This window comes from Paraliobacillus sp. PM-2 (assembly GCF_001368815.1).
Classification (GTDB): Bacteria; Bacillota; Bacilli; order Bacillales; family Amphibacillaceae; genus Paraliobacillus.
Map to the genome: position 1 here is coordinate 115,343 of NZ_CTEI01000003.1, position 115,343 is coordinate 230,685.

General features: G+C 35.3%; 111 protein-coding genes, 9 tRNA genes, 1 rRNA gene, 2 pseudogenes, 1 riboswitch and 1 other annotated feature (2 of these 125 running past the window's edge). Of the genes and pseudogenes, 31 read left to right on the forward strand and 92 right to left on the reverse strand.

The features are described 5' to 3' along the window. On the reverse strand, window positions 1–202 hold the 5' portion of the coding sequence (locus tag BN1058_RS13160; RefSeq protein ID WP_090858638.1) for an aminotransferase-like domain-containing protein. The gene continues 1,004 nt to the left of window position 1, outside the view; the window shows 202 of its 1,206 coding nt (coding positions 1–202); its start codon is at window positions 200–202; the stop codon falls past the left edge of the window. A gap of 255 nt (window positions 203–457) precedes the next feature. On the opposite strand from BN1058_RS13160, the gene BN1058_RS13165 reads away from it, so the two are divergent. The 3 genes from BN1058_RS13165 to BN1058_RS13175 are packed head-to-tail and all read left to right on the forward strand — an operon-like array spanning window position 458 to window position 2,092. Continuing rightward, a complete protein-coding gene (locus tag BN1058_RS13165) occupies window positions 458–790 on the forward strand; it encodes an ArsR/SmtB family transcription factor (RefSeq protein WP_090858641.1) in 333 nt (110 codons plus the stop codon). 34 nt (window positions 791–824) lie between these two features. Continuing rightward, entirely contained in the window at window positions 825–1,826 is a 1,002-nt protein-coding gene (locus BN1058_RS13170; RefSeq protein ID WP_090858644.1) for a permease, read from the forward strand. A gap of 35 nt (window positions 1,827–1,861) precedes the next feature. Then, entirely contained in the window at window positions 1,862–2,092 is a 231-nt protein-coding gene (locus BN1058_RS13175; protein ID WP_090858647.1) for a thioredoxin family protein, read from the forward strand. A gap of 95 nt (window positions 2,093–2,187) precedes the next feature. Here BN1058_RS13175 and BN1058_RS13180 read toward each other — a convergent pair whose 3' ends face one another. The 3 genes from BN1058_RS13180 to BN1058_RS13190 all read right to left on the reverse strand — a co-directional run bounded on the left by BN1058_RS13180 (window position 2,188) and on the right by BN1058_RS13190 (window position 5,158). Then, entirely contained in the window at window positions 2,188–2,982 is a 795-nt protein-coding gene (locus BN1058_RS13180; RefSeq protein WP_090858650.1) for an ABC transporter ATP-binding protein, read from the reverse strand. Window position 2,983: 1 nt separating this feature from the next. After that, window positions 2,984–3,970: an ABC transporter permease gene (locus BN1058_RS13185; protein WP_090858653.1), complete on the reverse strand. Its 987-nt coding sequence runs from the start codon at window positions 3,968–3,970 to the stop codon at window positions 2,984–2,986. A gap of 189 nt (window positions 3,971–4,159) precedes the next feature. Next, window positions 4,160–5,158 carry an ABC transporter substrate-binding protein gene (locus BN1058_RS13190; protein ID WP_090858657.1) on the reverse strand — a complete coding sequence of 333 codons (999 nt, stop codon included), beginning with the start codon at window positions 5,156–5,158 and terminating at the stop codon, window positions 4,160–4,162. A 268-nt stretch (window positions 5,159–5,426) separates the two neighbouring features. Here BN1058_RS13190 and BN1058_RS13195 point away from each other — a divergent pair, with 268 nt between their 5' ends. After that, on the forward strand, window positions 5,427–6,539 hold the full coding sequence (locus BN1058_RS13195; RefSeq protein ID WP_090858660.1) for an NAD(P)/FAD-dependent oxidoreductase: 1,113 nt from the start codon (window positions 5,427–5,429) through the stop codon (window positions 6,537–6,539). Between the two features lie 140 nt (window positions 6,540–6,679). Here the strand turns inward: BN1058_RS13195 and ilvD are convergent, their stop codons facing one another. The 7 genes from ilvD to BN1058_RS13230 all read right to left on the reverse strand — a co-directional run bounded on the left by ilvD (window position 6,680) and on the right by BN1058_RS13230 (window position 15,996). Continuing rightward, window positions 6,680–8,362, reverse strand: coding sequence for a dihydroxy-acid dehydratase (gene ilvD, locus BN1058_RS13200; protein WP_090858663.1), 1,683 nt, complete (start codon window positions 8,360–8,362; stop codon window positions 6,680–6,682). 107 nt (window positions 8,363–8,469) lie between these two features. Beyond that, window positions 8,470–9,468, reverse strand: coding sequence for an NAD(P)/FAD-dependent oxidoreductase (locus BN1058_RS13205; RefSeq protein WP_176694528.1), 999 nt, complete (start codon window positions 9,466–9,468; stop codon window positions 8,470–8,472). 405 nt (window positions 9,469–9,873) lie between these two features. Continuing rightward, a complete protein-coding gene (fni, locus tag BN1058_RS13210; protein WP_090858667.1) occupies window positions 9,874–10,902 on the reverse strand; it encodes a type 2 isopentenyl-diphosphate Delta-isomerase in 1,029 nt (342 codons plus the stop codon). Window positions 10,903–11,434: 532 nt separating this feature from the next. Continuing rightward, window positions 11,435–12,172: a carotenoid biosynthesis protein gene (locus tag BN1058_RS13215; protein ID WP_090858671.1), complete on the reverse strand. Its 738-nt coding sequence runs from the start codon at window positions 12,170–12,172 to the stop codon at window positions 11,435–11,437. 13 nt (window positions 12,173–12,185) lie between these two features. Beyond that, entirely contained in the window at window positions 12,186–13,013 is an 828-nt protein-coding gene (locus BN1058_RS13220) for a phytoene/squalene synthase family protein (RefSeq protein WP_090858674.1), read from the reverse strand. Continuing rightward, complete coding sequence (locus BN1058_RS13225) at window positions 13,007–14,464, reverse strand: phytoene desaturase family protein (protein ID WP_090858677.1); 1,458 nt, start codon at window positions 14,462–14,464, stop codon at window positions 13,007–13,009. Before BN1058_RS13225 ends, BN1058_RS13220 begins: the two co-directional genes overlap by 7 nt. Continuing rightward, window positions 14,464–15,996, reverse strand: a complete 1,533-nt coding sequence (locus BN1058_RS13230) for a phytoene desaturase family protein (protein ID WP_090858680.1) — start codon at window positions 15,994–15,996, stop codon at window positions 14,464–14,466. Before BN1058_RS13230 ends, BN1058_RS13225 begins: the two co-directional genes overlap by 1 nt. Before the next feature lie 202 nt (window positions 15,997–16,198). On the opposite strand from BN1058_RS13230, the gene BN1058_RS13235 reads away from it, so the two are divergent. Beyond that, the gene (locus BN1058_RS13235) at window positions 16,199–17,089 is read left to right on the forward strand and encodes a MerR family transcriptional regulator (RefSeq protein WP_090858684.1); all 891 of its coding nucleotides are present in this window, start codon (window positions 16,199–16,201) and stop codon (window positions 17,087–17,089) included. Window positions 17,090–17,210: 121 nt separating this feature from the next. Next, window positions 17,211–18,443, forward strand: a complete 1,233-nt coding sequence (gene pepT, locus BN1058_RS13240) for a peptidase T (protein WP_090858687.1) — start codon at window positions 17,211–17,213, stop codon at window positions 18,441–18,443. Between the two features lie 91 nt (window positions 18,444–18,534). Here pepT and BN1058_RS13245 read toward each other — a convergent pair whose 3' ends face one another. Continuing rightward, window positions 18,535–19,995 (reverse strand): Na+/H+ antiporter NhaC family protein, encoded by a 1,461-nt coding sequence (locus BN1058_RS13245; RefSeq protein ID WP_090858690.1) that lies wholly within the window; start codon window positions 19,993–19,995, stop codon window positions 18,535–18,537. Between the two features lie 238 nt (window positions 19,996–20,233). Here BN1058_RS13245 and BN1058_RS13250 point away from each other — a divergent pair, with 238 nt between their 5' ends. Then, window positions 20,234–20,662, forward strand: coding sequence for a hypothetical protein (locus BN1058_RS13250; RefSeq protein WP_090858693.1), 429 nt, complete (start codon window positions 20,234–20,236; stop codon window positions 20,660–20,662). 325 nt (window positions 20,663–20,987) lie between these two features. Here the strand turns inward: BN1058_RS13250 and BN1058_RS13255 are convergent, their stop codons facing one another. The 3 genes from BN1058_RS13255 to BN1058_RS13265 all read right to left on the reverse strand — a co-directional run bounded on the left by BN1058_RS13255 (window position 20,988) and on the right by BN1058_RS13265 (window position 23,051). Further along, window positions 20,988–21,779: a DUF4367 domain-containing protein gene (locus BN1058_RS13255; protein ID WP_090858696.1), complete on the reverse strand. Its 792-nt coding sequence runs from the start codon at window positions 21,777–21,779 to the stop codon at window positions 20,988–20,990. Beyond that, on the reverse strand, window positions 21,779–22,354 hold the full coding sequence (locus tag BN1058_RS13260; protein WP_090858699.1) for an RNA polymerase sigma factor: 576 nt from the start codon (window positions 22,352–22,354) through the stop codon (window positions 21,779–21,781). The genes BN1058_RS13255 and BN1058_RS13260 overlap by 1 nt, the downstream gene beginning before the upstream one ends. A gap of 157 nt (window positions 22,355–22,511) precedes the next feature. Next, window positions 22,512–23,051: an HD domain-containing protein gene (locus BN1058_RS13265; RefSeq protein WP_090858703.1), complete on the reverse strand. Its 540-nt coding sequence runs from the start codon at window positions 23,049–23,051 to the stop codon at window positions 22,512–22,514. A gap of 767 nt (window positions 23,052–23,818) precedes the next feature. Between BN1058_RS13265 and BN1058_RS13270 the strand changes: the two genes are divergently transcribed. The 4 genes from BN1058_RS13270 to BN1058_RS13285 all read left to right on the forward strand — a co-directional run bounded on the left by BN1058_RS13270 (window position 23,819) and on the right by BN1058_RS13285 (window position 26,397). Next, window positions 23,819–24,193, forward strand: a complete 375-nt coding sequence (locus BN1058_RS13270) for a carboxymuconolactone decarboxylase family protein (protein WP_090858706.1) — start codon at window positions 23,819–23,821, stop codon at window positions 24,191–24,193. A 130-nt stretch (window positions 24,194–24,323) separates the two neighbouring features. Continuing rightward, the gene (gene queC, locus BN1058_RS13275; protein ID WP_090858709.1) at window positions 24,324–24,980 is read left to right on the forward strand and encodes a 7-cyano-7-deazaguanine synthase QueC; all 657 of its coding nucleotides are present in this window, start codon (window positions 24,324–24,326) and stop codon (window positions 24,978–24,980) included. A 21-nt stretch (window positions 24,981–25,001) separates the two neighbouring features. Beyond that, entirely contained in the window at window positions 25,002–25,826 is an 825-nt protein-coding gene (locus tag BN1058_RS13280) for an alpha/beta fold hydrolase (protein ID WP_176694529.1), read from the forward strand. Window positions 25,827–25,950: 124 nt separating this feature from the next. After that, window positions 25,951–26,397 carry a hemerythrin domain-containing protein gene (locus BN1058_RS13285; protein WP_090858715.1) on the forward strand — a complete coding sequence of 149 codons (447 nt, stop codon included), beginning with the start codon at window positions 25,951–25,953 and terminating at the stop codon, window positions 26,395–26,397. Between the two features lie 252 nt (window positions 26,398–26,649). Here BN1058_RS13285 and BN1058_RS14215 read toward each other — a convergent pair whose 3' ends face one another. From BN1058_RS14215 to BN1058_RS13310, 6 genes are all read right to left on the reverse strand, one after another. Then, window positions 26,650–26,739, reverse strand: coding sequence for a putative holin-like toxin (locus BN1058_RS14215; RefSeq protein ID WP_255307099.1), 90 nt, complete (start codon window positions 26,737–26,739; stop codon window positions 26,650–26,652). A gap of 157 nt (window positions 26,740–26,896) precedes the next feature. Continuing rightward, window positions 26,897–27,271 (reverse strand): hypothetical protein, encoded by a 375-nt coding sequence (locus tag BN1058_RS13290; protein WP_090858718.1) that lies wholly within the window; start codon window positions 27,269–27,271, stop codon window positions 26,897–26,899. Window positions 27,272–28,084: 813 nt separating this feature from the next. Then, the gene (locus BN1058_RS13295; protein WP_141652156.1) at window positions 28,085–28,270 is read right to left on the reverse strand and encodes a hypothetical protein; all 186 of its coding nucleotides are present in this window, start codon (window positions 28,268–28,270) and stop codon (window positions 28,085–28,087) included. 112 nt (window positions 28,271–28,382) lie between these two features. Then, window positions 28,383–28,784 carry a hypothetical protein gene (locus tag BN1058_RS13300; protein ID WP_090858724.1) on the reverse strand — a complete coding sequence of 134 codons (402 nt, stop codon included), beginning with the start codon at window positions 28,782–28,784 and terminating at the stop codon, window positions 28,383–28,385. Between the two features lie 531 nt (window positions 28,785–29,315). Further along, window positions 29,316–29,609 carry an HAD family hydrolase gene (locus BN1058_RS13305; protein ID WP_090858726.1) on the reverse strand — a complete coding sequence of 98 codons (294 nt, stop codon included), beginning with the start codon at window positions 29,607–29,609 and terminating at the stop codon, window positions 29,316–29,318. Beyond that, entirely contained in the window at window positions 29,548–29,826 is a 279-nt protein-coding gene (locus BN1058_RS13310; protein WP_090858729.1) for a hypothetical protein, read from the reverse strand. Before BN1058_RS13310 ends, BN1058_RS13305 begins: the two co-directional genes overlap by 62 nt. Window positions 29,827–29,893: 67 nt before the next feature. Between BN1058_RS13310 and BN1058_RS13315 the strand changes: the two genes are divergently transcribed. After that, on the forward strand, window positions 29,894–30,268 hold the full coding sequence (locus BN1058_RS13315) for a hypothetical protein (RefSeq protein WP_090858732.1): 375 nt from the start codon (window positions 29,894–29,896) through the stop codon (window positions 30,266–30,268). A 534-nt stretch (window positions 30,269–30,802) separates the two neighbouring features. Here BN1058_RS13315 and BN1058_RS13320 read toward each other — a convergent pair. The 9 genes from BN1058_RS13320 to BN1058_RS13360 form a co-directional block, all read right to left on the reverse strand. Continuing rightward, window positions 30,803–31,036: a heavy-metal-associated domain-containing protein gene (locus BN1058_RS13320; protein ID WP_090858735.1), complete on the reverse strand. Its 234-nt coding sequence runs from the start codon at window positions 31,034–31,036 to the stop codon at window positions 30,803–30,805. 137 nt (window positions 31,037–31,173) lie between these two features. After that, window positions 31,174–33,081 carry a heavy metal translocating P-type ATPase gene (locus BN1058_RS13325; RefSeq protein ID WP_090858738.1) on the reverse strand — a complete coding sequence of 636 codons (1,908 nt, stop codon included), beginning with the start codon at window positions 33,079–33,081 and terminating at the stop codon, window positions 31,174–31,176. A gap of 391 nt (window positions 33,082–33,472) precedes the next feature. Beyond that, window positions 33,473–34,165, reverse strand: coding sequence for a Crp/Fnr family transcriptional regulator (locus BN1058_RS13330; protein WP_090858741.1), 693 nt, complete (start codon window positions 34,163–34,165; stop codon window positions 33,473–33,475). A 15-nt stretch (window positions 34,166–34,180) separates the two neighbouring features. Beyond that, window positions 34,181–34,741 carry a DEAD/DEAH box helicase family protein gene (locus BN1058_RS13335; protein WP_090858744.1) on the reverse strand — a complete coding sequence of 187 codons (561 nt, stop codon included), beginning with the start codon at window positions 34,739–34,741 and terminating at the stop codon, window positions 34,181–34,183. Window positions 34,742–34,819: 78 nt separating this feature from the next. Beyond that, on the reverse strand, window positions 34,820–35,914 hold the full coding sequence (locus tag BN1058_RS13340) for an ABC transporter permease (RefSeq protein WP_090858747.1): 1,095 nt from the start codon (window positions 35,912–35,914) through the stop codon (window positions 34,820–34,822). Next, window positions 35,911–37,188, reverse strand: a complete 1,278-nt coding sequence (locus BN1058_RS13345) for an ABC transporter permease (protein ID WP_090858749.1) — start codon at window positions 37,186–37,188, stop codon at window positions 35,911–35,913. The genes BN1058_RS13340 and BN1058_RS13345 overlap by 4 nt, the downstream gene beginning before the upstream one ends. Before the next feature lie 18 nt (window positions 37,189–37,206). Beyond that, window positions 37,207–38,139: an ABC transporter ATP-binding protein gene (locus tag BN1058_RS13350; RefSeq protein WP_090858752.1), complete on the reverse strand. Its 933-nt coding sequence runs from the start codon at window positions 38,137–38,139 to the stop codon at window positions 37,207–37,209. Window positions 38,140–38,242: 103 nt separating this feature from the next. Continuing rightward, window positions 38,243–38,875, reverse strand: a complete 633-nt coding sequence (locus tag BN1058_RS13355; protein ID WP_090858755.1) for a response regulator — start codon at window positions 38,873–38,875, stop codon at window positions 38,243–38,245. Next, entirely contained in the window at window positions 38,872–40,008 is a 1,137-nt protein-coding gene (locus BN1058_RS13360; protein WP_090858757.1) for a sensor histidine kinase, read from the reverse strand. The genes BN1058_RS13355 and BN1058_RS13360 overlap by 4 nt, the downstream gene beginning before the upstream one ends. A gap of 278 nt (window positions 40,009–40,286) precedes the next feature. On the opposite strand from BN1058_RS13360, the gene BN1058_RS13365 reads away from it, so the two are divergent. Both BN1058_RS13365 and BN1058_RS13370 read left to right on the forward strand, forming a co-directional pair. After that, on the forward strand, window positions 40,287–41,198 hold the full coding sequence (locus tag BN1058_RS13365; RefSeq protein WP_176694530.1) for a methyl-accepting chemotaxis protein: 912 nt from the start codon (window positions 40,287–40,289) through the stop codon (window positions 41,196–41,198). A 106-nt stretch (window positions 41,199–41,304) separates the two neighbouring features. After that, on the forward strand, window positions 41,305–41,745 hold the full coding sequence (locus tag BN1058_RS13370) for a GNAT family N-acetyltransferase (RefSeq protein WP_090858760.1): 441 nt from the start codon (window positions 41,305–41,307) through the stop codon (window positions 41,743–41,745). 12 nt (window positions 41,746–41,757) lie between these two features. Here BN1058_RS13370 and BN1058_RS13375 read toward each other — a convergent pair whose 3' ends face one another. The 4 genes from BN1058_RS13375 to BN1058_RS13390 all read right to left on the reverse strand — a co-directional run bounded on the left by BN1058_RS13375 (window position 41,758) and on the right by BN1058_RS13390 (window position 45,657). After that, complete coding sequence (locus BN1058_RS13375) at window positions 41,758–42,762, reverse strand: FecCD family ABC transporter permease (RefSeq protein ID WP_090858763.1); 1,005 nt, start codon at window positions 42,760–42,762, stop codon at window positions 41,758–41,760. Next, on the reverse strand, window positions 42,759–43,745 hold the full coding sequence (locus tag BN1058_RS13380) for a FecCD family ABC transporter permease (protein ID WP_090859161.1): 987 nt from the start codon (window positions 43,743–43,745) through the stop codon (window positions 42,759–42,761). Before BN1058_RS13380 ends, BN1058_RS13375 begins: the two co-directional genes overlap by 4 nt. 173 nt (window positions 43,746–43,918) lie before the next feature. Then, window positions 43,919–44,833 (reverse strand): iron-hydroxamate ABC transporter substrate-binding protein, encoded by a 915-nt coding sequence (locus BN1058_RS13385; RefSeq protein ID WP_090858767.1) that lies wholly within the window; start codon window positions 44,831–44,833, stop codon window positions 43,919–43,921. Window positions 44,834–44,847: 14 nt separating this feature from the next. After that, window positions 44,848–45,657, reverse strand: a complete 810-nt coding sequence (locus BN1058_RS13390) for an ABC transporter ATP-binding protein (protein WP_090858770.1) — start codon at window positions 45,655–45,657, stop codon at window positions 44,848–44,850. A 136-nt stretch (window positions 45,658–45,793) separates the two neighbouring features. Here BN1058_RS13390 and BN1058_RS13395 point away from each other — a divergent pair, with 136 nt between their 5' ends. The 5 genes from BN1058_RS13395 (at window position 45,794) to BN1058_RS13415 (ending at window position 49,937) form a co-directional block, all read left to right on the forward strand. Next, window positions 45,794–46,855 carry an NAD(P)/FAD-dependent oxidoreductase gene (locus BN1058_RS13395; protein ID WP_090858773.1) on the forward strand — a complete coding sequence of 354 codons (1,062 nt, stop codon included), beginning with the start codon at window positions 45,794–45,796 and terminating at the stop codon, window positions 46,853–46,855. 27 nt (window positions 46,856–46,882) lie between these two features. Next, entirely contained in the window at window positions 46,883–48,253 is a 1,371-nt protein-coding gene (locus BN1058_RS13400; protein WP_090858776.1) for an aldehyde dehydrogenase, read from the forward strand. A 51-nt stretch (window positions 48,254–48,304) separates the two neighbouring features. After that, window positions 48,305–48,712 (forward strand): potassium channel family protein, encoded by a 408-nt coding sequence (locus BN1058_RS13405; RefSeq protein WP_090858779.1) that lies wholly within the window; start codon window positions 48,305–48,307, stop codon window positions 48,710–48,712. Window positions 48,713–48,787: 75 nt separating this feature from the next. Beyond that, complete coding sequence (locus BN1058_RS13410) at window positions 48,788–49,516, forward strand: MerR family transcriptional regulator (RefSeq protein WP_090858782.1); 729 nt, start codon at window positions 48,788–48,790, stop codon at window positions 49,514–49,516. Between the two features lie 85 nt (window positions 49,517–49,601). Beyond that, entirely contained in the window at window positions 49,602–49,937 is a 336-nt protein-coding gene (locus BN1058_RS13415) for a hypothetical protein (protein WP_090858785.1), read from the forward strand. A gap of 63 nt (window positions 49,938–50,000) precedes the next feature. Here the strand turns inward: BN1058_RS13415 and BN1058_RS13420 are convergent, their stop codons facing one another. The 5 genes from BN1058_RS13420 to BN1058_RS13440 all read right to left on the reverse strand — a co-directional run bounded on the left by BN1058_RS13420 (window position 50,001) and on the right by BN1058_RS13440 (window position 54,787). Further along, a complete protein-coding gene (locus BN1058_RS13420; protein ID WP_090858788.1) occupies window positions 50,001–51,104 on the reverse strand; it encodes a phosphomevalonate kinase in 1,104 nt (367 codons plus the stop codon). A 25-nt stretch (window positions 51,105–51,129) separates the two neighbouring features. Then, entirely contained in the window at window positions 51,130–52,110 is a 981-nt protein-coding gene (gene mvaD, locus BN1058_RS13425; RefSeq protein ID WP_090858791.1) for a diphosphomevalonate decarboxylase, read from the reverse strand. 17 nt (window positions 52,111–52,127) lie between these two features. Next, the gene (gene mvk, locus BN1058_RS13430; protein ID WP_090858794.1) at window positions 52,128–53,108 is read right to left on the reverse strand and encodes a mevalonate kinase; all 981 of its coding nucleotides are present in this window, start codon (window positions 53,106–53,108) and stop codon (window positions 52,128–52,130) included. A 66-nt stretch (window positions 53,109–53,174) separates the two neighbouring features. Further along, window positions 53,175–54,536: a tripartite tricarboxylate transporter permease gene (locus tag BN1058_RS13435; RefSeq protein WP_090858797.1), complete on the reverse strand. Its 1,362-nt coding sequence runs from the start codon at window positions 54,534–54,536 to the stop codon at window positions 53,175–53,177. After that, window positions 54,536–54,787 (reverse strand): hypothetical protein, encoded by a 252-nt coding sequence (locus BN1058_RS13440; RefSeq protein WP_090858801.1) that lies wholly within the window; start codon window positions 54,785–54,787, stop codon window positions 54,536–54,538. Before BN1058_RS13440 ends, BN1058_RS13435 begins: the two co-directional genes overlap by 1 nt. 275 nt (window positions 54,788–55,062) lie before the next feature. Between BN1058_RS13440 and pdxK the strand changes: the two genes are divergently transcribed. Continuing rightward, window positions 55,063–55,857, forward strand: coding sequence for a pyridoxine/pyridoxal/pyridoxamine kinase (gene pdxK, locus BN1058_RS13445; protein WP_090858804.1), 795 nt, complete (start codon window positions 55,063–55,065; stop codon window positions 55,855–55,857). A gap of 158 nt (window positions 55,858–56,015) precedes the next feature. After that, window positions 56,016–56,594 (forward strand): DUF2087 domain-containing protein, encoded by a 579-nt coding sequence (locus BN1058_RS13450; RefSeq protein WP_090858807.1) that lies wholly within the window; start codon window positions 56,016–56,018, stop codon window positions 56,592–56,594. Between the two features lie 128 nt (window positions 56,595–56,722). Here BN1058_RS13450 and deoC read toward each other — a convergent pair whose 3' ends face one another. The 8 genes from deoC to BN1058_RS13490 form a co-directional block, all read right to left on the reverse strand. Then, window positions 56,723–57,394, reverse strand: a complete 672-nt coding sequence (gene deoC, locus BN1058_RS13455) for a deoxyribose-phosphate aldolase (RefSeq protein WP_090858810.1) — start codon at window positions 57,392–57,394, stop codon at window positions 56,723–56,725. A gap of 42 nt (window positions 57,395–57,436) precedes the next feature. After that, window positions 57,437–57,844, reverse strand: coding sequence for a cytidine deaminase (cdd, locus tag BN1058_RS13460; RefSeq protein WP_090858812.1), 408 nt, complete (start codon window positions 57,842–57,844; stop codon window positions 57,437–57,439). 25 nt (window positions 57,845–57,869) lie between these two features. Continuing rightward, on the reverse strand, window positions 57,870–58,688 hold the full coding sequence (locus tag BN1058_RS13465) for a purine-nucleoside phosphorylase (protein WP_090858815.1): 819 nt from the start codon (window positions 58,686–58,688) through the stop codon (window positions 57,870–57,872). A gap of 13 nt (window positions 58,689–58,701) precedes the next feature. Then, window positions 58,702–59,883, reverse strand: coding sequence for a phosphopentomutase (deoB, locus tag BN1058_RS13470; RefSeq protein ID WP_090858818.1), 1,182 nt, complete (start codon window positions 59,881–59,883; stop codon window positions 58,702–58,704). A gap of 19 nt (window positions 59,884–59,902) precedes the next feature. Then, on the reverse strand, window positions 59,903–60,067 hold the full coding sequence (locus BN1058_RS13475; protein ID WP_090858820.1) for a XapX domain-containing protein: 165 nt from the start codon (window positions 60,065–60,067) through the stop codon (window positions 59,903–59,905). A 66-nt stretch (window positions 60,068–60,133) separates the two neighbouring features. After that, complete coding sequence (locus BN1058_RS13480) at window positions 60,134–61,438, reverse strand: pyrimidine-nucleoside phosphorylase (protein WP_090858823.1); 1,305 nt, start codon at window positions 61,436–61,438, stop codon at window positions 60,134–60,136. A gap of 35 nt (window positions 61,439–61,473) precedes the next feature. Beyond that, entirely contained in the window at window positions 61,474–62,670 is a 1,197-nt protein-coding gene (locus tag BN1058_RS13485) for a NupC/NupG family nucleoside CNT transporter (protein ID WP_090858825.1), read from the reverse strand. Window positions 62,671–62,894: 224 nt separating this feature from the next. After that, entirely contained in the window at window positions 62,895–63,620 is a 726-nt protein-coding gene (locus tag BN1058_RS13490) for a GntR family transcriptional regulator (protein ID WP_090858828.1), read from the reverse strand. Window positions 63,621–63,827: 207 nt separating this feature from the next. On the opposite strand from BN1058_RS13490, the gene BN1058_RS13495 reads away from it, so the two are divergent. The 3 genes from BN1058_RS13495 (at window position 63,828) to BN1058_RS13505 (ending at window position 65,009) form a co-directional block, all read left to right on the forward strand. After that, window positions 63,828–63,920 (forward strand): YjcZ family sporulation protein, encoded by a 93-nt coding sequence (locus tag BN1058_RS13495; protein ID WP_090858830.1) that lies wholly within the window; start codon window positions 63,828–63,830, stop codon window positions 63,918–63,920. 165 nt (window positions 63,921–64,085) lie between these two features. Further along, on the forward strand, window positions 64,086–64,379 hold the full coding sequence (locus tag BN1058_RS13500) for a hypothetical protein (RefSeq protein ID WP_090858834.1): 294 nt from the start codon (window positions 64,086–64,088) through the stop codon (window positions 64,377–64,379). Window positions 64,380–64,553: 174 nt separating this feature from the next. Continuing rightward, on the forward strand, window positions 64,554–65,009 hold the full coding sequence (locus BN1058_RS13505) for a hypothetical protein (protein ID WP_090858838.1): 456 nt from the start codon (window positions 64,554–64,556) through the stop codon (window positions 65,007–65,009). A 67-nt stretch (window positions 65,010–65,076) separates the two neighbouring features. Here BN1058_RS13505 and BN1058_RS14220 read toward each other — a convergent pair whose 3' ends face one another. The 11 genes from BN1058_RS14220 to BN1058_RS13555 all read right to left on the reverse strand — a co-directional run bounded on the left by BN1058_RS14220 (window position 65,077) and on the right by BN1058_RS13555 (window position 78,866). After that, a complete protein-coding gene (locus tag BN1058_RS14220) occupies window positions 65,077–65,202 on the reverse strand; it encodes a hypothetical protein (protein WP_369688263.1) in 126 nt (41 codons plus the stop codon). A gap of 46 nt (window positions 65,203–65,248) precedes the next feature. Further along, a complete protein-coding gene (locus BN1058_RS13510) occupies window positions 65,249–65,932 on the reverse strand; it encodes a DsbA family protein (RefSeq protein ID WP_090858841.1) in 684 nt (227 codons plus the stop codon). 144 nt (window positions 65,933–66,076) lie between these two features. Beyond that, complete coding sequence (locus BN1058_RS13515) at window positions 66,077–68,632, reverse strand: InlB B-repeat-containing protein (RefSeq protein ID WP_176694531.1); 2,556 nt, start codon at window positions 68,630–68,632, stop codon at window positions 66,077–66,079. Between the two features lie 74 nt (window positions 68,633–68,706). Then, window positions 68,707–69,537: a carbohydrate ABC transporter permease gene (locus BN1058_RS13520; RefSeq protein WP_218054219.1), complete on the reverse strand. Its 831-nt coding sequence runs from the start codon at window positions 69,535–69,537 to the stop codon at window positions 68,707–68,709. After that, window positions 69,534–70,415: a carbohydrate ABC transporter permease gene (locus BN1058_RS13525; RefSeq protein ID WP_090858849.1), complete on the reverse strand. Its 882-nt coding sequence runs from the start codon at window positions 70,413–70,415 to the stop codon at window positions 69,534–69,536. Before BN1058_RS13525 ends, BN1058_RS13520 begins: the two co-directional genes overlap by 4 nt. Window positions 70,416–70,525: 110 nt before the next feature. Next, window positions 70,526–71,803, reverse strand: a complete 1,278-nt coding sequence (locus BN1058_RS13530) for an ABC transporter substrate-binding protein (protein WP_090858852.1) — start codon at window positions 71,801–71,803, stop codon at window positions 70,526–70,528. Window positions 71,804–71,954: 151 nt separating this feature from the next. Then, window positions 71,955–73,472 (reverse strand): glycoside hydrolase family 31 protein, encoded by a 1,518-nt coding sequence (locus tag BN1058_RS13535; RefSeq protein WP_090858855.1) that lies wholly within the window; start codon window positions 73,470–73,472, stop codon window positions 71,955–71,957. Window positions 73,473–73,630: 158 nt separating this feature from the next. After that, window positions 73,631–75,202, reverse strand: a complete 1,572-nt coding sequence (locus BN1058_RS13540) for a response regulator transcription factor (protein WP_090858858.1) — start codon at window positions 75,200–75,202, stop codon at window positions 73,631–73,633. A gap of 12 nt (window positions 75,203–75,214) precedes the next feature. Further along, on the reverse strand, window positions 75,215–76,993 hold the full coding sequence (locus BN1058_RS13545) for a sensor histidine kinase (protein ID WP_090858861.1): 1,779 nt from the start codon (window positions 76,991–76,993) through the stop codon (window positions 75,215–75,217). 157 nt (window positions 76,994–77,150) lie between these two features. Then, window positions 77,151–78,350: a DUF5667 domain-containing protein gene (locus BN1058_RS14225; RefSeq protein WP_141652158.1), complete on the reverse strand. Its 1,200-nt coding sequence runs from the start codon at window positions 78,348–78,350 to the stop codon at window positions 77,151–77,153. 15 nt (window positions 78,351–78,365) lie between these two features. Beyond that, window positions 78,366–78,866: a hypothetical protein gene (locus BN1058_RS13555; protein ID WP_090858864.1), complete on the reverse strand. Its 501-nt coding sequence runs from the start codon at window positions 78,864–78,866 to the stop codon at window positions 78,366–78,368. Between the two features lie 67 nt (window positions 78,867–78,933). Next, window positions 78,934–79,023, reverse strand: a riboswitch (cyclic di-GMP riboswitch). Between the two features lie 483 nt (window positions 79,024–79,506). Here BN1058_RS13555 and BN1058_RS13560 point away from each other — a divergent pair. The 4 genes and pseudogenes from BN1058_RS13560 (at window position 79,507) to BN1058_RS13575 (ending at window position 83,949) form a co-directional block, all read left to right on the forward strand. Next, window positions 79,507–80,997 (forward strand): glycine betaine uptake BCCT transporter, encoded by a 1,491-nt coding sequence (locus tag BN1058_RS13560; RefSeq protein ID WP_090858867.1) that lies wholly within the window; start codon window positions 79,507–79,509, stop codon window positions 80,995–80,997. A gap of 149 nt (window positions 80,998–81,146) precedes the next feature. Further along, window positions 81,147–81,245, forward strand: a pseudogene (locus tag BN1058_RS14625) (LPXTG cell wall anchor domain-containing protein); the annotation flags it as partial. 138 nt (window positions 81,246–81,383) lie between these two features. Further along, a complete protein-coding gene (locus BN1058_RS13570; RefSeq protein WP_090858873.1) occupies window positions 81,384–81,704 on the forward strand; it encodes an ArsR/SmtB family transcription factor in 321 nt (106 codons plus the stop codon). Window positions 81,705–81,717: 13 nt separating this feature from the next. Continuing rightward, window positions 81,718–83,949, forward strand: coding sequence for a heavy metal translocating P-type ATPase (locus tag BN1058_RS13575; protein WP_090858876.1), 2,232 nt, complete (start codon window positions 81,718–81,720; stop codon window positions 83,947–83,949). Between the two features lie 117 nt (window positions 83,950–84,066). On the opposite strand, the gene rsgA is transcribed toward BN1058_RS13575, so the two are convergent. From rsgA to BN1058_RS13695, 24 genes and pseudogenes are all read right to left on the reverse strand, one after another. Further along, the gene (gene rsgA, locus BN1058_RS13580) at window positions 84,067–85,155 is read right to left on the reverse strand and encodes a ribosome small subunit-dependent GTPase A (RefSeq protein ID WP_255307087.1); all 1,089 of its coding nucleotides are present in this window, start codon (window positions 85,153–85,155) and stop codon (window positions 84,067–84,069) included. 158 nt (window positions 85,156–85,313) lie between these two features. Continuing rightward, window positions 85,314–86,873 (reverse strand): Vga family ABC-F type ribosomal protection protein, encoded by a 1,560-nt coding sequence (locus tag BN1058_RS13585; RefSeq protein ID WP_090858882.1) that lies wholly within the window; start codon window positions 86,871–86,873, stop codon window positions 85,314–85,316. 326 nt (window positions 86,874–87,199) lie between these two features. Next, entirely contained in the window at window positions 87,200–87,415 is a 216-nt protein-coding gene (locus BN1058_RS13590; protein ID WP_141652159.1) for a His/Gly/Thr/Pro-type tRNA ligase C-terminal domain-containing protein, read from the reverse strand. A 245-nt stretch (window positions 87,416–87,660) separates the two neighbouring features. After that, window positions 87,661–88,641 carry a tRNA dihydrouridine synthase gene (locus BN1058_RS13595; RefSeq protein WP_090858888.1) on the reverse strand — a complete coding sequence of 327 codons (981 nt, stop codon included), beginning with the start codon at window positions 88,639–88,641 and terminating at the stop codon, window positions 87,661–87,663. Between the two features lie 210 nt (window positions 88,642–88,851). Next, the gene (locus BN1058_RS13600; RefSeq protein WP_090858891.1) at window positions 88,852–89,634 is read right to left on the reverse strand and encodes a hypothetical protein; all 783 of its coding nucleotides are present in this window, start codon (window positions 89,632–89,634) and stop codon (window positions 88,852–88,854) included. Between the two features lie 27 nt (window positions 89,635–89,661). Then, on the reverse strand, window positions 89,662–90,246 hold the full coding sequence (locus BN1058_RS13605; protein WP_090858894.1) for a hypothetical protein: 585 nt from the start codon (window positions 90,244–90,246) through the stop codon (window positions 89,662–89,664). Window positions 90,247–90,587: 341 nt separating this feature from the next. Further along, a complete protein-coding gene (gene glmS / locus BN1058_RS13610) occupies window positions 90,588–92,390 on the reverse strand; it encodes a glutamine--fructose-6-phosphate transaminase (isomerizing) (RefSeq protein ID WP_090858897.1) in 1,803 nt (600 codons plus the stop codon). Window positions 92,391–92,862: 472 nt separating this feature from the next. Further along, window positions 92,863–94,212 (reverse strand): phosphoglucosamine mutase, encoded by a 1,350-nt coding sequence (gene glmM, locus BN1058_RS13615; RefSeq protein WP_090858900.1) that lies wholly within the window; start codon window positions 94,210–94,212, stop codon window positions 92,863–92,865. A 92-nt stretch (window positions 94,213–94,304) separates the two neighbouring features. Next, on the reverse strand, window positions 94,305–95,540 hold the full coding sequence (locus BN1058_RS13620; RefSeq protein ID WP_090858903.1) for a CdaR family protein: 1,236 nt from the start codon (window positions 95,538–95,540) through the stop codon (window positions 94,305–94,307). After that, window positions 95,533–96,357 carry a diadenylate cyclase CdaA gene (gene cdaA / locus BN1058_RS13625; protein WP_090858905.1) on the reverse strand — a complete coding sequence of 275 codons (825 nt, stop codon included), beginning with the start codon at window positions 96,355–96,357 and terminating at the stop codon, window positions 95,533–95,535. Before cdaA ends, BN1058_RS13620 begins: the two co-directional genes overlap by 8 nt. A gap of 211 nt (window positions 96,358–96,568) precedes the next feature. Further along, complete coding sequence (locus BN1058_RS13630; RefSeq protein WP_090858908.1) at window positions 96,569–96,754, reverse strand: hypothetical protein; 186 nt, start codon at window positions 96,752–96,754, stop codon at window positions 96,569–96,571. Between the two features lie 305 nt (window positions 96,755–97,059). Then, window positions 97,060–97,467 (reverse strand): anti-sigma factor family protein, encoded by a 408-nt coding sequence (locus BN1058_RS13635; RefSeq protein WP_090858911.1) that lies wholly within the window; start codon window positions 97,465–97,467, stop codon window positions 97,060–97,062. A gap of 15 nt (window positions 97,468–97,482) precedes the next feature. Then, a pseudogene (gene sigW / locus BN1058_RS13640) lies at window positions 97,483–98,013 on the reverse strand (RNA polymerase sigma factor SigW); the annotation flags it as partial. Window positions 98,014–98,146: 133 nt separating this feature from the next. Beyond that, window positions 98,147–98,222 (reverse strand) — tRNA-Ala (locus BN1058_RS13645). Between the two features lie 32 nt (window positions 98,223–98,254). Next, window positions 98,255–98,330, reverse strand: a tRNA-Lys gene (locus BN1058_RS13650). Window positions 98,331–98,337: 7 nt separating this feature from the next. Continuing rightward, a tRNA-Gln gene (locus BN1058_RS13655) sits at window positions 98,338–98,412 on the reverse strand. A gap of 46 nt (window positions 98,413–98,458) precedes the next feature. After that, a tRNA-Tyr gene (locus BN1058_RS13660) sits at window positions 98,459–98,544 on the reverse strand. A gap of 21 nt (window positions 98,545–98,565) precedes the next feature. Beyond that, a tRNA-Thr gene (locus BN1058_RS13665) sits at window positions 98,566–98,641 on the reverse strand. A gap of 3 nt (window positions 98,642–98,644) precedes the next feature. Further along, window positions 98,645–98,720 (reverse strand) — tRNA-Val (locus tag BN1058_RS13670). A gap of 3 nt (window positions 98,721–98,723) precedes the next feature. Further along, window positions 98,724–98,798: transfer RNA gene (locus BN1058_RS13675), tRNA-Glu, on the reverse strand. Window positions 98,799–98,816: 18 nt separating this feature from the next. After that, window positions 98,817–98,888 (reverse strand) — tRNA-Thr (locus BN1058_RS13680). 3 nt (window positions 98,889–98,891) lie between these two features. Next, window positions 98,892–98,966, reverse strand: a tRNA-Asn gene (locus BN1058_RS13685). Window positions 98,967–99,028: 62 nt separating this feature from the next. Next, window positions 99,029–99,144 (reverse strand): 5S ribosomal RNA (gene rrf / locus BN1058_RS13690). 159 nt (window positions 99,145–99,303) lie between these two features. Continuing rightward, window positions 99,304–99,608 (reverse strand) — a sequence feature (16S ribosomal RNA rRNA prediction is too short). Between the two features lie 382 nt (window positions 99,609–99,990). Further along, window positions 99,991–100,209, reverse strand: coding sequence for a hypothetical protein (locus BN1058_RS13695; protein WP_090858916.1), 219 nt, complete (start codon window positions 100,207–100,209; stop codon window positions 99,991–99,993). 154 nt (window positions 100,210–100,363) lie between these two features. Between BN1058_RS13695 and pdaB the strand changes: the two genes are divergently transcribed. Together pdaB and gerD are read left to right on the forward strand one after the other, a co-directional pair. Continuing rightward, window positions 100,364–101,128, forward strand: a complete 765-nt coding sequence (gene pdaB / locus BN1058_RS13700; protein ID WP_090858920.1) for a polysaccharide deacetylase family sporulation protein PdaB — start codon at window positions 100,364–100,366, stop codon at window positions 101,126–101,128. 101 nt (window positions 101,129–101,229) lie between these two features. After that, entirely contained in the window at window positions 101,230–101,874 is a 645-nt protein-coding gene (gerD, locus tag BN1058_RS13705) for a spore germination lipoprotein GerD (RefSeq protein ID WP_090858923.1), read from the forward strand. A 58-nt stretch (window positions 101,875–101,932) separates the two neighbouring features. Here gerD and BN1058_RS13710 read toward each other — a convergent pair whose 3' ends face one another. From BN1058_RS13710 to cwlD, 3 genes are all read right to left on the reverse strand, one after another. Further along, window positions 101,933–102,517: a hypothetical protein gene (locus BN1058_RS13710; protein ID WP_141652160.1), complete on the reverse strand. Its 585-nt coding sequence runs from the start codon at window positions 102,515–102,517 to the stop codon at window positions 101,933–101,935. A 182-nt stretch (window positions 102,518–102,699) separates the two neighbouring features. Then, window positions 102,700–103,746 carry a P-loop NTPase gene (locus BN1058_RS13715; RefSeq protein ID WP_090858928.1) on the reverse strand — a complete coding sequence of 349 codons (1,047 nt, stop codon included), beginning with the start codon at window positions 103,744–103,746 and terminating at the stop codon, window positions 102,700–102,702. A 90-nt stretch (window positions 103,747–103,836) separates the two neighbouring features. Beyond that, window positions 103,837–104,544 carry an N-acetylmuramoyl-L-alanine amidase CwlD gene (cwlD, locus tag BN1058_RS13720; RefSeq protein WP_090858931.1) on the reverse strand — a complete coding sequence of 236 codons (708 nt, stop codon included), beginning with the start codon at window positions 104,542–104,544 and terminating at the stop codon, window positions 103,837–103,839. Between the two features lie 194 nt (window positions 104,545–104,738). On the opposite strand from cwlD, the gene ilvB reads away from it, so the two are divergent. After that, window positions 104,739–106,403 carry a biosynthetic-type acetolactate synthase large subunit gene (gene ilvB, locus BN1058_RS13725; RefSeq protein WP_090858934.1) on the forward strand — a complete coding sequence of 555 codons (1,665 nt, stop codon included), beginning with the start codon at window positions 104,739–104,741 and terminating at the stop codon, window positions 106,401–106,403. A gap of 148 nt (window positions 106,404–106,551) precedes the next feature. On the opposite strand, the gene BN1058_RS13730 is transcribed toward ilvB, so the two are convergent. The 7 genes from BN1058_RS13730 to BN1058_RS13760 form a co-directional block, all read right to left on the reverse strand. Next, window positions 106,552–107,454 (reverse strand): ROK family protein, encoded by a 903-nt coding sequence (locus BN1058_RS13730; RefSeq protein WP_255307088.1) that lies wholly within the window; start codon window positions 107,452–107,454, stop codon window positions 106,552–106,554. A gap of 49 nt (window positions 107,455–107,503) precedes the next feature. Continuing rightward, window positions 107,504–108,880 carry a glycoside hydrolase family 1 protein gene (locus BN1058_RS13735; RefSeq protein ID WP_090858937.1) on the reverse strand — a complete coding sequence of 459 codons (1,377 nt, stop codon included), beginning with the start codon at window positions 108,878–108,880 and terminating at the stop codon, window positions 107,504–107,506. A 15-nt stretch (window positions 108,881–108,895) separates the two neighbouring features. Beyond that, window positions 108,896–110,206, reverse strand: coding sequence for a glycoside hydrolase family 125 protein (locus BN1058_RS13740; protein WP_090858940.1), 1,311 nt, complete (start codon window positions 110,204–110,206; stop codon window positions 108,896–108,898). A 30-nt stretch (window positions 110,207–110,236) separates the two neighbouring features. Beyond that, window positions 110,237–112,963 carry an alpha-mannosidase gene (locus tag BN1058_RS13745; protein WP_090858943.1) on the reverse strand — a complete coding sequence of 909 codons (2,727 nt, stop codon included), beginning with the start codon at window positions 112,961–112,963 and terminating at the stop codon, window positions 110,237–110,239. Between the two features lie 42 nt (window positions 112,964–113,005). Continuing rightward, complete coding sequence (locus BN1058_RS13750) at window positions 113,006–113,833, reverse strand: carbohydrate ABC transporter permease (protein WP_176694532.1); 828 nt, start codon at window positions 113,831–113,833, stop codon at window positions 113,006–113,008. Window positions 113,834–113,850: 17 nt separating this feature from the next. Further along, window positions 113,851–114,705: a carbohydrate ABC transporter permease gene (locus BN1058_RS13755; protein ID WP_090859170.1), complete on the reverse strand. Its 855-nt coding sequence runs from the start codon at window positions 114,703–114,705 to the stop codon at window positions 113,851–113,853. 141 nt (window positions 114,706–114,846) lie between these two features. Then, on the reverse strand, window positions 114,847–115,343 hold the final stretch of the coding sequence (locus BN1058_RS13760) for an extracellular solute-binding protein (RefSeq protein ID WP_090858946.1). Its footprint extends 835 nt past the window's final position; only the last 497 of its 1,332 coding nucleotides appear in the window; its start codon lies beyond the right edge, outside the window; it ends in the stop codon at window positions 114,847–114,849.

The window sequence follows — 115,343 nt, forward strand, 5'->3', positions numbered from 1 at the left end:
CTGTCTCCCCATATTGCAATGCTTTTCGATCAAATTGAATTGCTTTTTGAAACGCTTCGCTAACAGCATTAACTGGAAACAAAGCTTCATCGGGCAATCCCCCAGCAAATGATATCACATTTCCGTTATTTACAACTTTAAGTATTTCCCTTACAGCTGATGATTTTAAATAACGTACACGATGTGAAAAACCATATTTCATTACTACTCCCACCTTTATTTTTAGAAAAATCAAACTATTTTAAATTATTTTTATTATTATAACATGTTAACCATCGAATACAAGCGTAATTTCTTTAATTAATATTGTGATATCTAGATAATTTTTTCTTACTACCGAGGGAGAGTTAACATCAAAAAATAACTACATCACGAGAAAAATCTTTATAAAATTGTCACTTTCATAACTACAAAACTAGAAAATTAGTTTTATAATAAAGATAAGGAGTGTGATTTCGTGAAATCAACTGTAAAAACGACTGATGAAGCTAAATTCATCGTAAATCAATCAGAGAAACTACTACCAACATTGCAAGAAGATACGAAAACAAAAGAAACAGCAGATTTCTATAAAGCATTAGGAGACGAAACAAGGTTACGCATTATTGGGATGCTGTTGGTTGATAATCTTTGCATGTGTGAAATAGTTGCTGGTTTAGATATTCCCACATCCACTATTTCTCACCATCTAAAATTATTAGAAAGAGGAAATGTTATTCGATCTCAAAAAGAAGGACGATACACCGTTTACTTTTTAAATAAAGATAGTGTTCTTCCATTTTTACAGTAAATTCCTGATTGGTTAAAAGAAAGAAGGCAATAAAATGTTAATATTTTCGTGGTTAAGTGATCAATTGCTTAGAATGGAATGGCTGTCAACTATTGTCCGTTTATTAGTTGAAGATGTTTTTCATTTTTCTATTAATGAAAAGCTAGGAGGAAGTATTCATTTCTTCATTTATGATACAATCAAAATCTTTATCTTAATGTCTGTTTTAATTTTTGGTATTTCTTATATCCAAAGCTACTTTCCTCCAGAACGGACGAAAAAATTACTTGGAGGCATCAAGGGGATTAAGGGAAATATCTTAGGTGCGTTACTTGGTACCATCACTCCATTTTGTAGTTGTTCAAGTATTCCTATTTTTATCGGGTTTACTTCAGCTCGTTTACCATTAGGTGTGACCTTTTCCTTTTTAATATCTTCACCGATGGTAGATTTAGCGTCATTTCTATTATTAACCTCTTTTTTCGGGGTCAAAATAGCCGCTATTTATGTAATTGTCGGTCTGGTTCTTGCTGTAATAGGTGGAACGATTATTGATAAATTACAACTAGAAAAACAGGTGCAACCCTTTGTATTAGAGGGGAAACATGTGGAAAATGAATTGGAAGAATTAACTTACAAGGATAGAATTGATTATGCATTTAATGAAGTAATAGCTATTTTTAAAAAAGTTTGGTACGCCATCCTTATCGGCGTAGCAATTGGCGCAGTCATTCATAATTGGATCCCGCAATCCACCATTGAAGCAGTAATTGGGGAAGGTAATCCTTTTGCCGTTCTCATCGCTACTGTGATCGGTGTTCCTATTTATGCTGATATATTTGGTACATTACCAATCGCTGAAGCATTATTTGGAAAAGGCGTCGAGGTTGGTACTATTCTTGCATTTATGATGTCTGTTACAGCTCTATCTCTACCATCTTTAATCATGTTAAGTAAAGTAGTTAAGCCCAAACTATTAGCTACATTTATCGCGATTATAACAATTGGTATTATCATTATTGGCTATATTTTTAATGGATTAGATTTCCTATTTTAATAGGTGATTAATATAATTTTAAGGAGATGTTTCATATGATTATTAAAGTATTAGGACCAGGTTGTGCAAATTGCAAAAAATTACAGAAAAACGTTGAAGTAGCTGTTAAAGAACTTAAATTAGATGCTTCAATTGAAAAAGTAACGGATTTTAAAGAAATCACAAAGTACGGTGTAATGAGTACGCCTGCGCTAGTTGTAGATGATGAGGTGAAAGTAGCAGGTAAAGTAGCAAAACCCGACGAGATAAAAGAACATCTTCAATAAAAGAAAGTTAACAAAAAAACAGTCGTAAGATTAATTGTTTTAATCACGACTGTTTTTTGTACTATATTTAGAACTATTTTCTATTATTATTTACGTTATCCTAAAATGGCACGATCATTATCCATTTGCGTCCCACGAATACGATGAAATTCTTTTAACAATTTTTCAATTGTCAATGCTTGCTTTTCCTTGCCAGCTACATCTAAGATAATTTGTCCTTTATCCATCATAATTAATCGATTACCAAGATCAAGTGCTTGTTGCATATTATGTGTAACCATTAAGGTAGTTAAATGAAAGTTTTCAACAATCTCACCTGTTAACTGTGTAATTAATTCTGCTCGTGATGGATCTAATGCTGCTGTATGCTCATCGAGTAATAATATATTTGGTTCAGTAAAAGTTGCCATTAACAAAGACAATGCTTGCCTTTCTCCACCAGATAATAATCCTACTTTTGCAGTTAAACGATCTTCCAATCCTAGATGCAACGTATTTAAATATTCACGAAACAATTCTCTGCGTTTTTTGTTTACTCCTAAGCGAAGCTTTCTTTTCTTATTTCTAGCATAAGCCATTGCTAAGTTTTCTTCTATCGTCATAGAAGGTGCAGTGCCCGCCATTGGATCTTGAAAAACACGTCCGATCAACTTAGATCTTTTAAATTCCGGTACCATTGTTACATTTTTTTCATCAATTAACACATCTCCAACGTCAGGGATTAGACTACCTGAAATGACATTCATTAATGTTGATTTACCTGCACCATTACTTCCAATAATCGTTACAAAATCACCTTTATCTAATGATAAATTAATACCTTGTAATGCTTTTTTTTCATCTGGAGTGGCTTCATTAAATGTTAATGACACCTGATTAATAGTTAACATTTTATGCCTCTCCCTTCAATCTATTTTGTAATTCTATTCGTTTACGTTTCTTTCTTTTTGCTTCCTTTTGACTAGAGATAACCTTTGGCACAACTAGCGCGAAAATAACCAACACAGACGTGATCATTTTCATATCCCCTGTATCCAAAAAATCTACTCGAAGTGCAAGTGTCACTACAATTCGATAAATAATCGCTCCTCCGATAACTGCCAATGTTGTTCGCATAATTGATTTTGTTCCAAATAATGCTTCACCTATAATAACAGAAGCTAATCCGATTACGATCATCCCTATTCCCATACCAACATCCGCAAAACCTCCATATTGACCATAGAGGGCACCAGATAATGCCACAAATCCGTTAGAGAAACCTAACCCAATAATTTTAAGATTATCTGTATTAGCAGAAAAGCTTCGAATCATTTTTTCATTATCACCTGTAGCACGTAATGCTAATCCTACCTCTGTTTTTAAGAAATAATCTGTTATTAATTTTATAATAGCTGTAATAAGTATCATAACGAATAAAATCCCCCACGTACCAGGTACATTCTCTACTCCGAATGAGGTAAGCATATTATTTAATACGTCATCAATACCAATAGAAGACCAAAAGGCAGTTAATTGTGTGAATATCGTGTCTTCGTTTAATAATGCTAAATTGGGTTGACCCATGACTCGCAAGTTAATGGAATAGAGTGCAGTCATCATTAAAATCCCAGACAATAACGGATTTATTTTTCCTTTTGTATTTAAAATTCCTGTGATACTACCTGCTATAAAGCCAGCTATTACGGCTAATAGAGTAGCAATAATAGTTGGTACATCGTTTATAATTGCAATTGCAGCAACACCAGCACCCGTAACAAAACTTCCATCTACGGTTAAATCAGGAAAGTCTAAAACACGGAAAGACAAATAGACACCTAATGCCATAATAGCGTATATGATTCCTGACTCGACAGCTTGAAAAATCGGTATGAACATGCATCTTCTCCCCTTCAATATGTTAAAAACATACTATGTCACTAAATCTTTATCGTAAAAATTCTATTTTTCTTACATGATATGCTTGGAAATATTTATATAAAGAAAACCGACTTTAAACCAAATAGGATAAGAGCCGGTTTATCTTTTATATTGTATATTTCAATTTTTTAAAACCTACACAATCACTTACTCTTTTTTCGTTTCTTTAAATTGCGCTTCTTCATCCCAAGCATCATTCCATTCTATCCCTTGTTCTTTTGCTGCATCTTTATTAATAAAGAGCTGCATTTCAGAAGGATATTCTACAGGAATATCTGCTGTTGTTTTTTCACCTGTAAGAATTTCTACTGCCATCTCTCCAGCACGATGACCAATTGTTTTATAATCAATTCCATATGTCGCAAAGCCACCACGTTCTAAAGAGTCCGGTTCTCCAACAATTAGTGGGATATCTTGTTCATTTGCCACACCAACAACACTTTCTAAGGCAGAGACAACCGTGTTATCTGTAACAACATAAATAACATCTGCAACACCAACTAATGTTGAGGCTGATTGCTGTACTTCTGCTGTTGTAGATACAGTTCTTTCTTCAAGAGATAAACTTGTTTGCTTCATTGCTTGTTTCACTGTATCAATTTGCGCAACAGAATTTTGCTCACCAGCATTATAAATCACACCAACTGTAGAACCTTCAAAATACGTATCAATAAATGCTACCGTATTAGCAATTGCATCTGGATGAAGATCCATCACACCAGTGATGTTCTCACCAGGTTGATCCATTGCTTCTACTAAGCCGGAACCAATCGCATCCGTTACAGATGTAAATACAATTGGTATATCCTTTGTTGCTTGTAATGCCGCTTGCGCACTAGGCGTGGCATTCGCAAAAATTAAATCTACCCCATCTGATACAAAATTCTTGGCTATAGGTAAGGTATTATTTTGGTCTGCTTGCGCACTTTGGAAATCATACGCTACATTCAAACCAGCTTCTTCAATAGCACTTTTAAAACCCTCGTACGCTGCATCTAACGATGGGTGTTCTACAAATTGGGATACACCAATCGTATAGTCTGCGTTCTCACCGCTATCTGAATTGGTGGCATCATTAGAACCACATGCTGTAATGAATAAAACACTTATCATAGCAATAAAACTAATTAACAACTTTTTTATCATTTCTACGCCCCCTTATATATTCTTTCTGTTTTAAATTTTCTGAATTATGCGCATTATTATATCACATAATTATAGGTAAATATACATTATTATTCACTGTTTTTTTGTTTTGTCACATCTAATTTAAAAATTGATTATTGTAAAACTTGCTATTTATCATTAATTTTTGCAGACTTATAGAAGGACTTTATTATATGAAGTATTTTTAAATTGTTTATATCTTTCATGCAATGGCTCGATACATAAGCGAAAGTAAAGGAGCATAACAATGATGAAACATCTTATTATTGGCGCTGGGATACTGGGGGCCTCCACAGCCTATCATTTGGCAAGAAAAGGGGTGAATGTAACTGTTATTGATGAAAAACATGCTGGTCAAGCAACAGACGCTGCAGCTGGAATTGTGTGTCCTTGGTTATCACAACGTAGAAATAAACGATGGTATTTCTTAGCTAAAGAAGGCGCCCGTTATTATCAAACGTTAATAAAACAATTAGCTGAAGATGGTGAATTAGATACTGGTTACAAACAAGTTGGTGCCATTAGTATTAGACAATCGGAAGAAAAGCTAGATGCCATGCTGAAACGTGCACTGAAGCGAAGAGAAGACGCACCAGAAATTGGAGAGTTAACTAAATTAACACCCGAGCAAACGAAAGAAATGTTTCCACCTCTTGACGGAGAATTTGGAGCAATTCATGTAAGTGGAGCTGCTCGAGTGAATGGAAGGAAACTGCGTGATGCATTAATACGTGCAGCACAGAAACACGGGGCAAATGTCATTCAAGGAAATGCTTGGCTAAAACAAGAGAAGCAGCAAGTCTATGCGATGGTAGATGATCAACCTATCTTCGCAGATCACATCATTATTACTGCTGGTGTATGGAGTAAACAACTATTATTACCACTCGGCATTAATTTTTTAGTAGAAGCTCAAAAAGCACAAATCATGCATATGCAATTACCTAACACGGATACAAGTGAATGGCCGGTTGTTATGCCTCCGAGTGACCATTATTTAGTAGCATATGATGACCAACGAATTATAGCCGGTGCTACACATGAAAATAATTTAGGATTTGATCAGCGGGTGACACCCATTGGTTTGCAAGAGATTCTAAATAAATCACTTGATATTGCACCTGGGTTAGCACAAAGTACTGTGCTTGAAACTCGGGTAGGTTTTCGACCAAGTACACCGGGATTTTTACCTGTGATCGGTCAGCTCCCAGGTTTTGATCAATTATTTACAGCAAATGGGCTAGGCTCGTCAGGCTTAACGACAGGACCATTTCTCGGACAACAATTGGCACACCTTGTTTTAGGAGAATCGATGCGTATTGACCCTAATGATTATCCTGTTGCTGGAGCAATCGAATAAAGTGGGTTTTCGGTGATTAGCTCTTCTATTGAGCCTCTCTTTATTCGAATGAAGCTGTTTTTCGGTCAATCGATAGTCAAATTGTAGAAAACAAAAAATAGATGTAGCGATTAAACTACATCTATTTTTCATGCATTTATTTAAATGTGAAAGTCATCTGTTACTGCACCTTTTGAAGAACAAGACACATTGTGTGCGTACTTACCTAATACACCTTTACTATACAATGGTGGCGCAGTCCAGTTTTGTTTTCTTTGTTCTATTTCTTCTTCCGTTACATCCATGAGAATCTCTTGCCTGTCCGAATCAATGGTAACAATATCACCTTCTTGCAAGTATGCAATTGGTCCACCTACTTGTGCTTCTGGTGCAATATGACCTACTACTAATCCATGTGTTCCTCCGGAGAAGCGTCCATCAGTTAATAGGGCCACTTTTTCTCCAAGTCCTTTTCCGACGAGGATTGCCGAAATAGATAGCATCTCAGGCATTCCAGGTCCACCTTTAGGTCCAACATTTCGAATAACGAGTACATCGCCCTCGTTAATTTCATTTTTCATCACAGCATTGGTTGCTTTCGTTTCATTATCAAATACTCGAGCAGGACCAGTATGACGTTTTACTTTGACCCCTGATACTTTAGCTACTGCTCCTTTTGGCGCTAAATTACCTTTCAAAATTACTAATGGTCCTGTTTTACGATATGGTTTCTCTAATGGCAAGATAATCTCCTGCCCTTCAGCTAAGTCAGGCGCATCCGCTAGATTCTCAGCAATTGTCTTACCAGTTACTGTTAGACAATCTCCATGCAAGTAGCCATTTTCATACAACATTTTCATTACGGCCGGCACACCGCCAACTTTATATAAATCTTCCATCACGTATTTCCCACTAGGCTTCAAATCAGCAAGATGTGGTACATTCTTCTGAATACGATCAAAGTCATCAATCGTTAAATCTACCTCAGCAGCATGAGCAATTGCCAATAAGTGTAAGACTGCATTTGTTGAACCACCAAGCGACATGACAACTGTAATCGCATTTTCAAATGCCTTTTTCGTTAAAATATGCTTTGGATAGATGCCTTGTTCTAATAGTTTATAAACTGCTTCACCAGCAAGTTTTGTATCTTCATATTTATCAGGTGATTCAGCCGGATGTGAAGAACTACCAGGTAAGCTCATGCCTAATGCTTCTACAGCAGATGCCATCGTATTCGCTGTGTACATTCCACCACAAGAACCTGCGCCAGGACAAGCATGACACTCTATACCGTGCAATTCTTCATCTGAAATATCACCATTATTATGTTTTCCTACCCCTTCAAAAACAGACACGATATCTAGCTTTTCACCGTTACGATACCCAGGTGCAATTGTTCCACCATAGACAAACACGGCTGGAACATCAGAGCGAGCAATGGAAATTAAACAACCAGGAATATTCTTATCACACCCACCAATTGCAACATAGCCATCTAGGTTCTCGGCTCCAACAACGGTTTCAATTGAATCAGCAATTACATCACGGCTAGGTAAGGAATATCGCATTCCCTCTGTTCCCATCGAAATACCGTCTGATACAGTAATCGTATTAAAAATTAGCGGCACACCACCTGCTTCTCTTGCACCTTCTTTCGCTTGTTCCGCTAAATCATGTAAATGAATATTACAAGGTGTTACTTCACTCCAAGTGCTTGCAACACCAATCATTGGCTTTTTGAAGTCTTCATCGGTTACCCCAACTGCACGAAGCATGGCTCTGTTCGGTGCACGCTTAGAGTCATCAAATACATTACTTTTGATTCTTAAATCTTTTGACATTACTCTCCCTCCAATTCTCTTTCTATTAACTATAATCCTTCAAGCTGATCTTTTCAATATTTTTTATATTTTCTGAAAATATTTTTTTAATAGCTATTCACAATATCTTAATTTTTATCTCGAAAAATAACTGTCGTATAGATTTGCGCACTTGCTTTCGGATTAATGTACCTTTTAGCACTATTCACAGCAGCCATCGCTTCGGTATAACCAGTTGCTATTAGATTTGTTTTACCTGGGTAAATTGCTGTATCCCCTGCAACAAATAGACCTTCTATGTTCGTGGTCATTTCTGTGTTTGTTAACACTCGTCCTTGTTCTGTATCTAATCCCCATGCTTGAGAAGGTGCTGAACGTTGCTCAATTCCCTCATAAACCAATACATCATCGACAACAATTCGTTCCTCTACACCGTTTGAATTGACAACCATCACTTCTTTCACTTGATTATGCTGTCTACTTACTTCTTTCAAGATCACTCCATTTTGCTCTTTTATACTACTTTCTGCTAAACGTTGAAAGTCTTTTTCTTTGGCCTTTTGGTAGGTTGTCTTCTGGTTACACACATATACTTGCTTTGCTATACTTTCTATTTTACATGCCCAGTCTAATCCAATTCGACTATTGGTAAAAATAACAACACGTTTACCTTCATACTGCTTCCAATTCTCCATCGTCGTATGAACATTTTCATCTTTCTTAACATCAAAAAGTTCTGGACCTACAATGGAAAATTCACCATTACCAGCTGCCAGTATAATTGTTTTTGACCAATGAATTTCACCACCTGCTGTTGTTAAAAAAAATGTTCCATCTGCTTTCTTTTCTATCGTTTCTACCCACTGATTGTGTATCATAGTCGGATCAAACATGTGTGCTTGCTTCATTGTTTGTTGAACAATCTCTTCTCCTGTAGCACCAGGCATCGCTCCAAGGTCATAAACATTTTTTTCAGGATAAAACAAAGCTACTTTACCACCAAAATGTGAGCTTGCTTCGATTAGTTTAGTCTTCATTTCTCTTAAGCCACTGTAAAAAGCAGCATATAGCCCTGTTGTTCCTCCACCTATAATGGTTACATCATATAATTCAAGATCTTTATCCAACGCCGAACCCCCTCCTTTCAAATATTCCCACTATTTTATAATCCTATTTATTCTTACTAATTCACAAAAATGATAGTTTCAATGACTCCGTTACCTTTCACTGCTGGCGGACGCTTTCCACGGGCATGGCTTGAGCCTCCTCGGAAGAATCCCACTTCCTGTGGGGTCTCAAGACACATGCCTTTCCCGCAGGAGTCGCCACCATCCGCTCCAGGTAACTCAGCATGAACATGATTCGTTTATTATGTAATATATCAAATAGAAGCTGCGTATTGTACCCTAACAATCAGATATTTAATTATTTTTATCTTGAAACATCATCACAGGTATTAGTTTTATGATGTTAATAGTTCAACAAAAACACCTCAGACTTTCATGTCAGCTGAGGTGTTTTACTATCTATTCTTATGAAATAATGACCCGATTCGTTTGCTTTAATTCGTTTATGTTACGAACGCCTAAAGCAAACATAGCCATTTGCATTTCTAATTCTCTTGTCTCCATTAATTCTAACAATTTATCAACCGATTCTGTTGCTTCACGTAAAATCGATCGTGCGAAACCAACCATATCAGCACCAATGGCAATTGCCTTTGCTGCGTCTAAGCCTGTCTTCATTCCACCACTTGCGATGACAGGAATATCTGATACATGATCTCGGACAGATACAATACTTTCAACCGTCGGAATACCCCAGTCAACAAAGGCTTCAGCTGCTTCTTTTTTTATCTTATCTTTTGAACGCAACTTTTCTACTTGACTCCAAGACGTACCACCAGCACCTGCTACGTCAATAAATGAAACACCAACATCACGTAACTGCTTTGCTACAGTTCCATCAATTCCCCAACCAACTTCTTTAACACCTACAGGAATATCTAACTTCTTCACAAGTGATTCTATTTTGCCTAATAAATGAGCAAAATTTGTATCCCCGCCTGTTTGGATGACTTCTTGAATGGCATTTAAGTGAAGTACCAATACATCCGCTTCTGTAATATCTACAATTTGTTGGCACTTCTCCACACCAAAACCATAATTTAATTGAACCGCACCTAGATTAGCAATGATCGGAACAGTTGGAGCATACTTTCTAATTTGAAATGAAGGCCGGAATTCTTTATTTTCTACTAACGCACGCGTGGATCCTAATGCAAACGTCCATCCTCTTTCTTCTGCGGCAATAGCTAAATTTCGATTAATCGTTTCTGCTAGTTCTGCTCCACCAGTCATGGAACTTATTAGAAAAGGTGTTTTCCGTTTAAAACCAAGAAATGACTGCGTTAATGACACATCATCTAAGTCAATTTCAGGCAACGCATTATGAACCAAACGCACCGATTCCATTCCTGTTGTAATTGTTTTACCTGTTACTTGATCTGTTAAACAAAGCTCAATGTGCTCTGCTTTTCGTTTATTAATTGATTCTGACATATTGAGGTCCCCTTTACTGATAACTATGTATAATTTCATTAGCCACAAGTGTTCCAGACAGTATTACCATAGGGGTTACCCCACCTAGATGACAAGTTGTGAACACATTGTACTTAGTCCTAAAACAAATTGCAGAATTCCGCATCCACTTGTTGAAGTTTACTCCCAATAGTTGTTTGCTTCTCCACTACTGTAACGGAAAATTCATGATAAGCCAACCGAATAGCATAACTAAGTCCTCCTAGTCGGCGCCAACAATTACCACATTGTTCATAAACATTTCGTTCTTCCTTTCCATTATAACCCACATCCCAAAAACTATTGATTAATTAATCCATGCTAATAATCACCAGCAGCAATACACCAAACGGAAGAAACAAGCTGTAAATAGAAGAGAGTTGATTAGCTTTATCAATCAAAGATTTCATTAAAACGATAATACTTCACCAAAAAAATGTACCAAGCATTTATTTTAAAATGCTTTTTCAATAAATAATAACGCAAATAATAATAAAATAACTGCTCAAAACGTTCATTTTTTTCTGCGATAATCATACTGATACCTACCCTCTATCATGAAGATAAATACAAGGCTTAATATTCCAATAACTGTTAGCCCTAACCGAAGCCCAATCATCCCAAATAAAAATATCATCCCCTGAAAAACCCAGCTAACTTTACGATGAATTGTTTTTTGCTTTGGATACATTGGAAAAAGATAAGACAAAATCGCGCCTATAATAAACCATGTAATAAAATTGCTAAGAGGTATACCAAAATAAGCACCTGAGCCATTCCATTCCCAAAACATAGATGCTTCTGCAACAGGATCTAAAATAAGATCAAGCACAACAATCCAGATTCCTGTTTCTAAAGCACGCATATGTTTTGATTTTTGATTTGCTACATACAAGCTATTAAGTAATACACCTACCCATGCAAGAGAAATCGTTATGGGTACACCCAAAACCTTAGGACCGAGTATAGATGAATATTGATAGCTTCCAAAAGGATAACCAGTAGCTACACTCCATGCCTCTATTGAAAAAGTAACAACACATACAATAAATAAAGCAAGAACATAACGAAAGGAATAATTGGTTTGTTTGATGGTTAATTCAACTAGACAAAAAGCATAAAAGACAAGAAATAAAGGTTGAGAGAATGCTAGAAAACTTGGAACCTCCCAAAAAACTTGAAGAACAAATCCGATCACATACCACGTAGTAAATATTGGAAATATAAACAAACGATTTGTTTGAGCTGACATAAGTAATGACCTACTAGGTTGTTAACTGCAATAGTAGTTTACTTTTTCGTTTGTTTGTCACGATTGCTCGTTGTGTAAAAACCTGATAGTCGTTCTCTTCTACTACTTGAATAATTTCACGATAATATCCAGCAGCTAGTTTCATAGATAAGGCACTTTTTCTTGGATATTCATGAATATAAAGAAGCCCATCATTAAACCATTGATCCGCTTGGTTCGTTAAATCTCTAATTACCGCACGCAAAGAGTCATTGACAATTTGATTCTCCCAATCTTTAATTGAGTATCCGTGTTTTTCCATAATCTTTAATGGGACGTATCTTCTACCTAATCGTTGATCTGCGCCAATATCTCTAATAATATTCACAATCTGCATGGCTTTACCAAGTGCAATACCCGCTTCTACAACATGTTGATTAGAATTTTCATGTAACACAGGAATTAACATTTCTCCTACTGACCCAGCAACGCGATAACAGTAATCCTCTAAATCATCCATTGTGTCATAAGTTGTTTTATAATAATCTAATCGTTGCCCACTCATCTGAACATAATAAGGTTCTTTTGACAACTGAAATGTATCCATTACCCAACGCAAAGCTGGCCATATAAAATGTCCATCTGCTTGGTCTAAATGAGTAAAATGATAATCTAATTCTTCTAATGTATATATTGACTCATCTGGATCATCCACAGCGTCGTCAATCATTCGACAAAAAGCATAGATAACATAGACCGCTTCTCGCTGTTGCCTCGGTAAAATTTTAAAAGCATGATAAAAACTTGATGACCCCTTTTTTATCATTTCTTTACAAGCAAGAGCTACACGTTCATCTAACATGTTTTTTTCCCCTCTTCTTTAAAATATTGAGCTAATAGACGAGCGCCTTGCATAACAATTGGAACACCACCACCTGGATGAACGGAAGCACCAACAGCAAACAAACCATTAATTTTTGAATGGATGATTTGTGGTCTAAATCCACCAGATTGTGCCATGTTTGGTGCCACACCAAAGCTTCCTCCTAGATACAACCCGTCTAACTCTGCTTCTCTGGGCGTCCGAATGGATTGCCATTCAATCGCCTGTCGTAATCCTTTAAAACTTTTTTTCTCTATTCTATCGATCTGGCTATCTACTAATTTGTTTAATTCTTCTTCACTAGGATTAATGGATGCTGGTACAGGAATGAGCATATATAAAACGCTTTTTCCTTCAGGAGCTGCATCTGGATCAATGGCAACTGGATTGAAAACATAGCAAGAAGGATCTGATGGAATGGCTTCCCCATTAACAACCTGCTTCATAAAATGATCAAAATCCTCTGATAAAAAGAATTGATGTGTTAAGCTTTCTGAATACCTTTCCGTTACTCCTAAATAAACCAATACACAGCCAGAAGAGGGAGTTAATCTTTTTTTCATTTGATATTTCTCTGGTAATAAATAATCAATCGTTGGATAGTCCCCATTAAAAACAACATAATAAAATGGCTTAAAATCGCCCTTAACTGTTATTCCTGTTACTGTTTCAGTTTTACTGTCAATAACAATTTGATCTACTGGATGCTCTCTATAGATCTTGATACCTCTTATTTTACAAATTGACTCTAGTATAGGAACTAAACTAGCGTAACCACCTTTAAGGTACCAAATGCCATAAGCATGCTCACTATATGAAATCAATCCATACAATGCAGGCACCTGATGTGGTGCTCCACCAATGTACAGTGTTTGTAGCGCATACCCATGTTTTAATCGTTGATCTTTAAAAAAAGTCGATAAATAGTTGGAAACATATTGATAAGATTGTGAAGACAAAACGAATTTAATATTTTGAAGCGACAAAAAATCTCGCTTATTTATAAAAATTTTAGATAAAAAAGCATCCGTTCCGAAGTCATATACTTTTTTCATCTGATGCATATAACGTTTATAACCAAAAGACTCTCCAGGGAAGGTCTTTTCAATCTCTTCTTGTTGACGTTTATCATCTCGCCACTTTCGATATATGGTTCCATCTGCATAATGAATATCATATAACGGATCACAAGGAATTAAATGAAGTTTATCTTTGCTCACACCAGCTTCTTCTAAAATATCGATCAACAACTCTGGTAATAGTACAATTGTAGGCCCTTGATCTATCCGGTACTCTCCATTTGATTCGAATGTTAATCGGCCACCGAGATAATTTTCTTTTTCATAAATACTAACTTGATGTCCTTGTTTATTTAATAACAATGCAGCAGTTAAACCACCTATACCAGCACCAATAATAGCCGTTCTCATTAGAAATGTTCCTTTACGGCCGCTACTTCCTCGTCAAACGAAACAACATCTTTCAAATCGTATTGTTGCTGTAGCAAATCAGCGCTTATAATAGCCGATTGAAAAATAGTTGGTAATCCACTGCCAGGATGGGTGCCTCCTCCAACCAAAAAGCAATGCTCCACATCTTCAAATTTATTGTGTGGTCGAAAATACATCATTTGATCCAACGTGTGTGATAAGTTAAATGTAGCGCCGCGATAGACATTATAATTCTTCTCCCATTCAAGTGGGGACACAATTTTTTCAACTTCTATTCTATCACGAATATCTACCAGACCTGGCTCTCTTTCTAATCTTTCTAGAATTTGCTCTCTTATCAGCGGTTTTTGTTCTTCCCAGTTAATAGCTGCTTCCAAATTAGGAACAGGCATCAATACATATAAGGAAGATTTTCCTTCTGGTGCTAGCGTCGGGTCCAAACGGGATGGGTTGTGCACATAAATGGATGGATCCTCTGAAATCCGTCCGTACTTTGTGATATCATCGACATTCTGCTTATAATCATTAGCGAATAATACCATATGATGTGGTAAATCTAATTCGCCATCCACACCAAGATACAGCATGAAAGTTGATAATGATAAACCCTTTTTCTTTAATCGTTCCTTTTTATATTTACGTAAAACCTTTTGATCAAATAAATGTGTCATTGCATAGCCAAAATCAGCATTAATAATAACATCATTCGCTCGTAAGACACTACCATCATCTAATTGAACACCAACTGCCTCACCCTTATTCACCAACACTTGCTCTACATTAGTATTGGTTAAAATATCGCCACCATTTTCTTTAATTACTTTTGCCATCGCGTGACAAACTTGATTCACTCCTCCAATTGGGTGAAATAAACCATAGCGATGTTCTAAAAAAGATAAAATTGTAAAAGTACCAGGACAATCCCATGCAGACATGCCTAAATACTTCGCCTGAAAAGAGAAAGCCCATTTCAATCGTTCATCAGAAAAATATTTTGATAGTCTTTTATATACAGTATCAAAAGCATTTAATCGAGGTAATGCCCGCCACATGTCTTTTGTGAAAAAATCCCCAATACTTGTAAATGGTTGCTTTAATAGAGCAATCACTCGATCAAATTTTTCTCCCTCTATTCGAAGAAAACGTTCATATCCTTCTTCATTCCCAGGAAATAGACGACCAATATCTTCCTTTGTTTTTTCACTATCTGTGCTTGGTGAAAAAGAAACCTCACCAAATTTCAATGTATATAACGGATTAACTTCTTGCATATCAACATAATCATGTAAGTTTCGGCCAGACCGAACAAATACTTCCTCTAGAATCTGTGGCATCATAAAAAACGTTGGCCCCAAATCAAAATGATAGTCTCCTACCGTTAACTTAGAAGTACGTCCACCAATTTGCGGTTGCTTTTCTAACACCTTCACCTGATATCCTGCTGTACTTAACTGCATAGCAGCAGCTAAGCCACCTGGGCCTGCACCAACAACTATCACCTGTTTATTCATCATTTATCCTCCTATGCAGCGCATATAAAAAACCTGTCGAAAAAAGGTTCGTGACATACAATGACTGTAATTATATAATGATTGTATAACTTTTGTATAGATTTATAACCTTTTTCTAAAAAGTTAAACCACTTTTTGTTATCATTAGGTGAAAACTTTTTGACAATAACTTTTAGAGAAAACGTAGAAAGCGAGCGATTATATGTACGGGATTAAAAAAGCTGCAGCATTAGTTGGTTTAACACCAATTACATTGCGAGCATGGGAACAGCGATATGGTGTGATCGTTCCAGAACGAACAAAAGGCGGTACACGTATCTATACAGAACAAAATATTAATGATTTACTTTGGGTCATACAGTATAAAAAAGAACATAAAATATCTGTTCAACAAGCAATGGCTATGTTGAAAGGGTTAAAAAAGTATGATAATGATAAGCACTTAGGTAACATAACTGAATTAAGAGATACACAAATATTAGATAACATATTTGAAGCATTGGCTAACTATCAAACGGTTTATGCTACCCACACCATAAACACCTTATTATCAACGTACGATTCGGAAGATGTATTTCATCACGTCTGCCTTCCACTCTTATATAAAGTTGGCGAAGAATGGGAGAAGGGAAACTTACTCGTTGCGCAGGAACATTTTATTAGTCAATTTATTAGACAAAAAATAATGCATTTTTATCAAGCTATTGATTATGCACAAACACATCCAAAAGCATTAGCTATTTGTCCCCCACAAGAACTTCATAATATAGGTCTTTTGCTATTTTCACTTTTCCTACAAAAAAGAAATGTTGATGTTTTATTTATTGGAGAGAATACGCCAATAGAAGATCTCGTTTCACTAATTGAAATAAATCATATTAAATTGATTTGTTTCTCTGTAACAATGGAAGAACACATTAATGATTTAGAAGCGTTTATTGAGCTTATTTCTCAACAAAAACCAGGGTTGGACTTTGTTATCGGGGGTTATGCTGCACCGAAAGTATCTGAAACCTATCAACACTACGTTATTTCTGGAGAAATAGAAGACTGGAAAGTATGGTTTAAGCAATCTACTTTTAGTAGTAAATGATAAAGTTGAAAAATTAACAAAGTAAGTCTTTAGCTAACTCCTTTTTCCTTTTCCTAAACTGCTTCATTTCGTTACCTGTGCTAAAATAGATATAATTTAACATATTGGAGATGAATGAATAATGAAGCAAGAGATAATTGATCGTTTCACTTCATACGCGAAAGTGGATACACAGTCTAATGAGGCAAATCCTAATTGTCCCTCGACTGAAGGACAATGGACATTAGCACATAAGCTTGAAAAAGAATTAAAGGCTATTGGCATGCAAGATGTAACCATTGATGAACATTGTTACTTGATGGCTACACTTCCATCAAACACAGAAAAAAATGTGCCAACCATTGGATTTTTAGCACATTTAGACACAGCAACAGACTTTACTGGAAAGAATGTAAAACCACAAATCATTAATGATTATGATGGTAACGATATTGTCTTACAAAAAGAGCAAGGGGTTGTTCTAAAGGTACAAGATTACCCAGAATTACATCATTATAAAGGTCATACCTTGATTACGACAGATGGAACAACACTACTCGGCGCAGATAACAAAGCAGGTATTGCAGAAATTATGACTGCAATGGATTACCTTATCACTCACCCAGAAATTAAACATGGCGACATACGTGTTGCCTTTACTCCAGATGAAGAAATTGGACGTGGTCCACATAAATTTGATGTGAAAAGGTTCGGGGCTGACTTTGCTTATACAGTAGATGGTGGGCCGTTAGGCGAGTTACAATTTGAGAGCTTTAATGCTGCCGTAGCAAAAATCACCTTTAAAGGAAATAACGTACATCCAGGAACAGCTAAAAATAAAATGGTTCATGCTTTAAAAATAGCAATGGCTTTCCACGATCGCTTACCAGCTAACGAAGCACCCGAATTCACCGAAGGCTATGAAGGCTTTTATCACTTGCTTTCAATGGAGGGTGATGTTGAAACTGCACAACTCTATTACATCATCAGAGACCATGATAAAGATCAATTTGTTGAGAAGAAAGCTTTAATAGAGAAGATAGCACTAGAATTTAATAAAAAATACGGTACAGATACAATTGCTTTAGATATGAAAGATCAGTACTACAATATGAGAGAAAAGATTGAACCCGTTCATGAAATTGTAGAGATTGCTTCTAACGCTATGAAAAAATTAAATATAGAGCCAATCATTCAACCAATTCGTGGTGGCACAGATGGTTCACAACTCTCATTCATGGGCTTACCGACACCAAACCTATTTACTGGTGGAGAGAACTTTCATGGAAAATATGAGTATATATCTGTAGATAATATGAAAAAGGCAGTGCAAACAATTGTAGAAATCAGTCGATTATTTGAACTAGAAGCATAAACACCAACACAAGAACCCTCATTCGATTTGTTATATAATAAAAAAGGATTGGTTGTGATGAACTGTACGCTCAAAACCAATCCTTTTCATATTAATTTCTCGGTGGCTCCCTTAATTCTTCACCATTTTTCCCTTGATAACGCAACCCCCAACTTGTTATAGCTGATACAAACATAACAATAACTAAGAACCAACCTTGAAAGACAAATGGAAAGACATCGGTTGGATTAACGGTGGGTAACCATTGATAAGTTTCTTGCATCATATTAATTGTAGACCACCCAAGTAGTACTGGTGCTCCCCAAGGGAAGATATAACCTAATGCGGATGTAATAGCATCAAGCATATTCGCCCGGCGATAAGCATGAATTTTATACCTGTCACCTAACTCTCGAACAAACGGAGCAGCGGCTATTTCTGCTGCAGTATTAATAGTAATCGCACTATTTAACAGTGCAACAATTGCCCAAATGGAAAACTCTGCGCGTCTCACTGATGTTTTAATCCACTTAACCAATACGCTTGTAATAACTCTCATTGTTCCACCCAGCTTCAATAGATGAGCTGATGCCACAATTAATAATATTAAAATTGCCATATTTATATAACCAGTAATTCCATCAATAAGTGCACCTTCTATTACTGCATCTGAATTTGGATTAAACGAAATAATAGCTGAAAATTCACCAATTGGAAAAATAACAACCATCATAATCGCCGTTAGGATTCCCCATGTTAAAGATGTTAGTAAATGATGTCCAGATATCGCCAAAACAAGTACAATAACAAATGGAATCAGCATCAATAATCCAGAGGGACTAACTGTTTCATTTATTGCTACTTGATTTTCCAATGTATTCCCCTCACCAAAAATAATAAACAAAATCATCGTAGGGATTGCTGCACTAATTGCATATTTAAACCGACTCTTCACAACTCCTGGCACATCAGCATCTTGCGTCGTTGCTGAAACAATCGTTGTATCAGAAACAGGTGCCAAGTTATCACCAAATACTGCACCAGCAAGAATGGCTGCAAATAACATAGTTGGATCTGCTCCTGTAGCAACACCTGCTGGGTACATTAATGTACAAAAAGCAACAGTAGTTCCATACCCTGTACCAACCGCTGTAGAGAAGGTTGCTGCTAGAATAAAGGTAAGTGCAACAAATAAACCACCAGTAAAACCTGTAGCTGTACCTACCCATACCAGTCCTTCTACCAGGCCACCAACTTGCAAAACTTGCGCAAACATACCGGCATAAAACCAAGCTACCATGGCTACTACCCCAATAGGTTGAGCTAGTCCATCAAATAAGCCTTGTGCATAATCAGCCCATTTACTCTTACATAAAAATAAACCTAATGTGATACCTATTACAGCACCCATGACTAATCCAATTTCAGAAGATAATTGCAAGACACTTGTAGTAATCGCCCATACGACGAAAAAAAGTAATGGCACTGATGCCCCAAACGCTCCTAAACGAAAGGATAGGCTACTTATCTGCGTATCCCCTGTCGCTCGTTTGAGTTCTTTTTCTTGTTGCATAATAGTCCTCCTTAGATCTAAATCTCTTATTTGAAAAGAATATCTATTATTTTATCATAATCATTAGAAATTTCAGAAGAATGTAAAAAACAATTTTATGAATTTTTTTAAACAATTAAAAAGAAATAAATAAGATGTTGCGCAATTATTTTAAAAATTTTAGATAAAAATGGGAACGTTTTTTTATTTTTATCTGTCTACTATATGATTAACTTTTTAGAAAGGAAGGGACCCTATTATGAAAAAAGTAGTAGTGATTTCTTTATTATTTATCGGTTTTTTACTACCAACTACATTAGCACATGCAGAAGAGAATACTTCTACTAGTGAAATAACGGTAAACATGCAAACATTGAATAACATTACAAATACAACAAATACAGTTAGTGTATACGGGTCAACACTATATTCTAGTAGTAGTTTAGATAGTAGTACCACTGTAGATACAGTTGGTTTACGTATTTATCTTCAGAGGAAACAAAGTAGTTGGGTTAACACTACACAAAGCAAAGAGTATACAGATTCTAATACCTCTTCCATTAGTAGAACAACTAGTTTCCAATTGCAACGTGGTTATTACTATCGTGTAAAAATTGTTCATTTCATTAAAGATAATGGTTCATATGAAAGTGATATAACATATTCAAGCATAATAGATTTTAGATAAAATAAAAGGTTCTCTGTCAAATGTGGTGGTGTGGTTCTCGCTCCACCATCTCTTTTATAAAACGCTTATTATAAGTAATGCTTGTACCTAAACCGCAGGGGAAATACACTCGCTTTCCGCGGGCACGGCCGAAGCTAACTTGGTAAAGAAATTCACTTTACCAAGTGGATCTTCGGACTCGTGCTATTCCCGCAGGAGTCTCGCATATTTCCTCTGCTAAGGCGCTTTTATACTAAATGCATGTTACCTTCTGAGCCTTAATAAAATAGAGAGCACCACCACATTTAGTATAGATCCAAATAAAAAAAGCCCTTAAGGGCTTTTTTTAATGTAAAGATTTTGCCATTTTGATTATATCATCTTTTTCTAACTCACCGGTAATGGTTATTTCTGTGCGCATCCTCACCCACAGTAATGTTGTTGTTCCGTCATCATAAGAGATTAACGTAGCCTCTACTCCATTTAAATTAACTGTTTCGACTTGTGCCAATTGATTATTAACCGTCATATTACTAGAATAGAATTCCCCAATAATTTTACTTTGTTTAATGACAAATGCATTTCCTTTTCCTTCATAATTTAAAAAAATATGTTCTAATGGCGCCCCTTCATATGTCCTTCGAGTAACATAATCCAACCGATATCCCTTAGGTATTTTACTAGGGGTTACAATATGAAAAGATGCCTCTTGTACTGCTTCCTTCAAACTCATGTCTGTATCTATAGGGTGCAGTTCCTCTGATTTTAACGATTCATCATAAGGCGGTGGTGATGGAGGCTGCTCAATTGGTTCATCAGAAATTTGATTGTTAATTTCTGTACGATCTGCTTGCTTTTCTACAAAGTAATTAGAGAACCACCCAAATGCTTCCCCATCTTTCAATTGTGTAAAAAGAGATCCTACCAAAAGAATAAGAAATACACTTGCTACACTTAACACTTTTTTATGATAAAGAATAAATGATTTTCTTTTTGGCTGTTCGTTTATTTCCATCTGGATTTGTTTCCACATGAATTCTTTCATTGGAGCAGCATTAGGAGCTTCATTATATTCTTTCTTAACAACTTGTTGAAGTAATTGATCATCTATGTACTTTTGTTTTCTTTCATCATTCATTACGTTTCACCACCAAAAAGATGTTTGCAAGATTCATCAGCTTCCATTTGCATACGTAGTTCTTTTTTTGCTCGATGAATACGGGATTTAATTGTCCCCTCTTTTAAATCAGTAAATGCACTGATCTCTTTATCTTTTAGTTCATGTATATACTTTAGAACTAATACTTCTCGGTATTCCGGTTTTAACATGGCTATCTTATCAATAATGGCCTCTTGTCTTAGCTTATTTTCTACTGTCGTTTCGAGGCTTGCAGATACTTCTTGCTTGGATTTTACATGGTCTAATACAAAGTCTTCTGTTGGAACGCCATTCCAAGAACTCTGCTTTCTAATTAAATCAATAGCAGTTCTTGTTGCAATTGTAGATAGCCATGCACCCATTTTTTCTCTATTCTCTAATCGATCCATATACTTAAATGCTTTGACAAATGTATCTTGAACAACGTCTTGCGCAAGATGCTGATCTTTTATAACAAAAAAAGCATCCCGAAATACGCGCTCATAAAACAGATCATATATAAGACGGAACTCCTGCTCAGATAGTTCCGTTTTTTTCTTAAATCTTTTAAACATCCATTTATCACACCTTTATAAACAACAACGCTATACCTTAAATATTACCATAAATACTATGGGTAAAGTTTACCATATAACAATGTTGTATGTGTGTCTTTTTGGAATAATTGTTAAGAAAAATAAAAACCCCGTAGCAACGCTTTCGCTACAGGAATTAACCTAATTGTTGAATAGAAGATGTTGTTTTTATGAGGTAATCAATTTTTTGATCCAAGAGGATAATACGTTGTCTTGCTGTTTCAAAATCAATTTTTCGATAATGATGACCGCCACTCGGCTCCTCATCAGCAGTATCGGCTTGTGCAACAAGTTTCTGTAAGGGATGTAAATGCAATGTTCCTTCAGGTAAATACGAATCAGTATGCAACAGAATTGCCAACGCAATCTCTTTTGCATCAGGGAGGTTTTCCCCTAAACGAACCAATAGCTTATGTGCGCGTGCTGCACCTTTGATTGCATGAATGTCATTTTCCTTATACTTTTCAAAATCCCATTTCCCATCTTGATACCATTCATAGTGACCAATGTCATGTAACAGGCCAGCTTTGGCAGCCAGATCTGGAGATACATGATAATCTGCGGAGATATCAACTGCTTTTTCTGCAACAGAGATTGCGTGTTCCATCCCTGATCGGCCAACATATTTTTGCACAATAGGATGATTAATAAGCATTTCTAACGTTACTTTACGCATGTTTACGCCTCCTTCTCTGCTTTAAAAAAAGGTATATTGCTAAAAACAATACCACATAATAAAAGTAATTTCAATAGTTTTATGTTAATTTTTTGTGAAATCAACAGCACCTTGAATACAACGGTAGGCAGATATTTTCCTAAAAAATTATATTACACATTTGTAGTAATATAACATATGATAAAGCATGTAAAAGAATTTAAAAGAATTTATTAAATTAACTTTACTTATTCGCAATATTTGGTATTATATACATGAATTCATTAATAAATGAACGATTTTATATGTTGAAAGGGGATAGTTGCGTATGTTATTGTCTTTATACTTCCTCACGGTAATTTTAATCACTTTTAAAGTAATTTCTTTTATCGACAAATTGACAACACGTAACAAAAAGAAAACGTTTATGGATGCAGATCCAACCCAACCCGTTTTTGCTTTTCCAGAAAACTAATCCTTTAGTAGAAAAACAATAAACGAAATTCACGCCTTTTGAAAAAATCAAAAGGCGTTTTTGTATGGTTACGAGAAACTAATACCAAAGAAAATAATTAGATAAGTCGTACATTTATTAACGCAGTTCCGCGACTTTTTTTCACTTTAACACCTTTAATGTTTTCCCTTATTTTTAAATAAACTACAGCGCCTGTTACCCACTACTTAACCATGATTTACAGTAAACAAACATATGAAGCTAATTTTCATCTTTTGGATAGAAGCAAAACTTGTGGGAAAACTATACTGACAACTTGAAAAGGTGGGATTAGATGGATACAAATGAAGAGAAGACTTATAACTATTTTGACCAATCTATCATGGATTACAAAGAAGGAACAGCCTATTTACAAAAGACTTTACCTAACGTCGCTGAACCTTATATGTCATTTACAGATGCTTGCTTTAAAGCAGGTTCACTTGATAAAAAACAAAAACAATTAATGGCATTAGGCATTAGTGTCTATGCACAGGATGAATATTGTATCATTTATCATACAAAAGGGGCAGTCGAGAATGGCGCAACTGAACAAGAAATAGCAGAAACAATTGGAGTAAGTGCTGCACTCGGCGGTGGTGCAGCCTTTGCACAAGGAGTCACACTTGCTCTCGATACATTCCATCATTACAATCAAAAACAGAAGTAGAAAAAGCATCCATTTGGATGCTTTTTCTTTATTGTCATCATACTAGTATGAGCTGTACAATAATGTTTACAAACTAAAATAAACCACTCAAGATGATTCATATTATTCATAAAGAAAGGATCTAAAATAAATGAAAAATAATAAAGCAATTGTTGTTTTTAGCGGCGGACAGGATAGTACAACATGTCTGTTCTGGGCATTAGAACGATTTAATGAAGTTGAAGTAGTAACATTTGATTATCAGCAACGGCATGATAAAGAAATTGAAATAGCTAAACATATAGCAGAGAAACTAGAAGTAAAACAAACAATATTGGATATGTCTTTATTAAATCAGCTCGCACCTAACGCATTAACCAGATCAAATCAAGCAATTACAGATGGTGAAAATGGAGAGTTACCGTCTACTTTTGTTCCTGGCCGAAATTTATTATTTTTATCTTTTGCAACCATTTTAGGCAGACAAATCGGAGCAAAGCATATTATTACTGGTGTAAGTGAAACAGACTTTAGCGGGTATCCTGACTGCCGAGATATATTTATTAAATCACTCAATGTGTCGTTAAACTTATCCATGGAGGATCAGTTCGTCATACATACACCACTCATGTGGTTAGACAAAGCGGAAACATGGGAACTAGCCGATCAATTAGGAGCTTTCGATTTTATTCGAGAGGAAACACTAACTTGTTACAACGGGATTCAGGCTGATGGATGTGGTGAATGCCCTGCATGTAAGTTAAGAAAAAATGGCTTGGAACAATTTTTGGCGACGCGTTCACAATAATAAAAAAGGAGTATACAAACAGTGAGAAAGATTGAATTAAATTTGAAATTATTAATTAGCATCATCCTACCTACTTTTCTTTTGCTTGCTTTTGTATACGCCGACCCAACAAATTCAAACAAACAGTACAAGAACACCCCAACTCTATTCATACATGGCTATAAAGGAGGACCAAGATCATTTGAAACCATGCTTAGAAGGTTTGAACAAAAACAATTGGGCGAAAAAGCAATGGTAATACATGTTGCTCCAAATGGCAATATGGCAATAACCGGTAACTTAGCAAAGCAATATCCCTCTTTTATACAAGTTATCTTTCAAAATAATCGAGCAACGATTGCGCAACAAACACAATGGGTGAGAAAAATACTTCATCAATTAAAAGAGGTCTATCATGTGCAACAAGTAAATGTAGTCGGCCATTCCATGGGTGGCCTTACTGCAACTAATGTTATTTTACAAAATAAAGACAGCAACGCTATACCTACGATAAAGAAACTCGTCGTTATCGCAAGTCCATTCAAAGGAATCGATAACCCTGACTATTTCTTTGTTAATACGGGGCCTGCTGCAGTTGATCTGAAAACAGAATCAGAAGCATTAAAAAAAATCATTGCGAATAGAGAAAGTTTTGATCCTACGATTAAAGTATTAACTATTGCAGGAGTAATTGATAAAACAGGGACAGATGGACTAGTCAGTCTTAGTAGCGCCATGGGTATTGAAGAAATTGTTAACAAAGACCAGATTCAACGTGAAATTTTTTATGACAAACAAGCTACACATTCCGGTCTACACGAACACACTGGTGTAGATCAAAAAATTGCAACGTTTTTATGGAAGTGAAGAGATTTTAATTAATACATTGTTTAATCTACATTTGTTTACACTATAATCATAATCACAATGTAGCCATCAAAATAATGTTAAACTAGCTTTATTAATAAAAGTAGAAAGGATTAGATATCATATGAAACGACATGAATCATTACATCCTCTCACCCACCATCACCATCATACATTAGTGATGGCTCAGAAACTTAAAAAATTCAGTGATAGCGATCGTATTCAGCCCACTACACGAGAAATCATTGATTTTTGGATTCAGGATGGAGAAAAACACTTTCGTGATGAAGAGGAAGTATTGTTACCGTTATACGCACAATATGAGTCCGTCGATCAACCATGCATTCAGGAAATGTTAATACAACATGTAGAGATTCGAAGTTACATTCGGCAAATTCGAATGAACCAATCCTCTAAGCCAGATTTGTTTCGTCAACTTGGTGCTTTGTTGGAAAAGCATGTCCGTCTGGAAGAACGAACAATTTTTCCGATGATCGAACAAGCGGTTCCAGAAAACTATCTATATCAAGCAAATGGACAGTACCACAGAGATTCACATAGTGGATATTAAAGGATGTATAAAGTTTATTTGTTGAAGGAAAATGGTGATAGGTTTTGGGTGAGCGATACATACAATTGAAAACTTTGATAAAGCAACTTTGATTCTCAAGCGAATACATGTATGGTATAATTAATTTGTTAAAAACTAAATAAAGGTCACAGCCGTCCTGTGACCTGAAGATAAGCGGTTCCCCCAGAGGGATCGGCTATCTACTTATACGATAGACCTCTCCTAGTCACTTGTTAGGGTAAATAGGGAGGTCTATTTTTTATTGATCAGTGACACAATCAACGCGAGTAATGCAATCAATAATGTACCAAATCCAATTAGTACCATAAAACTTTCATACATACCCACAGGCATCACCTCCTTATTACGAGGCTAGCCGACCTTTCCCTAAAAGAACATTATCTGCTTGTATTATACCATAATTAATTTAAAATAGGAACAAGCGTTCTTATTTACATTCGAAAGTCCTATTTATTAATGATTCAGGGATATACTTTCGTTACGATGCAGTTAATGATTTGTTCCCAAAACGAATAACTCGGATAGCATTTAGAATAACAAGCAATACACTTAATTCATGAATCAGCATACCTGAAGCTAGAAAAACATTTTTTGTCATCACTCCAATTAATAGGCCAACAACGATAGCTACAGCAAAGTAAATATTTTGCTTCATATTGCGAACGGTTGCGCGACTTAGTGCGAGTGAATATGGAATTTTTTCTAACTGATTAGACATTAGAACTAAATCAGCAGTCTCCATCGCCACATCTGTTCCTGCAGTTGCCAATGCAGGGGCATCACTAATACCATATATTAATGAAGAAAATATAAATAAATATGTTTCAAAAAACTGATAAATCAGCATTAACATCTTTTGAACACATTATAAATTGCTGTTTTTAAACATGAGCATGAGCAAAACATGAGCAATTCTCAAAAAATATTATGTTAGAACACACTTCCTGAGTCGAGTTTAAGTCAAATCATTTCAAGTATTTTAAAAATCCTTTAATACGAGCTATATCTAATATTAATTTCACTGGAAATCTTTCATCTCTCTGCTTCTTATAACTTATCTTTTATATCCCTTTTCTCGCCTTCTTAAAATAGACAAAAAATAAAAGCTTCATTAGCATCCCTTTAGTTAAATAAGATGAACATTTGCAACAAGAGTATATAACACAAATTTATATCTATTTTTGTATTATTTTTTTATAAACGACATTTTCTAATTTGTTTTCTAACAAATTTATTTCATCCTGCAAATGGTTGTCGCTGAAGTTTAAATGATTTATTAATTCTTTGTACTTAAGTATAAATCATTTTTTTAATAACCTGATACATAGTGAGAAAGTACGGAGTGCCCACTTACGTACTGACACATGTCAGTCAGTACAATTGGGCTTTTTCGCAAGCGAAAAAATACGTTCAGCTATGCAGAATAACCTTTAGATAAATTTCAAAAAGTCTGAGACAAAATTAAGATGATAATAAAAAGTTGCACCTTCCCAACACGTAGTTGGAGGGTGCAACTTTTGTATAATTTCAACAATTTAAGTAAGTGAAAAAGGATAACTTCCGATAAAAAAGTGCCCTAACAATTGCTACGTTTACATAATGGATAAAATCATCCGTCGCTGACCTTACGCACTAATGTTAGTAGGTTCTTATTAATTTAGTCGAGTTATGCTAAAGCTTCATGAGTTACTTTAGCGGAAATTTTAGTTTGATAGTTATTAGATTCAGATAATGTATTATTTAATGAATACTTGCTATCTATTATTTGCTTACTTTTAATTTTGCTAGTTTCGACTTCTATATCTAACTCTTTAAGAACATCAGCATTAGAAGCAAACGCTTTACTACTCACCCCTAAAAACAACAGTGCACCAAATAAAATCCCTAAATACCCTACTTTTTTTACTAGTGTAATAATAAATTCCTAATTTTAATTATATACTTATATATAACATTCATTCCATTTAATTGTAAGCTTTTTTCGTGGAATTATTTTTAATTATTATCTCTTCAGATTTTTCATTCCATTTAATTATAAATTTTACTTTTTCCTGTTTTTTTATATCTGTAATCATATCCTCAGAGATGGATCTTGATAGTATTTCATCTTTTTGTAAAGTTGTTTGTTCTAAACCAATTTCAAAACTGCTCCCTACAAATAAGGTCACACTGATATCTTGAATATTATCTGAAAGTTTAATTGGTTTAATTAAAAGCTTTGCATTTTTATTTGCTGGATTAACTAGCTGTATTTTCCACATTTCACCTTCGCCTTCTAGTATTATATTATCTTCAGTAGTATTCATACAACCGCTGAAAACAACAGTTATTAATATAATCAAAAAAAGTTTTATGATAAATTTCAAAAAAAACACCACCTCAATGATTAAAAATTTTCTTTCATAGTACCTTCACAACCCTAGTACCTTTTTTTAAACTAGTATTCATTTTTCGTATGGACACCTCAATTAAACTGATTGTGTTTTATACAAGGTACAAAGAATAGAATATAAATAAAGCATATATTTCTCTAAATCATATAATGTTAACGTTTCAATTGCACTATCTTAACAAAATTGAAATAATTTATCAAAATTGAATTTATGATTATAAAGTATTTCTATATATAATTTCTATAGAATAATTGGTCGAAAGAAAAAAGTAGCTAATGAGTTTAGTGAATATCATTAATTTGGAAATTGATGAGAAAAACAGGTAGGAACATGGAACTCACAAAATTTTATTTATAGTTATACTTCTATAGTCTACTTAAAGAAATATTTAGATTTATTTAATGTTAGATATCGTTGTACTTTCGTTTATGTTATACATTTAATTAATTACTCCCCATCACCCACCAACGCCAACAATTTTTACGGCTCGTTGATACTCTTTAATCACTTCCTCCTTATCTTCAGGTAATAATTGTGCATAAATTGGCTTAAGTTTAGTTCATTTGCAATAGCTGAGGCGGTTCGTTCATTGTCTCCTGTCAACATAATAACTTCTTTTGCATTTGTTTGTTTTATTTGTTCTATCATTTGCTTAACACCTTGTCTTGCTTTATCTGCAATTGCGAGAATGCTAAGTAAATGCTCTTTATTTGCGACTAAGATGGCTGTTTGACCACTACTCTCTATGCTTTGTAATTGATCTTTCACTTCTTGAGAAAAATGAAAATCCATACTCATCCATTAACCTCGTTCCGATCAACAGTTTTTCATTATCAACTATAGCAGTAATCCCACGTCCAGGTAGCACAGTAAAATCCTCTCCAGGCGAAATGGACGTACCAAATGTATACTTTGTTTCTTCTACAATTGCTCTAGCTAAATGATGTTCGGAATGCATTTCTGCTCGTACCACTTTCCACAATAATTCTTCTTTTGAACCTGTAAATGCATGCATTTTTTGTAAATTATATTTTGAGGGAGATAAATACGTAAATGCGTTTAGGATACATGTTTTTCTCCTGTTGGACCACGGTTTTGGAACAATTTATACCAATCTTGAAATGGGAAACTATTCCAAAGCATATACTAGTAATTATGGAGATAAACTATACGATATTGGTTACACATTTCCAGTTCGCCGTATGTGCCGTATTTTTAAAGGTACAACAGTCGTTGCATATCTTTATGCGGGTGGTAAAGTGGTTTGTAACCCTTATGATGGTTCCCAAGGCGGGGAAGAACACCCTTATCGCTTGATGATTCGTGGTTATATTAAAAATGGCAAGTATTATAATGCTACTGCAGAGCATGGAGTAAATTATCTATGGTTCGATACAGATTATGAAATTGGATATTCCATGTACAATGAAGCAACTACTTATACAACAGGGGGGTAAAATAATTTTTAAAAGTATGGATATAATTATTTTAATTTGGATATTAGAAGAAGTCAGGTTTTTCCTAGCTTCTTTTTTATATTTGAATATATTTTTTAAGGTCAGAGGCAGAATATGAAGTAAGATGTAGACAGAATCTCAGACTGACAAACAGGAATTGTATATACGTGAGCGTCAGATTATATGGCCTAGTTCTGCACTGGGAAATAAATCGGTAAAAAATCTTTTTGTAACTAGAAATTTATTCTAGTAACCTTTTGCTATTCCTAATTTCAATATTTATCTTCATTCAATCTTCTGTATTCTAGCATAATTAACACAAAACAGGAAGGCGCGTTCTTATTTACATTTAAAAGTCCTTTTTTTTAGTGACGAGAAAAAAGCTTTTTAAGTATTTAGAATATAAAATAACATCTTAATTACTACCCGATTCTTTTTCGTGCATCAATAATAAAGAAAACGGACTGTATCATCATTTCAGTCCGTTTTCTTATCAAAATCAATATACCGTATATTTCCCTACATATTTGCAGGTTAAGCAGAAGTTACTTTTGACTTAATTACTGGATATCCCAAGTCTCCAATCGCATTTTCAATATCTTTGATTGTAATGGATTCTGAATCAAAATTTGCCCTTACTTTGCTAGAATTAAACAAAACTGTCACACTATCTTTTTCTACACCGTCTAATCCTTTTACAGCATTTTCAATTTTTTGTAAGCACGATGGACATGATAATGTTTCTAATTGAATTGTTGCTTTTTGCATTGTATACATCTCCTTTTTTATATTCAGTCTTTATTTTGTTTTCTTTTTTTCTTTACAATTACAGTATAATGCGGTTTTGATTTTTAAAAATTGATACAAATCAATTTTTAAAATCTCTTTATAAATTTGTTATATTTTTAGGTAGCTTTACTTTCCTTATCGTTCCCTCTGCTTGCTATTGTGTCATGCTTGGAACCTTTTAATCGGTAGCGAAGCAATCTCATTCCATTTAGGATAACTACTAAAATACTTGCTTCGTGAACTAACATTCCAATCGACATGTTCATCCACTCGCTAAATAGTAGACTTGCTAATAGAATCAATACGACACCTACTGCAATGATAATGTTTTGTTTCATGTTTCTTGCGGTTGACTTTGTCAAACCTAATGCGTGTGGTAAGCGGCTAAAGTCAGCGTTCATCAAGACGACATCTGATGTTTCGATTGCAACGTCTGTTCCGCTCCCCATGGCTATCCCGATATCAGCTAAGGCAAGGGAAGGACTGTCATTCACGCCGTCACCAACAAAGGCAACGGTCTGACCTTCTGCTTGCACTTTTTCAATATAAGCTGATTTGTCTTCCGGAAGCATATGTCCATGTGCTTTCGTTAACTCAAGTTCACGAGCAACGACGTCAACCGTTCCTTGGTTATCCCCTGAAAGTACGACAAGGTTTTTTACACCAAGTTTTTTTAACTTTTGAAGGTCTTGTTTTACCCCTGGACGAACGCGATCTCGAATGCCCATTAGAACCTTTAGTTCCCCATCGACCGCAGTAAGAACCAAAGAGTTCCCATTATGTTCAAAGCTTTCAATATCTTCTCTACTTTTTTCGTTTAATACAACATTTTCTTTCTCCATTAAAGCTACGTTGCCAACCGCAATACGGCGTCCATTGATTTGTGCAGTAACCCCGCCTCCTTTGATGACTTCGGTTTCTCCCACGGTGAAAAAGTTTGTTATACCAATATATTCTATGACTGCTTTTGCCAACGGATGATCCGATTCACGTTCCACACTGGCCAAGTATCCGAGAACTTCCTTTTTGTCTGTTCCGTAAAACTCCATTTCTGCTACTTCTGGGTTGCCTACTGTCAATGTCCCTGTTTTGTCAAAAAAAATAGTGTCTACTTTACTGAAATCATTGATGACTTCGCTACCTTTTAAAAGTACACCGTTACGCGCACCATTTCCGATACCGGAAACGTTGGATACAGGAACACCGATGACTAATGCTCCAGGACATCCTAAAACAAGAACCGTGATAGCTAGTTCAACATTAGTTGTAAATAGCCAAACAATAATACCAAGGACAAGAACAGCCGGTGTATAGTATTTAGAAAATCGATCAATAAAACGTTCTGCTGCCGATTTCGAATCTTGCGCCTCTTCTACCAATTCGATAATTCGGCCAAATGTTGTGTCTTCTCCAACACGGTTGGCTTGGATTTTAATCGTTCCATTTTCCAAGATTGTTCCTGCAAATACTTCCGAACCATTTGCTTTACTTACTGGAACAGACTCACCAGTAATACTTGCTTCATTTATGTGACCTTCACCAGTCATTACAATTCCATCTACCGGAACTTTTGCACCGGTTTTCACTAGTAAAATATCACCTTCTTCTACGTCATCCACATCTACTTCTTCAAACTCTCCATTTTCCAGCTGTTTTTGTGCACGCTCAGGTGCCAGCTCAGTTAATTCCTTAATAGCTGAGCGTGTTTTATTTAATGTCCGTCTTTCTAAGTAAGCGCCAAATAAGAATAGAAACGTAACAATTGCTGACTCTTCATAGTTTTGAATGAGTAAAGCTCCCACAACTGCAATTGTGACTAATACATCTATGCTTACAACCTTTACCTTTAAAGCTTGGTAGGCTTGAATAGCGATCGGTGTACCACCAATAATTGACGCAGTAATTAATGACCAGTTAAAAATGAACAGATTACCTAAACCAAAATGAGCAAAGAAACCAAGAGCAATCAGAAGTGCACTGATTAATGTAATTTTATTTTTCTTTGCCAGAATAATTCGCTGCATATGACTCCCTCCATACTTTTTAAATAATTCTGACCTGAGTACATTTTAATAATTAAGTGAAACAATACTTTGTTTTCTTTTCTTACTAATAGCTTACATGCAATACGTTTTTTTTAATTTGACCCACATCAAATTTTTGAAAAATATCTCGGAAAGTTTGCGATCATCTCCAGCAAAGCTGTCGATGATCTACTTTTCCATAACGCATCTGACCCTTGTTTTCTTCCAAAAAGCGTGGTCAGTAATCTTGCAATATGGCTTTTAAAATATTTATTGCAACTTGAATATTTTCCTCCTTAACCATCGGTATATCAACAAAAACTTATACTTTCCTATAAGTTAAAAAGACAAGTTCAATGAAATACATTCATCAAACTTGCCTTATACACATTTAATTTTTTAATTGATTTATATCTTTAATTTGAATTTTTCTTTGTCCTTCTAGTTTAATTAATCCTTCAGACTCCATTACAGCTAAATTCCTACTTAATGTCTCAATCGTTGTACCAATTAGACCCGCAAAATTACCTTTACTTAATGGTAACGTAATACATACATCATTCACTTTATTAGGAAACTGTTCCTTTGCAAATTGTACCAACGCATGGGCAATCCGTTGTTCCACATGATGAAGTGTCAACTGTTCAATATGATTTTCTGTATTCTCTAATCGTTCACTAACCACTTCTAATAATTTACGAGCAATCTCTGGAAATGTTCGAACAATGGTTTGCATATCATTCCGCTTGATCATACATAGCTTCACATCCGTTAATGCTTCCGCTTGACTGGTATAATGATATTCTCTAAACAACGATAACTCACCAATAGAATCGGTATGTGTCAATATACGTAAAATTTGTTCTTTCCCATCTTGGTTAATTTTAGATAACTTTACTTTTCCGTCATTTACTACGATTAATCCTTGTGCTTTATCCTGCGGCATGAAAATTAATGAACCTTTTTCATATGTGATACTTTGCAAATGTTTACTAATCTGATTCATTTCTTCCTCTGTAAGGTGATTAAAAATCGGTACATGTGCTAAACACAATCGGTCTGATTGATGATTACAAGCTACCATCCACTTATTCTCTCCTTAAAATTGAAATGCTTCTTTTATTTGTAACGCTACTTCTTTTGCAGTCAAATCAGTATTATCTATACGAATATAATTATCTGCAGTTATCTCTTCTGGAAATGAATTTAATCGATACGTTTTCATCGTTTGCAATAACTCTGATTCTGATTGTTGTGTGTCACGCTTCGTTGCTTTATGCGCTAAACGATTAGGTGTTGTATTTCGTTTTAAGCGTTCTTCTACATCCGCTTCTAATTCTACATAATAGATCGTTGCACCTACTTTATCAAAAATGGCTGTCACGTTTTGAACAAAATCCCAATCTTCTTGTTGATCGAACGCCCAAACATAGGTAAATATAAAGCCTGGTAAGTCACTATGAGCTACTTCTGCAAAAATTTCATTTCGAAACAGGTGAACTAATCGTTCAAAACTTGGTGTTCCAAAATTAAAGAATGGCTGTACTAATTCAATGGTCATATGATTATGGAATAATTTAAAATCTGTCATTTTTTCTAATTCTTGACCAATCGTCATTTTACCGACTGCCTGTGGGCCGAACAACAAAATAAATTTCATCCAAAAACCTCCATTTTGTTTATCTATCATCATATCGTTCCACAGACTCGTTTTCAACCTATTTCTGACATATGAATCCTACTGTTTTATCCGCTCCATTAGATTGATCCCAATACCCATGCAAATAACTCCAAACAATACCAAGATCGCAATCGGTTCTAAAATAGCGTCAAATCCTCTATTATACATCATGGTATCTTTCAGTGCTTCTACACCATAGAATATTGGCATACCTTTCGAAACAGCCAACATAAAAGGGTTGGAAACGGCCTCTATCGGCCAAAATGCCCCTCCTAACATGGCCATTCCTGTAGCAACAATTGGATTAATTGCTTGTAATTGTTGTGGTGTACTAGCTATCCCTACAATTAACATCCCTAATGAAACAATAGCGAATACATAGCAAGCAATACTTACTAACATTGCACCCCATGAAGCATTTAAATGATATCCAAATAAGAAATGAAAAATAAGAAAAACGATACAAATCTGCACAAACCCGATAATAAAACAATATAATAAATGCCCTAGATATATTTGCCACTTTTTAATCGGAGATAAAATTAATCGATTCCACGTTCCTGTTTGTTTTTCAATAATAATGTGCATTAAATGAAAAAAGACGGTAAAAATGACAAAATAAAGTGTCATCCCAATTAAAACTTGATATCTGTTTGTGTCTGCATTGGAGTAATGACTCGTATTTCGTGTTTTTGTATTCACTGTTAACACCGGGTCATCTAAAGCTGCTTCTAATTCATTTTGGATGGATGTACCATTTACTAATTGATTTATATTATGGATAGCTCTTTCCTGTTCAAATAACTGGTGTACATATTGTTCTACTATCCTTTGCTTAGGGTCTTCAGTGCTAACTAAGAATTGATAATTGTTCTGTTGTATTTCAAGAGCATAATTTAATTTACCAGTTTGCACATAGTTTTTTGCTTCTTCCTCTGTTACTTTCTTAAAATGAAATTCTTCAGATTGATTAAGTAGTTCTAACCATTCAGTCATTTCAATATCACTATAGACATAAACCATTTCAGGTTGATCAGAAGTCCCGAATCCCGTCATCATGCCAACAAATAAAATGGTTAAAACAAAAAATGAGAGAATTAGCATAGGCGCTCGCTTCATGCGAGTTAACTGTAAAAGTAAAACCGACTTCATACTGATGACCTCCTTTTTGGGAAGATGACCATGCTAAGGAGAAATAAAATTAATGAGATAATAACTAGCTTAATAAACAAAAAATTTAGATTGCTTAGTGATACTCCCTGCATCCATTGAATATAAGCAGATAACGCTGCCCCATTCGGCGTCCATTCCCCTATTCTCCTTATAAAATCCGGAAGTTGTGCCGTCGGAAAAAAACTTCCGCCCAAAAAAGCAAAAATAGTTGTTATTCCACCAGAAAATATCGCATTTACATGATTACTATGCATACGAACAGATAAAGCTGAAAGAACTGCTCCGAATGCACCAACAGAACAAGCAAGCAAAAATGATATGAAGATCATACCAAACCAAAATGATATACTATACCCTTTAAACGATTGGAATAGAAATGTTGAGATCGAAATTAAAACAAATAATTGTAACATCACTATACTTGTTGTAGAAACAAATTTACTACTTAAATAGATAATAGGCGATTTTCCACTTAAAATAATACGATTAAACACATGTTGGCTTTTTTCAATATATGCTTTACTTCCAATCATGGATGCGACATACAAAACAAACATGACTGACATTCCAATTGTGTAATACTGCATTGCCGAGATTGGCTTATCATTTGAAGCAATCGTAATTGTTCCACCTAATGATTCCGCTGGTTCTTCCATAACATTTAACTTTTTGTCCGTTACAGCTGCCACCGCCGCCTGAAAATTTAACGAACGTGAAAATTCTTCTACTACTTGCTTAGCAATACTTGCTTTTACACTGCCTTCTTCCTCTACTATTAACTCTATTTGACTTCCGGAACCTTCTAAAAGAAACATTTTCTTTAATGTATGCAACGTAAAATCTTCTGGAAGAATAACAATCGCTGCAATCTCTTTTTGTTCTAATGCTTTTATCGCTTGCGCTTTACTCATCTCTGTCGTATGTATCATGTTTTCTACCTTGTCTGTTTGAAACACTTTTTTGAGTAAAGTATTAGGAAGTATGTCTTCTGAAGCAGCTATCATTTCCATTTTTGCTTCCTTCGGTAAAGTAAGCTGTGTCACTTCAGCTTCAAAAGCCTCGATTCCTGCCTGTTCTTGATCTTGAGAAACAATGGCCATATTCATATGAAGTATTTCACCATCATCACTCCATATTCCTCTTAGTGCAAATCCTAATATAGAAATAAGAATAACCGGCATTAAAATTAATATCATAAGTTCATTTCGCTCACGGATCAGCACTAATATATCCTTTTTTAAAAAGCTCCACATTTCTCCTACCTCCTTTCCTTAATCTCGTAAGGTGCGACCTGTAAGATGCAAAAAAACATCCTCTAATGTTGGAATTTGCACTTGTACATTTGTCACTTGCACACCAAATACTTCTGTCTGATGAAAAATACTGGCTAACTTATTACTACCCTTTGGAACAATTAGTTTCATTCCTTTATCGGTTTCTGACACTTGTAATATTTCTTGATCCTTTGCTAATGCTTCCATTAATGATGGTGAAGAAGGATGCATATCAATCAAAATGGTTTCCTCATTCGAAAGCACACGCTTTAACTCTTCTTTCGTACCAGATGCGATAATCTTACCGTGATCCATAATATATACACGATCGCATAGCCTTTCTACTTCTTCCATGTAGTGGCTCGTATATAAAATTGTCAACCCTTTTTCTTCGTTAAGTTTTCGAACCATTTCCAAAATGTAACTTCTTGATTGCGGATCAATCCCTACTGTTGGTTCATCCATAATTAATATTTCTGGTTCGTGTAGCAAAGCAATTGCGATATTAATCCGACGTTTCATTCCACCAGAATATGTTTTGACAACATCTTTTTGTCTTTCTTTTAAACCAACCATACGTAAAACCTTATCAATTTTAACTTCTAATTGTTTTCCATGAATCCTATAAATGTTTCCAAAAAATTTTAGATTTTCATAAGCAGATAATTCTTCATATAGTGCAATTTCTTGCGGCACAACGCCTAATACGTTTCGAATCAATTGTGGATGTTTGACCACACTTTTCCCGTTTAATCGTACGTCACCCTCCGTAGGTTTAATCAACGAAGAAATCATGGATATTGTTGTTGATTTACCAGCTCCATTTGGACCTAATAGTCCAACAGATTCACCTTTTTCCATGTAAATATTTATTCCATCTACCGCAAGCTGATTTTTAAATTTTTTTTGCAAAGCTTCTGTCTCAAGCAATCTGATTACCTCCTTTTACTTGTTTGTAGTACTACTATATAAAGAAAAAGACAGTACAAATACTGTCTTTAGTCACAAATTTATTCATCATCCATTACTAAAGTCATACAATGTGATTCCGAATGGCATAAATAGCTAGTTGGGTACGATCACGTAATTCTAATTTATCTAAGATTACACTAATATGATTCTTCACTGTACCTACAGATAAAAAGAGTTCCTCAGCTACTTCTTTATTACTTTTTCCATTCCCTAGTTGTTGCAATATTTCTAATTCACGAGGAGTTAAAGAAGGATCAACCCTTCTTTCTTGTTGCTGGTTAATTAGAGTAGGCATTATTTTTGCAGCTACTTGGTCTTGAAGCGATAAGCCACCAGACAAACAGCTTCGAATCGCGCGAATGAGATCTTCAGCTTCTGCATCTTTTAACATATATCCGTTCGCCCCACTTCTTAGTGCTTCAACGGCATAATTTTCGTCGTTGAAAGTGGTTAATATTAAGATTTTTCGATTTGGCCACCTCTTATGAATAACCTGTGCTGCCGTTAATCCATCCATTACCGGCATACGAATATCAAGTACAATCATATCGCACGCATAATTCTCACATGCCATAATCGCTTCTTTTCCATTTTCAACCTCAGCTACTACACTTATTTCCGAATCTGTCTCCATCATCATTCGCAGACTTTGACGCACCATTTTTTGATCTTCTGCCAAGATAATTCTAATCATTTATCAAACAGCTCCCTCTCCAATGGGATCTTCCCTCTAACAATGAACTGTCCACGGAATTTCTGAACATCCAATTTCCCACCAACATGTTCCATCCTTTCTCGCATAGATGTTATTCCAAACCCCTCTTTCACACACGATTGGTGTTCAAATGGATTATTTATTTCTACTTGAAAATAATTATTTGCTACTAATTCAAAAATGATTGTTGCCTCCTTTATCTGACTATGTCGCATCATATTTGTAAGTGATTCTTGGACGACACGATATACAGCAACAGTTTGTTCATTTGATAAAGGGGCAGTAAAAGCTCCATTTTTAACTGAAAATGTAATACGAACATGACTCTCCGCTTCCAACTTGCGAATGAGTCGAATAATTGCGGACAGACCACCTTCCTCTTCATTTTTTAACGTTTTAACTGCACTTCTCGTTTCATCTAAACTAGTTTTAGCCAACTCTTTTATATAGGTAAACTGTTTTTTTGTTTTTTCATCTGTTGATTGCATGCGCAGCACTTCTAATTGCATTAAAAGTGCTGTCAGTTGGTGCCCCACCGAATCGTGCATATCACGAGCAATTTGTTCTCTCTCTTCTTTTCTAGCTAACTTATCTGTTGTCGCTAGTCTTCTTTTCACCGTACGGAATTCGCTTTGTAATGTCTCATATAGCTCACTTATAATTTTTTCTTTTCTAATCGTTTGAGAAAAAGCTAGAAAGGCAACGCCGATTAAACAACCAGTAAATATAATGTTAATTAGTATTTCAACATTTTGAAAATATGGAATAATTGCTAATGTGATAAGGTATAAGTAAGTAATCATCGCATATCGGAGAGGTAACCGATAAAACCCTTTTCCTGCGATTAACACATAGATAAGAAAACTAAAAAAAGATACACTTTCTACTTGAGACGGATGAAGAATACGAAAACATAATAATCCCATTAGAAAGAACAGTACTGTATGTATAACATAATAGCGCTGACATAAAGGGGATAGAAAAAACAATCCAAAAAAAAGTGCACTCATAAGCAGAATCATTGGCTGTACAAACAAAGTTCCATATGAAAAAAATAATGTGATAAACCATGTGCAAAGAAATACGAAAGACCATAACCAATATGAGCGCATTATCCAAACTCCTCACCAGATGAAAATTTTCTATATATAGCATAGCAAATATATATTTGTAAAGAAATACTATCCTAGTTACTATTAGTCTTTTATTTTAATAATTTCGGAACAGTTAAAAAACCAGTTTCTATGTCAAAAGTCTTAAACAATTTTCATTAAAGCTGTTTACTAACATACAGTCGTGGGTATATAAACAATATATTTATTCAATATGTATAGAAATTATATATTTTTTTGCAATTATTTTACAAATTTAAACACCTAGGAGAGATACCATGTTAACAGACACAGCAATAAACAACCGAATGGATGAATTAGTGATACAAACAATGAATAAAAATATAGCCATTATTCGCTTTGACCTTGATCGACGAATAGCTTATGTTAATCCAATTTTTGCAGAAACCATGGGGTATACTGTCAATGAAATGATTGGAATGGGTCATCAATCATTATGCTTCCCTTCATTTGCTAACAGTAATGATTATCACATTTTTTGGGAGAATCTTTTTTCAGGAAATAGTTTTCAAGATAAAATAGAACGAAAGAATAAACAAGGGAAATCGGTTTGGTTAGAAGCTACTTACATGCCTATAGTGGACGAGCATAATCATGTCATTGGTATTACTAAGATTGCTACTGACATTACTAAACGACAACATACAATAACAAACGTAGTAGCAGAGCTACAGCACATGGCAGAAGATTTAAATCACCGTGCGGAGGAGGGGATAGCTCGCGGAACAGAAATTTCTCAAACAATTGATACCATTGCCTCTGTTTATCAGGAAAACAACACAACATTAAAAAACCTACAAAAACAGGCCGATGTTATCCAAGGAATCGTACAAACCATTCGAAAAATTGCTTCACAAACGAACTTATTGGCTTTAAACGCGGCAATTGAGGCTGCCAGAGCAGGTGAACATGGACGTGGATTTAGTGTAGTTGCTGAAGAAGTTAGAAAGCTATCCACTGGTGTAGATGAATCGATCACTGAGATTCGAGAAAATGTTGAATCTATTACAAAAGAAATAAAAGCTATTACAGATGGTACAAATAAAGTTTATAATCATGTGGACAATACCCAAAAGAAAATGAAAATGGCCACAGAAGATTTTGATACGATTTCTTCTGCTGCAGAGAAATTAGATAAGCGAGCACGAGAGGTAAGTACTGTTATTTAATGCTGGATTGTTTGCGTAGTCTATTTATTAGGCTACGCTTTTTAATTGAAATGGTAACAATCATACACTATGATAAGTGGAGAAGCTACTACAAAGGGGATATCAGATGAAAATAAGTCAAGTAACATCCAAAGAACAATGGGAAAAAGTCTATCAACTTCGCAAAGATGTATTTGTTACGGAGCAGGGGGTTGCTATCGAGGACGAATTCGATCAACATGATAATGATCCAACTACTATACATATTGTACTTGAAATAGAAGGTGCTCCTGCAGCAACTGGACGTTTGCGTGTTGTGAACGAACAAGGGAAATTAGAGCGTATTTGTGTGCATTCTAATTTTCGAAAGCATGGATTAGGAAAAGAAATTGTCCTCGCTTTAGAAGAGATTGTACGAAACAAAGGAATGCATACTGTTTATTTACATGGTCAAACCCAAGCAGAAAAGTTTTATCAAAAGTTGGGATACGAAACAAAATCAGAATCTTTTTTAGAAGACGGCATCCCACACTATGTAATGAAGAAAGATTTGGGACGAGGGGTCTGACCCTCTGTCCCATTATTTGATTAATAGATAGATAAAGTATGGTGCGCCTATTAAGGCGGTGACTATTCCAGCCGCGATTCCGTCTGGTTCTAAGACATTCCTTCCTATCGTATCTGCTATTAGTAATAATAACCCTCCTAACAGCATAGCAACTGGAAGGAATAATTGAAATCGTGGTCCCACAAGTGATTTTGCAATATGTGGAGCCATCAATCCCACAAAAGCAATACCACCCGTGACAGAAACTGCTGCGGCTGCCAATGCAACTGCCGCACCGATCAAAACAAATTGTTCCCTTGATTTATTTATTCCTAAACCAACAGACACATGATCATGTAAAGTTAAAATATTTAAACGATTCGCTTTATATAAGACAAATGGGAGCAACACCAACATCCAAGGTAACATGGCAAGAATAAATGGCCAATCTCCACCCCAAATATTACCTGCTAACCAGCTGGCTATAAAATCAACTTTTGCACGTTCAGCCGAAGAAATAATCACAATCATTACACCAGATAAGGCCATGGAAATACCAACACCCATTAATACAAACTTCACTGGTTGTAGTCCTTGATTTTTTTGATAGGAAAGTTTAAAAATCACAATCGCTGTCAAACAAGCACCAAGAAAAGCTATGACTGGTAGCAAATAAACAAAAGCGCCCGCTTCAACCGGGAAAAACAGAAAAAAGATAGCAATTGCTACACCAGAACCAGCATTTATCCCTATAATTCCTGGATCAGCTAAATCATTTTTTGTAATGCCTTGCAGAATTGCGCCAGAAGTGGCTAGCGCTATACCGGCTAGTATTGTAATCAAAACTCTTGGCAGGCGTATTGTAAATAAAATAAATTCTTCTTTCATTGTCCCTTGACCAAATAATGTAGGAAGTAATCGACTAACTGGTAGTGAAGCATATCCTAGTGCAATACTAATAAAAAATGCGCAAATAATTGCAAGGAATAAAAATAAAAGAATAATTCGTTGTTTTTTTATGATTGACGGATGAATCATGAGAAGGTTTTCCCTCCTTTATGTACTAGAAAAAGAAAAAAAGGTAACCCAAGTATAGAGACAATCGCTGCTATTGGTGTCTCATATGGTGCATGCAACGTACGTGCTAAGGTATCTGCTAACAACAAAAAGCTTGCTCCAACAAATGCAGAAATAGGAATAATAAAACGATAATCACTACCAACCATTGCACGTACAATATGTGGAATCATAAGTCCAACAAAGGTTAGATTACCAACTAGAGCAACAGAGGCACCAGTTAGTATGATAATAACAAGGAATAAAAGCCCCTTGATAGAGCGAGTACGCTGCCCTAAGCCAACAGCAACTTCTTCATTAAAACTAAGTATCGTTAGTTGTCTTCCTAGAAATAATGTGACAATCGTTGCGCCAACCATAGAAGGAATAATAATAGCTAATTGGTTCCAATTTGATCCAATGAGTCCACCGGCTGTCCACATGGAAATATCTTTTGAAATATGAAAATACAACCCTATCGCTTCAGCAATAGCTCCTAAAAACGCTGAAATGGCAGCACCTGCTAACACAATTCTAAAAGAAGAAAAGCCACCACGTTTAATCGAAGCAATACCAAACACAAGCGAAGCACCAACACCTGCACCAATAAAACAAGCTAGTAAAATTCCAAAATAATTAATAGTTGGTAACCAAGCTAATGTAATTGCCAAAGCTAAATTTGCTCCTGTCGTTAATCCTAACAAACCAGGGTCTGCTAATGGATTACGAGTTAAACCTTGCATTACAGCACCTGCTATAGCTAATCCCCCACCAACGAATATTGCTGCCACTTCACGTGGAAAACGAATCTCCCAAATAATTGAGGTCATATCGGTTTTACCCGAATCGGTAAAAGCATACCAAAGGTCAACAATCGTAATATCTGCTGCTCCAAACACTAGAGCGATTAACAAAGATAATAGCATGAGACCACATGCTAAAATCAATTGAAATATAAACGGCATCTTTTTCAGCAAAAATTATCGCTCCCTTACTCTAGTAAATCCAACAGATAATCTGTTAAATGTATGTATGAATAAACGGAAATCCATTGTGTAAATCTAAATTATCCTTAAACGATTTTAACATAAACATGCAATGAACAGGATTCTGATAAATTAGAATCCTGTTCATCTACTTACTCATTCTCTAAAAAACTTTTTTCAAAGAAATCTAATTGATAATCTAGTGTTGTTGCATCGTTAAAATAAAAAGTTTGTGCATCTACTTCATATACATGATCTTTTTTTACGGCTGGAATATTTTTATATGTTTCTGTTTCTTGAAAGGAGGTATCCGTTTCAGTATTCTTACTAAAAATCATATAATCACCAGCATACTCAGGTAATACTTCAGGAGAGATGGCATAGTAACCATCAGTTAATGCCATTTCTTTTACTTTCTCTGGCATTTTAAGTCCCATTTGTTGATATAAAATCTCTGTGCCTCGACCCCAATTATCTCCAAAAACATATAATTGTTTTTCAAAATTTTCAATTACTGTAACAGTAGCGTCTTTACCAATTTTTGCTTTTATATCTTCACCAATACGATTCGCACGTGCTTTAAAATCTTCTACCCATTTTCTTGCTTCTTCTTCTTTGTTTACTAGTTTACCAATTTCAATATGTTGGGTGAGATAGTCCACTTTGTTATAAGTAAAAGTAACCGTAGGTGCGATTTCTTTTAGTTTATCTGCATTATTAATATTCGATAAACCGATGATTAAATCTGGTTCAAGTTCAAGTAATTTTTCTAAACTCTCATCAGAAACTTCTTCTACATCTGCGAGTTCTTCGTCAAAATTCGGATTCATTTTAGACCAAGAATCTACACCAACTAGATTGATATCTAATTCCATTAAATTTCCTGCAAATGTAGATAATACTGCAACTCTCTTAGGATTAGCGGGAACTTCCACTGGACCATTCTCTGATTCATAAGTAACGGTTTCTGTTGTCTCTTTATCACCCGTATTTTCTGTTTCTTCTGTTTGATTCGTACATCCTGCAATAAATACGAGCATTGCTAGCAGCATAAATATTTTCTTCATCATATATTCTCCTCTTAATTTGCTTGTTTCGTTATTGATTGTTTAATAAGGTTATAGGTCATACACATTGGTCTGTTCGAACATGGATCTTGACACACACTTGCATCAATATGAAATACTCTCCTTAATACATCATGACAAACGACATCATCAGGGCTTCCTGTTTTTACAATCTCCCCTTGTTTCATTGCCACCATATAATCGGCGAAACGAGCAGCTTGATTAATATCATGTAAAACCATAACAATCGTTCTGCCTTCTGTTTGATTTAAATACTGAAGAAGCTCTAAGATTTCTAATTGATGCGCCATATCTAAATAGGTCGTTGGTTCATCTAAAAATATGATTTCAGTATCTTGCGCGAGTGCCATTGCAATCCAAACCCTTTGACGCTGTCCACCTGATAATGCATCAACAGATTCATGTTTATAGGAAAGGGTATTGGTCACTTCTAAGGCCCAATCAATCATTACTTTATCATGCTTTGTTAATCTTCCTAATCCTTTCTGATAAGGAAATCTTCCATATGATACTAATTCACCAACGGTTAGATCTGGCATACTTTCTGGTGTTTGCGGGAGAATAGCTAACTTTTGAGCTAATTCTTTTGTGTTTTGGGTATGAATAGAAGCACCATCCAAAACAACCTTCCCTTGATCTGTAGTAATGATCCGGGTCATAGTTTTTAATAATGTTGATTTCCCACAGCCATTTGCTCCGATAATCGCTGTAATCTTTTGATCAGGTATAGTGATCTCCATATTTTTCACAATTAAGTTTTCACCGTATCCAACAGATAAATTTTCCGTAAATAAACGAGACACAAAGTGACCTCCCTATCATTTCACATTGATAACGATTCTCATTTTCGCTTATAATGATAATATACTTATCTTAAGCAGCTTTTGTCAACTCAATTTTTAAAAATACGATTGATTATATAGAAATGGGGTAAATATAGTGACAACGAATACAACATATGATGTAACCATTATTGGCGGTGGTCCCGCCGGATTATTCGCTGCCTTTTATAGTGGATTACGTGGATTAAAAACAAAAATTATTGAATTCCAGCCATACTTGGGTGGTAAAGTACATGTTTACCCTGAAAAAATGGTATGGGATGTTGGAGGGGTTCCACCGTTATCTGGCGCAAAGTTAATTGATCAAATGGTAGAACAGGGATTAACATTTGATCCTACCATTGTTTTAAATACAAAAGTAACGTCCGTTACACAAGATGAACAGAAAATCTTCCACCTGCATACTAATGAAGGTGCTATACACGCAACAAAAACTGTTATCATTGCAATTGGAGGTGGAATCTTACAACCACAACGATTAGAATTAGAACATATCACTCATTTCGAACAAACTAATTTACATTATTTAATGAAACCACTAGCATATTTCAAAAACAAAGATATCCTTATCTCTGGTGGTGGACATTCTGCTATGGATTGGGCAGCTGAATTAGAACCTATTGTTAACAAAATCTATTTGACCTATCGTGGAGACACTTTCAAAGGGCATGAAACAGTTATCAAACATTTATTATCAAGTAAAAAAGTAACAAGCTTCTTTGAGACAAATATTACTAAGTTCATACCATCTGATTCAGGTGACACGATCGAACAAGTAGAATTGACTGAATTACACACTAATAAAAAACATCAACTAGCGCTTGATGACGTGATTGTTCATCATGGGTATATTCGAGATACAAGTTTGTTACAATATAGTCCTTTGCCAATCACTTTACATGATGATTATTTTATTGCAGGTAGTCCGTCTAGCGAATCATCTGTAGAGGGTATATATGCAGCAGGAGATATACTTCATCATGAAGGAAAGTTGCATTTAATTGCTGGAGCATATCAAGATGCAGCTAATGCAGTAAATATGGCAAAGAAATATATAGATCCTGAAGCTTCTAGACAAGCGATGGTGTCTTCCCATAATGATGAACTTAAACAAAGAAATAAAGCAATTATAAAAGAAATGATGGGACGAGGGGTCTGACCCTCTGTCCCAAAGGAGCTGTGTGTATTGAATCAATTAGATTTAATCTTTCAGAATCAAGCATCCTTTTTTAAACAAGGGGAAACAAGGTCTTTATCCTTTCGATTACAAGCATTGACCAATTTAAAAGAAGCAATAAAAAAGTATGAAGACAACATTCTTTCAGCAATTCAACAAGATTTAAATAAATCGGCATTTGAAGGCTTTCTAACAGAGATAGGAATATTATATGAAGAAATAGATTTTGTAAAGAAAAGGCTAAAGCATTGGATGAAGCCGAAACATGTAAAAACAGCGATCACTCATATTGGATCAAAGAGTGTGATCTATCCGGAACCTTATGGTGTTACATTAATCATTGCACCGTGGAATTATCCATTTCAACTAGCTGTTTCTCCATTAATTGGAGCTATAGCAGCTGGTAATACCGCAATCATTAAGCCATCTGAGTTAACCCCCCATACATCAGCGGTATTATCACAATTAATAGAGGATACCTATCGTTCCGATTATATTACCGCATTAGAAGGTGATGCCGAAACTAGTCAAGCCTTATTACAAAAGCCATTTGATTATATTTTTTTCACAGGTAGTACCTCTGTAGGTAAAATTGTCATGGAACAAGCTGCAAAACATTTAACTCCAGTTACATTAGAACTTGGAGGAAAAAGCCCCGCTATTGTACATGAAGATGCTAACCTCAAATTAGCCGCCAAACGTATCGCTTGGGGAAAGTTTACGAACGCTGGACAAACGTGTGTTGCACCTGACTACATCTATGTACATGATCATGTAAAGAAGACTTTTCTACAAGAACTACATCAAGCGATCACAGATTTATATGGTGAAAAACCATTAGACAATCAAGACTTTCCTAAGATTGTTAATGATAAACACGTTAATCGTCTACAGAAACTCATAGATGACGGCCATCTAATGTATGGAGGCAAATCTGATCTAGAAAAATGCAAAATAGAACCAACTATTTTGACAGAAATTGATTGGGAAATGCCAATCATGAAAGAAGAGATATTCGGTCCAATTTTGCCTATCATGACCTATAAAGAATTACCAACTGTTATTAGAGAAGTATCCGATCAACCAAAGCCATTAGCACTATACCTATTTACGGAAAGCAAACAAACCGAACAACAAGTCATTGATCAAATACCATTTGGTGGTGGATGCATAAACGATACGATTTATCATTTAGCCACGCCTTATCTTCCTTTCGGTGGCGTGGGGCATAGTGGAACTGGCTCCTATCATGGCAAAGCAAGTTTTGATACATTTAGTCACTATAAAAGCATATTAAAGCAAACAACAAAATTCGATCTACCGTTCCGATATCCTGGATCTGAAAAAGGATTTAGGCTAATTAAGAAGTTTTTTAAATAATGTTTATAAACGTGCGATCACGGTGATATACCTATTAGAGGTGAAGACGTGATGGCACATTTTTTTGTTGGAGCAGCAATTATTTTTATTGGTTTAAACTTATATTACTTTTTCATGAATAAAACGTATCGAAAAAGTTATTTTAGTACAGCCTTATTCTTTAAGCTTTTTTTCGTATTAATTGGAATTACCTTTGGGTTTGCCGTGCTTTATTATGCCTTGGCTCAACAGGATACTATATTAGTTGAATCAATTTCTAAGCGAGAGCCGATTGATCATAGTTTCTCAAACCTTCTTTATTTTAGCGGTGTTACCATTTTATCTATTGGTTATGGTGACATGCTACCAGTAGGAACAGCTCGATTTTTTTCTATCATCGAAGCAGCAATTGGTGTATTATTACCAACGGCTTACTTTCTCAAAGCACTTGATCGATCAAAAAAAAAGAATGATGAATAATTTAATTTTATAAATCCCTTGATCCTAACGTTACGTCATAGATTATGCTTAATTTACAAAGGAGGCGAAGAGAAAATGAAAGTCAAAGAAGTAGCTGATTTAGTCCATATTAGTGTGCGCACACTACATCATTACGATGAAATCGGGCTTTTAAAACCAGATACAATAACTCAATCAGGGTACCGTAACTATTCTCAGAAAAACTTGGATGACTTACAACAAATTCTCTTCTTTCGAGCACTCGATGTTCCTTTGAAAAAAATTATAGAAATCATGCAAGATCCAACCTATGATCGAAAAAAGACATTACAGCTACACCGACATAATCTTTTACAAAGACAAAAGCAAATTACTCAAATGATTGAAAAGATTGATCGGACATTATTGCATGATGAAGGAGAGATCATGATGACGAACGAAGAAAAGTTCAAGGGATTTAGCTTTACTAACGTGAATCTTTACGAAAAAGAAGCAAAAGACAAATGGGGCAACCAAACAGTCGATGAGGTAAATAAACGAATCAAAGGAAGTGAAGAAGAATTAACTACTCGCATGAATCAAATTTATGCTGATCTAGCTACTATTCGTCACACATCCCCAGCATCTGAAGAAGCACAAGTACAAATTGAAAAATGGTTTTACCTTCTAAATGAGATGGGGAACTATTCGCTAGAGACTTTTGCAGGTTTAGGGGAAATGTATGTAGCAGATGAACGATTTACTAAAAATATTAACCAATTCGGTGACGGCCTAGCGACTTTCATGCGCGATGCAATGAACTTTTATGCCAAAAATCATAATTAATTGAGACTTTCATTCTTTTACTAACAATAAACAAAGATTCTCATTTATCACTGACATCATCCATCATTTCAATAGGAAGCGGTGGGTGATTTTTTCCGGATTTATGTTAAAATTAAACAAAGGAAGTGATCTTATTTTAACTAATTTTAAGCAATGGTTATTGGATTCTAAAAACGACTTGGCTTGCCTACTCTCCATTCCCATCGTCTTAATATCATTTAATTTAGTATTAGATTCTATCGATCAATTAACTATATTATTAGGAATTGTGCTGTTCTTTATCACTTTCATAACCTTTAGATTGATAGAAACAGCAATGCGTTTTATTTTAGGAGATAAAAATAAAGATTTTTCAAATTTACCTTTTCTATTATTAATAGTAATATTCATAACAGCAATTATAAATAATGTGGTTTTTTAATTCTAATTTTGAACTTTTGTCACAAAAAATAATCCATCTATGCGTGGAGCATTCGACGGATCATTACCCTTTAAACTCATTAAGAATCACACTTGTTCCACTAGTAGACGGCTGAAGATCTAAGGCTTTTATTCCAGCTACTTGCCATGCGTCTCTTAATTGTGCGCTTTTGTTCTCACCCTCAACAAAAGCAATGCCACAATCACCACCACCAGCACCAGATGATTTACCACAACCATATGTTGCAGCAATTTCTGCTAATTTTTCTAATTGAGGTGTTTCAATCTTTACGTTTGCTAATCGACTAATTGAACGTAAAACTTCTCGATTACGCTCAATTCCATCAAGCACAAGCGTTATCTTGTTCTCTTTACAACCTTGAACAATCTGTTGAACAGCCGCTAAAGAATCTCTCAAAAACGCATGATAGTTTTTTGGATTATTCCTTTGATAACTACGAATTTTATTGACCATCGGAGCGGTTGCTGCTGCTTTACCAGTCCACCCTACACAGAACTGCAAACTTTTAGGCAATTGCAATCGTTCAACATATAGGCTTGGCCACTTCATAGAAACAAGTTCCTTGATTGTTAATGGTTGATCTAGTTGTTCCAATAACCAAACCCCATCAAACGCAACATAATACAACCATCCGCCATATGTAGAAGCTGCTATATCTGCACATGAACCATTTCCTTGTGTTTTAAAGTGTGCAATGGAGGCAAGTTTAAAAATTTCATCCTCTGTTGGCTCTTGTTCTTTCTGTAACTTCAATATAGCTGTTATGACCGCTACAACAATGGCTGCACTAGAACCTAGTCCATACTTCTTTCCGGATTCATCATCCAGCTCACTAGATACTGTTAAGTGAAAAGGAATGATTGGATCAGATAAATAACGATAAACAACTTGCATTGCTTGATGAATAAAACGAAGACGATTATTGTTAATAGAGAAATGAACTTGTTTCTCATCATAATGCCAGCTAAGGTTTTCTAACCCTAACTGCGGCAAATCCAATTTATTATGGTTACTTTCTGTAATTTGAACGGTAATATATCGATTAACTGCAACAACAACTCCAGGCTGATTCGGTTCAGTTACCGCATATTCACCCGCAATCAGTAATTTACCTGGTGTTTTAATTTGATAAGAACAAGCTTGCATAAAAGTCCTTCTCCCATTCCTTGTTTTAATCTGTTAAATACGTAATACCAGGACCCACACGGCAATGATGGATGTCATGAACAACATGCAAAAACGCAAGCGCATCATGAATCTTTTGTTCATCTTCAGGCTGACAGACAACTTTAACATTAGGACCAGCATCAATCGTGAAATATGCCTCAATTCCTCTTTCACGAAGTGCTTGAACTTCTTGCATCACTTCGACTGTTGCACTCTGCCAATACATAAATGGCGGGTTCGCACCGAGGGTTGTTGCATGCATTTTTAACGCATTTGCTTCTACGACTTGTCCAAGCTTAGTGAAGTCTCTTTCTTGCAAAGCTTGTTTAATTGTAATTAGATCTTCTTCAACCGCTTCTAACCACCCAGCGAAAAAAGGAGAGGTTTCAACGGTCCGCTTCATTCCTGCTCGAGATAGCACCTTTTTTGCTTTCGTCGTCACCTCTACGGATAGCACACGTAAATCCCATGCATCTGTGTCCAAAATAGGGGCTGCGTAACAATCAGATCCATCTTCCTCTATTCCTTTGTTCCACTCAACATAACCACCAAAAATGGACCGACTAGCAGATCCAGATCCTTGTCTTGCTAATTGTGAAAGTTCACGTTGGTTCAGATTCAATCCAATCGCTTTTGCAGAAGCAGCAGCTAAAGCGGCATATCCTGAAGCAGAGGAAGCAAAACCTGCAGCAGTTGGCACATGATTCTCGGAATCTACTTTAGCATATATTGTTCGGTTAGCCTTTGTACGAACTCTATCTAAAAACTGAGCTACTTTTTTCATTTCATTTGATTCTGCTTGTTTTCCATTTAAAAAAAATTGATCTGATTGCAGTAATTCATCAAATTCCACCGTTGTAATCGTATAAAATTTATCCAATGTTACCGACAAGCTATTATTTGTAGGGAGAAATAACTGTTCATCTCGTTTACCCCAATATTTAATTAATGCAATATTTGTATGTGCTTTAACTGACGCTCTCATCTTCTGGCTCCTTTTAATTACGTTCCACTAACTGACGTTGTATATTGCTCTTCATCATGTCCAATTTGAAAATGCCATGTTTGATCTGCCCCCGCATGTAAAAACCTTTCCGCTAGACTTTTTGCATGAGCTGCATGTTTCGCAAGTGCAATAATACAACCACCACGACCACCACCTGTAAGCTTTGCACCAAGTGCTCCAGCTTGATGTGCAATTTTCACTAAGTGATCTATTCCTGCATCACTAACACCTAGACTGACCAATTCTTTTTGTGCACGGTTTAAAATTTCACCTAAAATAGAATGATTACCTTCTTGTAAAGCCTTCTTTGCCTCTTTTGTTAAATGGCCTAATGATTTTATTGATTGCCTTGTTTGATCAGTAATTGATTTATATTTTTCTTTAATACTCGAAACCGCTGCGTGTGTGTCACCTATTCTCCCAGTATCAGCTACCACCAAATGAAAAGCATGTTTTATATCTACTTGTTCAATTGCTTTGTCTTTTTCAAACCATATAGGAACATCACTGCTTACTGCCTCCATATCGATTCCACTTGGACTACCATGCGCATATGTTTCCGCTAAATGAACAAGTTCCAATAAATCGTTTTTTTCCAATGGCTGATCAAAAAAGTGATATAAACTACGCACAACAGCAATTGCGATCGCCGCACTAGAGCCTAGCCCTCTACCAATCGGAATCGTTGACTTAATGTGCATACGAAAATGGTTAGCTTGTTTATTAAGTTTTTTACATGTTTGTTCAATACAAGCAGCAATACCTTTTAGTTTTTCTGGAATACTATTTAATGGTCCCACATAAAAACTACTTTCAAGCAATACAGGACCTTTATGTGGTGTGACTACTGATTTCACATGTATCGATGGAAATGGTAAAGCAATTGCTGGCTCTCCATATACAACGGCATGTTCACCTACTAAAATCAGTTTACTATGTGCGCTACCTATTGCTGTTTTTTGCGGTAGTTCTAACATGTTGCTGCCTCTCCTTTATTTAACACGTTTTCTTCTGCATCCTCAAGAACGATTCCCAAACGTACTTTAAGATAAACTTGCAAGTTGTGTGACAATCCATGGTGCAGCGTATAATACCATAAACTGCACACCATAATTAATGCCTAACCGATGCATAAAACCAGCTACCAAGCCAATTAATAACACACCGCCAATATTAACTAAACCACCATCCATATAAGCCAACAGTAGAACTAAGCCAAAGAACAGACCTAGCATCGCTTCATGTGGCACCCATTTAAATACAAATGTACAAATTTGTTGTGCGTATTTTACAATAATGAAATAAGTTATCACAATTGCAACAATCGCACCTATTGCAACTGCCCAAACGAAGTCAGCGTTAGAAAGAATATGGTGCATATTATGTTCCAATGTAAACACTGGTGGCGCATTAAACAATGCATTCGCTGGACCAATTGCTACAGGTGACAACGGGATACCTAATGCAATCAATGGAATAAGTGTACCAGCAATATAAGAAGCATTGGTTAGAGCATCCATGCTCGAAATCGCCAATGAACTTTTCTTTACCGGATCTTTCACCCTAGAAGAAACTAATTCGCCTAATAATATCGTTATCCCCACTGGGCTTAAAATAAATAGAATGGAACCAAAAAATGACGATAGTGTACTTATACTTAATTCTTGTTTTGTTAAAATCTTAAATGGATTTGGAATTCCTTTATAACGATTATCTTTATTTAATGTTATCGTTTTTGTTCCATAACGATTCATTGCTTTTCTTTTATCTTTATTTAATAACTCAAATAATGTTAAAATAACCGGACCAATTGTAATCCCTAAAAAGAAAGAAATAAAAACATTTGTACCTTCTGGGACTACACCTACTCCCCAATATAAATAACGTAAGCCTTGTATTAGTATAGCAAATGGTACAATGGACGCAAGAGCTATCCACCTATTTCTTGACATTAATGCTAAAATGATTGCACCACCAAACAAAATTTGGTTCGTATAGGTCTGAATAACATCCGAAAAAGGAATGAGTGCATTTGCTAGAAGTAAACTTAACGGTACTGCTACAATTGTACCAATAACAGATCCTGATGCCATTTTTCGAATACTCAGATCAGATTTACCGTGTTTTTTTAAAACAAGTGCATGTTCCACCATCGGAGCAGCCATGACACCTCCAGGAATCCCTGCTACTGCAACCGGAATAGAATCAGTCAATTTTTTTGCAATAATTGCCGCAATAAAAAATGTTAATATAACAATTGGCTCTAACCCTGTTAATACTAAAACCAATGTGACAGGTGCTAGTACGGCGGTCTCATCTGTACCAGGCGCAATTCCTATAATTGTATAAATAAATGTCCCTGCTACAGCTGCTATAATCATCTGAATAATTAACGCGATATCCATTATGCTTCCCCATTCTCAACTGTTTTAAATTTTCTTTTTGGTTTAATTACCATACTAGAAATAATAAATCCTATTAGTGATCCAATCAAACCAAAATATAATGGTTTTGGCTCTTCATTCGGAGCAATAAAATATGCGCCAAGTGTAAAGGCACTTGTAAGAACTAATGCAAATACCAAATGTCTTATATTTACAAGATCTGCCCACACCTCAATATTATCTTCTTTTGTTACTTGGTTTTTTTCTCTCATTTCCTCACTCCTTCAATCAAAAATTCATGATTAAACTGGATTTTTATTATAATGTTATTACTATTTACAATCAAATATAATTTAGTGATATACGTCACAATTTTACCAGAAATGAGGGTGTTTCTGAAATGGTTTGCATTTTATAATTAAATCTTCATTTAGTTAAGAGATAGTAACCAATATACGATTAAGAAACACAGTCGTATTTTCCATCTGTTCTCTAGTGTGATAAAGTATACTTAGACATAAATTAGAATGATTTGGAGGGGGATATTTTGAAAAAAACGCTAACATTAGCTGGTTCTGATTCTAGTGGTGGAGCAGGCATACAAGCAGACCTAAAAACGTTTCAAGAACATCAGGTATATGGAATGACCGCACTTACTTCCATTGTCTCAATGGCACCTAAAGATTGGAGTCATCAAGTAACACCTATAGACGTTTCAACGGTAGAAAAGCAATTGAAGACTATTTTATCTGTAGGTATTGATGCTATGAAAACAGGTATGCTTGGCTCAGTAGAAATTATTGAACTTGGTGCGAAAGAAATTAAAGCACATAATTTAGATAAAGTAGTAATCGATCCCGTTATGGTCTGCAAAGGCGAAGATGAAGTATTGCAACCTGAAAATACAGATGCAATGCGTGAGCTACTATTACCACTTGCAACAATTACTACACCTAACCTATTTGAAGCTGGTCAGTTAGCACAAACAGGACCAATAAAGACAATTGAAGAAATGAAACACGCAGCTGAAAAAATTATTGCCTTAGGAGCAAAAAATGTAGTGATTAAAGGTGGTAAATCCTTAGATCATGATAAAGCACTCGATCTTTTCTATGACGGTAATGAACATATTCTACTAGAAAAAGATAAAATTGATACTAGTTATAATCATGGTGCAGGTTGTACATTTGCTGCTGCTATTACTGCTAATTTAGCAAATGGAAAAACAGTTAAAGATGCTGTAGTAGCTGCAAAAGATTTTGCTCACGCAGCCATTAAAAACGGATGGAAATTAAATGAATTTGTCGGTCCAGTAAAACATGGTGCATACAATAAAAAATAATCTTTGAGTAAAAGCGGAGTCAATTGACTTCGTTTTTTCTTTATCCTTAAATTATTTAATGCTAGCGATAATGGTCTGTGAACTATAATTAGATTGAAATCTAATTAGCTATATGTTAAATTAGATTACAATCTAATTAGGTTAAAAGGAGAATGAAAATGCAGTTAGATAAGCTTGTTAACTATCATAAAGCGCTAGGAGATCCAACACGTATCCGTATTATTGTACTACTTCAACAGAAACCCCTTCATGGTCAAGCAATCGCACATAAATTAGGCTTAAAACCAGCTACTATTACTCACCACATGTCAAAATTACGAAATATCGGACTAGTTTATCAACGAAGAGATAAAAATACGATTTATTTTTACCTTGATCAAAAAAAGCTTGAGCAGAGTGCAGCAGCTATTACACAGTTAGGTGTGCATACTATGTTCAAACAAGAGATGACAAAAGAAGAGAAAGATGCAATCATAAAAAATTTCTTGCTTCCGGACGGTACATTAAAACATTTACCTAGCCAGCAAAAGAAGAAAATACTTATCTTGGCTTATTTAATTCGCGATATACAACCCCATCATATTTATTCTGAACATGAGATAAATGTATATATTCGACAGTATCATGAAGATTATGCCACCATTCGAAGAGAATGGGTTATGCATCAATTCATGTTTCGTAAAAATAATGCTTATGAGTTAAATCCAAAAGAGATGTGGCCTGTCGTTTATGAATGAATGTTAGAAAAACGCATGAAATCAAAAGGTACCACTTTAAAAAGTTAAATTTAATACAAACTTTTATAAATGGTATCTATTAACTGTTGCTTTCATGCGTTTTCTTATTAAAAGATTAATTCATACGTTTAATAATCACTTGTTGACTTTTTCCCTTGTACAATAGACACACTTGCGCTAGCACCTATACGGGAAGCACCTGCTTGAACCATTGCTTCTGCTGTTTCTTGATCACGTACACCACCCGAAGCTTTTACACCAATATGTTCGCCAACTGTTTGGCGCATCAAACGAATATCTTCGACTGTTGCTCCACCAGTAGAAAAACCGGTAGATGTTTTGACATAATCTGTTCCTGCTTCAACAGCTAACTTGCATGCTATTTCTTTTTCTTCATCAGTTAATAAGCATGTTTCAATAATTACTTTTACTAGTGCTTTTCCTTTAGCAGCATCAACTACAGCTTGAATATCCGATTGAACTAGATCATGGTTTCCATCTTTCAATGCGCCAATATTAATTACCATATCCACTTCTGATGCACCATTATGAATCGCGTCTTTCGTTTCTAATGCTTTCACTTCAGAAGTTGATGCTCCTAAAGGAAAACCGATCACAGTACAAACAGCCACATCTGATTCAGTTAATAAGTTAGCCGCTTCCTTCACCCAAGTTGGGTTCACACAAACAGAATAAAAACCATGTTCTTTCGCTTCCTGACACAATGTAGTAATTTGTTCTTTAGTTGTATCAGGTTTAAGTGCAGTGTGATCGATTTTGTTTGCAAGTTGATTTACCATTGTTATTCCTCCTGGTTTTTGTTTGGTTCTATTGTCACTTCTTTATTCAGCATTTGATAGGTCATCAGATACGAAGGCACCTGGTAATAAATCACTCACCGTAGTCTCCTGTATGTCACCATGCAAGTTGGTTAACACTACTTTCATATCCGGTTCACATAATTCAGCTAAAACTTGACGACAAGCTCCGCATGGTGATACAGGACGATCGGTATCAGCAACAACTACAAGTAGATCAAATGTACGAGCACCCGAAGCGTAGGCGTGAAACAGAGCAGTTCGCTCCGCACAATTAGCTAAGGAATACGCGGCATTTTCAATATTACATCCATGAAAAACTTCCCCATCAGTTGTACGTAATGACGCACCAACTTTGAACTTTGAATAAGGTGTGTAAGCCATCTCTCTTGCCTTTTTAGCCTCTTCAATCATCTTTTCTTTTATTACCATCGCATTTCCTCCTCAGCTTAACCTATTAATATATTCGAACTAAGACATCTTTAATAAAACGCAAGAACGATTCTCTTACTTTTTCTGTCGTTTCAATTACTTCATCGTGTGACAATGGTTGATCTAAAATACCTGCTGCCATATTTGAAATACAAGAAATACCTAAACAAGCCATACCAGCATGTCGTGCTACAATAACTTCTGGTACAGTAGACATGCCAACCGCATCTCCACCTAGTGTCTGTAACATACGGATTTCAGCTGGTGTTTCATAACTTGGACCAGTATTCCATACATAGACCCCTTCTTTTAAAGCTAAATTCATCTCTTTTGCTACGTCATGTGCAATAGTTTGTAATGTCTTATCATATGCAGTGGACATATCGGGGAAACGAACACCCAGTTTTGATTCGTTTGGCCCTATTAATGGATTTTGTCCTGTATTATTTATATGATCTGTAATTAACATTAGATCACCAGGATTTAAATCTGGATTCACCCCACCCGCTGCATTTGTTACAATTAACTTTTCTACTCCTAGTTCTTTCATCACACGAACAGGAAAAGTAACTGCATCCAGTTCATATCCTTCATAAAAGTGAAAGCGCCCTTGCATAGCAACAACTGGAACTCCCATTAAGGTTCCGCTAACGAGTTGTCCTGCATGCCCTTCTACTGTTGAAACAGGAAAACCTGGAATCGTTTCATATTTAATTTTTACTGGATCTTCAATTTCATCCGCAAGCATTCCTAAGCCAGAACCAAGAATTAGTCCCACTTTTGGAGTTTTTGATAGTTTTTCAGCAATATACGAAGCGGCTTCTTCGATTTGTTGCAGATTCATTCGTTCTCCCTCCTTACTTAATATCTTTTAGAAAACTCGTACCATGCTCTGGCATTTCAATCTCAAAATTGTCTGCAATCGTTGCACCAATATCAGCAAATGTTTTTCGTATTGATAATTCTTCCCCAACTGTAATTCCTTTGTGATGGACGAGCAACGGTACATATTCACGCGTATGATCTGTACCGTGATGAACTGGATCGTTTCCATGGTCTGCCGTAATAATTAGTAGATCATCTTCTTTTAATTTGTTTAATACTTCTGGCAGTCTTTGGTCAAATGTTTCCAAAGCTTTACCATAACCTTCTGGGTCTCTACGGTGTCCATATTTCGCATCAAAATCAACTAAGTTTAAAAAATTTAGCCCTTTAAAGTCTTTGTCCATTGATTGAATGAATTTTTCCATACCATCGTCATTATCTTTTGTTCGAATAGCCTCTGTTACTCCTTCACCATCATATATGTCTGAAATTTTGCCTAAAGCAACTACATCATAACCACTATCTTTCATCTCATTCATCACTGTTCTTCCAAATGGCTTTAAGGCATAATCATGACGGTTAGATGTTCGCTCAAAGGCACCTGGTTCACCGATGAATGGACGTGCAATAATACGACCGATCATGTACTTATCATTTTTAGTTAATGCACGTGCTGTTTCACAGATTTCATATTGTTCTTCAATAGGAATAATATCTTCATGTGCAGCAATTTGCAATACAGAATCTGCAGACGTATAAACAATCAGCGCTCCTGTTTCCATATGCTCTTGTCCTAATTCTTTAATGATTTCTGTACCAGAAGCAGGTTTATTACCAATGATTTTCCTACCAGTTTTTTCTTCTAGTTGCTGTAATAAATCGTCTGGAAACCCATCAGGAAATGTTTGAAATGGCTGATCAATATAAAGACCCATTATTTCCCAGTGACCTGTCATTGTATCTTTTCCATTTGATGCTTCCTGCATTTTTGTAAAATGCGCAAGTGGCTGTGATGATTTTTCAATTCCTTGAATCTCTCGAATATTACTAAGCCCTAACTCACCGATTGTCGGCATATCTAAACCGTTCATTGCTTCTGCAATATGCCCTAATGTGTCTGCACCAACATCATCAAATTTCGCTGCATCTGGGGCTTCTCCTATACCCACTGAATCCATTACAATGACAAAAACTCGTTTAAACGGTGTACTCATAAAATATCGTCCTTTCTATTTAAAATATAGTTTTTATCCAATCTACAATTATGCCGCCAAAATAAATTCCTACGATCCCAAGCACACCTGTGAGCACTGGTGGGGCTGGTAATGGTAGTTTTAAAAACTTAAATAAAATACCAACAATGATACCTGCTACTAAACTTAAGATAAGCTCTTTCATTGTCACTCTCCTACTTTATACTATTGTACCCACACCGTGGTGTGATGTCCAACCTTTCAACAGGGTTTATTGATCAATTACACCGTAAATTAATTCATTGACTACAGGCAATTGATCTCCAATCGTATATGCTTGCTTAATTTTTTCTATTACTTCAGCAACATCAGCCTGATTACTATGAATCGTCACAATTGTTTCGCCTTCTTGAACCGCATCACCGACTTTCTTATTCAATACAAGGCCAACAGCTAGATCAATTATTGATTCTTTGGTCATCCGACCAGCTCCCAACATACTAGCCGCAATACCTATTTCATCAGCTACTATTTCTGTAACATACCCGTCTCTTTTTGCCTTTACTTCTATTTGATTTGCTGCTGTTGGTAACTTGCTAGGGTCGTCTACAACAGAGGCATTTCCACCTTGTGATGCGACAAATGTTTTGAATTTTTCTATTGCTTTTCCAGATTCCATCACTTCTTCTAACAACATACGCGCTTGGTCAATGGAATCTGCTTTGTTTGCTAAATAAACCATTTGACTTCCTAGAGTCAGACATAATTCATGTAAATCGCTTGGTCCATTTCCATTTAGTGTATCAATTGCCTCTTTCACCTCTAGTGCATTTCCGATAGCCATACCAAGTGGTTGATTCATATCAGAGATAACCGCAATCGTATTTCGTCCTGCACCGTTACCTATTTCAACCATTGCTTTTGCTAAAGCTTTTGCATCTTCTAAGTCCTTCATAAAAGCCCCTGATCCTGTTTTAACATCTAATACAATAGCATCTGCACCAGAAGCAATTTTTTTACTCATAATCGAACTTGCAATTAATGGAATCGAATTAACTGTTGCTGTCACATCTCTCAAACTATACAATTTCTTATCTGCTGGCGTTAAATTTCCACTCTGACCAACAACAGCAATTTTATTTTGATTTACTAATTGATTAAACGTTTGACTGTTTAATTCCACTTGAAATCCTTCAATTGATTCTAATTTATCAATGGTTCCACCTGTATGACCAAGACCTCTTCCAGACATCTTTGCTACAGGAACATCTAAAGCAGCCACAAGTGGAGCTAAAATTAATGTTGTTGTATCTCCAACCCCACCAGTACTATGTTTATCTACTTTAATCCCCTCAATATCAGATAGATCAATTTGATCTCCTGACTCTACCATTGCCATTGTTAAATGAACACGTTCTTCTTTTGTCATATCCTGAAAATACAATGCCATTGCTAATGCAGACATTTGATAGTCAGGAATTTCATCGTTGGTATATCCTGTAACAATAAAATCAATCTCTTCTTTGGATAGTTCTTTACCATCTCGTTTTTTCGCAATAATATCTACCATTCTCATGTTTATCTTCCTTCCCTCTTAAAAATTATCTTTCATTAAAAAAACATTCCTGCTACCGCAGCACTTAACAAAGAAGCTAGCATCCCTGCTACTACAGCACGAAGGCCTAAAGTTGCAATGTCTTTACGACGACTAGGAGCCAATCCACCTAAACCACCTAATAAAATAGCCATAGAGCTTAAATTAGCGAAACCACATAATGCAAAACTTACTACTAAATTTGTCTTGTCTGATAATGAATTCATTTCAGAAGCAAAGGACGAATACGCAACAAATTCATTTAATACTAATTTTTGACCAATAAAGCTTCCTGCTGTAACTGCTTCAGACCAAGGAACACCGATTGCAAAAGCAACTGGGGAGAAAAGATATCCTAAAATACCTTCCAATGTTAACCCACCAAAAATACCTAAAATGCCGTTAATCAACGCAATTAATGCAATAAAAGCTAATAACATTGCACCTACATTCAGAGCTAGCTTTAATCCATCACTCGCCCCCTTAGCAGCAGCATCAATAACATTTACAGTTTCTGTATCCTTTTCTAATTTAACCTCATCTGTTGTTTGTGATGTTTCTGTCTCAGGCATTATCATTTTAGCCATAATTAATCCTGAAGGTGCAGCCATAAAACTAGCAGCTAATAAATATTCAAGTGGTACGCCCAATAACGAGTAACCAACTAACACTGATCCAGCAACAGAAGCAAGCCCACCTGTCATAACTGCAAACAATTCAGATTTTGTCATTTTTTCTAAAAATGGTCGTACAACTAATGGTGCTTCGGTCTGTCCTACAAAAATATTGGATGCTGCTGAAATCGATTCTGTCTTACTAGTACCTAATAATTTAGATAATGCACCACCAATGATTTTAATAAACCACTGCATAACCCCTAAATAATACAAAACAGATATAAGTGCCGAGAAGAATATAATAATTGGTAACACATGAAAAGCAAAAATACTCCCAAATTCATTACTATTTGCTAGTGTACCAAATAAAAAACTAATCCCCTCATTAGCATAAGAAATTATGTCTTGCACACGTAGTGTGAACCATTTTAACGCTTCTCGACCAGCTTCCCACTTTAAGACGATAAATGCAAAAATTATTTGGATGGATAGACCACCTAAAATTGTTCGTGCACGAATCGATTTCTTACTTGAAGATAAAAGAAACGCAATGGATAATACAACTATTATACCGAAAATCCCCCACAATAGGTTCATGATGAACAACTCTCTTTCTATCTGTAATTTGGACAACTTTATTTAATTTATCCCTTAATACGTAAGCAAAGTATAAACCAAACCAATCATTGGAACCCCTTACATATTACCTTACATTTATGATAAAGGTTAGACGTCCAACAAGTCAATTGTTAATTTATTCATTTCATAAAAAAATTGATGACATTCTGTACCATGTCATCAATTTTAACAAATTCCTACCATTATAGGATTCTTTTTCTAAATACATTAAAACTAACTTGGTCTGATCTAAAAAAGTTTAATGAATATAATATTGGTTTGTCCATTGTATCATAGTGAATTTGCTTTAAAACGAGCAACGGTATATCTGGTTCACACTTTAAAATATTAGATATTTCTTCGTGATAGCCAATTGTTTTTATATCTGCTTTTGCATAACTAATTGTAATTCCAGCATCATTTTGTAGTGAATCAAATATGGATTGACCGTGCATTGCAAAGTCTTTATCTAGCAATTTTGCTGGAATCTTATCTATACAATAAACAAGGGGGTCTTGATTCGCAGTACGAACACGTTTTACGAGCATGACCTTTTCATTTTGATTCATTTCCAATTCAGAAATATCATCGCCGTGTGGATCAACAAAACCTGTGAAAAGCAATTTTGTACCAGGAACTTTCTCTTCCCTTTTTATCATATCAGTAATACTAAACAGCTCTTCAATACCTCCAGAAAAAATTGGCTTCTTATTGACAAAGGTGCCTACACCATGCTTGCGAATAATAATATTTTCTTCCTCTAATATTCGCAATGCTTCTCTTAATGTATTCCTCGAGACATGCAATTCTTTGGAGAAGTCTGTTTCTGATGGCAAGCGTTCGCCAGGCTCCAATTCGCCCTCTTTTATCTTCGCTTTTATTTGCTCAATAACAACGAGATATCGTGGTGTTTGATAGTTATAATCCATAACCTTTCCCCCTCTAGATAAATACTCCTATACGTTTAGCGTTTACATTATTATTGTTACAGTCTGTTTTATTATAGCACGGATGTGTTCTGTAATTAAGATACGTCATAGGTGAAAACAAATGAATTAATTCGCCCAAGCAGAATTTGCTTAAAGGCATAGGATGTAATGTAGATTTATTATACTATTTTACGGGGGGAAAACAAGATGAGCCATTGTGGTGGATATGATAATACGTTTGTCTTGATTGTAGTACTGTTTATTCTTCTTATAATCGTTGGCGCTACATTCTATGGATAATCACAGGTAATTCAGAAGAGATTGAAAAATCTCTTCTTTTTTATTTTCTAGGACACTTTCCCAAGAGCTTTCACCCACCTTGCATATAATAAATGGAACCTCCAATATAAGAGTTCCTTTGTTTCTTGGATAAACAGAATCAAAAAATTTGGAAGGAGAAGATCAATGACTCCATACAGCAATATGTATAATCCACCTTATCGACAAGATGATAGAAGAAGACCCGGATTTGGATTTGGTGGTCCGTTCTCAGGATTTGGTATATTCCCTGGTCCAGGATTCGGTAGACCTGGATTCGGATTTGGTAGACCCGGATTTGGATTTGGCTCACCTTTAATTGGCTTTGGCGTCCCATTCTTAACTGGTGTAGCAGCTGGGGCTTTATTGACGCCAGGTTATGGGCCCGGGTACGGACCAGGATTTGGGTATCAGCCTTATCCACCGTATCCTTATTATTAACAGATTAGAATGAGTTTTGTTTCTAAAACAAAGCTCATTTTTACATATCAATTCAGATATGGGTGAACGCACAATTTAATACGTACAAGTTGAGTGTTGTCTGTTTCTAACATAGGATGTGATATGAGTCTAATAGGCTTTAGTAATTAACTTTTCATGTAAGGAGTAGATCTAATGTATTCAGATAATTTACATGGTTACAATCATCTGTACAATGATACAGATTTGTATAATTGGTCACCACAAGACCCTAGTATTTATTCAGAAACAGATGAACAGAGACAATTATTTCCTTGGCTCCCGTCTTTCGGAGGAGGGCAAGGAGGACCAGGTTCACCACCTCCCTTTCCACCTCCAGGACAAGAGCAGCAATCTGGGCCACCTATGGGACCACCACCTGGATTCACACCTTCTCAAACACAGCAAGCTCAAACTTTTGCAGTTGACCCAGGGAGTATTCGTGGATGCTTATATCGCTACACTTATATCTGGCTAAGAGGATTCCAACAATTCTGGTTTTATCCAACTTATGTGGGACGCAGATCTGTTTCCGGATATCGTTGGAATGGTTTTAGATGGATCTATTTTGGAATTGACTTACGCCAAATTCAATCATTTACTTGCTTCTAACACAAACAAAGCGGCAAGATCAATAGTTGATCTGCCGCTTCATCTTGCTTCCGCTTACTTATTCTGTTCATCTTTTTTTATTATTCGCTACTTTATTTTGAATGTTCCCTTTTGCTTTATCCTTCTTATCTCCTACTTGAAGTCTTGGATCATCTTTCGCATTACCAACTTGATCCTTTACCTCACCCTTCACTTTACTAACAACACTTTTCAAACAAGGGCTTTGTTATATCAACACTTTATTCATTAAGTAATGTTTTAATTTCTTCTATATTAAATGGCTCTTCAACTTGTACTCCATTAACAAATATACTCGGCACGGATTCAATCCCTAGATCACGTGTATATTTTCTCGTAACATTAATAGCATCCAACTCGTTGTCTTGAAGCATCGTATCTTGATCAAGATTGTATTCTGAAATAATATCCTTAATATATTGCTCTGTTCCCCAAGCTTCTTGTTGACTTTGAGAATCGCTCATTATCCTTTCAGCAATTTCATAATATTGTTCTTTGTTGTAGTAAATAAGATTTTGATCAAATTTAGAAAGTCGTAAAGATGCATCATTTAAATAGACCATTGATTGCATTCTGAATTTGGCTTTACCATTTTCAATATATTCCTGCTCTAATTCAGGCAGAATTTCATTCATCCATTGTTTACAAGCTGGACATGAATAGTCAAAGGCTAAGAAGATTTCATTCTCTGCCTCTTTATCACCTAAATATACTGTTTTTTGTCCATCAATTGGTGTTGTATCAACCGCTTTATCCAGTGATTTAGTCGTATCATTATCAGACGTATTGGTTGTGTCATTCGCATCGGTTGTATCCGTTGTTGTACTTAAACCTAGCAGAACAGCCATACCAATAACAACAACAGCAAAAATAGAACCTAATATAATTAATGACTTTCTTTTCATTCCTTTCCCCCCTAAATGCTCACTATTTATAGTGTTTACTTTACTGCAAAATTGTCATTTTTTCCATAAAATAAATATTACATTTCTATTGCAATAAGGGAAAGAGGAAATGGGACACGGGGTCAGACCTCGTGTCCCATTTTTTTAATTACGTCTTCTTGCAGCGAATAGTGTCGTACCTAAACCAACAATCAATAAAGCGATCCCTACTACAATCCAGTTATAAATCGGTGTTGCTGTATTCGGAAGCTTATTACCGTTGTCCTCTTGACTTTCATTACCTGTTTGATCGTTTGACTGTTCATCTTCTCCATCTTGAGAATCATCAACATTTTGGTTATCGTCTGATGTTTCGTCATCAGTTGTTGGTTCCTTTTTTAATTGATTAATTGCTGCTTGCAATTCATCTATAGCTGTATTTAAGTTCTCTTCTGTTTCAATAGTTTCTAGTGCTTCTTTTGCTTTTGCAATTGCTGCTTGTAAAGCCGCAAACGAATCAGCTGTATACACTCCGTCATTATTGCTTATTTCTTCTGCAGTTGTAATTACAGCTTCTAATGGTGTTACATCAATTGGGCTATCTACTAAATTATCAAGTGCTACTTGTAATGCGTCTATAGCTACATTAAGATCGTCTACTGTTTCAATGTCTTCTAGTGCTGACTCTGCATTAGTAATTGCTGTTTGCAAAGCTGCAAATGAATCAGGTGTATAGGATTCATCTTCATTGCTTACTTCTTTTGCAGTCCCAATAAGATCATGTAACGGTTTTAGATTTACATCGTAATTAAAAGCAATCTCTCGCATTGCTATTTTATTATTCCACGTCAAGCCTGCATCCGTAATAATCATTTTTATCTTTGATGTATTAATAGAATTCACATCGACAGCTATCGTTTCGCCAGCCTCTGTTTTTCCTGCATCCGTCCATGGAATGCTGTATTCTTTATCCAACACAACCCATTCATTCGTGTTTAAATCAAATGTTGACAATTTGAACTTTTTAATGCCCTGATCTTCACCATAATTAGTTGTAAAAGAAATGGTGTTTAATGTAACTTCGTTCGTAAAATCATACATAATATTTACTTCTTTATCTGTAGGGAGATGATTATTTTCGAAGTAAAATAATCCACTGTTATCACCTAACATACCATCAAATAGTTTTGCTAATTCTGCTTGACTATTTTCTGTCCCTAAATTCTCACTTGAATAAGGAGGAGCCGGAGTTACCTCCACATGTAACGTTGGATTCGGTACATTAGATCCTTTTTCTACATGAGGAAGCGTACCTTCTTTCGTGATCGATTCTCCATTATTTAACTTTGTTAAATCTTCTTCTGTAATAGGATCCCATTTAACAAATTCTTGGGTAACTATACCATCATTCCAAGTGACATCAACATAAGAAAGTGTATTAGGTAAATTCGGCTCTGTGTACACTTCTCCTTCTTCGCCATTCACACCTGAAGTATATTGTGTTAATTTTGCTTGTCCCTCTTGAACGGTTACTGTTGAGTCTTCGATATCAGTAATTTCCAATTCACTTTTTGGTAGTTCAGATTGGTTATCTGGCAATTTCTTATATACTCTTACATAATCAATGTTAAAAGAGTTTGGATATGGCATCCACTCCCATGGACCAGTCCATCCTCCAGCTCGTTTTTCATAAAGAGAGAATAATTGAATCATAGGATAATCAATGTTCACATTTTTACTACCTACTTCTTCGCCATCAATATAAAATACAAGTTTATCAGGAAAATCTCCAGAGCCAGTTCCTTTTTGCCAATCAAGTCCAAATGTATGCCATTCATCATGGAAATTTGCATTACTATCTATAAATCTATCTCCTGAATCTTTAACATTAAAAGCATCACCATCATTCCAATTATGAAATGCTCGAGGTACGCTTGTAGCATCATTTCCTAGAATTTCAAAAATATCAATCTCTGCGGAGTGATCATTTCTGTCTTCAAAACCTAATAACCACCAAGCTGAATGTCTAGATGAGCCAGCCTGACCTTTGGATCTAATTTCGTAATATCCATACTGATTAATATGTGATATTTCTGTTTCAACAGGGTTTCTCACTACATTCGTACCATTCCAATTATGCAATGCATTTCTATTCCCTGTCGTAAAACCACTTACTACCGTTTGTCCATCAAATTCAGGTGCCCATGGCTCGGTTTCTTCTTTAATTTGCAGATTCATTACTCCATCTTCCAAGTTATACGTTGGACTAGCATGTTGAGGTGTTTTTGTCCAAGACGACAAGTATTTATCCACCCAGTTTCCTGAATCTAGGATACCATTATCATTATTAAATTCATCGTTAAAGATGAGACGATACCCTTCTTTTTCCACGGGATTTGGAGAAGTATGTGTTCCCCACTTTGCTGTCAAAGTAATATCTTGGTCTGTCGAAAAAGGAAAAATAACTTCATATTTATTATTTTCTCCATAGTACCACCCAAGAAAGTCATAGCTCTCTTTTTCTAAACTAGAAAAGGGAACTTGTTCTTCCTTCAATGTCTCATTAGTAGCTAAATGGACCTGTTTTTGTTGCGTTCCGTTGTCAGGGTTAAATGTAATTACATTACTCTCCGCTCCTAAGGCTTTGTCTGCAAATCCCCCTATATTACTAAAGATAAATAAAATAATCGAAACTAAAAGAAATTTGGTGATTTTTTTCATTATCATCATCCTTTTTAGATAATTGTAGAGCGTTTCAATTGTACGTAACTAATATGCATAATAAGTAAAATGAATTAACCTTTTACTGAACCTGCTACAACGCCTTCTATTACTCGTTTTTGCATAAAGATATAGAAAATAACTAATGGTAATGTTGACATAACAAGCATTGGGAAGAACGATGTCCAATCTGTAGAAAATGGACCAACATTTCTATAAACCTGTTGTAATAAGACTGCCTTTTCTGGTGATTGTAAAAATAACAGAGGCGTCAAAAAGTCATTCCAAATAGCTAACGTATTTAAGATAATAACTGTTGAAACAATTGGTTTTAATAATGGAAAGATAATAACCCAAAAAGTTTTAAATGTACCACAACCATCCATAAAAGCGGCTTCTTCCAATTCAATTGGAACTGTACTTATAAAACCACGTAATAAAAAGATAGATAATGGAAGATTTATACAAAAAACATTAACTAAAATAACACCTAAATGTGTATCCATTAAGTTTAGACCAGAAATAATTTGATACAATGGTACAATTGCTATTTGGAAGGGTATGATTAATCCTACTAGAAAGATAGAATACATAACTTTAAAGATCTTCTTTTGACTCCTTGCGATGACATATGCCGCCATTGTAGCGAAAAAAACCAATAATATAACAGCAACAACAGTAATAATCAAATTATTCTTTAATGCTTGTAGGTAGTCCATCGCCTCCAGTGCTTTCGCATAATTTGAAAAATCTAATGCTTTCGGTAGGCCTAATGGGCTCACCGCTGCTTCTTCTGGTGACTTAAATGTTGTAACAACTAGGTAGTAAATCGGCACGAACATAATAATACAAATCATCGTAAGTCCAATGGTATATAGCGATTTTCCAAATATATTCTTCTTCATGATAATTTCCTTTCCCATTTATTTAAGAATGTAATTACTATCCTTGATAATATAAATACTGCGATAAAGAACACTACTCCCAACGCTGATGCATAGGCATTTCTTCCACTATTAAATCCTTCTCTAATTAGAGTAGTCATTATTGTCTCTGTGGCATATCCGGGTCCACCCTGGGTCATCGCTAAAATCACATCAAAGACTTTCATTCCATTGATTAAACTTAAAAGGATATTAAACGAAGCTGCTGGATACAACAAAGGTAAAGTAATCTTAAAAAATTTCTTCATTTTACTAGCCCCATCAATATCTGCCGCTTCATAAAGTGCCGAATCAATACTCTTTAGATTTGCTATATAGATTACCATCAACCAACCGCTCCACTGCCATACTTGTGTAGCTATTACTGAATAGAGCGCAATATCTTTATCACCAAGCCAGTTGACTGGGTCACCACCGAAAAATTGAATAATGTTATTTAATAATCCATAGTCTGCTGAGGTCATTATATATTGGAAAAGAAATCCTACCACTAAAATACTTAAAACCGCAGGCAAAAAAACTAATGATTTTACAAAATTTGCGCTTTTTGATTTTTTATCCAAAAACACCGCTAATATAATAGCGATAGCATTTTGGACTACTAGAGTGATTAAAGCATAAATGATAGTATTCTTAATTCCTGCTAGTGTTTTTGAATCTTCAAAAAGCATTCTAAAATTATCTAACCCAACGAATTGGAGATCAGCATTATATACGGACCAATTTGTCAAACTATAGAAAAAACTCATTGCTGTAGGTACAATATAGAGAATGAAAAATCCAATAAATGTTGGAAGAATCATTAACATAAAGACTCTTTGTCGATTTTTGTTGTACATGTCGGTCCCCCTAATTTATTTACTCTATTTATATAATTAGGCTTTAAGAATAATTGTACGGAAAACGATTACAAATTAAGTTTTCCGTACAACCTGTCTTCCATCTAATTCTAGTTTAGCGTCTGTCTTAAATTATCATTTGTTTCATCTGCATCTTGAAGCGCTTCTTTAACTGTTTTTGTTCCAGCTAGAACTTCTTGTAATGATTTACCATAAGATTGTACAATTGGATTTCCTGAAGTCCAAACAGCTGTCCATGGTGCATATACATTTCCTGCTTTAAATGCTTCTTCACTATCCGTATAAATCTCTCCTAAATCTACTTCAACACCTTCTAGGAAAGAACTTCCTGCATTGTCTTCAACTAGTGCTAACTGTGCTTCCTCTGTTGCGGTTAATTCCAATACCTGAATTGCTTCATCAATATAATCTGAATTTGCATTAATTGCTAAAGCAGAACCTGGACCACCTATTAACCAACCAGGACCTTCCTCTGTACCTGGAATTGGAAACATTCCAATTTCAATATCAGGATTCTTCTCAAGAATGGTTGGTACGGCCCATGGTCCACTTTCCCACATCGCGGCCTTTCCAGTTGCAAATTGATCTAATGCTTGATCATAACTTAAACCGAGCATATCATCTGTTAAGATTTCTTCATCTATAATTTTAGACCATTCTTTTACAGCGGGAAGCCACGCTTCTGCTAATTTCGCTTCACCCTCATTAAACTTATTATCAAAATCACTATTTGCTTCATCCGCATAAAATTCATTGTTTACTAATCCAATACTTTGTTTCATCATTGGTTCCCATGATTGAGCACCCATTGTTTGTGGTTTCACACCATTTTCAGCTAGCTTCTTGCTTATAGCAATTAATTCATCCCATGTTTTTGGAACCTCTACACCATTTTCTTCAAAGATTGTTTTATTGTAAAAAATACCTTCAAACCATGATTGTAATGGGGTTGCATATATACCACCGTCTACTGAATATGGCTTAAGACCTGCATCAACATATTTTGAAGTGAAATCTTTATCTGAAAGGTCTAGTAAGTAATTAGCTTTTGCAAGTAGCTTTGCTTCTCCACCCACTTCAATGATGTCTGGTCCTTCTCCAGCTTGTAGCTGTGCATTTAAAACATTATTAAAATTATCAAGTGCAACAAATTCAAATTCAATTTCAATATTAGGAAGTTTTTCATCCAACATTTGTAAGTATGTTGTTCTTGTGGACTCTGGATTATAAGCCATCATCCGAAGTTTTACTACCTCATCTTCTGAACCAGAACCTTCCCCTTCACTTCCTGACTCATTCGAACAACCTATCAAGGTGCCTACTAACATAATCATACTTAACAAAAATGCAATCGTTTTCTTTTTCATTTAAAACCCCTCTTTCGTTGTGATACATACATTGTAACCGCTTTATAAAAGACAATAAATAATCAATATTACGCTCTTCATGCGAAAAAAATACTATTTATTCAAGTGAATAAATAGTATTTTTTCATTCCCAGTCATTTATATAACTATATTACGATTCCATCTGTTCTAATATTATAGGAATTCCTGCTGAACTAGCAAAGTAACGATATTCACCTACACTATTTATTATTTCCTCTTCATATTTCCAATTACCTTTTGGAAGATAGACTTCTCTACCCATTGCACCTTGTTCACATACAGGTGCAACAAGTATATTGTCTCCCAACATAAATTGATCAATGACCTGTTCTACTGGCTCATCCGGAAAACAATATGTCATATAACGAATAATAGGTTCTCCTGTTTCTTTAGCATGAACAACTAATTCATCAATGATCGCTTGATATTTTTGTCGAATTTGAACACTTTTTCGTATGTCTTCAAAATGTTCAGCATCTAATATACGATAAGGGGCAGCTGAAAACTGCATCGCTGGCATTAAACATGCAATTTCACTATGTCTTACAAAAAGCTCAGCATCTAATAAACCGTCGGAACAATCGATAAAATTAAGATACTCACCACCACCAATCATATCTGGACAGCTGAATGGATGACCAGTAATACCTTGTAACAGACTATTGGGAATTAAAGCATGAATACCTGTATCTCCCCATGAATGTTCTTTATCACATAAGCGCTGAAGCAATGACATTCCCCCGGCTTTAGTAGTAACACGATATTCATTAAGTGTATATTTTTCGCCAAACTTAGCCCACAGTAATGATTGTTCATCAGGAGTAACATCACCATATGTCACATTATCTTGACGATAGTAAAGACTATCTCCCCCATCAAACTTAAACCCATTTATCCCCATTCTCTCTAAGTTATCTAATTGCTTTTCCATCCACGTTATTGTATCTGGATTGGAAAAATCTAAGACAGCGGAATGACCATTCCACCACTCAGTAATAAACGGTTTTCCATCTTTGTTTTTTATTAATAAATCCTTATCTCTTGTCTCGCGATATTCGACTGTGTCAGGTGTTATGTATGGACATATCCAAAGCATGACATGAAATCCTTTATCGTGTAGTTTCTTAATCATATGCTCAGGGTTTGGGATTTTTTCCTTATTAAATGTCCATTTTCCATAATAATCCGACCAACCATCATCAATCATTAACACACCAGCAGGTAAACCATTGGCCAAAATATCATCAGTATATCTCAAGATATCGTTTTCATTTTGATTGAAAGTTAATTCAATCCAGGTATTATAAATAGGGTTTTGGAATAATTCCATACTTAAGTGATTCTCATTAAAAGTAAAATGCTTAGCCATTGCACTTAAATACGCGCCTTTTAAATGCTGTTTACCTTCTCCTAATTCTACATCATCCCCTTTAATTTCTATCATTCCGTTATCAAAGGTTACAACAAATCCTTTCGACGACCATAGATACCTACCTTTAGTTGAAAGAAAGAGTGGCATTGCTTGATTCGGCGTTTGATTAGAGAATAAATCTACCTTACAAGTATCTTCTTTTCCGATTGGCTGATTTATCCCTTCGTGCACATAGCCGCCATACCAGTATTCATGTTCCAGCATTTTTATTTTCATATTTTGTTCCCTCCTAGAGTTACCGAGCTAAGAAAAAATTAATCACGCGTCACTGTCTTTTCTATATACAGCAACATCGTTATATTAAGATTCCCCTTCACTATAAAGAAGGTTACAAAATAAAAAAAGAAAGAAAATTATTCATTTCTACAAGTTTATTACTGTTTCTGCATTTGTTTTCGAAATTCATTAGGTGTCATTTCTTCATATTTTTTAAACAATTTCGAAAAGTAGCTCGGGTTATCATAGCCTACTTGAAAGGATATTTCATAACTCTTCATATCTGTCTCTAATAAAAGTTCCTTCGCTTTCTTTAGCCTTAATTCCGTTAAGTAGTGCCATAAACTAGTGCCTACTTCTCGCTTAAACAAATAGCAAAAATAGTTTTTACTTATTGAAATTTCATTACATATGTCTTCTAATGAAAGACTCTTATTATAATTACTCTCTATAACCGTTATCCCTTCTTTAACTAGATCACTATATTGCTGTTTATGTTGTTCATGTTGATTTAGAATTTCTGTTATTAGTTTCCACATATAATCTTTAAGGCTATTTATTGATTTTAACTCTAATATATCTTGATAAGAGATAGATAGTATATCATCCATTTGCACTGTCTTTTTACTTTTATCGGAAATAATTTTTTTCATAATCATAATAATTTCAAAACACATTTCATAAATAAGGTCTAATTCAAACGGATTAATATGTTTAGATAGATAAAAGATTTCATTTAACAGCTTTTCTATAGTGGCAATATCTTTTACTTTTAAAGCTTCTTCCACTTCGCTTACTAATGTATTACGTTGAATTTGTTTAAAATCTTCTTCTTTACAATTATAACCATAGCCTAATATATCTTCTGTATCCACATAAAAATTATATCTACATAAAAGTTTTGTTTGCTTGTATTTCATTGGTAAGTCTTCTAATTCATTTATACAATCACTAAAACATGCTTTTACATTTATATGAAAGTCTTCCTTTAGTGTCGTTATAATCTCTCTACTTAGATAAACAAGTGTTTCTTGATCTATACCAGATAATAAAGCTATCCATGAACTACCTTCAAATTCAAAAAGAATATTTTGATAATCACTAAGCTTATGATTCATGATACGTGTAATATATCCCATCTGTAATGATTCAATATTTTGCATATTAACAAACTCATCGATGGTATTGTAATACAACTCAAAAATTAAGATATAATAGCTTTCAAAATTTAGATTATATCCTTTTTGGAGTTTTAAAATATGATGCGTATTCACGCCTGTTTTCATGTAATTCCATAACTGAAGTTTTTTTATTTGTAATTCACTTTTATTAATCATTCGCTTTTGTTCTTCTTCAACGTCTATTTTTTCTGCTACTCTCTTTAAGGCCTCATTTAATTCTTGCTCATCAATCGGCTTTAAAATATAATCTGAACATCCCATCTTCATAGCTGCTTGTATATTTAAAAAATCGCCATAAGCACTAACTAGAATGATTTTTGTTTGTTTATTCGTCTCTCTAACTTTCTTAATAAAATCCATTCCAGTCATATTGGGCATTTGTATATCTGTGATAATAATATTTGGTTCATATTTTAAATATGCTTCATAGGCTTCTTCTCCGTCTTTTGCATAACCAACTAACTCAAAGTTAAACTTTTCCCAATCAATTAAACGCTTTAACATACGAATAGTAAGTAATTCATCATCTACTAACAATACTTTTAACATGTTGATCCCCCTCTACATGATATATGGAAGATTGATAATAACGGTCGTACCTTTTTTATTTTTAGAAATAACATGCAAACCATAAGCTTGACCAAACTCACCTTTAACCCGTTGATTTACGTTAAGTAAACCGATACTTTTCTGAGTGGAATAGGAGTCTTTGTAATGTAATTCTTCATTTATTACTTTCACCATATTTTCCTCAATACCCTTACCGTCATCTGTAACAAGTATACAAACGTCTTCTCCTTCTTTTTCAACTGAAATATTTAAAAACCCTTTATCTTGACTCTCGAATCCATGTTTTAAAGCATTTTCAACGACAGGTTGAATAATTAATTTGGGAACCTTTACATTTTTTAGTTCCTCTTCACAGTCAATAGAATAAAAAATCTTACCTTCAAACCGGACATTTTGTATCATAATATAATGTTCGGTATATTCTAATTCTGTTTGAAGCGCGACTTGTTCATATGGCTGATAAACAGAATATGATAACATTTTACCTAATAATGTACTTAACTTTGATATTTTATCTATTTCACCATTTATAGAAAGCGCTTTTATAGATTGTAAAGCATTATTAAAAAAATGTGGATTAATTTGATTTTGTAACGATCTAATTTGTGCCTTTGATAGCTTTTTCTGTTCTTCTAAAACTTTATTTGAAAGATGTAACATATTTTGAATCATATTCTCTGCTGTTCGTGAGAGTTTTGATATTTCCTCGCTGCTATTCTGCTCGAACTTAACAGAATAATCACCTTGAGCAATTTTATTAAAGCTACCAATTAGTTGGTTTACTGGATTTAAAATGGTTTTCGAAATAAAACCAGAGACAACTGCAATTATAATACCTGATAAAATAATTATTGCTATAATGAATAGAAATACAGTTATCTTCGTTTCTTGTATCCCTTTAAGACTTTGAATGCCTACAATGTTCCATCCAGTAGTATTAGTTGTATTCCGAACAACTAATAAATCATGATCTCTCCACCCTTTACCTTTAAGCAGAAAATATTTCTTATCACCATTTATTTTCTTTTTTATTTCTTCTAACTGTTCCTTTGTTACCCCTTCCATTTCAGGCAAATGAATCCATTCTGAACCATTCGTAATCGCTAGCTGCACACCATCTTCTCTAGTGTTTTCTAGGAGAATAGACGATATATCTACGTCAGATAAGAGGTAAGCATTATTCTTAAAATCGAAAGCTTGCTTATTTAAGATGGGCGTAACCATCGATATCGTTTCTTTTCCTTTATCATTTTTTAAATAATCCGTATTATGATAATTGGAAAAAAAACTATTTCCTGCGGAAGCGCTTTCTTTTCCCTTTATTTTTTTATACCATTTTTGATTTCCAAAATCATAATCTTCATTTACCGTTTCTTTATAAGAATAAATACTCCTCTCATTACTTCCAACTACTACAGCATTCGTAACATAGGGAAACATTTTTAGATGTTGTAATTTCTCATCTACATTCCAACGATTATACAATTCAATTGAATAATCTACTTCATCAACTTGATTTCTGTAGGCAACTGCAGTTCTTACATCTTGGTCACTTACTATTATTCGTGCTACATTCTGTAAACTGCTAAAATATTTATCTAAAAGACTAATATTCGACTCTACAGTATGTTTTAAATATTGATAACTTTGCTTTTGATACTGCTTATTACTATACTGCATTATACTAAGGCCTAACAATATGATTGTAGAAAAAAAGATAAGTGAAAAATACATCTTCATTTTATGTTCTAAAGTATTTTTCTTTTTCATTGATAGATTCCTTCCCTTTTATACTTTACATATATTCTACTATATCACACAACCCTATATATAGATGTGAGTGGAAATTAATAAAGGCATCCCTTTCTTAAAGGATGCCTTCATTTTATCTATTGCCTTCTTTTTCTACATTATCTAAGCTTACTAATTAATCTTCGTCTTCCTCATCATCTTCATCGTCATCTTCTCTATCTTCTTTTCGCTTTTTAGCTTTTTCTTGTTGTTCTTCTGCACGCTCTTCGGCTTCTTCTCTTCGTTCTTCTGCACGCTCTTTAGCTTCTTCTTTTCGCTCTTCTGCACGCTCTTTAGCTTCTTCTTTTCGCTCTTCTTCACGTTCCTTAGCTTCTTCTCTTCGCTCTTCTTCGCGTTCTTTAGCTTCTTCTTTTCGCTCTTCTTCGCGTTCTTTTGCTTCTTCTTTTCGCTCTTCTTCACGTTCTTTAGCTTCTTCTTTTCGCTCTTCTTCGCGTTCTTTAGCTTCTTCTTTTCGCTCTTCTTCGCGTTCTTTAGCTTCTTCTTTTCGCTCTTCTTCGCGTTCTTTAGCTTCTTCCGCTTGCTCTTCTACATCTTCTTCAGCTTCTTCCGCTTGCTCTTCTGCGTCTTCTTTAGCTTCTTCCGCTTGCTCTTCCGCGTCTTCTTCAGCTTCTTCTACTTGTTCTTCTGCATCTTCTTCGCGCTCTTTAGCTTTTTCTTTTCGATCTTCTTTTCGTTTCTTTCTTATTTCTTCGCGTTTCTTTTTCACTTCTTCCCTATCCTTCTTCGCTTCTTCCTTAAATGTATCAGCTAATGTTTTCATTTCACTCTTAAATTCATCTTCAGTTATTTCACCAGACACTAGCTTAGACTGTAATTCTTCTCGCTTTTCAGCTCTTTCTTTCACTTTACCCAACTTCTCAATTACATAAGAAATATTAATTTTTGCTTGTTCTGGGAGATCTTCTCGCTCAATAAGAGCTGTTAATTCTTTGGTGCGTTCTTCAAGGCTTTTTGAAAGAGTTTCTTCTACTTCTTCTGCATCTTCATCATCAGAAGATTTTGCCTCGGTTAAGTCAGCATCCGCTTGATTTGCACTTGCTTCAGATTCATTGATTAATTGTTCGGCAGTCTCTGAATCTCCATTTTCTACTGCCACTTTTACTTCTTCTAATCTCTCTGCTGCATACTGATCTTGCAAAATAGCTTTATCCGTTTTATCTTCCGTTAACTCATACTCAACTTCTTCCATCAAACGAGTTGTATCATATAATTCTGAATACGGACTTACCACTTCTTCTGTTTCATTTGCTAATACTTGTCCACCACCAACTAGTAAACCAGTGCCTAAAACAACGCTAAATAACTGTTTCTTCATACCTATCTCTCCCCTTTATAAATTATTAATATGATTTAATAAACTTTCCATATTGGGTTTCGCTTGTTCATATGCTGAAGCAGGTGACATAAATATAACAATTAAATTTATTGATTTATTATGCTCTACAAAAAATATATCCGTACGAACAGCATCTTTTAATTTTGATTTATATGACAAGGTTTTATTTTCTTCTGAAATGACTTCAATATTTTTAGTCCCGGCTTTCAATTCTTGTTTTATATCCTCAAATGTCCGATTACTTGAAACAGAAGATATAATAGCCTGTGATTTACCGTGACTTAATATTACATTTAAATTATCTGATTCAGTTTCAGATTTAAATTTCCAATCTGAATTGTGCGCAATAGATATATCAAAAATCTTATTTTCATATAATACTGCATCACCATCTGCTTTAGCATCTACATTATTTGAGGCTTCCTCCCCTTTACACCCAGCTAATATAAATATAAAAAATAATAGCAATAATAAAATCGACCATTTTTTAATCATGATGAACCTCCTTCCTCCCTCCAATAAAAAAGCACACTACCGCTAACAAGGGGAGTGTACTTGTTTTTACGGCAACTGGCTAGCATAGACATTGTGATGTCCTTAGCCCCTTATAGTTTTGCGCCCCAACTTTTCAGTAGGTTTGCCTTTATCAAATTTATAATTGTCATATCATGCTTTCAACTGTTTAATATTAAAAAAGATAGTTTTTTGAATTCTGCCTATTTTTAGTTTTATTTTAACAAACTCTACTTCCCTTTTTAAATAGATAGTTTGTCGTATTTTTAATTTTATTTAATATAATTCATCCGCAAATAGACGCATTAATAGTTAATTTATGTATTATTTACACTAATTTTTATTTTTTCTCTTTATAGATAAAATCAATATTCTATTTCTATTAAAAAACTTTAGTTAAGAAAGCTATTTTCTTATAAAAACTCTAACTATTCTAAGAATTAAAATAGTTGTTTCCTTATTTATCATATGTTAAAAATAGAAAGGATGTTCAATATACACTATTAAGTAGACTAAGCGTTAATAAAGGAGGGTTTTTTCATTACAATAGGATTGTGATTTAATTATAAATCACCTTTAAGACATCTATGAATTTTACACCATGTTAAAGAGGGATCATTTTATGCACAAAATCGGAAAAGTCTTTTGGATTTCATTATTTATTTCTGCTATCTTTGTTTTATGGGGGGTAATAGCCCCAACTAATTTAGAATCTATTACTTCTACCGTTCAATCTTTCCTTACATCACAATTTGGTTGGTTTTATATCCTTTCTGTTGTTATCTTCTTAGTATTTTCTATTTATCTTATGTTTAGCCGATACGGGAGTATGCGTTTAGGACAAACAGGAGAGAAACCTGAATATAATAAAGTTACATGGTTTGCTATGTTATTTAGTGCTGGCATGGGAATTGGAATTATATTTTGGGGCGCCGCAGAGCCTCTTGCTCATTTCGCATCCCCTCCTAATGCACAACCTGAAACAATAGCAGCTGCTCAAAATGCTTTGAGGGCATCGGTTTTTCATTGGGGATTACAGACCTGGAGTATTTACACAGTAATCGCATTATCTATCGCCTATTTTAAATTCAGGAGAGGCGCACCAGGACTTATCAGTTCCACATTTCAACCCCTAATAGGAAATCGGGCAAACGGTTGGATTGGCAACATAATTGATATTATAGCGGTATTTGCAACCATTTTTGGAGTTGCAACCTCTCTTGGTTTGGGAGCTTCTCAAATTAGTGGAGGAATATCTTATGTAACAGATATTAAAAACAACTTTAGTACACAACTAATTATTATTGCTATTGTAACCATTTTATTTATGTTATCTGCTTGGACAGGCTTAAGTAAAGGGATTAAATATCTAAGTAATACAAATATCGCTTTAGCAGTTTTACTCCTTGTTTTAACGATTGTACTAGGACCAACTGTATTTATATTTGAAACCTTTGTATCTACTATTGGAAACTATATTAATTCACTACCATCACTTAGTTTTCAAATGGCATCATTTAATGAAGAACACAATAATTGGATTCAAGACTGGACTGTCTTTTATTGGGCATGGTTTATTGCTTGGTCTCCGTTTGTAGGAACCTTTATTGCTCGTATTTCAAAAGGGAGAACAATACGTGAATTTATCTTTGGCGTACTTTTTATTCCAACTATTTTTTGTGCATTATGGTTTGTTGTTTTTGGTGGATCTAGTTTATTTCAAGAGTTAAATGGTATTAATACAGGTTTGACGGATCTAGCTAAAGAGGAAACTTTATTTGGTTTATTTGAATCATTTCCCTACGGCTCATTATTAACCATTGTTGCAATATTGTTGATTAGCACCTTTTTCATTACTTCTGCTGATTCTGCAACTTTTGTTCTAGGCATGCAAACAACAAATGGTAGCTTAAATCCACCAAACAAGATAAAAATGATTTGGGGAGTTATTCAAGCAGCAACAGCTTCTGTGTTGCTTACTTCCGGCGGACTGGGGGCATTGCAAACAGCCTCTATTGTCTCGGCCTTTCCTTTCGCTTTTATACTACTAATTATGATTGTATCTCTTTTTAAAGCCTTAAAAGAAGATTACCAAGCACAATCAAATATTTGAAGTAATAAATAAAATTTCAAAATAGATTGATGGCTTCATAAGGTCATTAACATGCAACAGCGTTTATATATTTAATAATATGTTATTCTATTTTCCTAGTGATTCTTCTCCCCACTATGGAACTGTGTTAGGGACAAGAATTACCGGAAACCAGTATGGATTTCTATAACTATATGTTAGTAGGTCTACTAATCCTTATGGTTGGTGTACTCCTGTTCAAACGTAGAGAACTTACTAAAAATCAGTAAATATTAGAATTAAAAGCTCCCACCTCTGTTGTAGGTGGGAGTTTTCTTCATTCAGAAAATAATTTGACACACATATTAGTTGTTGGTAATATGATATCAAAACACATTACCAATGACTAATATGAGGGGGTTACCCGTTTGGTAAAAATCGATATGGAAACTAAGATGAAATTTCTACATGGTTTTTCACATAAAACAAGAATTCAAATACTTGAAAGTATAAAGGAAGAAGAAAAAACTGTTTCTCAAATTGTTGATGATCTAAATGGAAATCAATCAAACATCTCCCAACATCTAGCCTGTTTAAAAGGCTGCGGGCTTATTGTTAGAAAGCAAAATGGAAAATATGTATATTATCGTGTGCGTAATCAACTCGTACGTGATTTGCTCACCATGTTTGATGTGGTACTTGAAGATGTTCAAAACGATATTGCTTGTTGTGAGAATCATATAGATTAAGGCGGTGAAACGAATGGGTGATAAATGTTGTGGTGCTAATGAAGAGTCATTAACTACTAACGATAAAAATAGCTCTTGCCATAGAAAAACTGAAAACATAACGATAAATGCTGAAACACTAGCCGCTAAACCAACGCCTACTAAAGGTAAGAAAATGGAATATCTAGTACATGGAATGGACTGTAGTAACTGTGCTAAAAGTATCGAGAATCATTTGAATACCCTTCCTACTATTCATTCCGTTACGGTAAATTTTTCGACAGGCAAAATGAAGGTGGAACATGAAAATAGTGTTGATGATATTATTTCTGAAGTAGCCAAACTTGGTTATAAAGCCTCACTAGTAACAAAGACAAACAAGAATCATCCTACAGAAACACCTAAAAACAAAGAAGGATATGGTTTAATTACCTTCACTGGTATCTTAATTGCTTACGGTTTTATCGGTTCATACAATGATTTATCTACTGTAGTTATTACTATGTTTTATGCTATTGCTATGGTTATCAATGGTTATAAACCACTAAGAAGTGCTTATTATGCAATAAAAAGTCGTTCCTTAGACATGAATGTACTAATGTCAGCCGCAGCAATTGGTGCTGCATTGATCGGAGAATGGTTTGAAGGGGCGACAGTCGTATGGTTATTTGCATTAGGTAATGCCTTGCAAAATCGTTCCATTGAACAGACAAGAACTTCCATCCGCAATTTAATGAACCTAGCACCTTCAGAGGCATGGGTAAAAGTAGAATCGGAACTTGTTAAAAAGCCAGTTGATGATATTTCAGTCGGACAACTGGTAGTGATTAAACCAGGTGATCGAATTCCATTAGATGGTGAGATCGTACAAGGCGAAACGAGTGTTAATCAAGCCCCTATTACCGGAGAATCCATTCCTGTTGATAAATTAATAGGTGATACGGTATATGCAGGAACAATTAATGAAAGTGGATCCATTGAAATAAAAGTTACTAAGTTAGTAGAGGACACAAGCCTATCAAAAATCATTCACTTAGTTGAGGAAGCTCAAGAGCAAAGAGCCCCAACGCAAGCATTTATTGATAAGTTTGCTAGTATTTATACGCCAATTGTTTTCGTACTTGCATTAGCGACCATTGTGATACCACCTGTACTTGGCTTTGGATCTTGGGATAATTGGATTTACAAAGGACTTGCATTACTAGTCGTTGCCTGCCCTTGTGCCTTAGTTATATCCACTCCTGTAGCCATTGTTTCAGCAATAGGTAATGCTGCAAAAAATGGTGCCTTAATCAAAGGTGGAACATTCCTTGAGAAAGCAGGAACGATTGATGCAGTAGCATTTGATAAAACAGGAACGCTAACAGAAGGAAAACCAAAAGTCGACAAAATTGAGTCCCTAACTACCTCGGAAGAAGACTTGGTTTCCTTGGCATTAACACTAGAAATACACTCCACACATCCAATTGCAAAAACCATTGTTTCATATGCAAAAGAGCATGGCATTCAGAGTAAAGATGGAACATTATTTAAGAATATTGTTGGTAAAGGCGTACAAGCGACAATCGATGAGCAAGTTTATTATGCTGGAAATGTAAAATTGTTTGAAGAAATGAATGTACTTTCAGATCATCTCAAGAAAAAAATAAACAACATACAGAACCAAGGTAAAACAGTAGTAATCATAGGGACAAAAAATGAAGTAATGGGTATCATCTCTGTAGCAGATTCCATTCGATCGACTACTTTAACAGCATTAAAACGATTAAAACAAGTTGGAATCAAGCAATTAGTTATGCTAACCGGCGATAACGAAGGCACAGCTAAGACGATTTCAAACGAAACAACTGTTAATCGCTATTTTGCAGAATTATTACCAGAAGATAAAGTAGATGCCATTAAAAAACTACAGCAAGAGGGCCACAAGGTTGCTATGGTTGGTGATGGCATTAATGATGCACCAGCACTTGCTACTGCCGACCTAGGAATTGCCATGGGAGGAGCGGGGACAGATACTGCGATGGAAACTGCTGATATTATCTTAATGGCAGATAATCTAGAACAATTACCACATACCGTTAAACTAAGTAGAAAAGCATTAACGATTATTAAACAAAATATTTGGTTCTCTATTCTTATTAAATTAATCGCACTAGTATTTATATTCCCAGGCTGGCTGACGCTTTGGATGGCTGTATTAAGTGATACTGGTGCAGCGTTGCTAGTTATTTTAAACGCATTAAGGTTATTAAAATTCAAGCCATAATGAAAAGAGGCTAACAATAGTTAGCCTCTTAATTATTAATGACCTACACCAAATTTCCTGATAGCTGAAAATTAGACATTTCACAATTTTCACTTCAATCACTTCAATCTAAGACCATTATCGTTTCTTTTTATTTTGTTCTTTAATGAATTTTTTGGCATTTTTCATGCCACCCACAGCACTAAACATTTCGTTTGCTTTTTCTTTTTCAATCATTTTAGCATTCATGCCTTCATACTTTGTTTCTTTTTTCAACTTCCAGTAGCTTTCTAGCCGTTCATGTGATAATTCTCCATCTTTAATGGCTTGTTGGACTGCACAACTAGGCTCATTCTTATGCGTGCAATCATTAAACTTACATTGTTGAGCCAGTTCATCAATATCAGCAAAGGATTTTTTCAAATCAGCATGAAAAATACCAAGCTCTCGCATACCAGGCGTGTCGATCACAACTCCAGAATCCGGAATCATAATGAGTTCCCGTCTTGTGGTCGTATGTTTACCCTTATCATCATTTCTTAGCACGTTGGTTTCTAAAATATCCTGACCAAGCAAACAATTAATCAAGGTCGACTTCCCAACACCTGATGAACCTATTAAAGCGACTGTCTTCCCATTCGAAAGGTATTTTTTTAAGGATTGGTAGCTGTCATCAGACGTGCTTGTTGTAACAAGAATATCCACACCGATTGCAATGGAAGATACCTCATTAACTTTTGCCTCGATATCCTCACATAAATCTGATTTTGTAAGAACAACAACAGGCATTGCACCACTATCCCAAGCAATAGAAATATAACGTTCTAATCTTCGAAGGTTAAAGTCATTATTTAACGACATACAAATAAAGACAGTGTCAATATTTGTGGCAACTACCTGTATGTCTCCCTTTGTTCCTGCCGCTTTCCTTGCAAAAGTGCTATTACGCGGCAATATATGATGAATAATTCCATTGCCTTGTGAATCATTTATTCTATCCATCATAACGAAATCTCCCACAGCGGGATAGTCAGAAGGATCTTTTACACTATAATGAAACTTCCCTGATATCTCAGCAGCCATTTCACCATTTTCCGTAATCACCTTATAGACATTTTTATATTGCGATGACACACGGCCAATATAAAGGTTGTTATGTTTATTAGACTCCTCGATAAATGCTTCAGTAAGTCCTAAGTTTTTCATGTTAATTGTATTCAATTTCATTTCCTCCTAAAGTTTAGATAATAAACGTTTGGGAGGTTAGATGCAGACTATTTTGTGCATACCTCCCCGTTTATTACAATCTCAGCATTTCGTTTGTTATACATAAATACAACATCTCCTTTCCTTCCTTATACGTTTTACTATATCATAATGTTCAATTATTCTAATTCCCTTTTTTGTTTAATAAGCCTTTGAAATTCTTGTTCTACTTCTTCAGATGGTTCCATACTTAAACGACTAAGCACTTCAGATATTTTCGTTTCAAGTACTAAATAATCATCATGATGTAAATGTTGTTCTTCTTGTAATTGGCTCTGTTTATACGCTTGATAGTTTCCTTCAAATACATGTATGGTCTGATTACGAACTTCTAATATTCGGGTTGCAATATTCTCGACAAATTGGCGATCATGAGAAACGAATATTACACTACCCTCGTATGCTTGGAGAAGTGCTTCTAATTCCTCCACAGCTTCTATATCTAAAAAGTTCGTCGGTTCATCTAGAATCAACGTATTAATATCGCTTACAAATAGTTTTGCGAGTGCGACTTTCACCTTTTCTCCACCACTTAAAACACCTACACATTTATAAACATCCTCGTTAAAGAAATGCATTCTTGCCAGTACTGTCCTAATCAATGTCTCACTTTGCTTTGACGAAGACTGGACATTTTCCAAAATCGATTTTTCATCTGCTAAGATATTCAGATTCTGACTAAAATAGCCTATCTTTACTGATGGAGAAACGGTAATACTAGGTTCTTGATTTATAATCTTTCTAATTAGTGATGTTTTACCGCTTCCGTTCGGGCCAATGATTGCTAATTTATCGCCACCTTGCACATGGAAGCTTGTTTTGTTCCATAGAAGACGTTTGTTCACTCTACCTGATACATCCTCTGCACGAATGATTATTCGATTTTTGAACGTTGCTTCATTTGGCACATCCATCTTAAGTGACGGAAGTTCTTTCACTTTTTCAACCTTTTCGAGTTTCTCTAATCTTGTTTCAATCGATGCGGCTGTCTTTTGTAATTTCTTTTGTTTGATTGCAAAATATGGTTTTGTCATTTTCGACTCCGACTTACTCACTTTTTTTGGCGTTTTAGTCGCTTTTTGCGCTTTCTTTTCTTTTAATTTCATCGCTTCTTCCAGCTGCTTCTTTTCCCTTTCATACTTTTCATAAGCCAGCTGCCTTTGTCGCTTCTCTATTTCCTTTTGATTAACATAATTACTGTAATTCCCTTTATATTCAGCTAACTTTCCCTCTTCTATTTCCCAAATTGTTGAACAAAGTGCATCTAAAAATGCTCTGTCATGCGAAACAATGACACATGCGCCTTGCCATCCTTTCAATTTCTTTTCTAACCATTCAATGTGATCTGTATCAAGGTTTGTCGTCGGTTCATCTACAAGTAATAGTTCCGCATTTCTAGAAAGCATTTGTTGAATATACTCTTGCGTGACTTCTCCACCACTTTTAGTCGTACCTGTTGGTTTTAGTTGTGGCAATAGTTCACTTGAAGTATGCTCCCTGATTTTCATTTCTTCTGACGTAATCTTCCCACTTATGATTTGAAGTAACGTTGTCTTCCCACACCCATTGCGACCAACCAAGCCAATTCGATCATTATGATGAATTTGCAGGTGATTTATATCCAGTAATAACCGATCTCGAACATATTGCTTTATATCTTGCGCTTCGAATAAAAGCATCGAAACAACCCCTTTCTCCGAGTTTAAGGGAAACAAAAAGCCCCCCATCTGCATTCAGAATAGGAGGCACTATAATATATAGGTGTACCCAAAAAGAGACTACTCCCTTGGGTCCAACTACAGAAAGCCAATCCTATCCTGAAAAACGACAATGAAAGGCACAATAAAATAAAACAGAGAACATCTGCACATAGCCTTACATTGTTTGTTTTCGTAAATAGGATTAATACTTCATGTAATTGGTTCACCCTTCCATTTAAAGTTACTTATAACAATACACTTAACGATTAATGATTGTCAACTCTTCATTTAAATTGGATCATTATTTAAACTCGCGCAAACAAATATGGTTCAATCTTTTCATCTCCGGAATACATGTCTTTTATCTTAAGCTGTTTGTTTTTGATTTCATCTTCTCCAATAATGATTACGTTACGAATGTTTGCTTTATTTGCTTTTTCAAGTGCTTTTCCTAATTTTTTATTACTCATCTCATATTCAACTTTATAACCTTTTTGTCTTAAATCATTTGCTACTAACAAGGATTCATATTGTCCTGCTGCTTGCAATATGTTGTGGAAAGCAGCAACATGAATCCTCTCAAAAAGAAAAAGCCCTCCTTCAGACTGAATACATCCAAAGGAGGATTAAAAGTGGTAGATTTCTAATGTGTTCGCCGGATTATCGCTGTATTCGCCGAATTATCTGCGTGTTCGCCGGATTATCGCTGTATTCGCCGAATTCTAACATATATTTATAAAAATCATAACTTTTTTACATTGTTTACTTACAATTCACTTACATCACCATACTCAGACTCGAAGCGATCAAGCAATGCGCGTACTTGATCTGTTGTCTCGGTGTGCATTAATTCATTTCTTAAATGACTTGAACCTCTAAATCCTCGTACATATATCTTGAAAAAGCGACGTAAAGGTTTGAACGGACGCGATTCTTCAGCAGTATATTTATCAAAAAGATCCAAATGCAACCTTAATAAATCAAGAAGTTCCTTACTATTATGGTCTTTTTTCTCTTTTTTAAAGGCAAATGGATTGGTAAAAATACCACGCCCAATCATTACACCATCCACACCATATTGGTTAGCAAGCTCTAAACCAGTTTGACGGTCAGGAATATCCCCATTGATTGTCAAAAGCGTATTTGGTGCTACCTCATCACGTAGCTTTTTAATTTCCGGGATCAGCTCCCAATGGGCATCTACTTTACTCATTTCTTTTTTTGTACGCAAATGGATAGAAAGGTTAACAATGTCTTGCTTCAATATGTGTGTGAGCCAGTCGTGCCACTCATCTACATCTGTATAACCAAGTCTCGTCTTCACACTGACAGGTAGTCCTCCTGCTTTGGCTGCTCGTATTAGCTCTGCCGCAACTTCAGGACGACGAATAAGGCCACAACCTTTACCGTTACCTGCCACATTTTGTGCAGGACAACCCATGTTGATATCAATACCGCGGAACCCTTCTTTCGCCATGCCAATACTCATTTGACGAAAAAACTCCGGCTTATCCCCCCATATATGTGCCACCAGCGGCTGTTCATCTTCGGTATAAGTCAAACGTCCGCGAACGCTTTGATGTCCATCTGGGTGGCAATAGCTTTCTGTATTAGTAAACTCGGTAAAGAACACATCTGGTCTACCCGCTTCACTCACTACATGACGAAAAACAACATCTGTCACATCTTCCATTGGTGCTAATATAAAAAACGGTCGTGGTAAATCACGCCAAAAATTATCTTTCATAACTAAATTTCAATCCTTTCATTATCGACACATTCGAACAAAATCCTATTATTATACAAAAATAAAAAGCAAAGATATCTTTGCCTCTTGTATACTTATACCATGCTTGAGCACCTTTTTTCAATCTATTTTATTTGGTAACTTACCATAATTCGTGTCAATTTTAGGATCAAGTACTACTTATCAAAATGCGTTATCTTTTCTTATCAATTAATTACTAATTGGAAGGAATCGATACTCCAAATTTGTTCTACATTCATTCAATATATAATAACCTTCTGTTTCATCCTTTGACATAAATCCGCATTGCTGTGGAGCATGGTTAAAAACGTCCTGCGATTCATTTTCTGCTGCGCTATAATAGCTCAAATCAGGGTAAACTTCAATCCAACGCTGATCGGCATTTTTATCATACCTTGATCTCAGATCATATATAAGTACACCTTTTATCCCTTCATTCTTCACTATCCTGATTTCACTTTCATTGTCTTCTCCATTTTCTCCAGCAACTTTCATAAACTTTTCAAGTGTGTCTTTATTTTTTAAATTGCCATCCTTTAGAACTACATCCTTTTCGTCTGGATAAAACGCTTTTATCTGCTCTTCGTCCCCTTTATTATTATTAGAAGAATCTTGTTGTGTCCCTTCCCGTTTTGCTAATTGGAGTTGAGCATTTAAGACACCTAATTGAAGACCAAACACAATCGCTTGGTTTTCAGTCTGGTTCTCACCACTTGTATCAATTTTTTCAATCGCTTCCATTGCTTTTTCAATTTGTTTTTGATTTGTTGAAGCCTTTATGTTTCCTGATTTCCCCTCTTGGATGTCTTCTTTATCTGAATCCACAAATAAATCATTCACCTTTTTTATAGCCATTCTAACTTTAGCTTCATTACTAAAAGAGCAAGCTTGCAATGCGAATATGACACTTAAAACAATAAATAAGTTAAGTATAATTTTTCTTTTTAACTTTACAGAAGATTCTTTATCCAATTTAACACTCCTAAACATTCTGACATGTTACTTTAACATAGGCCTTCCTATTCTATTTTTTTTAAATAAACTAAAGAGTATACTAATAAATAAAAAAGAACTTATTATTAAAACAAAAGTAAAAATATTAAAATACAAGCTGTTTAAGTGTATGTCCTTCCACCATTCCAACCAATTATTCATTGAATAATTTAATTTTCTTTCTATACTATCTACAAAGTTAAGCTGTAAATATGATGAAATTAATATAACGATTAATGTAAAAAACAAGCTTAAATATTTAATTGACATACTTTTATATTTTAATTTGGTGTAACCTTGATTAGCAATTAATATACTAAAGGCTAAAAACAGAATCATAGATAATCCAATGTAAGGAATATGTGGATTCCCATTCCCCGAAGCTTCAGTAGGCGGAACAGTCAAAATACTAAAAATGATAATGAAATTTAACATATTATACAAAAATAAAATTAAAAGAATTACTATATCCTTTTTAGAAATGTGGTCCTCTCCCCACAATTGATAAGTCTTTATAGTTATAAATAGACCAATAAGTAAAAAGCCATACAACAATACAAAGATAATCCCATCAGGTAGTAATCCAAACATCCGCTTCCTCCTTTATGATTTAATACTAATGTATACTATTAATTATAAACCAAAATGACCTATTATTAATTGAAAGTATATATAAACTAACAATTTTTTCAAGTCGTTCTAACTAATAAAAATAATTCTTACGTGATAACATAAATATGTTTTTTTCCTTTTCCATCCTTGTCTCTTCTAGTTTGTTTTCCACCCATCTGTGGCAATTTTATTAAAGATCTATGAAGTTATTTAAAAACACTCCCCCCTTTCATAAAAGGAAGAAGTGTATAAAAGAATGCTATATTTAATTGGTACATGATTCTAAAAACTGAATATAAAAAACTATTAACCTAATCCTCTTACTCCACCGTCACACTTTTTGCTAGATTACGTGGTTTATCCACATCACAATCTCGGTGTAGTGCTGCATAATAAGCTAAGAGTTGCATTGGTATGACACTTACTAATGGTGTCAGTAATTCATGTACCTGCGGTAATATAAAGGCATCATTAGCTTGACTTAAACCTTCCATACTAAAGATACATGTTTTTGCGCCTCGTGCAGCCACTTCTTGCACATTACCTCGAATCGAATAATTTACATTTTCTTGCGTAGCAATGGCAACCACTGGGGTACCTTCTTCAATCAAAGCAATCGTACCATGCTTTAACTCCCCGCCTGCAAATCCTTCTGCTTGAATATAAGAGATTTCCTTTAATTTGAGTGACGCTTCTTGTGCGACAAAGTAATCAACACCACGTCCAATAAAGAACGCATTACGTGTTTCAGCAAATAAATCTTTTGCTATTTGTTCAAAGGTATCTTTTTGATCTGTTAAAGATTCCATTACACTTGATACGATGGCTAGCTCTTGTAATGGATCAAAGTCTAATGTCATTTCTTTAGCTTTAGCGGTAGCAACTGCTAATATCGTTAGTACTGCAATTTGCGCAGTGTATGCTTTAGTGGAAGCAACTGCAATTTCTGGCCCTGCATATAAATGCAAGGTATAATCTGCTTCACGAGAAAGGGTAGAACCTGGGACATTTGTTATCGTAAGTGCTGGGTGACCTAATTCCTTAATCCGGACTAATACCGAACGGCTATCTGCTGTTTCACCGCTTTGTGATATAAAAATAAACAATGGTTTGGCAGATAGTAATGGCATATTATAAGAAAATTCACTAGCAATATGAACCTCTACTGGTATATTAGCTAGGTTTTCAAGCATTTGTTTTCCAATTAAACCTGCATGATAACTGGTGCCCGCTGCAATAATATAAATACGATCTGCTTCTAACATCGCATCTTGAACAGCTACATCTAGTTTGATACTTCCTTGTTGATTTTGATACGCTTGAATAATTTTACGCATGACAAAGGGTTGCTCATCAATTTCTTTTAACATAAAGTGTGGATAGGTTCCTTTTTCAATATCTGAAGTATCAATTTCAGCAATAAACGGTTCCCGTTCTACTGCAATACCATCAAGATTTTGAATCTCTACATAATTACGATTGACAAGCACAACCTCCTTATCTTGAATGTCAAGATAACGATCGGTTTCTTTTAACGTTGCCATCGCATCACTAGCGACTACGTTAAATCCGTCACCTATTCCTACTAATAACGGGCTTTTATTCTTTGCTACATATATCGTATTCTGATCTTCTGCATCGATCAGCGCAATGGCATAAGAACCCTTTAACAGAGATATGGTTTGACGAAAAGCTTCTTCTACATCTAGAAACTGGTTATATATCACTTCTATTAATTGTACAATCACTTCTGTATCAGTTTCACTTACTAAATCTACATCTGATAAATAAGCATCACGAAGCTCATAATAGTTTTCAATTACACCGTTGTGAACAAGGGTGAATCGACCAGAAGAGCTTTGGTGCGGGTGTGCATTTTCTTCACTTGGTTCGCCATGTGTCGCCCAGCGAGTATGACCAATTCCAATAGAAGACCCCACCGTTGCATCAATTTTTTCGCGTAACGTAGCGATACGACCTTTCGCTTTAAACAAATGCAGACCATGATTATTAAGTGTTGCGATCCCTGCAGAATCATAACCTCGATATTCTAATTTCTCAAGTCCATTTAATAAAATTTCTTTCGTATCATTTTGTCCAATATAACCAACAATTCCACACATTTCGTTTTCCTCCTAAAATATGAAAGAGGCAAACAAACGAAACCTGTTATATACATCGGGGCGTTTATTTGCCCCTTTCTCATGATGTTTTTGACATCATCTGCTATTATTCTTGTACAACGAGTCGCCTCATTGTTTTCGAATGATAGCCTATCGGTTGGAGATGTGTGCAACCGGGAGGTACCCGCCGACTTAATTCGAATGAACCTCCACCTCGTCAACTATTTTTCACCGCTCGAAAAATAGTTCAGGCGCTTGTGTTACTTTTCGCTTAACGATCCACCTTTCTATGCTTGAATCAACGCTCTTTAAAAAAAGAACAATTTCTATTCTACCCGAGAATAACGTAGCTAGCAATCTTTTTTTTATCAATCATCTGTATGGTTTGGTTCTCGGTACTATAATCTATGATATTTTCAAGCAAGCGTGAAAAAAGGGTAGCTTGTCTATAAAGACTCCGCTACCCTTTTAACTATTGTTTCATTCCTAACAATCCATCAATTGTTTGTACCACTTCATCTGCTACCTGATGGCATATTTCAATGGTAGGTGCTTCTACCATCACACGTACAAGTGGCTCTGTTCCTGATGGGCGTACTAGTACTCGGCCATCATCACCCATTTTTTCTTCTGCTTTAGCAATGACTTCTTGTATCCGTGGATGTATAAGTGCTTGTTGCCTATCAATTACTCTCACATTCTTTAAAACTTGTGGAAATTTTTCCATTTCACTTGCGAGTTCTGATAGTTTCTTTCCTGTTTCTTGCATGACGTTTACTAACTGCAAAGCCGTTAGCATGCCATCACCAGTTGTAATGTAGTCTAGGAAAATAATATGACCTGACTGCTCTCCACCAAGGTTATAGCCACCTTTGCGCATTTCTTCCATCACGTAACGATCTCCTACAGCAGTCTTATCGCTTTTCATTCCTTCTGCTTCTAATGCCTTATAGAAACCAATATTACTCATTACTGTTGAAACAACTGTAGAGTGATGCAATAGCCCTTTACTGTTTAGATATTTAGCACAAATGTACATGATCTGATCACCATCTATAATGGTGCCCTGTTCATCTACTGCAATAATTCGATCACCATCACCATCAAAAGCTAAACCAACATCTGCCCCTTTGTCTAAAACAAATGATTGTAACGCTTCTGGGTGTGTGGAACCAACACCATCATTAATATTCAAACCATCTGGTGATGTTCCAATTGTTGAAAGGTCAGCTTCTAGATCTGCGAACAAGTGTGTTGCTAGTGTAGACGTTGATCCATGCGCACAGTCTAAAGCAATATGTATACCTTCAAAATCGTTATCAACTGATTGTTTTAAGTATTGGATATACTTTTGTCCACCTTCAAAATAGTCATTAATTTGTCCAATATCTTTACCAATTGGTCTTGGTAATTCGTCTGTTTCTGCATCAAGCAGTGCTTCAATTTCTTGTTCTTGTGCATCTGTTAACTTAAATCCATCAGGACCAAAGAATTTTATACCATTATCTTCTACCGGGTTATGTGATGCAGAAATCATCACACCTGCCTCTGCGCTCATTGCTTTAGTTAAATAGGCAACACCTGGTGTTGTAATAACTCCTAAACGCATTACTTCTGCTCCAATTGATAAAAGCCCAGCTGTCAGTGCATTTTCTAACATACTTCCTGATATTCTTGTATCACGCCCAATAAGAATTTTTGCTTTAGACGTCTCTTTTGTTAGTACATATCCTCCAAATCGGCCTAACTTAAATGCAAGTTCTGGAGTTAATCCTTGGTTTGCAACTCCTCGAACCCCATCTGTACCGAAATATTTACCCATAATGTACCTCTCCTTTGTTCCTAATTAACACGTTATCATTGCTACTGTGTTAATAGTGTTATCTTTCAATGTTAGTTTCATACAATAATAGTTTATTCAATACGTATTGTAACTGTTTCTCTTGCTAAAGATATATTTAATCCCTCTGGAGCACTGATATCAATTGGAAGTTCATGTTTACCAGGGTTCAGATCAGAAGCATCAACAGATACAGAAAGATCAGAGGCTTCTATCTTTCCTAATTTTGATTCATATCCACTCACAGTAATATCCACTGCTCCACTTGTTTCCTCAACAAATGAAGCAGTGTAAGGATTATCTACATCTTTTATCTCTATAGAAACATCTTCAAATGTTGTTTTAATTTCTCTATCTACTTTGATATTTACTCTAATTGTATTTGGATTAATTAATCTAACATATTCAAGTTGATTTAAGTTAACCTCAATAGAGGTATCTTCATTTATATCACTTAGATCAATTGCTTCTGTTTCTATTTCTGTTAACCCTTCCAAATCTGTTTCTGAAGCAAAAACTTGTACTTCTTCTTTATTGGGAGTAATTGATGTTATTTTTATACCATCAGGTGTTTCTCCAGTGGTCTGTACACTAACAGGAACACTTTTGTTTGGATTATCTACATTTATCATCACATCAACCGTTTCAGGCTCAATTCTAGCGCTTAACTCATTACCCTCACTATCATAAACACGTATCTTTACATCTTCTATTTCTACTGACTCTTGTATACCTTCAACATCTACAAAGGCTTTAACAACAGAAATACGGTCAATCACACTCTTTGAACTTGTGATCTTAACTGTCGAAGGATTAACTGATGCTTCCTGTAATTCATATCCTGGTGCTAATAGATTTTCATTTGTATAATCTACTTTTACCTCAAACTCTGCAGACGCTCTCTCCTCAATGGTAACTTCAATTACTTCAGGATCAATGGTAACATTTAATCGATCAGATATACCTTCGTACTCTAAAGGAACCGTATACGTACCAGGCTCTAGATCCTCTAAATCAACAAATACATCAAAATTCCGCTGTGTTGCGGTAGACTGAACAACACTTACTGTCCCTTCTAATGTAATAGTAGCTGTATCTGGTACACCACTTACTGCATACTTATCATCTAATTTTACATTAATGGGTACATCATTTACAATCTGTGTTTCTTGCGAGCTACTGAATAAATCTAATCGTAGCGCATCTCCATTGCTATCTTGGTTATCAAATCTGATGACAGTAAAAATAAGCAAAGCCAATATTAAAGAGATCACACGAATAACCCAAGGTTTGTTTAACCAATCATTCATTGTTTTTTCCCCTCCAAGTCCAAGATTTTGCCGTAGGGGATTTAATAAAATAAATCTCTAAATCCTTTCGTAACATATTCATAAGTTTTTCTTGATCTAAATCACGATGCAATTCACCATTCTTTGTATAAGAGATCTGACCAGTCTCCTCTGAAACAACAATTGTTAACGCATCTGTTACTTCACTAACTCCCATTGCTGCTCTATGACGAGTACCTAACTCTTTAGAGATAAACGGGCTCTCTGACAGCGGTAAATAACATGCAGCAGCGACTATCTTATCTTGCTTAAGAATAACAGCACCATCATGTAATGGTGTATTAGGAATAAAGATGTTCGTTAATAATTGATTCGTAAGTTGACCGTGAATCGGTATTCCTGTTTGAATGAAATCTCCCATATTCGTATCTCTTTCAATGGTAATTAAAGCACCTATTCGACGTTTACCCATATAGTTACATGATTTCGTAATAGCATCAATTACTTGATTCAAAATCTCTTCTTCTGAATTCTTATTACGAGTAAAAAAACTCCCTCGTCCAATTTGTTCTAACGCTCGACGCAACTCGGGTTGAAATAAAATAATAATTGCCACTGGTCCCCAAACAATAACTTGCTCTATAATTACTTGTACTGTTTGCAAATTCAGAAAATAACTTATAAGATAAAAACCTAATACAACGAAGATACCCTTTAGTAGCTGAATTGCTTTGGTACCACGGATAAGCATGATTAGTTTATACAGGACATACCAGATAAGGGCGATATCTACTACAATACGCAACACATTAAATATATCTACTCCCCCATCAAGCATAATTACACTTCCTTCTTCTCATTGTTTATCGTCCCATCTGTAAAATAATGACTTGGTCCATTATAGCATAAATAAAGCAATGTTCATAAACATTACTCTAATAATCTATTCATTATTATACCAAAAGTATGTAAGTTTGCAGAATAAAACAAATATTATTTCTAAAAAAATAAACAGAGAATTAATGAAATTACTCTGTTTATCTAAAAGGTTAATTTGCCAAATTTATCATATTCTTCCCGAACTTTTTAATGTGATACCACATCCACTCAAATACTTGATTTACTTGTTCTATTTCTCCATTGATGTTTCCAGCCGAAGCCATTAAATGCTCGCCATTGATCAATGTAACATTACCATTTACATTACCATCAATCTGTAGATCAACATTTTTCACTACCAAATCACCTTCAATTGTAACTCCCTCTGGTACAATAACTTTTCCATCTTTAATAATTACGGTTCTACGTCAAATGTTGGGGTAGGAGTACTTGCTCCTATCCCTTAACCTACTTGAAAATCTAAATCTTTATATTGATGATGCAATAATACACGTAACCTTAATCGATCATATCGTTTAAAGCCGAATGCATTACGTTTAATTTCATGTTAAACTGCATATACACGCATCTCCTATCCCTTTGGTTTGTTTTTCGTCAATTCAAGTGTAAAGGATATAGGAGCTTGCGTGTTTTATTTTGCTTAATTTTTTTCATACCCCAACATATATAATAGAGCCATAATTACATGCTGATCATTTGAGACAGATAATTGCCCTGATTGATCCCATGTTGAGAAAATACTCCCGAACATTAAAACAAAGAATATTGCTGCTGCAGTTAAGATAGGGTGCGATTTAAACCAGCGCATGTAACCCCATCTGCGTTTCTCTTTGGGCAAATTAGCCATCACTTTTGTCGTAAAATTAGAAGATGGCTGCATTGTACTTGTACTTTTAACCAATGTATCTGTACGCGTTAATTCATGGAAATATTTCTGACAATCCTCACATTTTTGTAAATGGGCTTTTAACTGTCTTTCTTCTTGCAAAGATAGCTCATCATCCAGATATTTATGCATTAAGTTAACAAATTCATTTTTGCAGTTCATTGTATTCACATCCCTTTATACGTGACGAAGTTTTTTCCGAAGAGCTTCCCTTCCTCTATAAATTCTAGTCTTAACCGTTCCAATAGGAATATCTAATATTTCACTAATTTCGGCTAAAGACAGTTCATCAACAAAACGTAAAGCAATAACACTACGATATTTAGTAGGTAAGCTCATAATTTGCTGCTGAATATAAGATTGCAATTCCAAACTCTCCACTTCCTCTTCGGGCAATGGCTGTTCTTTGGCAAGTTGAGAATACATAGTCAAGCCATCCGTACCTTTCACTTCTCCATCTAAATAAAAGTCAGGCTTCTTTTTACGAATACGATCAATCGTAACATTTGTTGCAATACGAAAGAGCCATGTAGAAAATTTTCGTTTATCATCATAGGAATGGATATTTACAAAGGCACGTATAAAAGCCTCTTGAGCCAGATCCTCTGCTTCATGTGTATTTCCTATCATACGGAAGCATATTTGATACACCTTGTCTTGATAAAAGGCAACGATATCTTCAAATGCGGATTGATCCCCTTTTTTAACAAGATTTTAAATTAACTAGCAATAGGTTATATGACAAAATTTTTCATCAAACTTTCACCCTGTTTGACAAAAAGCCCATAAAAAAAGAACTGAACATTATTTATAACGTCCAATTCCCTTAACACATTATGTATGGTGGAGCCTAGCGGGATCGAACCGCTGACCTCCTGCGTGCAAAGCAGGCGCTCTCCCAGCTGAGCTAAGGCCCCTTATTATTTCGCAATGCACCATTTTATTAAAATGGTGAGCCATGGAGGATTCGAACCTCCGACCCTCTGATTAAAAGTCAGATGCTCTACCAACTGAGCTAATGGCTCACTAAACTGGCTGGGCTAGCTGGATTCGAACCAGCGCATGACGGTACCAAAAACCGTTGCCTTACCGCTTGGCTATAGCCCAATAAAATAACAGTGCTTTATCCACTGTTAATAAGATGCTATAAAGATGGTGGAGGGAGTAGGACTCGAACCTACGAACCCGATGGGAGCGGATTTACAGTCCGCCGCGTTTGGCCAACTTCGCTATCCCTCCATATCATTATTTAAATGAAACTGGTGCCGGCCAGAGGACTTGAACCCCCAACCTACTGATTACAAGTCAGTTGCTCTACCAATTGAGCTAGGCCGGCTTATGGTGGAGGATGCAGGGCTCGAACCTGCGACCCCCTGCTTGTAAGGCAGGTGCTCTCCCAGCTGAGCTAATCCTCCAAATGGTGACCCGTACGGGATTCGAACCCGTGTTACCGCCGTGAAAGGGCGGTGTCTTAACCACTTGACCAACGGGCCAATTTAAAATCATCACAGAGCTTCCAGCCGGACTTGAACCGGCGACCCCTTCCTTACCATGGAAGTGCTCTACCGCTGAGCTATGGAAGCATATGGCTCCACAGGTAGGATTCGAACCTACGACCGATCGGTTAACAGCCGATTGCTCTACCACTGAGCTACTGTGGAACAATAAATAGTCTAATAAACCTGTTGCTTCACAAAGCTAAACTAATAATTTAAAAAGGCTTGCCTAGCGACGTCCTACTCTCACAGGGGCAAGGCCCCAACTACCATCGGCGCTGAAGAGCTTAACTACTGTGTTCGGCATGGGAACAGGTGTGACCTCTTCGCTATTGTCACTAGGCCTTCAAGGATGAAGGTCATGCAGACGTTGCCACACGATGTGGCGAAATTAGTCTGTATTCCTTTAAATTAAAGGATGCACCTTCAAAACTAGATAAGATAGACAAGTATTCATATCATATATAATCTAGCTTCATCAACCAACAACTGGGTGTCTTCGCCAATCGCCCTACGATAAGTCATCATCAATTTCTTGTCAGAAATTGTGATTCCTTTATCTCAGTTAATTGTCTCCAGCCACTGCGTTGTTAAACGGTTGTTTCCGCTTTTTAATATAGTTAAGTCCTTTCATCATTGGTTTATGCAAACCAATGTTTTATCCGGTATTAGCCCCGGTTTCCCGGAGTTATCCCAGTCTTACAGGTAGGTTGCCCACGTGTTACTCACCCGTCCGCCGCTCATTCCACAAGCGCACACCCCGAAGGGTGATTGCTTGCTTCCTGCGCTCGACTTGCATGTATTAGGCACGCCGCCAGCGTTCGTCCTGAGCCAAGATCAAACTCTCCATAAAATTGGCTTGCACACGGATGTGCTGACATCGACGTTGCAACACGGATGTTGCGAACTTAGTCGACGATCATTGAGTTTGCTTACTCATTACTTGACTAGCATGTTACTTCTTAACATATTGGTTGTTTTGTTCAGTTTTCAAAGATCAATTTTTGTCGTCTGTTTTGGCGACGAAATATAATATATCATGGTTTTAATAAGGTGTCAATAACAATTTTTAAAAAATAAATATATTATTTATTTTGTTCGATTTGTTCTGACAACAAGAAATAATATAGCACAGGAATTTGCATTTTGCAATATGTTTTTTGTAGATTTATATAAAAAATTGTCTGATTCATTCGCTTTTGGTTTTAGGAATATACTTCACTATTTCTCCTTCGTTAGCCACTCGACGAAATAGCTTAAATAATACCTTATACCGATCAAGCATTGCTGTTCTCACTAATTTATCTAAACGACTATCTTCCATATCAAATAACAACTCTTCCAATTCACGCTTAATTAAATACTCTATTTCTCTTTGCTCTATATCATTAATTAGCATCCCTAACATAAATAAACTCCTCATTTCTTTATTACCTTATTTTATCATTAAACAACTTTTTACAATTAATATTCCTCTTTTTTGTCTTTCTTTAAACCTTTTTAATCATATTAAAATATTTATCTCATATGATATAGCAAGTCCACAAAAAGGAGATAGTCCGATGACACATTTTTTTGTATTTAAACTAAAGAAAAGTAAATCTATTGCATTATTATTATTGTTGTCTTTATGTACTGCTTTATTTATATGGATTGAATCAGAAAGTAACTTTTCTGTTTTTTCTAGTAAGGAAAATCCTGCTGCACTAAGCCAAGGAAACCCTGATGATCCCTCTATTGCTTTAACCTTTAATATCAGTTGGGGAACAGAAATGGTCGAACCAACATTAGAAGTACTTAAAAAACACGATGTTACGACTACTTTCTTTCTAATTGGTGAATGGGCGGAGCATCATCCTGATTTAGTTGAAAAAATTGAAGCAAACGGGCATGAAATAGGGATGATGGGATACCGTTATGAAAGTTATGTCAAACAAGAAATTGAACAAGTTCGAAAAGATTTAGCAAAAGCACAAGATACCTTTGCTTCATTAGGTTATTCCGACCTACGCTTATTAAGAACACCAAGTGGGCACCTAAATAGCGAGGTCATGAAGCTTGCCGAAAACCAAGGATATGATGTTATACAATGGAATGTAAACCCTCGTGATTGGGAAAATCCCGGTACACAGGTAATTATTGATCACGTACTAAAAAACACAAACAATGGAGATATTATTTTATTAAACGCATCAGACTCTGTTAAGCAAACACCAAAAGCTTTAGAAACAATTTTACCTACTTTAAAACAAAAAGGTTTATCGTTTGTAACCATTTCTGAGTTAATTTCTCGAGCTCAAGCGGAAAATAATGAAGTGAGAGAATAACATGACAACAATATCCTTTCTCATTCCTTCAATTTCATACATAAAAAACTGCTTTTTCATCATATTAAGAGTAAGAAAGAAGGAAGAAAGGAAACACAAAAATGAAACAATTATATATGATTATGTTTATCTGCCTACTACTTCTCTCTGGCTGTAACGGAGGTGGCGAACAATCAAGTGGAAATCAAGAAACATATGATACCACGAAGAAAATGGTGACAGATATTTTAAAGACAGATGAAGGAAAAAAAGCAATTACAGATGTGCTGGCAGATGAAGAAATGCAAAAGACATACGTTATTGAATCAAAAATTGTAGAAGATGCAGTTACAAAGGCTTTATCCTCAGAAGAAGGAAAAGCCTTTTGGGATAAGATGTTTGCCGATCCTAAGTTTGTTAAAGGTTTCTCGCAATCTTTAATGGAGCAACAAAAAGAAGTTTTAAAAGGGTTAATGGGTGACTCAGAATACCAAAGTAAAATGATGGAAATACTAGCAAACCCTGAAATGGAAAAACAAATGGTAACGGTATTGAAGGGGCAACAGTTCCGTGAACATTTAGAAAAAACAATTCAAGAAACAATGAATTCACCACTATTTAAGGCAGAAATGACAGAAGTTATTCTAAAAGCCGCGCAAGAAATGAAAGGATCACAATCAGGGTCCGGGCAAGAGGAACAAAAAGGATCATCCGGTTCAAGCGGTGAAAATAGTCAACAGTCTGAGTCCGGTGGGCAGAGCTCCTAAAAATATGTTTAATTAAATAACACAGACTTCATTTAACGGAAGTCTGTGTTATTTTATTTTAGCGATTAAAACCACTTATAGCTTTTGATAAGTCATTGTCTTGTAAAATGTTAAAATAACTAATTTTATTATTATCATTCACACGAGCCCGTCCAGTTACCTCTGCTTTTTGTTTATCGCCATAAGATACGTATACAGTGAAATGATATAAATTATCCGAGTCATTACTCTTCTTAAAAGATATGTCATCCACTTTTAACTGAATATCAGAGTAATATGCAGGAACTCGGTAAGTAAAAAAATAGGTTGTTATATACTTCTCATACATATCTTCTGTAAAATAGGATCTATATTTTTGTTCAAAGTAATTTTCCAGCTCCGTTTCTTCTTGAAAAGCAACCAACTCACTACCACCGATAATAGTGGCATTTTCTGATGACTCTAATAAACGAATTAGCTCTGCATCAGCTGCTGAAAACTGGTCATTCAATATATGTTCGATAACTTCTTGTTTGTTTTGATCTTGATTTAATAAAAAGTAACCACCCATAAACAATAGTATAGCTGTTACGAGACCTAGTAAAATAAATCGTAAAGAGCGCTTTCTGTACCCATTTGTTTTTCCTTCTCTTCTATTATTCATTCTCATTACCACGTCCTAACTTTTACAATATTATAATAATTACCTTTATTTTACTTTATGTTTGTGAAAAGTAAAGATGTTTATTTTTTCAAAAAAACAAAATCCCTACTAAGTTGCATGATCTACTTAGTAGGGATTTGATTAACAAAACAATATATATTGTTTATTAAATAAACTTTATATTAAAAGTTTTTAATTACATAAGAAGCAATTTCTTGATAAGCATTTGATAAAGGATGATCTTCTTGATAGATAGATGCGTGGGAATTCTCTTCTTTATAAGGTTGCGCTAAAGGTAATTGTGCAATAAGTGCAGTATCTAATTCTTCTGCTAATTTCTCCCCACCACCTTGGCCAAACACATACTCACGTTCACCGGTAACCTTACTTTCAAAATAAGCCATATTCTCAATTACACCAATAACTCCATGGTTTGTATTAATTGCCATTTGTCCTGCCCTAGCCGCTACAAAGGCTGCAGTAGGATGTGGTGTAGTAACAATTAGCTCCTTTGATGAAGGAATTAAGTTATGCACCGATAAAGCCATATCACCAGTACCAGGTGGCAAATCTAATAATAGATAGTCCAAGTCGTCCCATTCCACTTCTGTAAAAAAGCTTTTAAGCATTTTACCAAGACGAGGGCCTCGCCAAACAACAGGTGAGTTATCTTCTACAAAGAATCCCATCGATATCATTTGCACACCATGTCGCTTGACCGGAACAATACGATTGCCTTTTAATGTCGGACGATTAGTTACTCCCATCATATCTGGGACACTAAACCCATAGATATCGGCATCAATAATTCCAACCTTCTTACCGAGTCTTGCCAAGGCTACCGCTGTATTTACGGTGACAGTAGATTTTCCAACGCCACCTTTTCCGCTTGCTATCGCTAAAAATTTCGTCTTTGTTTTCCCGCTTAATAAAGTCGCTTTGCCATTACCATTTTCCGTTCCAAACTTCTGTAAAACTTCCTCCGGTAATTGAGTAAATCGCAAACCAACTGTTGGCACCCCAGCTTGTTTTAATATATTCACAATTTCCTGCTGTAATTGCATTTGTTCAGCTGTATTTAACTTGGCAATTGCTATCTTCACACTCACATGCTGTTTTTCTTCCTTTACAAGTACCTCTACTACTCCACCTGTTTCTTCTAATGTTTTATGTAAAAAAGGATCCTTTACTTCATTTAAACGTTCTATTACTTCTTCTTTTGTAAGCAAAATGACACCTTCCTTCTTTTATCAACAAAATCTATTAGAAGTAGTATAGCATATTTTCATCTATTTCGTGGTCTGTGAAGCAACAATTGCTTATTCATCGCTCTCTGTAACATATCGTAGTATCCCTTCATACAAGCTCGCAGCCATTTTCGTTTGGTAAGCAGTTGTTTTTAATAAATCTCTTTCATGCGTATTGGACAAAAATCCAATTTCAACCAAAGCACCTGGACATTGCGCATACTTCAATAAATAAATACCATTAATCGCCAAAGCTTCTCTATTCGTATTTTCTAAATTTCGTTTTATTTCAGATTGAATCAGTTTAGATAAGTTTTCACTACCTTCTAATGATGGGTAATAAAATGTCTGCGCTCCACTCCAACGCGAAGAAGGAACCGCATTTAAATGAACACTAACAAAAAAATCCGGATCTTTTTCTTTAATGAAAGCTACACGCTGTTTTAAATCTTGCGTTTTTCGATTAGATAAACCCTTTGTATCTTCCGCTAGGTCCTGATCACTTTCACGTGTCATATAAACTAGTGCACCAGATTGCTGCAGATAATCTCTTAACTTTTTCGTGACTGCTAATGCTATTTCTTTTTCTTTTGTATCATCACTTCCCTCTGCTCCCCCATCTACACCACCATGACCTGGATCTAAAACAATGACTTGACCCGCCAATGGCAAAGACCAAGAATCCCACGAATCGGTAGTCTTCTGAATAGGGTATTGAATGAGAATAACTAATAAGATTGCACCACTTATCCAAAGAATCACTTTGGTTATTTGATTCATTTCTTTCCCTCCCACACCGAAGCCTATGCTTCACTATATGGGACAAGGATCAGGAATATACCTAGTAAAAAATGTTTGTTCTTCATCTAAAAAAATTTGTTAATTAATTAAGCGAAACTTTTGTCCAAGTGATGTAAGTCACTACGTGTTTTTTCAGAAAAATTAAAATAATAAGAAAAAGGAGCGTGGATCGCTTGGATACAATATTGGTTCAAAAAAAGACTGGAACTGCAATGTTGAGTGATTTTTTAAAGGAAAAAGATATTAAAACTATTTTTCAGTCTAATAGAAATTCACTATTTCTAGATCAACACGGTTTAGAGAATATACAGCTTATACACGAACAAAGCGTTGTTCATGCTGCGGATGGCTATAGCCGTGCAACCGGAAAGCCAGGCGTTGCTATTATTACTGCAGACTCCGGGCTAACGAATGCTATTACTAGTATGGGAACTGCTCAACTTGACTCTGTTCCAATGGTTATTTTTGCACAGCATGTCACAACTCAAATTGATCAACAACTGGATGTAGAAGGGGTAACCAAAGCAGTTGCAAAATATACGATAACAGTATTGTCTATAGACCAGTTCCCAGCAGCGATTAACGAAGCTTTCTACATTGCAACAACTGATCGTCCAGGTATCGTCATTGTTAGTCTTCCTGCAAACCTATTAGAGGAAACGATGGAATGCAAGGTTTCTACCCCTACTGATATTTCACAATGGAATAGCACGAAAACAATTCCTGCATCACTTCTCAATCGCGTCATCGATACGGTCGAAACAGCAAAGAAACCAGTTCTACTCGTTGGAGGAGGAACAGTTATTTCCGGTGCAAATGAAGTGCTAAAGGCATTTATTAATAAAACGAAGATCCCTTTTGTTAGCACACTGATGGGTTTGGGGGCGGTTCCTGTAAACCATCATCTTCATTTAGGCATGGTGGGGATGCACGGCACATTTGCAGCTAACCGTGCAGTTCACCAAGCTGACGTATTAATTTGTTTAGGTGTTCGATTCAGTGATCGAATTACTGGTAAAACAAAGGGGTTTTCACCATATTCACGAAAAATACAAATTGATATTGATCCAGCAGAAGTAAATAAAAAAATTGAAATTGATGACCCTGTGATTGGTAATGTAAAACAGGTTTTACAATTATTATCTCAACAAATAAAACAATTAGATTTTCCTACTTGGCACCAAGAAGTACAAAGTTGGAATAAAAAATCTAGTCGATTTCATCAATCGAAGCAACATCTTATTGGTCCAGATCAAATTATCCAAGCATTGCATGAGAAAGCAGCAACTGATGCAATTATTGCTACAGATGTTGGTCAACATCAAATGTGGACAGCGCACCACTATCCTTTTGAATTACCACGTCGATTCTTAACTTCTGGCGGATTTGGGACAATGGGTTATGGATTACCAGCAGCTATTGGCGGTGCTTTTTCTTCACCTAATCAACAAGTAGTTTGCATAACAGGTGATGGTAGTATCCAAATGAATATACAAGAACTCATCACAGCTGTACACTATAACCTAAACATAAAAATAGCTATTTTAAAAAATGGATATTTAGGAATGGTGCGCCAATGGCAACAACTTTTCTACCAGCGTAATTATTCACAGGTTAAAATTTCGTCACCTGATTATGTAAAACTGGCAGAAAGCTATGGTGCAATGGGGTTAAGAGCGAACAGTGTAAATGAAGCAAAGGAAATCATTTTAACAGCCTTTCAAACAGAAGGTCCTGTAATGATGGAGTTTACTATTGAAGATGAGCGTAATGTATATCCAATTGTACCACCAGGAGGGAACAATACCGATGCACTTGCAGAAGCGGAGGAAAAGTAATAGCATAAGAAAAATGAAAAAAGTTATACTTCACAAAAAACAGCAGGGGCCCAAAGCATCTAGCCCCTCTCTCAATTTAATATACATAAATTGTTTTCTTCTATGCTCTTACAAATCTTATAGAATTATATAAACTTAAATCTTAATACTAATTTATTTGATCTGTTTTTTTCATGTAGTTATGTACTGCACCTATTATGTTAGCATCAGCACTGAAATAACAACTATCAATCGTTGGAGAAAGTGTAGCTACATCAATTTTATCTGTAATTTGCATTAATCGATCTTGTATTTCACTTACAAGGTCTTGTCTTTGACTAATCCCTCCACCAATTAGTATTAGTTCTGGATCAAAAACATATTGAATATTGTATAATCCTATAGCAAGCATATAGTAAAAATCCGCTATAGCTTCTTGACAAATTTCGTCACCCTTTTCTGCATCTGAGAAAATAATTTCTCCTGTTAATAAATTCTGACTAATCTTTTTTTGTAATGCGACACGCCTAATAATAGAAGAAGTAGAAGCAACGTCACTGAACGTACTCATTCCATTGCCTAGATTATTTGCATTTAAAATCATATACCCAAATTCTCCTCCATGCAGGTTGTTCCCCTTATGGATTGAACCATTTTTTATAAGCGCACCTCCTACTCCTGTACCGATAACTACTACTGCGATATCGCTTTTCCCCACAGCTGATCCTTTCCATACTTCGGCTAGCGCAGCACAGTTTGCATCATTTTCAATAGACACAGCCAACCCTGTACTATCTTCAATTAACTTCTTCATATTAGGCCCGTGTATATAAGGAATAGCACTAGATCCGTAAATAAATCCACTTTCAGCCACTGATCCAGGACAACTAATTGCAATTCCCTCTATATTGTATAATGAATAATTCCTCAACTGGTCTTTAATAATAAACAGCAAGTCATCAAGCTGATTCGGCGTCTGTACTTTCCCTTGGGTTAGAATATTCCCATCTTGACTAACAACACCATATTTAATATTTGTCCCACCTAAATCAAACGCAAGAACATTCATCATTTATAGCACACCTCTATCAATATCTCATTAAATTTTAGCGCGGTATATTTTAAAAACCATTGTGCATGGCAACATCACCAAACCATAGACCACTTTTTTTCATATATCGTTGTTTCGTATTTAGATCAATGCGATATAAACCATATCGATTTTTGTATGCATTTAGCCATGACCAATTATCAATAAATGTCCATACATGGTAACCAAAACAATTTGAACCCTCTTCAATAGCCTTATGAAGCCATTTAAGATGTTCTTCATAAAACTCAATTCGATAATCATCTTGAATCATGTCTTTTTCATCTTTAAATCGTTCTTCACCTTCCACTCCCATCCCATTCTCTGCCACATACCAAGGAATATTACCATAATTATCTTTTATATTTGTAGCAATATCGTATAATCCTTTCTCGTATATCTCCCACCCCCGATATGGGTTCATTCGACGATCTGGCCATATATACGGATCAAAGAAACTTTCAGGTAGGATACTATCTGTTTTAGTAGTATTTGCCTCTTTTTCCTTCACCCGCCTTGGTTGATAATAATTCACACCTAAGAAATCAACTGTATTTTCTTTTATTAATTCCAAATCTATTTGATTAACTTCTGGCATTAAATCATGTGTTCGCAATAATTCAACAAGATCGGTCGGATATTCCCCTAAAACGGACGGGTCTAAAAAACTCCGATTGAAAAACAGATCAGCTATCTTAGCTGCTTCTATATCTCCTTTCGACTGACTACGTGGATAAGAGGGTGTTAAATTTAAAATAATACCTATTTGTCCATCCTGACTTAAGTCTCGATAAGTTTTAACTGCCTTGGCACTAGCCAGCATGGAATGGTAAGCAACAACAACTGCACGCTTCATATCTATCACACATGGGTAATGATAGTTATTTAAATAACCCATCTCAACTGGCACAATAGGCTCATTAAATGTGGTCCACTTTTTAACCTTATCACCAAACAATTCAAAGGCCGTTTTTGCATAAAAGTTAAAGGCTTCGACAACTTCTAGACTCTCCCACCCTCCTTTTTCCTGCATATGTAAAGGCATATCAAAATGAAATAGGTTAATAATTGGCTCAATATCATGTTGAATAAGCTCATCAATAAGTTGATTGTAAAAATCAACTGCTTTTTTATTTACTTTTATTCCATCCGGTAACAATCTCGACCAAGATATAGAGGTTCGAAAAGAATTTAAGTGAACAGCTTTCATTCGTTCTATATCCTCTTTAAAGTATTTATAAAAGTCAGATGTATTTTTAGGACCAACACCTTCATAAAATCGCTCTGGTTCTATCTCAAACCAATAATCCCAAATGTTCTGTGCTTTTCCATCTAATTCAGCAGCTCCTTCTGTTTGCGTTGCAGATGCTGCCGCTCCCCATAAAAAACCATTAGGAAATTGATACATTTAAAACACCCTTTTCTACTTTTTATTGTTTTCTAACGCGCTACCCTTCACATTTATACCATTTAAATGCAGAATAAACTCACTAAACATAGCGTTTGCCCAGGAAAACCATTCTCTTGTAAACTGCTTAGGATCATCTACATAAAATCCTTCATGCATAAAATTGGTTTCTCCATCTGTTTGTTTAAATAAATTAAGAATATTTTGTTTCTCTTCATCTGTCTTTGCAGTCATACCCTGAATTGCAAGTGCAATATGCCAAATATAACTTTTCGGTGTATGTGGACTGCCAATACCTCTTGCTACCTTCCCTTCATAAAAATAAGGATTTGATGTACTCAGGAGAAACTGTCTTGTATTTTGATAAATTGTGTCGTCTATGCTGCAATATCCCAAATAAGGGATAGATAATAATGAAGGAACATTTGCATCATCCATTAAATTATAATTGCCTAAGCCATCTGTCTCATAAGCAAAAATTTCACCATATTCGGGATGGTCGACAGTTCCATATTTACGGATGCCTTGATCAATTTTTTTAGCTAAACAACGTGATTGATTTGAGATTTTTTCATCTTGCAGTATTTTGTCCGATATTTCTATAACTTGCTCTAATACAACGACAGCAAACATGTTTGAAGGTATTAGATAACCGTATTGACACGCATCATCACTCGGCCTAAACCCTGACCATGTCATGCCTGTATAACCAACGGGAGAACCCTTACCGTTATTTGTTAACGTATCTTGCAAACGGTCATTCTCTCGTTCAAAGAAATAGTTGGAATATTCTTCGTGGTTTTGCTCAGTTTCCCATACATTAAGAATCTTTTGAACAACTTTCTGAAAAACTTCATTAAAGTGCGATGTCCTGCCAGTTGATTTCCAAAACAAATAAGAGAGATGAAGAGGATAACAAAGTGAGTCAACTTCATATTTACGTTCCCAAATTAAAGGAGTCATTTCTGTTTTATCGTCATGATACCTTTCCCCATTCGGTTCTTCATTAAAAGCATTTGCATATGGATCATGGTTGATATATGACATTTGTTTAAAAATGACTCCCTCGATCATATCTGCTATATACTTATCTTCTTCTGCTAACACTAAATAAGGTCGCACTTGTGCCGCAGAATCCCTTAGCCACATAGCCGGAATATCCCCTGTAATTACAAACATTGTTCCATCTTCTTGATTTTTTAGTGTTGTCCTATACGTATTGGTAAAGCAATTTTGAAACAGAGACTGTATTTTGGGATCATTTTGATACAACAATGTAACTTTATCGACTAACCGCTCCATCGATACAGGTAAACTATTAAACATGTACGCATATCCTCCTATATATCTAGCAGTTCATTTTTCAATTCCAATTGTTAATATTTCATGTTTATCAACCATTATTTTATAATTTTCGGAATTAGTGTATTTGATTTGGGTTATTCTCTCCTCTAAGATATTACTTTTATGGATATTTTTATTTATGTCTTTTAAAATCACATTCATTTCATCCATTATACCTGTCATGTTAAACCAACGAACCATAATATCATTTGTTTTCTCTGATACTTTTAAAGATGAGAAAACTAACCTATTTAACTTAGAATTGTACTCAATAAAAGAGTAAACAGGTGGTAAAGTACCTTTTTTAATTCCAATTTGCTTTGTCAACCATGGGACTTGGCTTTGATAAGAAATATGATATGCGTCTAATTTAGAATCTTCCCCTTGGTGTGGAATGATTTTAAATGATACCGTATGCTCACCTAAACATTGTGCCTCCGGTGTGGGAAAATACCCCCAATCACCTAACTCACCAACAGACCTTAATAAGGTTAGAGCAATTGTTTGACGTTTATCTTGAAGAATTTCATATTCATAAAGACCATAATTCGCAATCGTTAAACCAGACGTTTTATCACTCAAATCAACAAATGCTTGATTATGTTGTGAATTATCAGGATTTTTCCATCCTTCATAGGGTTTGTTATTACGTGTAACAACGTCGAAAATCGAATCTGCTCTATGTATATTAGTATGAATATCTGTTGGAAAAAGCACTCTTAAACGATGATCTTTAGTTTGATTAGTAAAGGTTGTCTTGACATCAATACCTTTACTCTCCTTTTCTAAAGATACATAAGTTGTGATATTAAAATGTATCTTTTTCTTGCTTCTAGTAGCTTTTCTTTTTTTAAAATCAACAAGTTCGCGTTGCTCAAATTCGAGTAACTCAGTAGCGCTTTCCGGTAACTGCCACTTATGATTAATTTCATATATTGCCTGATATGAAGTGTCTTCAATAAGCTTAATTTCAGCCTTTACATCCTCTGTCGTTAATGTTGTATCATTTTCTGGTTGCTTGTACATATACTCATTTCCCACATCTCCAGTATCCTCGTATATACAAAGGTCGGTGAAAATTTTCCCACTCACTTTATCTCTAACTACAAGTGACCCATTGTTTTGAATCTTTACATATAAAAAACTATTTTCCATAATATTTTCACCAGTAACAAGCGTTTGTTTTTTACTATTAGTATTCTCAACGCTAGGGACACAAGCATAAGTCTTCAATCCCAATGCTGGAACCCTGCTCGCATAAAAGTTCACTTGAATTCTCCTCGCGATATAGGGTTGACGAAATTTGTTCTTTGGTAAATCGTAGCCAAAATGGATTCCTAAATCTTCAACGTCACAAGCATGCATATTACCTTCAGAATCAACAATAGTTTTATCCCCTATTGGGAAGGATTTTAATTCTTTTTTGTTAACGCCGCTTGAGAAATATTGTCGTTGCACATCAAGTGTAACCGTTACAACACCCGTACGTTCTTTTCCTGTTGTATTATAAACAACAAATGGAAGAGCATTTTCACCATATTTCTCAAAAGAATTTGTATCTACTTTGTTACTTATAAATTGCAAGTTTTCATCAACAATCATTTCTGCAACATGTCGACTCTTTTCAAAACGTGTTTCCATCGCACGGTGCACTTCATCCACGCTACACCCACAAATACTGTCATGTGGGTGATTTTGCATTAGAATTTTCCAACTATACTCTAGTAAATGATGTTTATATTCAGCACCAAGCATATATGCAAAGGTCGATAGCGGTTCAGCCACTTTCTCTAACAGAACCTCCCCTTTTCGGTTTAACTGTTTTAAATACAAACGAGATGAAGCTGTATTAACTAGTGTGCCCCAACCGTCTGTTTGCTGGCTGCGCAATTCTCCTGATACTGTTTTTAGATTATCCAAAAGAGATATCTCCATTTGATCGATGTAATCATTAAAGCTGGAATGTTTGAATTTAATAGATGGATAAAGCTTTTGAGCTGTTTTGATTGCTTCTGGTAAATTGGTTTGAACGGGTTGATGATCACAGCCATTCATCATAAGTAAGTGTGATGTTGCTGCATATTTTTCCATGGAGGCTATTTTATCACTCCAATAACCCTTGGCTTCTTCTTTGTTAACAGGGATTTCATTCCCATTACAATACCAATTTGCGAATAGAACACCAAGAACGGACGATCCGTCTGGTGATTTCCAATTCATCTCTGAATACGGGGATTCAAATATATCAGTATCTGAGACCTCGTTATTAAATCCCGTCGGTTTAACCCCACGCCCAAAGATAGCTGTTTTAATACCGGCTTGTTTTAATATTTGCGGAGCCTGACTGACATTTCCAAAAGAGTCAGGGAAATAACCAACCTTTGCTAAACCTCCCCATTTTTTTGCATCTTTCATTCCGTATTGGAGGTTCCTCACATTTGCCTCACTACTTGTTAAAAATTCATCTTGCAAAATGTACCACGGACCAACTTGAAGTCGCCCTTCTGTAACATATTGATGAACTTTCTCTCGCATTTCAGGTCTAACCTGCAGATAATCATCTAATATTATTGTATGCCCATCAAGATGGAAACTCTTAAATTCAGAGTTTTGATCAAAGGTTTGTAAAAGTTCATCCATCAAGTCAATTAACAAAACGTGGTGTTTTTCATATGGTAAATACCATTCTCTATCCCAATGTGTATGTGAGATAATATGAACTGTCTTATTATCATTCATCGTTATGCCTCCAAAACTATTTATTCAAAAGATTTTTGGTCTTCACCCTTTTGAAGCCCCACCTAAACTAAACCCTGCAGACATGTATTTTTGACCAATAAAATATAAAATAATTACTGGTATCGTATACACGAAAGAAAAAGCGGCGAGTTGACCATAAAAAACCATTCCATGCTGACCAAAGAATTGAAAGATGGTAACAGAAGCCGGGAGTTTTTCTCTTGTTTGAATTAAAATAAATGGTACAAAAAAGTTTCCCCAGCTATTTGTAAAGGTAAAGATCAATACTGTGAATATACCTGGTTTCATTAAAGGCGCTACTACCTTTCGTAATCCAGTTAAAACCGAAGCGCCATCAATCCAAGCTGATTCCTCTAAAGTTAACGGGATAGAATCAATGAAGTTTTTCATAAGCCAAATGCCATATGGTAAACCTGAAGCAGCCATAAATAGCATTGTTGCAACTAAAGAATCATTAATATTAAAAAATACAAAAAGTTGATATACAGGGACCATAATTGCAGTCATAGGTAGTCCCGACATAAATAAAATTGTAAGTATGACAGAGTTTTTATGTTTAATATGAAATCGAGATAGAGGATAAGCCGCCAATGCAGAACAAATAACAAGCACAATGGATGACACCAATGATAAAGCTATCCCTATGCCAAAAGATCTTAATATCTCGATATCTGTTAAAATTGCCTTCCAATTATCTAAAGTAAATTCATCAGGTAATTTTATTGATAATGTTGCATGTGTATCAAACGATGCAAAGATCACCCATAATAATGGAACAAAGAACATAATGCCTATTATGGATAGAACAGTGTAGGGCAATGCTCTTTGGATTAATTTTTTATTGATCATGTTTCATCCCTCATTTACTACTCAGTTTTCAAAAAACGGATATAAATTAAGCTTAGAGTGATTCCAATTAATAATAAAACCAATGAAATAGCTGTCCCATAACCTAGTTGATAATTAACAAATGCTTGATCATACATGAATATTGGTAAGGTGGTTGTCTTTTCACCTGGACCTCCACCTGTTAATGCGTAGATTAATGTAAATACTCCTAGTGTTTGCAACGTAACTAAAACCATATTTGTTACAGCAGAACCCTTTATAATTGGGAGAGTAATTCTCCAAAGCCTTTGCCATGCATTTGCACCATCAATTCTAGATGCCTCCTCTACTTCCTGAGGAATGTCATCAAGTGCAGCTTGGTACATTAGCATTGAAAAAGCAGCTCCATGCCAAATGTTAACAAATATAACGCTTATAAGCGGGAAGTTTAGTAACCATGCGATTGGTTCAACCCCAAAAAAACCAAGCATTATGTTCAACGTACCTTGATCGCTTAAATAAGCGAACCATACAAACGCAACAACAATTTCCGGTGTTATCCAACCAGCTAAAATAAGAATTCCTATAATTCTTCTAAAAGGGCGAGCCTTTTGTTTCATGAGATAGGCTACTAGAAATCCAACAATCTGCTGACCAATAACTGCTGAAGCAATTAAAAAAATAATTGTATTTAAAACACTCGTTTTAAAACTTGGATCTTGGAACATTCGAACAAAGTTATCAAAGCCAACAAATTGAGTATTGCTAGCTGCTGCTCCTGTTAATGCCATATTTGTGAATGAATAATAAAATGTCATAATAATTGGACCCAGTACAAACAATAGCAGCAGTATAATTGAAGGTAAACCGAATAAAAATGTTTTTAGATACATATTACCGTTTAAGGACTTCTTTTTACTCAAAATCTAACACCTCTTTAATAGGGCCAACATGTAACGATCATGGTTGACCCCATGTCAATGTAATTTCTGTCACTATTCTTATAGATTAGTATTTTCGTTTTATAATTGTATCTATTCTTCTACTTTTTCCTCTCCTACATCTCGCTTGACATCTTCTTTAAACTGTTCCATTGCTTCTTTTGGTGATAATGTATCTGTTGTTACTGCCTCAACAGCTTTTTGAATATTTGAGGAGACTAATGGATATGAATCATATGTTGGTCGATAATGTGTGAAATCTAAGAAGTCTGTTATTTTCTGTTGATAAGTAAGTTGCTGATAATCTTCTAACTCAGCTATATCTTTTCTTGGTGTTAGTGCAGTACCATATCTTAAATTCTCTTTACTTGTAGCAGTTTTAATAAATTCCCAAGCAAGATCTTTATTATCTGCTTTTGAAGGGATCGCTAATGTCCATCCACCAGATACAGTAACTTTTCCATTTGCCTGCCCATTTTGGGTCGGCATTGCAGTTATATCTATATTTTCCTTCCATTCTGGCCAAGGACTGTTACCGCTTTCCAACCAGTTCCCAGACATCCAGTTTCCGTCCAATGCTATACCAACTT

Excerpts from the sequence above, each read along its gene's own strand:
- BN1058_RS13360 (WP_090858757.1), bottom strand. The coding sequence starts at position 40,008 with ATGCGCTCATATTGGTTATGGTCTTTCGTATTTCTTTGCACATGGTTT.
- BN1058_RS13595 (WP_090858888.1), bottom strand. The coding sequence starts at position 88,641 with ATGAAAGATAATTTTTGGCGTGATTTACCACGACCGTTTTTTATATTA.
- fni (WP_090858667.1), bottom strand. The coding sequence starts at position 10,902 with ATGTCAGAATCAATTAATAAACGAAAAGCAGAGCACATTGAGCTTTGT.
- BN1058_RS13635 (WP_090858911.1), bottom strand. The coding sequence starts at position 97,467 with ATGAACTGCAAAAATGAATTTGTTAACTTAATGCATAAATATCTGGAT.
- BN1058_RS13255 (WP_090858696.1), bottom strand. The coding sequence starts at position 21,779 with ATGAATGATGAAAGAAAACAAAAGTACATAGATGATCAATTACTTCAA.
- BN1058_RS13480 (WP_090858823.1), bottom strand. The coding sequence starts at position 61,438 with ATGAGAATGGTAGATATTATTGCGAAAAAACGAGATGGTAAAGAACTA.
- BN1058_RS13730 (WP_255307088.1), bottom strand. The coding sequence starts at position 107,454 with ATGATGAATGTTCTTGCGTTTGATTTAGGTGGGACAAATATTAAATAT.
- BN1058_RS13250 (WP_090858693.1), top strand. The coding sequence starts at position 20,234 with ATGAAAAAAGTAGTAGTGATTTCTTTATTATTTATCGGTTTTTTACTA.
- BN1058_RS13575 (WP_090858876.1), top strand. The coding sequence starts at position 81,718 with ATGGGTGATAAATGTTGTGGTGCTAATGAAGAGTCATTAACTACTAAC.
- BN1058_RS13290 (WP_090858718.1), bottom strand. The coding sequence starts at position 27,271 with ATGTTAATGCTGATTTATCAGTTTTTTGAAACATATTTATTTATATTT.
- BN1058_RS13225 (WP_090858677.1), bottom strand. The coding sequence starts at position 14,464 with ATGAGAACGGCTATTATTGGTGCTGGTATAGGTGGTTTAACTGCTGCA.
- BN1058_RS13485 (WP_090858825.1), bottom strand. The coding sequence starts at position 62,670 with ATGAACCTATTGTGGGGGATTTTCGGTATAATAGTTGTATTATCCATT.
- BN1058_RS13345 (WP_090858749.1), bottom strand. The coding sequence starts at position 37,188 with ATGTGGAGCTTTTTAAAAAAGGATATATTAGTGCTGATCCGTGAGCGA.
- mvk (WP_090858794.1), bottom strand. The coding sequence starts at position 53,108 with ATGTTAGAACTACCGCAAAAAACAGCAATAGGTAGCGCACATAGTAAA.
- BN1058_RS13170 (WP_090858644.1), top strand. The coding sequence starts at position 825 with ATGTTAATATTTTCGTGGTTAAGTGATCAATTGCTTAGAATGGAATGG.
- BN1058_RS13710 (WP_141652160.1), bottom strand. The coding sequence starts at position 102,517 with ATGAATAATAGAAGAGAAGGAAAAACAAATGGGTACAGAAAGCGCTCT.
- BN1058_RS13490 (WP_090858828.1), bottom strand. The coding sequence starts at position 63,620 with ATGGATTATAACTATCAAACACCACGATATCTCGTTGTTATTGAGCAA.
- BN1058_RS13695 (WP_090858916.1), bottom strand. The coding sequence starts at position 100,209 with ATGTTAGGGATGCTAATTAATGATATAGAGCAAAGAGAAATAGAGTAT.
- BN1058_RS13555 (WP_090858864.1), bottom strand. The coding sequence starts at position 78,866 with ATGATTAAAAAATGGTCGATTTTATTATTGCTATTATTTTTTATATTT.
- BN1058_RS13505 (WP_090858838.1), top strand. The coding sequence starts at position 64,554 with ATGTATTCAGATAATTTACATGGTTACAATCATCTGTACAATGATACA.
- BN1058_RS13235 (WP_090858684.1), top strand. The coding sequence starts at position 16,199 with ATGTACGGGATTAAAAAAGCTGCAGCATTAGTTGGTTTAACACCAATT.
- queC (WP_090858709.1), top strand. The coding sequence starts at position 24,324 with ATGAAAAATAATAAAGCAATTGTTGTTTTTAGCGGCGGACAGGATAGT.
- cwlD (WP_090858931.1), bottom strand. The coding sequence starts at position 104,544 with ATGAATCAAATAACCAAAGTGATTCTTTGGATAAGTGGTGCAATCTTA.
- BN1058_RS13585 (WP_090858882.1), bottom strand. The coding sequence starts at position 86,873 with ATGCTTTTATTCGAAGCGCAAGATATAAAGCAATATGTTCGAGATCGG.
- BN1058_RS13305 (WP_090858726.1), bottom strand. The coding sequence starts at position 29,609 with ATGAGTATGGATTTTCATTTTTCTCAAGAAGTGAAAGATCAATTACAA.
- mvaD (WP_090858791.1), bottom strand. The coding sequence starts at position 52,110 with ATGAGAGCGTCAGTTAAAGCACATACAAATATTGCATTAATTAAATAT.
- BN1058_RS13520 (WP_218054219.1), bottom strand. The coding sequence starts at position 69,537 with ATGAAGAAGAATATATTTGGAAAATCGCTATATACCATTGGACTTACG.
- rsgA (WP_255307087.1), bottom strand. The coding sequence starts at position 85,155 with ATGAAATTGAATACAATTAACATGAAAAACTTAGGACTTACTGAAGCA.
- BN1058_RS13330 (WP_090858741.1), bottom strand. The coding sequence starts at position 34,165 with ATGGTAGCTTGTAATCATCAATCAGACCGATTGTGTTTAGCACATGTA.
- BN1058_RS13220 (WP_090858674.1), bottom strand. The coding sequence starts at position 13,013 with ATGTTAGATGAACGTGTAGCTCTTGCTTGTAAAGAAATGATAAAAAAG.
- BN1058_RS13320 (WP_090858735.1), bottom strand. The coding sequence starts at position 31,036 with ATGCAAAAAGCAACAATTCAATTAGAAACATTATCATGTCCATCGTGC.
- BN1058_RS13440 (WP_090858801.1), bottom strand. The coding sequence starts at position 54,787 with ATGAGAGAAAAAAACCAAGTAACAAAAGAAGATAATATTGAGGTGTGG.
- BN1058_RS13185 (WP_090858653.1), bottom strand. The coding sequence starts at position 3,970 with ATGTTCATACCGATTTTTCAAGCTGTCGAGTCAGGAATCATATACGCT.
- BN1058_RS13435 (WP_090858797.1), bottom strand. The coding sequence starts at position 54,536 with ATGGATATCGCGTTAATTATTCAGATGATTATAGCAGCTGTAGCAGGG.
- BN1058_RS13735 (WP_090858937.1), bottom strand. The coding sequence starts at position 108,880 with ATGTATCAATTTCCTAATGGTTTTTTATGGGGAGCGGCAGCATCTGCA.
- BN1058_RS13270 (WP_090858706.1), top strand. The coding sequence starts at position 23,819 with ATGGATACAAATGAAGAGAAGACTTATAACTATTTTGACCAATCTATC.
- BN1058_RS13405 (WP_090858779.1), top strand. The coding sequence starts at position 48,305 with ATGGCACATTTTTTTGTTGGAGCAGCAATTATTTTTATTGGTTTAAAC.
- BN1058_RS14215 (WP_255307099.1), bottom strand. The coding sequence starts at position 26,739 with ATGTATGAAAGTTTTATGGTACTAATTGGATTTGGTACATTATTGATT.
- pepT (WP_090858687.1), top strand. The coding sequence starts at position 17,211 with ATGAAGCAAGAGATAATTGATCGTTTCACTTCATACGCGAAAGTGGAT.
- BN1058_RS13525 (WP_090858849.1), bottom strand. The coding sequence starts at position 70,415 with ATGTACAACAAAAATCGACAAAGAGTCTTTATGTTAATGATTCTTCCA.
- BN1058_RS13420 (WP_090858788.1), bottom strand. The coding sequence starts at position 51,104 with ATGCAAGCTTGTTCTTATCAAATTAAAACACCAGGTAAATTACTGATT.
- glmS (WP_090858897.1), bottom strand. The coding sequence starts at position 92,390 with ATGTGTGGAATTGTTGGTTATATTGGACAAAATGATACGAAAGAAATT.
- BN1058_RS13245 (WP_090858690.1), bottom strand. The coding sequence starts at position 19,995 with ATGCAACAAGAAAAAGAACTCAAACGAGCGACAGGGGATACGCAGATA.
- BN1058_RS13620 (WP_090858903.1), bottom strand. The coding sequence starts at position 95,540 with ATGAATGATTGGTTAAACAAACCTTGGGTTATTCGTGTGATCTCTTTA.
- BN1058_RS13750 (WP_176694532.1), bottom strand. The coding sequence starts at position 113,833 with ATGATCAATAAAAAATTAATCCAAAGAGCATTGCCCTACACTGTTCTA.
- BN1058_RS13755 (WP_090859170.1), bottom strand. The coding sequence starts at position 114,705 with ATGTATCTAAAAACATTTTTATTCGGTTTACCTTCAATTATACTGCTG.
- BN1058_RS13325 (WP_090858738.1), bottom strand. The coding sequence starts at position 33,081 with ATGCAGCGAATTATTCTGGCAAAGAAAAATAAAATTACATTAATCAGT.
- BN1058_RS13535 (WP_090858855.1), bottom strand. The coding sequence starts at position 73,472 with ATGAAAATAAAAATGCTGGAACATGAATACTGGTATGGCGGCTATGTG.
- BN1058_RS13340 (WP_090858747.1), bottom strand. The coding sequence starts at position 35,914 with ATGAAGTCGGTTTTACTTTTACAGTTAACTCGCATGAAGCGAGCGCCT.
- BN1058_RS13310 (WP_090858729.1), bottom strand. The coding sequence starts at position 29,826 with ATGCATGCATTTACAGGTTCAAAAGAAGAATTATTGTGGAAAGTGGTA.
- BN1058_RS13175 (WP_090858647.1), top strand. The coding sequence starts at position 1,862 with ATGATTATTAAAGTATTAGGACCAGGTTGTGCAAATTGCAAAAAATTA.
- gerD (WP_090858923.1), top strand. The coding sequence starts at position 101,230 with ATGAAACAATTATATATGATTATGTTTATCTGCCTACTACTTCTCTCT.
- BN1058_RS13355 (WP_090858755.1), bottom strand. The coding sequence starts at position 38,875 with ATGATTAGAATTATCTTGGCAGAAGATCAAAAAATGGTGCGTCAAAGT.
- BN1058_RS13180 (WP_090858650.1), bottom strand. The coding sequence starts at position 2,982 with ATGTTAACTATTAATCAGGTGTCATTAACATTTAATGAAGCCACTCCA.
- BN1058_RS13545 (WP_090858861.1), bottom strand. The coding sequence starts at position 76,993 with ATGAAAAAGAAAAATACTTTAGAACATAAAATGAAGATGTATTTTTCA.
- BN1058_RS13335 (WP_090858744.1), bottom strand. The coding sequence starts at position 34,741 with ATGAAATTTATTTTGTTGTTCGGCCCACAGGCAGTCGGTAAAATGACG.
- pdaB (WP_090858920.1), top strand. The coding sequence starts at position 100,364 with ATGACACATTTTTTTGTATTTAAACTAAAGAAAAGTAAATCTATTGCA.
- BN1058_RS13465 (WP_090858815.1), bottom strand. The coding sequence starts at position 58,688 with ATGAATCTGCAACAAATCGAAGAAGCCGCTTCGTATATTGCTGAAAAA.
- deoB (WP_090858818.1), bottom strand. The coding sequence starts at position 59,883 with ATGAGTACACCGTTTAAACGAGTTTTTGTCATTGTAATGGATTCAGTG.
- BN1058_RS13515 (WP_176694531.1), bottom strand. The coding sequence starts at position 68,632 with ATGAAAAAAATCACCAAATTTCTTTTAGTTTCGATTATTTTATTTATC.
- cdd (WP_090858812.1), bottom strand. The coding sequence starts at position 57,844 with ATGGTAATAAAAGAAAAGATGATTGAAGAGGCTAAAAAGGCAAGAGAG.
- cdaA (WP_090858905.1), bottom strand. The coding sequence starts at position 96,357 with ATGCTTGATGGGGGAGTAGATATATTTAATGTGTTGCGTATTGTAGTA.
- BN1058_RS13410 (WP_090858782.1), top strand. The coding sequence starts at position 48,788 with ATGAAAGTCAAAGAAGTAGCTGATTTAGTCCATATTAGTGTGCGCACA.
- BN1058_RS13380 (WP_090859161.1), bottom strand. The coding sequence starts at position 43,745 with ATGCCGTTTATATTTCAATTGATTTTAGCATGTGGTCTCATGCTATTA.
- ilvD (WP_090858663.1), bottom strand. The coding sequence starts at position 8,362 with ATGTCAAAAGATTTAAGAATCAAAAGTAATGTATTTGATGACTCTAAG.
- BN1058_RS14225 (WP_141652158.1), bottom strand. The coding sequence starts at position 78,350 with ATGAAGAAACAGTTATTTAGCGTTGTTTTAGGCACTGGTTTACTAGTT.
- glmM (WP_090858900.1), bottom strand. The coding sequence starts at position 94,212 with ATGGGTAAATATTTCGGTACAGATGGGGTTCGAGGAGTTGCAAACCAA.
- BN1058_RS13230 (WP_090858680.1), bottom strand. The coding sequence starts at position 15,996 with ATGAATAAACAGGTGATAGTTGTTGGTGCAGGCCCAGGTGGCTTAGCT.
- BN1058_RS13475 (WP_090858820.1), bottom strand. The coding sequence starts at position 60,067 with ATGAAAGAGCTTATCTTAAGTTTAGTAGCAGGTATCATTGTTGGTATT.
- BN1058_RS13450 (WP_090858807.1), top strand. The coding sequence starts at position 56,016 with ATGCAGTTAGATAAGCTTGTTAACTATCATAAAGCGCTAGGAGATCCA.
- BN1058_RS13530 (WP_090858852.1), bottom strand. The coding sequence starts at position 71,803 with ATGAAAAAGAAAACGATTGCATTTTTGTTAAGTATGATTATGTTAGTA.
- BN1058_RS13375 (WP_090858763.1), bottom strand. The coding sequence starts at position 42,762 with ATGATTCATCCGTCAATCATAAAAAAACAACGAATTATTCTTTTATTT.
- deoC (WP_090858810.1), bottom strand. The coding sequence starts at position 57,394 with ATGGTAAATCAACTTGCAAACAAAATCGATCACACTGCACTTAAACCT.
- BN1058_RS13215 (WP_090858671.1), bottom strand. The coding sequence starts at position 12,172 with ATGTCAGCTCAAACAAATCGTTTGTTTATATTTCCAATATTTACTACG.
- BN1058_RS13510 (WP_090858841.1), bottom strand. The coding sequence starts at position 65,932 with ATGAAAAGAAAGTCATTAATTATATTAGGTTCTATTTTTGCTGTTGTT.
- BN1058_RS13285 (WP_090858715.1), top strand. The coding sequence starts at position 25,951 with ATGAAACGACATGAATCATTACATCCTCTCACCCACCATCACCATCAT.
- BN1058_RS13265 (WP_090858703.1), bottom strand. The coding sequence starts at position 23,051 with ATGCGTAAAGTAACGTTAGAAATGCTTATTAATCATCCTATTGTGCAA.
- BN1058_RS13740 (WP_090858940.1), bottom strand. The coding sequence starts at position 110,206 with ATGTTTAATAGTTTACCTGTATCGATGGAGCGGTTAGTCGATAAAGTT.
- BN1058_RS13560 (WP_090858867.1), top strand. The coding sequence starts at position 79,507 with ATGCACAAAATCGGAAAAGTCTTTTGGATTTCATTATTTATTTCTGCT.
- BN1058_RS13190 (WP_090858657.1), bottom strand. The coding sequence starts at position 5,158 with ATGATAAAAAAGTTGTTAATTAGTTTTATTGCTATGATAAGTGTTTTA.
- BN1058_RS13195 (WP_090858660.1), top strand. The coding sequence starts at position 5,427 with ATGATGAAACATCTTATTATTGGCGCTGGGATACTGGGGGCCTCCACA.
- BN1058_RS13745 (WP_090858943.1), bottom strand. The coding sequence starts at position 112,963 with ATGAATGATAATAAGACAGTTCATATTATCTCACATACACATTGGGAT.
- BN1058_RS13540 (WP_090858858.1), bottom strand. The coding sequence starts at position 75,202 with ATGTTAAAAGTATTGTTAGTAGATGATGAATTACTTACTATTCGTATG.
- BN1058_RS13370 (WP_090858760.1), top strand. The coding sequence starts at position 41,305 with ATGAAAATAAGTCAAGTAACATCCAAAGAACAATGGGAAAAAGTCTAT.
- BN1058_RS13385 (WP_090858767.1), bottom strand. The coding sequence starts at position 44,833 with ATGAAGAAAATATTTATGCTGCTAGCAATGCTCGTATTTATTGCAGGA.
- BN1058_RS13495 (WP_090858830.1), top strand. The coding sequence starts at position 63,828 with ATGAGCCATTGTGGTGGATATGATAATACGTTTGTCTTGATTGTAGTA.
- BN1058_RS13260 (WP_090858699.1), bottom strand. The coding sequence starts at position 22,354 with ATGTTTAAAAGATTTAAGAAAAAAACGGAACTATCTGAGCAGGAGTTC.
- BN1058_RS13500 (WP_090858834.1), top strand. The coding sequence starts at position 64,086 with ATGACTCCATACAGCAATATGTATAATCCACCTTATCGACAAGATGAT.
- BN1058_RS13605 (WP_090858894.1), bottom strand. The coding sequence starts at position 90,246 with ATGTTTGGATTACTACCTGATGGGATTATCTTTGTATTGTTGTATGGC.
- BN1058_RS13365 (WP_176694530.1), top strand. The coding sequence starts at position 40,287 with ATGTTAACAGACACAGCAATAAACAACCGAATGGATGAATTAGTGATA.